Source organism: Ornithinimicrobium cerasi, assembly GCF_003702705.1.
Lineage (GTDB): Bacteria > Actinomycetota > Actinomycetes > Actinomycetales > Dermatophilaceae > Ornithinicoccus > Ornithinicoccus cerasi.
The window spans coordinates 109,804-225,146 of record NZ_QZMN01000007.1 but is presented as its reverse complement, the minus strand read 5'-3'; the positions used below and the strand labels follow the sequence as shown (position 1 = coordinate 225,146).

Sequence of the window (115,343 nt, the reverse complement as noted above, 5' to 3'; positions counted from 1 at the left end):
AGGAGGGGGGCCCGCGGTCGCCGGGCACGACGACATACCTGACCTCCACCCTGCTTCTCCGGGGGCTGCCGGGCCGGAGCGCCGGGCGCACGCTGGAGCGCCTGCGCGGCACGGCGGAGAACGCCGGGTATGCCGTGGAGCTCACCGTCGAGGAGACCGACCTCGCCTTCGAGGAGTGGCTCGGCGACGAGCGCGCCGAGGAGGTCGACCGGGTCTACCAGACCCGTGTCCGCATCGTGCCCACCAGCGCCGCCGCACCGCTCGACGCGTGGGAGCTGCTCGCCGCCGCGCGGGCCGAGGGCCCGGTCGACGCCGACCTGGAGCACCTCATGCTGGCCGCCGGCGGCGGTTACTACTGGGGCGGCCAGGGCGGCGGCTACTACTGGGGAGGTCAGGGCGGCGGCTACTACTGGGGTGGCCAGGGCCAGGACGACGGCGAGGTCGGCGCCCGGACGCCGGTGACGCTGGGCCTCGCGGACCTCGGGGGTGAGACCCGGGCACCCGAACGCTCGCCCGTCGTCGTCGTGCCCGACACCGGGATCGGCGCGCACCCGTGGCTGACCGGGGACCTGACGGCGGTGCTCCGTGACCTGGACGGCATCCCCGTGGGACCGCCCGGAGGGCTCGACCCCGACCCCGAGGACAAGGGCGTCCGCAACGACCTGACCGGGGTGCTGGACCGGCTGTCCGGACACGGCACCTTCATCGCCGGGATCGTGCGCCAGGCCGCCTCGGACGCCCGGCTGGTGGGGCTGCCGGTCCTGGACTCCTCCGGAGCCGTCGCCGAGGGCGACGTGCACCGCACGCTCACCGCTCTGTGGGTGCTGCACGCCCGGGCGCAGGACGCCGGGTTCACCGGGTTCGAGCCGAAGGACCTGTCCCGCGGCTTCGTCCTGGACGTGCTGAACATCTCGATGGGCTACTACCACCAGGACGGGGTCGTCGAGGCGCACCCGTTGCGTGACCTGCTGCGCCTCCTCGGCGAGCGGGGCGTGCTCGTCGTGACCGCGGCCGGCAACGACGCGACACGCGTGCCGCTCTACCCCGCCGGGTGGGCGGCCGGCGCGACGCCTCCCGAGGATCGCTCGGTGGTGCCGCTCGTGGCCGTCGGCGCCACCAACCCCGACGGTGAGACGGTGGCGCTGTTCAGCAACGCCGGTCCCTGGGTGACCACCCACGCTCCGGGTGTCAACGTGGTGAGCACGCTGCCGACGAGCTTCCAGGCCTCGGCCAACCCCTCGCGCTCGACCCCGGGCGACGGCGGTGCGCTGCGGGCCCGCACGGACCGCGACGACATGCGCCGCGGCTTCGCGGTCTGGAGCGGGACCAGCTTCGCCGCGCCGGACGTCGCCGGACGGGTGGCCGACCGGCTCGCGGAGGCGACGGTGGAGGGCGGCGCCTCGGTCGACCCGAAGGTCATGCTCGAGCGCGCGTGGGCGGCCCTGGACCAGGAGGTGTGGCGGTGATGGTGACCGAGCCGCCGAGGGCCGGGGGTGGGTCCGGCACCAGCCCGCCCTCCCTGGCCTCCCAGGCGGGAGAGGTGTTCGCGGCCTACGTCGACGGCCGGCACGAGGCGATCGGCGAGCTCGTCGAGCTGCTCACCCCGCTGCTGTGGCAGGTCGCCCGCGCCCACGGCTGCGCGCAGCACGCCGCGGAGGACGTGGTGCAGGAGACCTGGCTGCGGCTCGTCGACCACCTCGAGGACATCAGGGACCCCCGGGCCGTCCTCGGCTGGCTCGTCGTCGCCGTGAAGCGCGAGTCGTGGCGCAACTGCAAGCTGGCCCGCCGCAACACCTACGACGAGACGGGCACCGTCGACCCGGGCGACGTGGAGGACGGGCCGGAGACCCTGGCCATCCTCACCGAGCGCCAGGGCGCGCTCTGGGCGGCGGTCGGGGAGCTGCCGGAGCGCTGCCGGGCGCTCCTGCGGGTCGTGGCGTTCGTCGACCGGCCGGACTACGACCAGGTGTCCGCCGCGCTGGGCATGCCCCGCGGCAGCATCGGCCCGACCCGCGGGCGCTGTCTTGACAAGCTGCGACGAGCACTCGTCGCCGACCCGAGGTGGGTGGACGCATGACCGGTACCGAGACCTGGCTGGAGCCGTTCGACGGCACGGACGCGACGATCCTGCGCGAGCTGCGCGAGGTCGTCGCCCGGCTCGACCCGTGCCCCGCCGACCTGACCGAGCGCATCTCCTTCGCGCTCACGGTCCAGGCGCTGCAGGCCGAGGTCGCCGAGCTGACCTCGCAGCCCGAGCTGGTGTCGCGGGGCTTCGCCGACGACCCTGCCGAGGCGACCACGGTCACGTTCAGCACCGAGAGCGTGAGCATCATGGTCACGGTGACCCCGGAGGGCCGTGACCGCGCCCGCCTCGACGGTTGGCTGACCTGCGGGGCCGCCAGCGTCGGTCTCGACCTGGACGGCGGGGGGACCCGCACCGTCGAGGCGGACGAGGACGGGCGGTTCGTGCTCAGCGACCTCCCGAGGGGCGGTGCCCGACTCACCGTCCACCCTCCGGGAGGCCGGCCGGTCATCACCCCGCAGTTCACCCTCTGACCGCGACGTGACCTCGGGGACCAGGACGTCGCAGGTCGGGGCGCCCGTGCCCCCGGGTGTCACGGAGCTGTTCGAACGGGGCCGCCAGGCCAACTCTGCGGGACGGCCGGCGCTGGGGGAGCGCTTGCTCCGTCAGGCACTCTCCGAGCTCGACCACGCCGGGGTGAGGGATCGTCCCGAGGTGGTCGGGCTCCGCGTCGACGAGCACTTCCCCTCGGTCGGCGGCGGACCCGCCGACGCCCTCGAGGCCCGGGTCCGGGTGCTCCTGTCCCTGAGCACGGCGGTCGTCGACGGGGGGGGACCGGCCCCGGCGGTCCGGCTGGCGCACCAGGCGCTCGCCCGCGCCGGACGGACGGCCGAGCGGGTCCGTCCGGCGCTCGTCGCCCTGTGCCACGCCCAGCTCGCGACCCTCCACGGCCGGGCCGGGCGGCTCCGCACCGCGCTCGCCGAGCTCGACCTGGCCGCCGCCGGCCGTGACCGGCTGGGGCCCCGGGAGAAGTTCGGGCTCCTCCTCTCCAGCGGCGCGCTGCGGATGGAGGTCCCCGACGCCGGCGGCGCCGCCGCGGAGTTCGCCGCCGCGGCGCAGCTGGCCGCCGAGCACGGACTGCCGGCCCAGGAGTTCATGGCCCTGCACAACCTGGGCAGCGCGGCCGCGCTGGAGGGCGACCTGCCGAAGGCGCTGTCGCTGATGCTCGAGGCGGACCGGCTGCCGACCGACGTCTCGCGCGCCGTCGCCTGGCACGGCCGGGCTCTGGTGCTCCTCGAGGCCGGCCTGGTCACCGAGGCCGTCGAGCTGCTCGAGCGGGCCACGGCGGAGGCGCTCGAGGACGGGCAGCGGCTGGAGGCGGGTCACTGCCTCAACGACCAGGCCCTGGGGGAGCTCGTGCTCGGGGAGCCCGAGGCCGCGGTCGCCACGGCGGGCCGGGCCGCCCAGACCCTGGCCGGCGGAGGTGCCCCCGGCCTGCGCCGCCGGGCCAGCCTCGTCGAGCTGACCGCGCGCCTGCGCACCGGGTCGGCACCGGGCCGGGTCGCCTCCCGGTGCGTCCGGCTGGCCGAGGAGTTCGACCGGGACGGTGACAACGTCGCCGCCGACCTGGCGCGGCTGCTCGCGGCGGAGGCGCTGACGGCGCAGGGACGGCATACCGAGGCGGTCGGCCTGCTCGACGCGTCCGCCGAGCTCACCCGGGTCGGTTCCCTGAGCACGCGGATGCGCACCCGGGCGGTGCTCGCCGCAGCCGACCGGTCCCGGGGGGACGTCGCCGCGGCCCGGAGGCACGTGCGCGCGGCCCTGCGCGACCTCTCCGCCGCGCTGAGCGCCAGCGCGAGCCTCGAGCTGCGCTCGGTCACGCTCACGCACGCGACCGGGCTCTCCAGGCTCGACCTGGAGCTCGCAGGAGAGAACCCGGCCGCCCGCCTGCGGGCCGTCGAGCGCTGGCGGGAGGTGGCGTGGCGGGTGCCCGAGGTCCGTCCGCCGGCCGACCCCGAGCTCGCCCGTCGGGTCACCAACCTCCGGCACCTGCGCCAGCAGGCCCGCGAGGACCCCCAGCAGGCCGGACGGTTGCGGGAGCGGCTCCGCTCGCTCGAGCGGCAGGTCGCGGCCGCCTCGTGGGCGGCGGCTGGGGGGAGCGGGACCGAGCGGGCGCCGGTGCCGCTGGCGCGGGTGCGGGAGGCGCTCGCCGCCAGGGCCGCCACCGGGGTCGGCCTCGTCGAGCACCGGTCCCACCTCGCGGCGGTGGTGGTCCTGCGCCGCCGGACGCGGTGGGTGGACCTCGGCCCGGCCGCGCCCGTCCGCGAGGCGGTCCAGCGGCTGGCGGCCGACCTCGAGGCGCGCGCGAGGGTCGGGACCGGGCCCATGGTGAGCGCTGTCGACGCCGCCCTGCGGGCGTCGGCCCGTGCCGTGGACGACCTCCTCCTGCGGCCGCTCGGCGTTGACGGACGGCTGGTCGTGGCGCCGGTCCCCGCCCTGGCCGGCCTGGCGTGGGGGGTGCTGCCGTCGCGGGCCGGTCTGCCCACCACCGTGGCGCCCAGCCTGGGCACCTGGGTCCGCGGCACCCGGTCCGTCAGCGCGCCGCGGGCCCAGGTCATCGCCGGGCCCGGTCTGCCCGGCGCACGCGAGGAGTGCGCCGCGGTGGGTGCCGTCTGGGGGACACTCCCGCCGACCGCTCTCGCCCGCGCCGAGGACCTCGCCCGCAGCCTGTCCCGGGGGGACCTCACCCACGTGGCGGCCCACGGGAGCCACCGCTCGGACAGCCCTCTCTTCTCCTCGCTGTGGCTCGAGGACGGCCCGGCGTTCCTCGCCGACCTCGAGCGGGTCGAGCGCACCGCCTCGCACGTCGTCGTCTCGGCCTGCGAGGCCGGACGCGCCCACGCGCGTGGCGGCGACGCGAGCCTGGGGCTGGCCAGCGGGCTGCTCGCGCTCGGCGTGCCCAGCGTCGTCGCCTCACCCTGCCGGGTGCCGGACAGCACGGCCGCGGCCCTGATGCCCCGCTACCACCGGCTGCTCGCCGACGGGCACGAGGTCGACGAGGCGCTGGCCCTCGCCGCGTCGTCGTGCGACCTGCCCCTGGCCGGCGCCTTCGTGGCGTGGGGGTCGCCGTGGTCCGTCCGTCCCGACGGGCCTGAGGACGGTCGGCGCCCTCCGGTTGCGCACCCGTGAGCTTGTCGCGAGAGTGTCACGCAGACCGCGCATCCCGGCGGGGTCACGAACGAGGAGGACGTGGATGAGCACGCACGGCGACGACAGCACCGGCGGCGAGAGCACCGGCTACGAGGACTCCTCGCTGGGCAGCGAGAACGTGTCCGAGGCGTTCGACAGCATGAGCACGGCCCCCGAGGGCGGTGCGGCGCTCGACGGCGGCGCCGGCCACGACGGTGGCGCAGACGGTGGGGCCGATGGCGGTGCTGACGGCGGCGCGGACGGTGGGGCCGACGGCGGCGCGGACGGTGGTGCTGACGGCGGCGCGGACGGTGGTGCTGACGGCGGCGCGGACGGTGGCGCGGACGGCTCCGGTGGGCACGGTCCGATGGACGGTGGCGCGGACGGTGGCGCTGACGGTGGCGCGGACGGTGGCGCGGACGGGGCTGCCGACGGTCCGTCCCTGTGACCCAGACGCACCACCTGCCGACGAGGGCCGCGCACGACCGCGCGGCCCTCGCCCGGCTCCTGGGTGACCTCGACCCCCAGACGTTCGCGACGGAGTACTGGGGAAGCCGGCTGCACCTGGCGAGCGCGGGGGCCAGGGGCGGGGACGACTTCTCGGACCTCTTCGGCCTCGACGCGGTCGACGAGCTCGTCGCCGACCGCGGGCTGCGCACCCCGTTCCTGCGGGTCGCGCGGGACGGCTCGACCCTGCCGGACCGGGCCTTCACCAGCGGCGGTGGCATCGGTGCCGCGGTCGCCGACCAGGTCAGCGACGACCGGCTGCTGCAGCTGTTCGCCGACGGGGCCACGATCGTCCTGCAGGGCCTGCACCGCACCTGGGCGCCCGTCCGGGAGCTCAGCGCCGCCCTGGCCGCCGACCTGGGTCACCCGGTCCAGGTCAACGCCTACGTCACGCCGCCGCAGAACCAGGGTTTCGCCGACCACTACGACGTCCACGACGTCTTCGTGCTGCAGGTCCACGGCGAGAAGCGCTGGACGCTGCGGGACCCGGTGCACGTCGACCCCCTGCGGGACGAACCGTGGACGGAGCGCCGGGCAGCCGTCGAGGAGCGTGCCCGGCAGGACCCGGCCCTGGAGACCACGCTGCGCCCCGGGGACTGCCTCTACCTGCCGCGCGGCTGGATCCACGCCGCCCGCGCGCTGGGGGGCGTCAGCGTGCACCTGACGATCGGCGTCCACCAGTGGACCCGCTCGCACCTGGGCGAGGCCCTGCTGGAGCGCGCCAGGGCGGCGCTCGCCGAGGACCCGGAGGTCCGCCGCAGCCTCCCGCTCGGGCTCGACCTCGCCCGCGTCGACGCCCTGGAGGGCGACGTCGAGGTGGCGCGGGAGGCGCTGCTGCGTGCGGTCCGCGACCTGCCGGCCGACCAGGTGGTGCGGGTGATGCGGGGGCGGGCGCGGTCCGCCCAGCGCGCAGCGCCGGTCCGCCCCCTCGCCCAGCTGGCCGCCGCGGACGTCCTCGACCCGGACGACACGTTGCACCTGCGGGCGCACCTGATGCTCGAGGTCCTGCCCGGCACCGGTGAGGACGTGGTCGTCTCCTCCCGCGCGGGCCGGTTCGGTATGCCGTCCGCCTCCCTCCCCGGCCTGCGTCGCCTCCTCGACACCGAGGTGGTGCAGGTGGGGGACCTGGCGGACGACCCCGGTGAGGCCCTCGCGCTGGCCCGCCTCCTGGTGAGGCGCGGGGTCGCGCTCGTGGGCTGGGACGGCTGAGCACCTCCCCGCCTGAGAGACTGGCGGCCATGCCCCTGCCCGCCGACCCGTTGCCCGCCGTGCCCTGCAGCACCGCCGCGCGAGAGCGGCAGGACCCGATGCTCGGGACCGCGCCGCCGCAGCGGCGGTTCCTGCTCGTCGAGGCGGACGGGGGGTGGGGCTTCGGCGGGTTCCCCGAGCTGCCGCTCCCGGAGGACGTCAAGGACGAGGTCGTCGCCCGCGCCGACGCGGTGGGAGCCCGGGTGATGCTCGTCCGCCGGCCGGGCCGGCACTCGTCCACCGTGTGCTCCCTGCGGGCCTGGTGCGTCGTCGACACCACCGCCCCGGCGGGTGGGCGGGTGACGTGGGGCACCTGGGCCTACCCGGCCGAGCTGCTCGGTGCCCTCGACCGGCTGGAGGAGCTCGCCTCCGGCGGTGGCAACGGATCGCCCGCCTCGTCGCAGGCTCGTGACGAGCCGCTGGTGCTCGTCTGCACCCACGGCAAGAAGGACCCGTGCTGCGCCGTCCGGGGCCGGCCCGTCGCCCAGGCGCTCGCACGCCGGTGGCCGGAGGAGACGTGGGAGTGCTCGCACACCGGCGGCGACCGCTTCGCCGCCAACGTGCTGCTGCTGCCCGACGGGGCGACCTACGGCGGCCTGGACGTCGAGACCGCCCTGGCCGCGGTCGAGGCGCACCGGCGGGGAGAGCCCGGGACGGCATACCTGCGTGGTGCCGTGGGCTGGCCGCGCCCGGTCCAGGCCGCGGTCGTGGCCGTGCACGACCAGCTGGGTCCGCTGCCGTGGGGGTCGGTGCGCCCTGCCGGCACGGCCCCTGCCGTCGCCGGGGCCGGGGAGGTCGCCGCGACCACGGTCACCCTCGGGCTCGAGGACGGCCGGCGGGTGGCGGTCGACGTGACCGAGCACCGACGCCCCGAGGCGCGGCTCACCTGCCGCACCGCCGGGGCGAGCAGGTCGCAGGTGCCTGTCCCCGGGCAGGTCCGGGTCCTGGACTGAGCACGGCCCCGGCGCGGTCGTCGCGGGCGGCAGCCGGCGGGTGTCTACGATCGCGGGGTGACGACGGGACCGGGACGGGGCAGGGTGCGGTGGGCCCCGTTGGGGCGCGACCTGGCCATCGACCTCGGGACCGCCACCACCCAGGTGCACGTCCGGGGGCGGGGCGTCGTCGTCGACGAGCCGAGCCTCGTCGCCGTGGACACCACCTCGGGCCGCATGGTCGCGGCCGGCGAGGCAGCCCGCGACATGCTCGGCCGCACCCCCGAGCGGGTGCTCGTCCTGCGGCCGCTCTCGGACGGGGTCATCACCGACTCCGACGTGACCGAGCAGATGCTGCGGCACTTCGTCGAGCGGGCGCGCCCGTCCCGTCTGCTGCGCCCGCGCGCGGTGGTCTGCGTGCCCAGCGCGGTGACCGGCGTCGAGCGCCGGGCGCTGGAGGACGCCGCGATGCGCTGCGGAGCCCGCGGGGTCTACGTCCTCGAGGAGGCGATGGCGGCCGCGATCGGCGCCGACCTGCCGGTGCACTCGGCCACCGGGTCGATGGTGGTCGACATGGGGGGCGGCACCACCGACGTGGCGGTCATCTCCCTCGGCGGCATCGTCAACGCGCGCAGCGTCCGGGTCGGGGGCGACGAGGTGGACGAGGCGATCGTCGCGGGCGTCCGGGCCGAGCACGACCTGCTGCTGGGCGAGCGCTCCGCGGAGGACATCAAGCTGCGCGTCGGGGCGGTGTGGCCGCTCGCCCGGCCGCTGACCACCCGGGTGCGCGGACGTGACTTCTCCACCGGTCTCCCGCGGACGGTGGAGCTGGGCAGCGACGAGGTGCGCCGTCTCGTCGAGCCGGTCACCGCGCAGGTCGTCGAGGCGGTCCGGCTGGTCCTCGACATCTGCCCGCCCGAGCTGGCCGGCGACCTCCTCGACGCCGGGATCGTGCTGACCGGCGGGGCGGCGCAGCTGCGCGGGTGGACGGAGCGGCTGCGGCACGAGCTCGGCATCCCGGTGCGGCTCGCCGACGACCCGCAGCACGCGGTGATCCGCGGGGCGGGCGCGTGCGTGGACGACTTCGGCTCCCTGGAACGGGTCCTCGCGGGCCCGGGACGGCGCTGAGCCGGGTATGCCGCGCCGCCGCCGAGCCCTCCCCGTCACCGCCGCGGTGCTCACCGCACTCACCGCGGCGGCCCTCGTCGTCGACCTGGCCCGGCCGGGGCTGGTCGAGCCCCTGCGGGGGTCGGTGGCCCGGGTCGCCGCACCGGTGCAGTCGGTCCTGGCCGGGTGGGACGACGCCCGTCTCACCGAGCTGACGAGGGAGCGCAACGCCCTCGCCGCGGAGGTCACCCGCCTGGAGGAGCAGCTGCGCAGACAGGGTCAGCTCGCGGCGCTCGACCGGGCGACGACGTGGGGCGACCACCGCCTCCTCCCGGCGCGGGTGGTGGCCGTGGCCCCGGGCACCTCGCCGGTGGGCGGCCGGACGGTGACCCTGGACGTCGGGGCCTCGGAGGGGGTCACGCAGGACCAGACCGTGGTGTCCGTGGACGGGCTCGTGGGGCGGGTCGTGCGGGTGGGCGGCGCGAGCAGCGACGTGCTCCTGCTCGGGGACGCCGAGGCGGTGGTGGGCGTGCGGTTCGGCGCGGAGGGCGGGCTGGGCAGCGTGGCCGCCGTGCCGCCCCCCGGCCTGCCGCCGCGGGGCGCCGGCGACCTGACGCTCACCGCGGTCGGGGACACCACGATCCGGGTCGGTGACGACGTGACCACGCTCGGCAGCCCCGACGACCGTCCCTACGTCGCACGCGTCCCCCTCGGCACGGTGACGTCGGTCGACCCCGACCGCGGCCAGCTCGGGGCGACCGCCGTCGTCCGTCCGCACGTGGACCCGGACACCCTCGACCTGGTGGCCGTGGTGTTCGTGGAGGGGGAGGGAGGGTGAACCGGGTCCCCGGGCTCGCCGCGCGTGCCCTCCTGCTCGTCTCCGCCGTCCTCCTGCCCAGCGCCTGGCCCCCCGGCCTGCCGCCGGCCGACCTCGTCCTCCTCGTCGTGGCCGCCGCCGCGCTCCTGCACGGCCCGTCGACGGGCGTCCTGGTCGGCCTCGCGGCGGGCTGGCTGGTCGACCTCGTCCCGCCGGGGGCGGAGCCGCTCGGGGCCACCGCGCTCAGCTACGCCGCCGCCGGCGCGCTCCTGGGGCTGGCCCGCCGCTGGGCCGCAGCCTCACCCCTGCTGCCGTGGGTGGCGACGGCGGTGGCCTCGGCGGCGGTCCTCGGCGTCCGGGGGGTCGTCGCTGCCGCGGGGGTGGGGCGCGCCGCGCCCGGCGAGCTGCTGCGGACCTGGGTCCTGACCATGCTGGTGGCCGTCGTCGTCCTCCCGGTGCTCATCGAGGTCGAGCGCCGGCTGACGGCGAGGCGGTGGGCGTGAGCCCCCGCCGACGCCCGCCCGCGGGGGTGGTCCGGCCGCGGGTCACCCCGCCGCCGGTGCGCCGACGGCTCGCGACCGGCCCGCTGTGGGGCCTGGTGCTGGCGGTGCTCGTCCTGGGGTCGCTGCTGGTGGGCCGGCTCACCCACCTGCAGGTGGTCCGCCACGACGATCTCGCGGCCGCCGCCGCGGAGGTCAGCACCAGGGAGGTCGTCACGCCGGCGCTGCGGGGCCGGATCCTCGCCGCGGACGGCAGCCCGCTCGCCGCCAACGCACCGTCCACGGTCGTGACGGTGGACCCCGCGGCTCTCCTGGGTGCGCCGGACGAGGGCCGGTCCCTCGTCACCGCCGCGGCGGAGGCGCTGGGGCTTCCCGTCGAGCAGCTGTGGGGACGGACCCGGCTGTGCGGCACGGAGGGCGCCCCTCCCGCCCCCGCCTGCTTCTCCGGCTCCCCCTACCAACCGGTCCCGCTGGCCTTCGACGTCGACCCGGTCGCCGCCCTGGCGCTGCTCGAGCGACCCGAGGACTACCCGGGGGTCGGGGTCACCACGATCCCCGTGCGTGACTACCCCGCCCCGGAGGGCGTGAACGCCGCCCACGTGCTCGGCTTCCTCGGTCGCGCGACTCAGGAGGAGGTCGAGGACCCGGACGGTGCGGTCGACGCCCAGGACCGGCTGGGTCGCGCCGGTCTCGAGCAGGTCTACGACGAGCGGCTGCGGGGCACCCCCGGCGTCACGACGGTGACCGTCGACCCCCGTGGCGTCGTCACCGGGCAGCTCGGGCGGACCGACCCGGTGCCGGGTCCGGACCTGCGCACCCACCTCGACACCGAGGTGCAGCAGGCCGCCGAGGCCGCCCTGCACCGGGCGGTCCTGCAGGCGCGTGCGGACGACGCGCCCGCGGCGTCGGCGGCAGCGGTGGTCCTGCGACCCGACACCGGCGCGGTGGTGGCGGCGGCGAGCTGGCCGACCTACGACCCCGGCGTCTGGACCCGGGGCGTGTCCCAGGGGGAGTACGAACGACTCCTCGACCCCGCCCGCGGCCAGCCGCTGCTCAACCGGGTGGTGGCAGCCACCTACCCGCCCGCCTCGACGTTCAAGGTGGTCTCGCTGCCCGCGGCCCTGCAGACCGGGGTCGACCCGGGCGAGGAGTACCCGTGCCCGGGCGCCGTGACGATCGCCGGGCAGCGCTTCACCAACAACGAGTCGGAGGCGTACGGCGAGCTCGACCTGCCCAGGATCATGGAGGTCTCCTGCGACACGGTGTTCTACCGGTGGGCCTACGACCACTGGCGCGACCTGGGCGGCCTGGACCAGGACTCGGACGCCGGCGACCGCTACGTGGCGGTGGCCCGCGGCTTCGGGCTCGGGCAGGCGACCGGGGTCGACCTGCCGTCCGAGGCTGCCGGGCTGGTGCCCTCGCGCGAGTGGAAGCGGGCCACCTGGGAGGCCACCCGTGAGCAGACGTGCGCCCGGGCCGAGGAAGGCTACCCCGAGGAGAGCGACCCGGAACGCCGCGCGTTCCTCGAGCAGCTCGCCCGGGAGAACTGCACCGACGGCTGGCAGTGGCGGCCCGGCGACGCCGTGAACTTCTCCATCGGCCAGGGTGACGTGCAGGTCACCCCCCTGCAGCTGGCGACGGTGTATGCCGCGGTCGCCGAGGAGGGCCGGGTCTGGCAGCCGCAGGTGGCTGCCGGCCTGCAGGGGCAGGACGGGACCGTGGTCGAGACCTTCGACCCGGTCCGGATCGGGACCGTCTCCCTCGACGCGGAGGCGCTGGCGCAGGTGCGCGACGGCCTCGACGGGGTCAACACCGCGGGGACCGCGGCGGCGGCGTTCGCGGGGTGGCCGCACGCGGCATACCCCCTGGCCGGGAAGACGGGCTCGGCCGAGTCGTTCGGCCGCACGGCGACCTCCTGGTACGCGTCCTACGGGCCCACGACCGACCCGGAGTACGTCGTCGTGGTCGTCGTGGAGCAGGGCGGGCTCGGCGGCGAGGTGGCGGCGCCGGCGGCCCGGGCGATCTGGGAGGTGCTGCGCGCCGACCGCCCCTGACATCGGCGTCGCAGGTTGCGAAGACATACCCCGGGGGGTATGGTGTGAGCAGTCACCCAACCCCTCCCCCCAGGAGTGCCCCATGCTGCTCGCGGTCGGCGCCTTCCCCGCCTCCCCGGAAGCGACGGACCGTGCGCGGCAGGTCCGGCCGTGACCGTCCTGCTCGTCCTGACCCTGCTCCTGTCCGTCCTCGTCGGGCTCTCCCTCGGGCTGCTCGGTGGGGGAGGGTCGATCCTCACCGTGCCGATCCTCACCTACGTCGCCGGGCTGGAGGCCAAGGAGGCCATCGCCGCGTCACTGTTCGTCGTCGGCGTCACCTCCGCGGTCACCGTCCTCTCGCACGCCCGCGCCGGCCGGGTGCGGTGGCGGACAGGGCTGGTCTTCGGCGCGGCCGGCATGGCCGGGGCGTTCGGGGGCGGGGTGCTCGGCGGCTACCTGCCGGGGCGGCTCCTGCTGCTGGCCTTCGCGCTGATGATGCTCGCGACCGCCGGGGCCATGATCCGGGGACGCGGGCAGCCTCCCGAGGCGGTCGGGCCCCGTGAGCTGCGGCTCGGCAAGGTCGTCCTCGAGGGGCTGGTCGTCGGCCTGGTGACCGGGCTGGTGGGCGCGGGCGGGGGTTTCCTCGTCGTGCCGGCGCTCGTCCTCCTCGGTGGTCTGCCCATGTCGGTGGCGGTCGGGACCTCGCTCCTGGTCATCGCGATGAAGTCCTTCGCCGGGCTGGCCGGCTACCTCACGAGCGTGCAGCTCGACTGGCCGCTCGTCCTGGGCGTGACGGCTGCCGCCGTCGTCGGCTCGCTGGTCGGGGCCCGCCTCGTCAGGGTGGTGCCGGAACGGGCGCTGCGCCGGGGCTTCGGCTGGTTCGTGCTGGCGATGGCGGTCCTCATCCTCGTCCAGGAGCTGCCCTCCCCGTTCGGGCTGGTGGTGGGTGGCGCCGCGGCGACGCTCGCGCTCGCCGTGGTCGTGTGCTGGTACGCCGTGCCCGCCTGCCCCCTGCGCCCCCGCGAGGTGGCCGCGGCCCCGTAGACCGCGTCGTCGCCGCGCGGGCCGTCCCCCCTCGGGTCCGCGCGGCGGCGGCGCCCCTGCCGTCGCCTGACGCCGCGTCAGGACTGACGTAGGGTGAGGCGGCGTGAGCGAGACCAGCCAGACCGACGTCCGCGCGGACGACCCGATCAGCCCCGAGCTGCGCGCCGACGTGCGCCGGGTCTCCACCCTCCTGGGCCAGTCCCTCGTGCGCCACCACGGGCAGGAGCTGCTCGACGCCGTCGAGCGCGTCCGCCTCACGACGAAGGCGAGCAAGGCGGGGGACGAGGGGGCGGCCGAGGAGGTGCGCGGCGTGCTGGCCGGGCTGCCGCTGGACCAGGCCACCCACCTCGTGCGGGCGTTCTCCGCCTACTTCCAGCTCGCCAACGCCGCCGAGCAGGTGCACCGGGTCCGCACCATCACCGCCCGGGACGAGGACGAGGGCTGGCTGACCAGTGCGGTCCGGGACATCGTCGAGGCGGGCGGGCCGCAGCTGCTGGCCGACACGGTGGCCGAGCTGGACGTCCGGCCGGTCTTCACCGCCCACCCCACCGAGGCGTCACGCCGCAGCGTCCTCACCAAGATCCGCCACCTCTCCGACGTGCTGGCCGTGACGACCGAGCCGGACACGCAGGCCCGGCGCCGACAGGACCGGGAGCTCGCCGAGCTGGTCGACCTCATCTGGCAGACGGACGAGCTGCGTCGCAACCGGCCCACGCCCATGGACGAGGCGCGCAACGCCATGTACTACCTCGACGAGGTGCTCACCCGCACCGTGCCCGAGCTGCTCGGCGACCTCTCGGACCTGCTCGCCGTGCACGGCCTGGGCGTCGACGTCACGCGGCCGCCGGTCAGGTTCGGCTCCTGGATCGGGGGCGACCGCGACGGCAACCCGTTCGTCACGCCGGAGGTGACCCGCGAGGTCCTGCAGCTGCAGGGCCGGCACGCGATCGGGGTCGCGCTCTCGCTCGTCGACGTGCTCATCTCCCAGGTCTCCTCCTCGACGGTGGTCGTCGGGATCGAGCCCGAGCTGGAGGCCTCGCTGGAGCAGGACCTCGCCCGGCTGCCCCGGCTGGACCGTCGGGTGCTCGAGCTCAACGCCCAGGAGCCCTACCGCCTGAAACTGACCTGCGTGCGCGCCAAGCTGCTCAACACCCGGGCCCGGATCGACGCGGGCACCGCCCACGAGCCCGGCCGGGACTACACCGACGTCCGCGAGATCCTCGAGGACCTGCGGCTCGTCGCCGACTCCCTGCGTCGCCACGGCGGTGCGCTGGTCGCCGACGGGCGCGTCGCCCGCGCCGCGCAGACGATCGCCGGGACCGGCCTGCACCTGGCGACCCTCGACATACGCGAGCACGCGGAGAAGCACCACGAGGCGCTCGCCCCCCTGCTCGACGCGCTCGACGCCGCCGGGGACGCGGGGTATGCCGCGCTCGACCGCCCGGCGCGCGTGCGCCTCCTCGAGAGCGAGCTGGGGTCGAGGCGGCCGCTGCTGACGCGGGCCGCCCGCCGGGGGCGCACGCTGGAGGTCCTCGACGAGATCCGGGGGGCGCTGGACACCTACGGTCCGGACGTCGTCGAGACCTACATCATCTCGATGACCCAGGGCGCCGACGACGTGCTCGCCGCGGCCGTGCTGGCCCGCGAGGCCGGCCTCGTCGACCTGCACGGGACCGACGGGGGAGAGGGAGCCTTCGCCCGTGTCGGCTTCGCCCCGCTGCTGGAGACGATCGACGAGCTGCGTGGCGCGGCCGAGCTCGTCGACACGCTGCTCTCGAGCCCGCCCTACCGCGAGCTCGTGCGGCTGCGGGGGGACGTGCAGGAGGTGATGCTGGGCTACTCCGACTCCAACAAGCAGGCCGGCGTGCTGACCAGCCAGTGGGGGATCCACCAGGCGCAGCGGGCGCTGAGAGACGTGGCCGCCCGGCACGGCGTGCGGCTGCGGCTCTTCCACGGCCGTGGCGGCTCCGTCGGTCGCGGCGGCGGCCCGACGTACGACGCGATCCTCGCGCAGCCGCACGGCGTGCTCGAGGGGGAGATCAAGTTCACCGAGCAGGGGGAGGTGATCTCGGACAAGTACTCCCTCCCGGCCCTGGCGAAGGCGAACCTCGAGCTGGCCGTGGCCGCGGTGATGCGGGCGGCGGCGCTGCACCGCGACCCCCGGACGACGGCCGAGGAGCGCGAGCGCTTCGGCGAGGTGATGGACGTCGTGTCCGAGGCGGCGTTCACGGCATACCGCGGTCTGATCGACGACCCCGACCTGCCCGCGTACTTCGTCGCGGCGACCCCGGTCGACCAGCTCGGTGCCCTCAACATCGGCTCCCGGCCGAGCAAGCGGCCCGACACCGGGCAGGGTCTGGAGGGGCTGCGGGCCATCCCGTGGGTGTTCGGGTGGACGCAGACCCGGCAGATCGTGCCCGGGTGGTTCGGGGTCGGGTCCGGGCTGCGGGCGGCGCGCGAGGCAGGGTGCGGGGAGACGCTGCGCGAGATGCTGGGTCGCTGGCACTTCTTCCAGGCGGTGGTCTCGAACGTCGAGATGACCGTCGCCAAGACCGACCTGGACATCGCCGCCCACTACGTCGAGACGCTCGTGCCGGAGGAGCTGCGGCACGTCTTCGAGATGATCCGGGCGGAGTTCGAGCTGACGGTGAGCGAGCTGAAGTCGCTGACCGGGGAGGACGACCTGCTCGACGACCAGCCGGTGCTCAAGCGCACCCTCGCCGTGCGGGACAACTACCTGGACCCGATCTCCTACCTGCAGGTCGAGCTGCTGCGCCGGCTGCGCGAGGTGCCGACCGAGGAGGCCGGTGCCGACACGGTCGACGAGCTCCAGCGCGCGCTGCTGGTCACGGTCAACGGGGTGGCGGCGGGGTTGCGCAACACCGGCTGAACCGCCGCCCGGTGTGCGCCAGGCCCACCGGCCGGCTCCGGGGACCATTCTGCTCGGCCACCCCTCGAGGCCCCCTCGGGCGGCGCCGCGAGACCCGCTGCTGTTGCGACGAACGGGCACATCGGCGGATCTGCGCGCGTTCGTGCCTGTCCGCCGCCATCGTGCCCGTCCGGCGTAACACGCGGCCGGGGCTGGGAGCGGGTCGTGCGGGGCCGCCGGTGATGAGAGGCCCCTCATGAGACCTGGTCTCATCGTGAGGTGGCACTGTGGAGGGCATGAGGACGACGACCAACCGGACCCTGACCGCCGCGCTCGCGCTGACCCTCTCGCTCTCCCTGGCCGCCTGCGGGTCGGCCGACCAGGAGGGTGCCGGGGTGACGACCGAGCAGACCACCAGCGCGGAGACCACCAGCGCGGAGACCACCAGCGACGACGCGGAGACGTCCAGCGACGACGCGGACGACACCAGCGGCACCACCACCACCGGCGCCGGGGGCGAGGACCTCACGGCCACCGCGCTCGCGGCGATCGCCACGGCGGAGGCCGAGGCGGGCGGCACGGCGTACGAGATCGACGACCAGGACGACGACGGCACCTGGGAGGTCGACGTGGCCGTCGACGACCGCTCCGTGGAGGTCACGGTGTCCGCCGACGGGTCGACCGTGGCGGAGACCGAGGACGACGACCTCGACGAGGACGACCGTGCTGCGCTCGACGCCGCCACCATCACCCTCGTGGACGCGATCACCACCGCGGTCACCGAGGTGGACGGCGTCCTCGACGACGCCGAGCTGGAGGAGGAGGACGGCTCCTTCTTCTGGGAGGTGAGCGTCGACCGGACCAGCAACGGGGCCGGCGACGACGACGTCGAGGTGCGGGTCGACGTCACCACCGGCGACGTCGTCGAGGTCGACTGACGCGACGGCTCCGCGCCCACCGACCCGGCACCCACGGTGCCGGGGCGTCCTCGTGACCTGAGACGATCGTCCGCATGCCCGAGGGACACACGCTGCACCGGCTGGCCGGCGCCATCGACACCGCGTTCGCCGGGACCACCCCAGAGGTGAGCAGCCCCCAGGGACGGTTCGTCGACGGCGCCGCACTGCTCGACGGCACCGGGCTCGAGCGGGCCTGGGCGCACGGCAAGCTGCTCTTCGTCGACTTCGCGCAGGCACGCACCCTCTACGTCCACCTGGGCCTCATCGGCAAGTGGTTCGTGCTCCCCGTCGCACCCGAGCATGCCGAGCTCGGTCCGCCGGTGGTGGGGGAGGTCCGGCTGCGCGTCGTGGACGAGCGGCACGTCGCCGACCTGCGCGGCCCGATGGCCTGCCAGGTCGTCGACCAGGAGGAGGTCGCCCGCCTCGTGGCCCGGCAGGGCCCGGACCCGCTCCAGCCCGACGACGGGACCGCGGCGGACACCGCCTACGCGCGGATCTCCCGGTCGGGCAAGACGCTGGCGGAGCTGCTCATGGACCAGACGGTGGTGGCCGGCGTCGGCAACATCTACCGCTGCGAGGTGCTGTGGCGCCACCGCCTGCATCCGCTCCGGCCCGGGCGCTCGCTGAGGCGGACGTCCTGGCAGCTGGTCTGGGACGACCTCGTCCGGCTGATGCCCTGGGGCGTGCGCACCGGCACGATCATCACCCTCGACGACGTGCTCGAGGACACCGCCAGCGCCTGGGAGCGCGGGGAGCGCCCCGAGGTGCCGCGCGAGTTCGGGGTCTACCGGCGCACGGGTATGCCGTGCCTGCGCTGCGGGTCCACCGTCCGCACCAAGGTCGTGGCCGGCCGCAACCTGTTCTGGTGCGGCGGCTGCCAGCGCCGGACCTGAGCGCCGCTCGTCAGCCGCCGACGACGTCCACGGCCCAGCGGTAGCGCGTGGGACGCCCGTCCTCACCGGCGCTGGCCGGGTCGCCGAGGATCATCGTCAGCAGCTCGCGGGGGGTGGGGAAGGTGTCCGGCAGCGCCGCGTTGTAGGCCTGGTGCGCCTCGAGCGAGCGGACGGCCGCCTCGAAGTGGTCGGTGACCTCCACCTCGTGGGTCGCCTCGGAACCGGCCCAGCAGCGGTAGCGCACGCCCGCCCACGGCTCGAGCCCCTCCTCCACCAGCTCGGGGAAGATCCAGCGGTTGCCGGCGGCCGCCACCGCGTCGAGCACCTCGAGCCCGACGACCCGGTGGTCGGCCTGGTTGAGCATGCCTCGCGAAAAGCGCACGGCGTAGGTCCCGGTGACCACGACGTCGGGTCGCCGCCGGCGGATCTCGGCGGCGAGGGCCCGGCGCAGTGCGAGGCTGTGCTGCAGGACCCCGTCGTGGAACCCGTCGAGAAACTCCACGACCTCGACCCCCACCTCCCGCGCGCCGTCGCGCTCCTCCTGCTCGCGCACCGGTCCCGCCTCGCGGGGGTGCAGGGTGTCGATGCCGGCCTCCCCCCGGGTCACCAGCAGGTAGGTCACGTCCTTGCCGGCCGCCGTCCAGGCCGCGACGGCGGCGGCGGTGCCGTACTCGATGTCGTCGGGGTGGGCCGCGATGCAGAGCGCGGTCTGCCAGTCGTCCGGGAAGGTCTCGAGGGTGGTCATGGGACCATCGTGGCAGGGCGGCGTCCTCCGCGGGGCGGACCAGGGCGCGGTGATTAGGGCGGGCGCGGGAGCGCTGATAACCTGAGAGACGCCGTCTGAACGGCCGCGGACTCGAGAGTGCCCTGGTGGACCTGCCCAGGATGCGCCGCGCAACGAGAGAGAAGGAGTCGCCTATGCCGCTGGAATCCAGTGTGAAGCAGGAGATCGTCAAGGAGTACGGCGCGAGCGAGGGCGACACCGGCTCCCCGGAGGTCCAGGTCGCGATGCTGACGCAGCGCATCAAGGACCTGACCGAGCACGCCCGTGAGCACAAGCACGACCACCACAGCCGTCGTGGCCTGCTGCTGCTCGTCGGCAAGCGCAAGCGCCTGCTCCGCTATCTCGAGCAGACCGACATCGAGCGCTACCGGTCGCTGATCAAGCGACTCGGCCTGCGCCGCTGAGCTTCGCAGGGGAGCGGTTCCCGAACCATCGGGGGCCGCTCCTCTGCGTATGACGTGCGCCGGCTCGACCGGGCACGTCACCGGGGACTGCCGGGACGGCATACCCCGACCACGTAGGACCCAGCCGGGCACAACGACGATGCCCCGCGCTGAACAGAAGAGAAAAGGAGGGCCCATGGAGGGTCCAGAGATCACCTTCGCCGAAGCCACCATCGACAACGGCAGCTTCGGCACCCGCACCGTCCGGTTCGAGACCGGGCGACTGGCCAGGCAGGCCGGCGGCTCCGTCACCGCCTACCTCGACGACGACACCATGCTCCTGTCGACCACGACCGCGAGCAAGCACCCCAAGGACTTCCTCGACTTCTTCCCCCTCACGGTGGACGTCGAGGAGCGCATGTATGCCGCGGGCAAGATCCCCGGCAGCTTCTTCCGTCGCGAGGGTCGCCCCTCGACCGACGCGATCCTCACCTGCCGGCTGATCGACCGCCCGCTGCGCCCGACCTTCGCCAAGGGTCTGCGCAACGAGGTCCAGGTCGTCATCACCGTGCTCTCGCTCAACCCCGACCACCAGTACGACGTGCTGGCGATCAACGCCGCGTCCGCCTCGACCCAGATCTCGGGCCTGCCGTTCAGCGGCCCGATCGGGGCGACCCGCGTCTCCCTCATCGACGGCCAGTGGGTCGCCTTCCCCAACTTCTCCGACGCCGCCCGCTCGACCTTCGACATGGTCGTCGCCGGCCGGGTCGTGGACGGGGACGACGGTCAGTCCGACGTGGCGATCATGATGGTCGAGGCCGAGTCCACCGACGCCACCTGGACCCTCGTCAAGGACGAGGGCAAGCAGGCTCCGACCGAGGACGTCGTGGCCCAGGGTCTGGAGGAGTCGAAGAAGTTCATCAAGGCCCTCTGCGAGGCGCAGGCCCAGCTGGCCTCCGGTGCCGCCAAGGAGGTCCAGGAGTTCCGCCGCTTCCTCGACTACGAGGACGACGCCTACGCCGCCGTCCAGGAGGCGACCTCCGCCGACCTGGAGCAGGCGCTGCAGATCGCCGGCAAGCAGGAGCGCGAGTCCCGCATCGACGAGATCAAGGTCGCGCTCAAGGGCAAGCTCCTCGGCCTGCACTGGGACTCCGCGGGTGACTCCGACGTCACCGAGGACGCGCCGTTCGCCGGTCGTGACAAGGAGATCGACGCGGCCTACCGCGCCGTGCAGAAGAAGCTCATCCGCGAGCGCATCCTGCGCGACCAGGTCCGCATCGACGGCCGTGGGCTGCGCGACATCCGTGCGCTGTCCGCCGAGGTCGAGGTCATCCCGCGGGCGCACGGCTCGGCGATCTTCGAGCGTGGCGAGACCCAGATCATGGGCGTGACCACCCTGAACATGCTCCGCATGGAGCAGCAGGTGGACACCCTCTCGCCGGTGAGCCGCAAGCGCTACATGCACAACTACAACTTCCCGCCCTACAGCACCGGTGAGACCGGCCGCGTCGGCTCCCCGAAGCGCCGCGAGATCGGTCACGGTGCGCTCGCCGAGCGCGCCCTGATGCCGGTGCTGCCCACCCGCGAGGAGTTCCCCTACGCGATCCGGCAGGTGTCGGAGGCCCTGGGCTCCAACGGGTCGACCTCGATGGGCTCCGTCTGCGCGTCCACGATGTCGCTGCTCAACGCCGGGGTGCCGCTGCGCGCCCCGGTCGCGGGCATCGCGATGGGCCTGGTCTCGGCGGAGATCGAGAACGACGCCGGGCAGACCGAGACGAAGTACGCCGCACTGACCGACATCCTCGGCGCCGAGGACGCCTTCGGCGACATGGACTTCAAGGTGGCCGGCACGCGGGAGTTCATCACCGCCATCCAGCTCGACACCAAGCTCGACGGCCTTCCCGCCGACGTGCTGGGCGGTGCGCTGACCCAGGCCCGCGAGGCGCGCATGCACATCCTCGACGTCATGACCGAGGCCATCGACGCCCCGGACGAGATGAGCCCCTTCGCCCCGCGCGTCATCACGGTCAAGGTGCCGATCGACAAGATCGGTGAGGTCATCGGCCCGAAGGGCAAGATGATCAACCAGATCCAGGAGGACACCGGCGCCGACATCTCGATCGAGGACGACGGCACCGTCTACATCGGCGCGACCGACGGCCCCTCGGCCGAGGCCGCCCGGGCCGCGGTCAACGCGATCGCCAACCCGACGATGCCGGAGATCGGCGAGCGCTTCATGGGCACCGTGGTGAAGACGACGACCTTCGGGGCGTTCATCTCGCTGCTGCCGGGCAAGGACGGCCTGCTGCACATCTCCGAGATCCGCAAGCTCGTCGGCGGTCGCCGGATCGACGCGGTCGAGGACGTGCTCTCCGTGGGCCAGAAGGTCCAGGTCGAGCTCAAGGAGATCGACCCCCGCGGCAAGCTGTCGCTCGGTGCGGTGGCCGAGGGTGACGGGGGTGCGCAGGCCGAGGCCGACGTGCCCACGGCTCCGGAGACCGCCGCCCCGGTGACGGAGCCCGTCGCGGCTCCCGAGGTCGCCGACGTCGGGAGCCCGGTGGCCGCTGCGGCCGCCGAGGCCCCGCAGCTGCCGGGGGTCGACACCTCGGCGCCGGTGGCCGACGAGGCGGCTCCGGCCGCCGACGAGCCGGTCGACGGCGAGGAGAACGGTGAGGGCGGCGACCGCCCGCGTCGTCAGCGTCGTCGCCGTGGCGGCCGCGGCCGTGGCGGCAGCACCGGGCAGGGCGCCGAGGGCGACTCCGAGGAGAGCTCGCCCGAGGAGTGAGTCCTCAGGTATGACGAGGGCCCGGACGGTCGTTACCGTCCGGGCCCTCGTGCGTCCGCGTCGCTGTCGCTCAGGCCGCCGAGCCGACGACCGCTGGTCGGTCCTCGAGGTGCCAGCGCATCTCCATGGTGACGTGGCCGGTGCTGTCGGCGACCGGCACCCAGGTCACCTCGACGGCGCGGGTCCTGGTCGTCTGCGTGGGCGACGTGGTTGACGTCCTCACGAGCCACCTCCTTACGTTCGTGTGCTGTTTACCTGCTGTTCACCTATCGTACGCCAGAAGTGGGCCCGAAGGTGAACAACAGATGAACACCGCGCCGGTCGCCGGGCTCGACGGACCCGGGCGGAGGTGGGGTGACCGCGGGCGGTCGGTGTCGGCGGCGGACGACGGTGGGGTCAGCGCCGCAGGGGCACCAGCCGGGTGGCCCCGCCGACCAGCTGCTCCAGGGGGCCGCGGGCGGAGGACAGGGCGAAGGCTGCACCCACGCCGACCGCGACGACGTCGTGGACCACGAGCGCCCCGCCGCCCCGCACGCCGAGCGGGGAGGACAGGACGACGACGTGGGTGGCGTAGAGCGTCAGCGTCATCGCGCCCGCTCCCGCCAGCAGGTGCCACGGCAGGGCCGGGAGCGTGCGCACCAGCCAGATCGCCAGGCCCAGCACCAGCATCGCCGTCCCGGTGGTGTGGGCCAGGTCGACGATGGTGCCGCTGTGCGGCGACCACACCCCCAGCCACCACGGGGTCCCGGTGGGATGGGTCCCGAAGAGGCCGAGACGGAGCTGGTTGTCCAGCTCTGCCCAGTCCGCCGCCGGCCTGCGGGGGTCGGCGACGAGGGCCGCCCGCACCCCCGGGCGTGCGGTGAGGAGGACGGAGACGGCCAGGGCGAGAGCCGCGAGCCCGGTACCGCCGAGCGCCAGCCGGCGCCCCACCTGCGCGCGGTGCAGGTCGAGGCGACCGATCGCCATACCCGCCCAGAGGTAGGTGGTCCAGGTCAGGACTGGGTAGTAGCCGGTGAGGAGCAGCTCCTGCAGCAGCAGGACGGGCTCGGCCAGGTGGACGAAGGTCGGGACGATCTTGGCGACCGGGTCCAGCTCACGACGGACCACCATGCTGAGGACCGGGGAGAGCACCCCCCAGCCGACCGCGAGCAGGGCCAGCGACCGGGCCCGCCACCGCAGGACCGGCAGCGCGCAGCAGAAGAGCAGGCCGTAGAACGTGAGGATCACCGCGATCCCCGACGGGAGGGCCCCGAGCCAGATCCCCAGCGCCGCGACCATGGCGGCGCGCACCAGCAGGCGCCACCGGGTCCCGGCGGGGTCGCTCCCGACCGAACGGGTGGCCAGCGCGATGCCGACACCGGCCAGGACGGCGAAGAGGGCTGAGGAGCGCCCCGCGACGACCTGGAACAGCGGGTCGACCCCGCCGGGGGCCCCCGGCTCCACCGGGCTGACGAGGTGGGCGGCGAACATGCCGAGCAGGGCCACCGTGCGTGCCAGGTCCACCCCCACGACGCGGGCCGTGGTGCGGGTGGTGGGGGTGGTCGTCATGACCACAGCCGGACGAGGGCGGCCGTGGCGGCGGAGAGCGCGACGACGACGAGGAAGGGTGCCCGGAGCAGCAGGAGCAGCACCGCGGCACCGAGGGCGACCGCCCGCGCGTCCAGGGTCGGCAGACCGTCGGTGTCGAGGAAGCCCTGGGTGATGACGAGCGAGGAGAGCAGCGCCACGGTCAGCAGGGGGACCACGCGGGCGACCCAGGGCAGCTCGAGGAACCGCTCGGGCACGAGGTAGCCCGCGAGCTTGGTGAGGAAGGCCAGCACGCAGACGGCGACGACGGCCAGCCAGAGGGTCACCGGGCCCCCTCGCCGGGCGCTCGGCGGACCCGCAGGCCGACGACCAGCGCCGCGGTGGCGCCCACGAGCACCTCGACCCCGGTCGGGGTGAAGGGAGCCGCCACCAGGGTGAGCAGCATCGCGAGCGCCGCCGTCGCGACCGGACCCGTCCTCCCGTCCTCGCCCCGGCCGAACAGCCGGGGCCACACGAGGGCGACGAACGCGGCTGCCGCGGCAGCGTCCAGACCGTAGGCCCGGGGGTCACCCATGGCGGTGCCCGCCAGCGCGCCGAGCAGGGTGGTCGTGTTCCAGACCACGAAGAGCGCCACCCCGGTGACGTAGAAGCCGATCCTGGACCCGCGCCGCGTCTCCTGGGCCAGGGCCACGGCCGTCGACTCGTCGATGGTGAGGTGCGCGGTGACCGGCCGCAGCCGACCGGACGGGGCCAGGACCCGGGAGAGCTGCAGGCCGTAGAAGCCGTTGCGCAGCCCGAGCAGCGAGGCGGTGGCGACCGCCGCGAGCGGGTTGCCGCCGGTGCCGATCACCCCGTAGAACGCGAACTGCGAGCCTCCGCTGAACAGCAGCAGCGAGGTCAGCATGGTCTGCGCGACGGACAGTCCTGCGGCCACGCCGAGCGCTCCGGCGCTCACGCCGTAGAGACCGACCAGCCCGACGGCCAGCCCCTCACGCCCGGCCGGCGTGCGCCACCAGGGGCCCTCGGTCACAGCCCGGCCACCAGCCTGACCTCTCTGGCGGTGCGGCCGTCCTGGTCCACCACCCGGTCCCGCCAGGCGCCGTCCGGCTCGAAGCCCGCGGACTGCAGGAACGCCCGCGTCCCCTCGGCGTCGGCGAGCACCCAGGTCACGACGGAGGCGAGCTCGACGCCACCTCCGGTGCCGGCGCGGAGGGTGTCGATGGCGGCGTTGAGGAGGCGCGAGCCATGACCTCCCCGGCGGCCCTGCGGATGGACACCACCGTCGTAGATCATCCCCGTGACGCCCTCCTCGAGACCCGGTTCCTCCGCGGCCGGCCCGACCGACACGTAGCCGACGACCTGGGGGCCGGCGGTGGCGACGAGCAGCCGGTGCCGGGGCGTGGGTGGCGACTCCAGGCTGCGGCGCCAGGCCCTGCCGAACGCCGGGCCGGTGAGCTGGTCGAGGACCTCGCGGGTGAGCAGGTCCGCGTAGGCGTCCTGCCACACGAACGCCTGCACCAGGCCGACAGCGGGGGCGTCGCTGGGTCGGCCGGTGCGTACGGCTGCGTCCGCGAGCGGCCCCGGCGTCGGGGCGGCGTGGTCGTGCTCGTGCGGGTGGTCGGTGCTCACCGGGCCAGTCTCGCACCCGGGTGGTGTGACACTTTCGACGTCGCCCGACGTTCGGAGTGTCATGTCGGGGCGTTCGTCTGGCAGAATGGGCTCATGTACGGCAACGACTTCGGGCCCCGCGACGACGCGACCACCCCTCTGAACGCGGCCGAGACGGAGGAGTACAGCACGGCTCTGGCCGAGTACTTCGACGGTCTCATCGACGCCGACTCCCGGATCGAGCCGCGGGACGCCATGCCCGACGCCTACCGGCAGACGCTCATCCGGCAGATCGCGCAGCACGCGCACTCCGAGATCATCGGCATGCAGCCGGAGGGCAGCTGGATCGGCCGCGCCCCGAGCCTGCGCCGCAAGGCGATCCTGATGGCCAAGGTGCAGGACGAGGCGGGGCACGGCCTCTACCTCTACTCCGCCGCCGAGACGCTCGGCGTCGACCGGTCCGAGCTGCTCGACAAGCTGCACGCCGGCAAGCAGAAGTACTCCTCGATCTTCAACTACCCGACGCTCACCTGGGCCGACGTCGGGGCGATCGGGTGGCTCGTCGACGGCGCCGCGATCATGAACCAGGTGCCGCTGTGCCGTTGCTCCTACGGCCCGTACGCCAGGGCGATGATCCGCGTGTGCAAGGAGGAGTCCTTCCACCAGCGCCAGGGGTTCGAGATCCTCTGGACGCTGTCGAAGGGGACCGAGGAGCAGCGGGCCATGCTCCAGGACGCTGCCGACCGCTGGTGGTGGCCGGCGCTGATGATGTTCGGCCCGCCCGACACCGGTGAGGCGGCCACGGGGGGCCACACGGCGCAGTCCATGGCGTGGGGCATCAAGCGCTTCTCCAACGACGACCTGCGCCAGAAGTTCGTGGACATGACCGTCCCGCAGGCCATCAAGCTCGGCATCACCCTTCCGGACCCCGACCTCCGCTGGGACGAGGAACGCGGCCACTGGGACTTCGGACCGATCGACTGGGACGAGTTCTGGCGGGTGCTCAAGGGCGACGGGCCGTGCAACGCCCAGCGCATCTCCACCCGCGTGGCCGCCCACGAGGAGGGCGCGTGGGTGCGCGAGGCGGCCGTGGCGTATGCCGGCAAGCTCGCCGCGCGCGGTGAGGGGGCCGTCGCGTGAGCGAGACCAGCTGGCCGCTCTTCGAGGTCTTCGTGCGGCCCAAGCGAGGGCTCAGCCACGTCCACGCGGGATCGCTGCACGCACCCGACGCCCAGATGGCTCTGCGCAACGGTCGCGACCTCTACACCCGTCGCCAGGAGGGCGTCTCGATCTGGGTGGTGGCCTCCGAGGACATCACCGCCTCCAGCCCCGACGAGCGGGACAGCTTCTTCGACCCGGCCGCGGACAAGGTCTACCGGCACCCGACCTTCTACGAGGTCCCCGAGGACGTGGAGTACCTGTGAGCGCCCCCGACGCCGCACCGGCCGCGGTGGCCGGCGCGCGCAAGCCCGGCCTGCCGGACGCGAGGACCCTCCACACCCGCTACCTGCTGTCCTTGGGCGACGACGCCCTGATCTACGCGCAGCGGCTGGGGGAGTGGCTCACCCACGCCCCCCAGATCGAGGAGGACATGGCGCTCGGCAACGTCGGGCTCGACCTGCTGGGGCAGGCACGCTCGCTGCTGACGCGCGCCGGCGAGGTCGAGGACGCGCACCCTCGCCGCGACGAGGACGCCCTGGCGATGCTGCGGGACGAGCGTGAGTTCCGCAACGTGCACCTCGTCGAGCGACCCCGGGGCGACTTCGGCCAGGAGATGGCCCGGATGCTCTGGTTCGCCAGCTACCAGTACGAGCTCTACACGGCGCTCCTCGGCTCGGCCGACGCCACCCTCGCCGGCGTCGCGCAGAAGGCGGTCAAGGAGGTCGCCTACCACCGTGACCACGCGACCCAGTGGGTGCTGCGCCTCGGCGACGGGACGCCGGAGAGCCACGCGCGCGTGCAGGCCGGGCTGGAGGCCGTGCACCCCTACGTCCAGGAGCTGGGCGAGGACTTCGACGCAGCGCGGTGGGCGAGCGAGCAGGGCGTGGGCGTGCTCCCCTCGAGCCTCGCCGCCTCGGTCAACGCCTACGTCGGCGAGGTGCTCGAGGGGGCCACGCTGGTGATGCCGGACGAGCCCCGGTGGCACGCGCGCGGGGGCCGCGAGGGAGTGCACTCCGGGGCGATGGGTCTCCTGCTCGCGGAGCTGCAGCACATCGCGCGCAGCCACCCCGGCGCCACCTGGTGAGGGGGCTCGCCGGTATGCCCTCGCGCACCTCCGACGTCGGGCCGACCGACCTCCTGGGCCGGGTCGCGCAGGCGGTGCGCGCCGTCCCCGACCCGGAGATCCCGGTCATCACGATCGAGGACCTGGGCGTGATCCGCGAGGTCGAGCGCGTGGGCGACGGGCTGCGGGTGACGATCACCCCGACCTACTCCGGCTGCCCGGCCATGCGGGCCATGGAGGAGGCGGTCCTCGACGTCGGGCGTCGCGCGGGGGTGCCGGTCGAGGTGGTGACCCGCCTCTCGCCCGCATGGACGACCGACTGGATGAGCGAGCAGGGGCGGGAGTCGCTGCGGCGCTTCGGCATCGCCCCACCCACCGGCGAGCGGGCGCACGCGGCCGCGGGTGGGCCGGTCGGTCTGACCCTGCAGGCGCGACAGGTCACCTGCCCGCTGTGCGGCTCGCCGGACACGGAGGAGATCGCCCGCTTCGGCTCGACCGCGTGCAAGGCGCTGCGCCGCTGCCTCGCGTGCCGCGAGCCCTTCGACGAGTTCAAGACTCTCTAGGAGACCCGTGAGCCTGATCACCCAGCCGACCCGCCACCGAGCCCGCTTCCACGACCTGACGGTCAGCGCCGTCGACCGGCTGACCGACGACGCGGTCGCCGTGTCCTTCGCGGTCCCGGACGAGCTCCGGGAGCTCTTCGACTTCGAGCCGGGGCAGCACCTGACCCTGCGCGCGACGGTCGACGGGCAGGACGTCCGCCGCTCCTACTCCTGCTGCATCTCGCGCGCGGAGTCGCGCCGTCGCCAGGAGGTGCGGGTGGCCTCCGCCCGGGTGCCGGGAGGGCTGATGTCGACGTGGCTGAACCGGGACGTCCGCCCCGGCGACGTCCTCCAGGTGATGGAGCCCCTCGGCTCGTTCACCTGCCCCACGGACCCGACCGCCCGCAAGCATCACGTCGGGTTCGCGGCCGGGTCGGGGATCACGCCCGTGCTCTCGATCCTCAGCACGGTGCTGGAGGAGGAGCCGGGGTCCCGCGTGACCCTGGTCTACGGCAACCGGCGCACCGACTCCATCATGTTCCTCGAGGAGCTGATGGACCTCAAGAACCGCTACCCGGGCCGTCTCGTCCTGCTCAACGTGCTCTCGCGCGAGGTCCAGGACGTGGAGCTGCTCACCGGGCGGATCGACCGGGACAAGGTCGAGGAGCTGCTGGCGACCTTCGTGCCGGAGGACGAGGTCGACGAGTGGTACCTGTGCGGGCCGTTCGGGATGGTCGAGAGCGTGCAGACGGCGCTGGCCGACCGTGGTGTGGACCCGCACCACGTGCACCACGAGATCTTCCACGTCGACGACGCGGGCGCGCCGGTCACGACCGCGCCCCCGGTGGAGGTCGACCCGAGCCGCCCGCCGGAGGCGGTGGCCACGGTCACCCTCGACGGGCGGACGACGACGGTCCCGATGCCGACGAAGGCCGAGACGATCCTGAACGCGACGCTCCGGGAGCGTCCGGACGCGCCGTTCTCGTGCACCGGCGGCATCTGCGGCACGTGCCGCGCCAAGGTGGTCGGCGGCGAGGTGCGGATGGACCGCAACTACGCCCTCGAGGAGGACGAGGTGGCCCGGGGCTACCGGCTCATGTGCCAGTCGCACCCGGTGAGCGACACGGTCGAGATCGACTACGACGCCTGAGCGGCGCTGACCCGACGCGCCCGGCGGGGTGCCCAGCGGAGCCGGCGCAGCGGGTCGAACGGGGTGAGCGCCGGCGGCGTCCTGCCGGTGAGCACCTGCTCGGCGAGCAGCTGCCCCGTCACCGGTCCCAGCGTGATGCCCCACATGCCGTGGCCCCCCGCCACGAACACCCGCTCCGACTCGGTCCGGCCGACGAGCGGCAGGCCGTCGGCGGTGCAGGGGCGTGAGCCGACCCACTCGTCCTGCCGGTCGTCGAGGTCCACCCCGCGCAGCAGCGGACGCGCCGACTCCACGATGGCGCGGATGCGGCGTGGGTCGAGCGGCGCGTCCGGGCGACGGAACTCCATCATCCCGGCGACCCGCACCCGGTCGCCGAGGGGTGTCAGCGCCACGCGCGCGGCGGGCAGGTAGACCGGGCCGGCGGGCACGTGATCGGCCGCCACGCTGAAGGAGTAGCCGCGGCCGGCCTGCACCACGTGCTGGACCCCGAACGGTGACACGAGGTCGCCCAGCCACGCACCGGTCGCCACCACGACGGCGTCGACGGTGCCCGCCCCGGGGCCGGTCGTCTCCACCCGCACGCCGGCGCCGCCGAGGTCCTCCAGCTCCAGGACCTCGGCGCCCGTGACGATCTGGGCGCCGCGGGCGCGGACCGCGGAGGCGAGGGACGCGACATACTCCACGGGGTTGAGGAAGCGCTGCCCGTGGATGAGGACGGCCGCCTGGACCGCCCCGGAGAGCGAGGGCTCCAGCGCGCGGGCCGCGTCGCCGCCGATGAGCTCGTGCTCGACGTGGCCCCCGGCGTGCTCGATGTGCGCGAACTCGTCGAGCAGCCCCTGCACGTCGCCGGCGCGGGAGTAGGCGGCGATGAACGGCTCCGCGTCCCGGACCCCCGCCTCGACACCGTGCGCGCCGAGGTGCTCGAAGGCGTCCAGCGCGTGCTCGTTGACGGGCAGGAGGGCGTGCATGGCGGTCCGCCACCGGCCGTCGGTGCTGTGCCGCAGGAACCCGGCCACGAAGCGGGCGAGCCGCGGGTCGGCCGTGGGCGGGACGTAGACGGGCGAGCTCGACGACAGGACCGCCCGGGCGCCGTAGCGCAGCACCGCCGGCTCGGGCAGGGGCGTCGCGATCGCCGGGGTCAACCATCCGGCGTTGCCCCACGAGGCACCGGCGCCGACGCCCTCGCGGTCGAGCACGGTGACCTCGGCCCCCCGCTCCTGCAGGAACCAGGCCGTCGCCAGCCCCACCATCCCCGCGCCGACCACCGCGACCCTGCGGGTGCCTCCCACCACGACCTCCTCGTCCGACCGTCCCGCGGCCATCGTCCCACCCGGGATCCCGGCGGGGGAGCCGGGGTGGGGCGGGCTCAGCCGCGCAGCTCGTGCCAGGTCACCCCGACCTCGAGGAGGAGCTCGCGCAGCAGCGGCAGGCTCACCCCGACCACCGCGTGGTAGTCACCCTCGATGGCGCTGACGTAGGCCCCGCCGAGGCTGTCGACGGTGAAGGCGCCCGCGACCTGCAGCGGCTCGCCCGTCGCGACGTAGTCGTCGATCTCCGCGTCGCTGAGACAGGCGAAGTGCACCACGGTCGAGGCCGTCGCCCCGAGCGTCCCCCCGGTGCCGTCCTCGCGGTTGTCCACGAGCCAGTGCCCGGTATGCAGCGTGCCGGACCGGCCCCGCATCCGCCGCCAGCGCTCGGTCGCCACGGCGGCGTCGCCGGGCTTGCCGTGGACCTCGCCGTCCAGCTCGAGCACCGAGTCGCAGCCCAGCACCAGGGCGTCCGGCTCCTCCCCGGCGACGACCGCCTCGCACTTGACCCGTGCCAGGGTGAGCGCGACCTCGGCGGGCGTCAGGTCGCCATACCTGAGGCGCGCCTGCGCCAGCGCCGCGTCCTCGTCCACGCCCGAGACCACGACCTCGGGCTCGACGCCCGCACCGCGCAGCGTGCTCAGCCGTGCGGGGGAGGCGGAGGCGAGGACGAGGGGGAGCGCCTCGGTCACAGCTCGCCGAGGACCGCGGCGCGCAGGGTGTCGAGCCCGACGCCGCCGACGTCGAGGGCGCGCCGGTGGAAGGCCTTGAGGTCGAAGGACTCGCCCTCGCGCCGTCGCAGCTCGTCGCGGAGCTCCAGCCAGAGCCGCTCGCCGACCTTGTACGCGGGCGCCTGGCCGGGCCAGCCGAGGTAGCGGTCCAGCTCGAAGCGCACGAAACCCTCGTCCATGTTGACGTGGTTGTTGAGGAACTCCCAGGCCTTGTCGTAGGTCCAGTCACCCCCGCCGACCTCCGCCGGCGCCTCGAAGCCGCAGTGCACACCGATGTCGAGCACGACCCGGGCGGCGCGCAGCGACTGGGCGTCGAGCAGGCCCATCCGGTTGCCGGGGTCGTCCATGTAGCCGAGGTCGGCCATCAGCCACTCGCTGTACAGCGCCCAGCCCTCGCCGTGGCCGGAGGTCCAGGACGCCAGCCGGCGCCACCGGTTGAGCAGCTCGGAGCGGTAGACGGTCTGACCGATCTGCAGGTGGTGGCCGGGGACGCCCTCGTGGTAGACGGTCGTCAGCTCGCGCCAGGTGGAGAAGCGGGTCACGCCCTTGGGCACCGACCACCACATGCGACCGGGACGGGAGAAGTCCTCGGAGGGGCCGGTGTAGTAGATGCCGCCGGTCTGGCTGGGGGCGATCAGGCACTCGATGCGTCGGATCGGCTCCGGGATGTCGAAGTGGGTGTCGCCGAGGTCGGCGACGGCCTCGTCCGCCCGCACCTGCATCCACTCCTTGAGGGCGGCCGTGCCGTCGAGCTGGTAGGCGGGGTCCTCGTCGAGGATCGCCACCGCCTCCTTGACGGTCGCGCCGGGGCGGACCCGGTCGGCGGTCTCCTCCATCATCGCGGTGATGCGCGCGAGCTCCTCCTGGCCCCAGCGGTAGGTCTCCTCGAGGTCGATGGTCGCGCCGAGGAAGGACCGGGAGCGCAGCTGGTAGAGCTCCCGCCCGCAGGCGTCGGACTCCGGCGCCTGCTCGGCCAGGCCGTCGAGGAAGGTCGCGAGGCTCCCGAAGGCGGCCCTGGCGGACCCGACCGCAGCCGCGAGCAGGCCGCGCACCTCCTGGGGCTGCCCCTCGGCCTCGGTGAGGAGGACGTCGAACGTGCTCGCCTCGTCCCCGGCCTGGTCACGGCACTGCTCGGCGACCCTCTCCACCTGCCGTCGGGGCGCGACCTGGCCTCGCTCGGCGGACCAGGTGAGGGCGGAGGCGTACTGCCTCAGGGCGGTGGGGACGGCGTCGAGGCGGGCGGCGACGGTGCGCCACTGCTCCTCGGTGTCCTTGCCCATGATGTCGAAGATGTCGCGGACCGCCTGGGTCGGCGAGGCGATGACGTTGAGGTCGACGGGCGCGCGCCCCTCGAGGACCAGGTCGGTCGACTCGACCTCCAGCCCGAGCCGCTCCTGCAGCGCGGCCGCGGTGACGCGGTCGACGTCGTCGACGGGCTCGAGGCGGGCGAGCTGCTCGAGGGTGCTCACCGCCTCTGCGCGCAGCGCGCGCAGCCCCTCGATCGACAGGTCGTCCAACCGGTGGTCCTGGCCGGCCACGCCGAGGTAGGTCGCCTCCAGCGGGCTCAGCGCCACCACGGCGTCGAGGTGCGCCTCGGCGAGACGGTCGATGTCGGTCTGCTCACGGGTCTGCTCGGTCACCAGGGCAACCTACCCTCCCTCCACCGGGCCCACGGTGTGCGCGTGTTCCTGCCGACCGGGCCCACGGTGTGCGCGTGTTCGTGCGGACCGGGCCCACGATGTGCCCCCGGCCGGACGGTCCGGGCTGGACGGCGTGCCTGCCTACCGTCTGCGCCAGCGAGCGGCGCCGACGCGGCCGACTGCCCAAGGACCACACTACGGACGTGCCCCCCTCCGATGCCCTCTCCGTCGTGACCCAGTTCCTCGACCGCGTCGAGGCCGGCGACAGGTCGGCGATTGACGACCTCATCTCGGAGGACCTGAACCACGCCTCCCCGTTGCAGGACAGGGATGGGTGGCGAGCCATCCTGACGATGATCGAGAACGACCTGGCCGGCGTCCACGTGGACCGCCACCACCTCCTCGGCGACGGTGGCCTCGTGGCTCACCACATGACGCTGCACGGCACGCACGTGGCGTCGACCATGCCCTGCTGCGAGGGGTCGAGCCGGCGGGCGTGCGCGTGTCCTGGACCTTCATGCACCTGTGGAGGGTGGCGGACGGACTGATCGTCGAGCACTGGGCCACCCGCGACGACCTCGGTGTGCTCCGGCAGCTCGAGGCCGGTGCGGTACGACATACCGTGGGTCCATGAGCGCGCGCGTCCTGTCGGTGAACCTCGCCCGGCCCAAGCCGGAGCCCGGGGGGAAGGGATATCGAACCGGAATCGACAAACGTCCGGTCGAGCGCATCGACGTCGTGCAACCAGGGCCGTCGTACGGCGACGGGTCCGGCGTGGCAGGCGATCACGTCGGTGACGCGCAGCACCACGGTGGTGCGAACAAGGCGGTCTATGCCTTCGCCCGGGAGGAGCTGGACCGGTGGGAGGGAGAGCTGCAGAGGGGGTTGTCCGACGGGACGTTCGGCGAGAACCTCACCACCCAGGACCTCGAGCTCGAGCGGCTGAGGATCAACCAGCGGCTGCGGGTCGGTGACGAGGTGGTCCTCGAGGTGTCGGTCCCGCGGACGCCGTGCGCGACGTTCGCGGGCCACCTGGGCGAGCGGGCGTGGGCGCGCCGGTTCACCGAGCACGGTCGGTGCGGGGTGTACCTGCGGGTGGTCGTGCCCGGCACCGTCGAGGCGGGCGCCGGCATCGAGCTGCTCGACCCACCCGTGCACGACGTCGACATGGTTACCGCCTTCGCGGCCGCGATGGGTGACGACGAGGCGGCTCGTCAGGTGGTGGAGGCACGCTGCCTGCCGGCGACGTACCACGAACGGCTGGTGCGTCGGCTGGGGACCAGGGCGCGCGCCTGACCCGTCTGGGCGGGCGGTGACACAGCGTGAGCCCGGTTGGGCGAAACGGCGACACACGATGGGCTCGGTGGCGGGAGGGGCGAGCACACCGTGGGCCCGGTGGGGGGAGGGGCGAGCACACCGTGGGCCCGGTGGGGGGAGGGGCGAGCACACCGTGGGCCCGGTGAGGGGAGGGGCGAGCACACCGTGGCCCCGGTGGGGGGAATCGGCGACACCCCGTGGGCTCGGTCAGCGGGGGAGGGCGGAGGCGCGCCAGCCGCCGGGGCCGACCGCGGGGCGCGGTCGGGCGAACCGGGACCGCGCGGTCCACAGCGTGCGAGGACGGCCGCTGCCCTGCTCCCCGCCGGACCCCCCGGACGCCGACAGCACCACGACGAGCGCCGCGAGCTGCTCCGGGGTCGGGTTGCCGCGCTCGACCCGGATCACCGGGCGGTCGTCCGCCGCACCGTCGCTCACAGCGGGATGTTCCCGTGCTTGCGCGGGGCCCGGTTGGAGCGCTTGGAGCGCAGGTGCCGCAACGCCCTGCCGACCTCCACCCTTGTCTGCGAGGGCTCGATGACGGCGTCCACGTAGCCGCGCTCGGCGGCGATGTAGGGGTTGGCGAGGGTGTCCTCGTACTCGCGGATCCGTCGCTGCCGCTCCGCCTCGACGTCGCCACCCTCGGCCGCGACCTGCGCCAGCTCGCGCCGGTAGAGGATGTTGGCGGCACCCTGGGCGCCCATGACCGCGATCTGCGCGGTCGGCCAGGCGAGGTTGATGTCGGCGCCGAGGTGCTTGGAACCCATGACGTCGTAGGCGCCGCCGTAGGCCTTGCGGGTGATCACGGTGACGAGCGGCACGGTCGCCTCGGCGTAGGCGTAGAGCAGCTTGGCCCCGCGGCGGATGATCCCGCCGAACTCCTGGTCGGTCCCGGGGAGGAACCCGGGCACGTCGACGAAGGTGAGGATCGGGATGTTGAAGGCGTCGCAGGTGCGCACGAACCGGGCCGCCTTCTCGGAGGCGTCGATGTCGAGGGTGCCGGCGAGCTGCATCGGCTGGTTGGCGACGACCCCGACCGAGCGCCCCTCGACCCGGCCGAAGCCCACGGTGATGTTCGGGGCGAAGAGCGGCTGGACCTCCAGGAACTCCCCGTCGTCCAGCACGGCCTCGACGGCGGTCCGGATGTCGTAGGGGACGTTGGCCGAGTCGGGGATGAGGGTGTTCAGCGCCTCGTCGTCCTCGGTGACCTCCTCGTCGGCCTCGACGTCCAGGGCCGGCGGGTCCTCCAGGTTGTTCTGGGGCAGGAAGCCGAGCAGCTCCCTGACGTAGTCGATCGCGTCCTCCTCGTCGGCACCCATGTAGTGCGCGACGCCCGAGGTCGTGTTGTGCGTCCGCGCCCCTCCCAGCTCCTCGAAGGTCACGTCCTCACCGGTCACCGTCTTGATGACGTCCGGACCGGTGATGAACATGTGCGAGGTCTGGTCGACCATCACCACGAAGTCGGTGATCGCCGGGGAGTAGACAGCCCCCCCGGCGCACGGGCCCAGGACGAGGGAGATCTGCGGGATCACCCCGGACGCGTGGACGTTGCGGCGGAAGATCTCGGCGTAGAGCCCCAGCGCGACGACCCCCTCCTGGATCCGGGCCCCGCCGGAGTCGTTGATGCCGACCACCGGGCACCCGATCTTCATCGCCAGGTCCATCACCTTGACGATCTTCTCGCCGAACACCTCGCCCAGCGAGCCGCCGAAGACGGTGAAGTCCTGCGCGAAGACGGCGATCGGCCGCCCGTCGACGGTCCCGTAGCCGGTGATCACGCCGTCGCCGTAGGGCCGGTTCCGCTCCTGCCCGAACGCCGTCGAGCGGTGCCGCGCCAGCGCGTCCAGCTCGGTGAACGAGCCCTCGTCGAGCAGCTGGTCGATCCGCTCCCGGGCTGTCTTCTTGCCCTTGGCGTGCTGCTTCTCCACGGCCTTCCCGGAGCCGGCGTGCTCCGCCTCCTCGACCCGGGCCCGGTAGTCGGCCAGCCGTCCGGCGGTGGTGCGCAGGTCGTGCCCTCCCGGGGCCGCGGTCACCTCATCGGCGTTGACGGTGTCGGTCATGGGGGACAACTTAGCCTTGCCCGCATGACCGCGCTGCGCTGGGCCGAGCCGGAGCACCACGAGACCATCGGCTCGACCAACACCGAGGCGATGGGCGACCCGCGCCCCGGCAGGGTGGTGGTCGCCGACCACCAGTCCGCGGGTCGGGGACGCCTCGGGCGCTCCTGGCACTCACCCCCCGGATCCGGTATGGCGATCAGCGCGGTGGTCCCCGCCGTCCCGACCGCGGTGCTCGGGTGGGTGCCGCTGGCGACCGGCCTGGCGCTCGCCGAGGCGCTGGCCGGGAGCCGCTGGCCCGTGACCACGGCCCTGAAGTGGCCCAACGACGTCCTCGTCCCCGTGCGGGACGGGACGGGGGAGGCGGCGGTGGTCGACCAGGACGGGCGGCGGTGGGGCAAGGTCGCGGGAGTCCTCTGCCAGGTGGCTGCGTCGGGGGCCGTGGTCGTGGGCACCGGGCTCAACGTGGACCACACCCCCGGTCAGCTGCCCGTCCCGACCGCGACGTCGTGGCGCCTCGCGCGGGCCCCCGGCCTGCCCGCCCCCCTGCCCGAGCAGGCCCGCACGGAGCTGCTGGCCGCCTACCTGGACCACCTGGCCACCTGGCACGAGCACCTGGCGGGCGGCGACGCCGGGGTGGTGCGAGCGGCATACCGGGAGCGGTGCCTGACCCTCGGGCGGCCGGTGCGGCTCCACCTGCCCGACGGCACCACGGTCACCGGCGTCGCCACCGACGTGGACGCGCGGGGAGCGCTGCTCGTCGACGGGCCCCGGGGGCGCGCCGCGTACCCGGCCGGTGACGTCGAGCACGTCCGCCCCCAGTAGCCTGACCGGCTATGGACGCGCCGACGATGCTGCAGCTGGTCCGCCACGGCGAGCAGGGCTCCGTCGTCGAGCTGGCCCTGGACCGGCCGGGCTCGCTGAACGCGATCAGCACCGCGTTCGCCGAGGAGATCACCGCCGCCACCGCGCGGCTCGCAGCCGACCCGACCGTGCGCGCCGTGGTGGTGACGAGCACGGGCGACCGGGCGTTCTGCGTCGGGGCCGACCTCAAGGAGCGCAACGGCTTCACCGACGCGCAGATGATGGACCACCGGCTGACCACCCGGCTGGCCTACCGCGGGGTGCTCGACCTGCCCGTCCCGGCGGTCGCGGCGGTGGAGGGCTTCGCCCTGGGGGGCGGGATGGAGATCGCGCTCAGCTGCGACCTGGTCGTCGCGGGGGAGGGCGCGACCGTCGGTCTGCCGGAGGTCGGGGTCGGTGTCATCCCGGGCGGAGGCGGCACCCAGCTGCTGACCCGTCGGGTGGGCTGGTCCCGGGCGGCGTCGATGATCTTCACCGGAGCCCGCCTCACCGCCGCGGAGGGGGCGGCCCTGGGCGTCCTCGACGAGGTGGTCCCGGCCGGCACCGCGCGGGAGCGCGCGCTCGAGATCGCGGCCCGGATCGCCGCGAACTCACCGGTGGCGGTCCGCAACGCCAAGAAGGCGATGCGGCTCGGGATGGGCACCGACCTGGCCTCGGGGCTGGAGATCGAGGACGCCTGCTGGCGGGCCACCGCGTTCAGCGGTGACCGCAGGGAGGGCGTGGCGGCCTTCGCCGAGAAGCGCACGCCGAACTGGCCGGGACGGTGAGCAGCCCGCATACTGACGGACCAGACGACCGGGACCGACCCATGAGAGGAGTGAGGACGTGACCAGGGTGCTGCTCGCCGAGGACGACCCGACCATCTCCGAGCCGCTGGCCCGGGCGCTGCGTCGCGAGGGCTACGAGGTGCTGATCGCCGCGGACGGCCGCTCGGCGCTGGCGGAGGCCACCCGCGAGCCGCCCTTCGACCTGCTCGTCCTCGACCTGGGGCTGCCCCTGCTGGACGGGCTCGACGTGTGCCGCTCGGTCCGCGAGGCCGGGGTCAGCGTCCCCGTGCTCATGCTCACCGCGCGCACCGACGAGATCGACACCGTGGTGGGTCTGGACGCGGGGGCCGACGACTACGTCGCCAAGCCGTTCCGCCTCGGTGAGCTGCTCGCCCGCGTGCGGGCGCTGCTGCGCCGGGGACCCGAGCCCCCGAGCGGGCGCAGCGCCGGCGGGGCCCTGCAGATGGACGTCCAGGCGCGTCGGGTGTTCCTGCACGACAAGGAGATCCGCCTCACCAGCAAGGAGTTCGAGCTGCTCCGCGTGCTGATGCGGGAGGAGGGCCGGGTGGTGTCCCGGGAGGTCCTCATGCGCGAGGTGTGGGACAGCTGGTTCGGCTCGACCAAGACCCTCGACATGCACGTCTCGGTGCTGCGACGCAAGATCGGTGACGACGCCAACGCCCCCAGCCACATCGTCACCGTCCGCGGGGTGGGCTTCCGCTTCCAGAACGAGCCGCAGGGCTGAGCCCGGTGCGGGCCGTCTTCCGCGAGCTCGCCGTCACCGTCACCGTCGTGGTGCTCGTGCTGGCGCTGGTCGTCGGCGGGGTCATCGCCTGGGTCCTCGTCGAGGCTCACCGGGCCGAGTGGCTGGGCACGGTGGGCACGCTGCCGACGTGGGCCGTCGGGGTCGGGGTCGTGCTCGGCACCTCCGTCGTCGCCCTCTCCGGCCTCGCGGTCGCCCGGTCGCTGGCCGACCGGTCGGCGGAGACCGTCGCCGACCCGCTGCGCCGCCTCGCCCACCGCACCGACGAGATGGCCTCGGGAGGCTTCGCGCTCGACCCGCAGGCGCGACCCGGACGGCTCGTGGAGCTGGAGCCCTGGCGCGGAGGGATCCGCGAGATCGACGCCGTGGCCCGCGAGGTGGACCGCCACCACAGCACCTTCGCGCGGGCGCTGGTGTCCGAGCGCTCCTTCGCCGCCGACGCCTCGCACCAGCTGCGTACCCCTCTGTCGGCCCTGCTGCTGCGGCTGGAGGAGATCGCCCAGGCCGACGACGCGTCGCTCGCGCGGGCCGAGGCGGAGATCGCGATCAGCCAGGTGGAGCGGCTCAGCGGGGTGGTGGACGAGCTGCTGCGTCGCACCCGTCCGGGGCACGCGAGCGGGGGCGCCCTCAGCGCGGTCGACGCCGTGCTCGCCGGGCTCGACGAGGAGTGGGGACCGGCCTTCGCCGAGGCCGGCCGACGGATCCGGCTCACCTGCGAGCGGGGCGTGATCGTCGAGGCCAGCGCCTCGGCCCTGTCCCAGGTCCTCAACACCCTCGTCGAGAACGCCCTCGTCCACGGTGCCGGGGAGGTCTCCCTGCACGTGGCGCGGTCCGGGCCGTCGGCGGTCTTCACCGTCCGCGACGAGGGTCCCGGCATCCCCGCCCAGCTGGCGCGGGTCATCTTCGAGCGGGCCGTCACGACCGGCCGGGGGACCGGGCTGGGCCTCGCCGTCGCGCGCGAGACCGCGGAGTCGGTCGGAGGACGCCTGGAGCTGACCCGCACCAGCCCCCCGGTGTTCGCGGTCTACCTGCCGCTGGCCGACACGCCCTGACGACGGGCCGCGCGGCGGGCCAGGCGGGCAGTGTCGCGCTCCTCCCGGGCGGCGGCGCGCCGCAGCCGCTCCTCGGCGTCCAGCTCCCCGCGGAAGACGAAGGTGCGGTAGGCCCAGAACCGGAAGAGGGTCCCGAGCACGAGGCCGATGCCGTTGCCGGAGATGTTGTCCGCGAGCTGGCTGTCCAGCCCCAGGACGTAGCGGGAGAAGGCGAGGCAGGCCAGCGCGATGGCCAGGCCCACGGCGTTGAAGAGGACGAACAGCCCGAACTCGTGCGCCATCGGCTCGCTGAGGCGGTGCCGGAAGGTCCACAGCCGGTTGCCGAGCCAGGAGACCACGGTGGCGGTGCTGGTCGCGACCACCTTGCCGGTGAGCGGGTGGTCGTGCAGCACACCGTCGCCCAGACCGGGCACCCCGAAGACGAGGACGTTGTAGAGGACCAGGTCGACGACGAAGGCCACCGCCCCGACGGTGCCGAACTTCGCCAGCTCGCGGACCAGCACCTCGTAGGTCGCCCGCAGACGGGCGAGCAGCGAGGGGGTCTGGGCGGTCACCGGGGGAGTGTACGTGCCTGCGCTGGGTAGGGTTCCCCCGTGACCACACCCACCCCCCTGCGCGCGGAGGGCGGCTTCCCGGTCGTCGGCATCGTGGGCGGCGGCCAGCTGGCGCGGATGTGCCAGCCGCCGGCCGTCGCGCTCTCCGTGACCCTGTCGGTCCTCGCCGAGTCCGAGACGGCCAGCGCTGCCCTCGTCGTGCCGCACAGCCCGGTCGGCGAGCACACCGACCTCGAGGCCCTGCGGGAGTGGGCCAGGCACTGCGACGTGGTCACCTTCGACCACGAGCACGTGCCCCAGGAGGTGCTCACCGCGCTGGCCGCCGACGGCGTCAACCTCCATCCCGGCCCCGAGGCGCTCGTCTTCGCCCAGGACAAGCTGGCGATGCGCCGGCGCCTGACCGAGCTGGGCATCCCCTGCCCCCGCTGGGCGCGGGCGCGGGACGCCGGGGACGTCGAGGCCTTCGCCGCCGAGGTCGGCTGGCCGGTGGTGGCCAAGACCCCGCGCGGCGGGTACGACGGCAAGGGGGTGAGGGTATGCCGCTCGGTCGCCGAGCTCGACGACTGGCTCGCCGCCGTCGGGGAGCCCGGCTCGCTCGAGGACGGGGTCCTGCTGGAGGAGGCCGTCGACTTCACCCGCGAGCTCGCGGCCCTCGTCGCGCGCTCCCCGTCGGGCCAGGCCGCCGCCTGGCCGATCGTCCACACGGTGCAGTCCGGCGGGATCAACACCGAGGTGCTCGCGCCCGCGCCCGGGCTCGACGAGCAGGTCGCGGTCGCGGCCGCCGAGGGCGCCCTGCGGATCGCGGGTGCGCTCGGGGTCACCGGCGTCCTGGCGGTGGAGCTGTTCGAGGTGCGCGACGGGGAGACCGGCGCCCCGGCATACCTCGTCAACGAGCTGGCGATGCGCCCCCACAACAGCGGGCACTGGACCATCGAGGGCTCGGTGACCAGCCAGTTCGAGCAGCATCTGCGGGCCGTGCTCGACCTGCCGCTGGGCGACCCCTCGGCGCGGGACCGGTGGACCGTGATGGCCAACGTGCTCGGTGGCGACGACGAGGACCTGTACCCCACCTACCGGCACCTCATGGCCCGCGACCCCGGCCTGAAGATCCACCTCTACGGCAAGGGGGTGCGGCCCGGGCGCAAGCTGGGTCACGTCACCGTGTTCGGTGCCGGGGAGGACGAGGCGTCGTTGGAGGACCTGCGCGAGCGGGCCCGGCACGCGGCCGACTACCTGCAGGGAGTGGTGAGGGAATGAGCACGGGCACCGGCACGGACGGCTACCACGCCACGGACGGCACGGCGCGACCGCTCGTCGGCCTGGTCATGGGCAGCGACAGCGACTGGCCGGTCATGGAGGCGGCGGCGCAGGTGCTGGAGGAGTTCGGCGTGCCCTACGAGGCCGACGTCGTGTCCGCGCACCGGATGCCCGTCGAGATGATCGACTACGGGCGGTCGGCGGCCGACCGCGGGCTGCGGGTGATCGTCGCCGGGGCTGGCGGGGCGGCGCACCTGCCGGGGATGCTGGCCTCGGTCACGGTGCTGCCGGTCATCGGTGTCCCGGTGCCGCTGAAGCACCTCGACGGCATGGACTCGCTGCTGTCGATCGTCCAGATGCCGGCCGGGATCCCGGTCGCGACGGTGTCGGTCGCCGGTGCGCGCAACGCAGGCCTGCTGGCCGTGCGGATCCTCGCCTCCGGCGAGGGGGAGCGGTCGGCGGCGTGGCGCGAGCGGCTGGGCACCTTCGCCGACAACCTGCGCGACCAGGCCCACGCCAAGGGCGCGCGCCTGCGGGAGCGGCGGGACGGCTGAGGCCGGGCCCGCGTGCACGAGCCACTCGGGTGGGTGGCCCCGGCACGCCGGACGCCGGTATGCCGTGCACGAGCCACTCGGGTGGGTGGCCGCGGGACGCCGGAGCGACCGCGCCCCGCGGGGTCGTTCGCACTACGTTGGGGCCATGCGCTTCGGAATGTTCGTGCCCCAGGGCTGGCGGATGGACCTCGTCGGCATCGCCCCCGAGCAGCAGTGGGGGGTGATGCTCGACCTCGCCCAGCGGCTGGACGCCGAGGAGGCGTGGGAGTCGCTGTGGGTCTACGACCACGTCCACACCACCCCCGAACCGACCGGGGAGGCCACCCACGAGGCCTGGACGCTGATGGCCGCCTTCGCCGCCACGACCGGCCGGGTGCGCCTGGGCCAGATGTGCACCTGCATGAGCTACCGCCAGCCGACCTACCTGGCCAAGGTGGCCGCGACCACCGACGTCATCTCCGGCGGCCGGGTCGAGATGGGGATCGGCGCGGGCTGGTACGAGCACGAGTGGCGCGCCTACGGCTACGGCTTCCCGCGCGCGGGTGAGCGGCTGGCGCGGCTGCGGGAGGGCGTCGAGGTCTTCCGGCAGATGTGGACCACCGGTTCGGCCACCCTCGACGGGGAGCACTACCAGGTGGACGGGGCGATGTGCTGGCCCCGGCCCCTGCAGGGGACCGCGTTCGCGGGCAGCGAGCGCAACGGCATACCGATGTGGATCGCCGGGGGTGGTGAGCGGAAGACGCTGCGGATCGCCGCGGAGTACGCCGACTACACCAACTTCGACGGCGCCCCCGAGGGGTTCGAGCACAAGTCGGAGGTCCTGCGCGGCCACTGCGAGGACGTCGGCCGCGACTACGGCTCGATCGTCCGCTCCGCCAACTACAACGTCGTCATCGGCCGGGACGAGTCCGAGGTGGAGGAGCGGCTGGCCGGGATCAAGGACCGGTTCCTCCAGGCGGGTCTGGGCGAGGACCGGGCCGAGGGCCAGGTGCGCAGCCTGCGCACCCAGCCCGCGGTCGGCACCCCCGAGCAGGTCGTGGAGACCCTGCGCCGCCTCGAGGGTCTGGGTATGACGTACGCGATCACCTACTTCGCCGAGGCGGCGTACGACACGTCCGGCATCGAGCTCTTCGAGGACGAGGTCATCCCCGAGCTCGCCGGCTGAGCGGCGCGGTGGGCGGCGATCGCCCAGCCCCACGCGAGGGGGAGCAGCGCGCTGCCGAGCGAGGTGACGGTGGTGATGAGGAAGACCCCGGGAAGGAAGGCCACCAGGAGCACGGCGCTGACCCGGGGGCGGAACCCGCGACGGAGCAGCAGGGATCCTAGGAGAATTCCGCCCAGGCCGATGATGAGCATCGCGCCCACTCCGACGAGGAACATCACGTCCATCCAGCGTGGGGTGAAGTAGTCCCCCACCACGGACACGGTCATCAGCACGTGGCCGGCCAGGACCACGTGCCACAGCCGCCGCTCCAGGCCGGTGGGGCCGCGCCGCTGGTACACCAGGAACGCGGCCAGGGTGAGCGCCACGCAGACGGGCGTCCACAGCTTGCCGTACGTGATGTAGACGGTCCACGGGTCGCTCCAGTCGAACAGCGGGCCGAGGGCCTGGGAGGTGGGCTCGGCCCAGAGCCGGGTCAGTGGCGCCTCCTGCCAGTCCTCGGGATGGGAGAGCCCGCGCGCGACCGCGTGGAGCTGCCCACCGACCGTGCCGACGGCGGCGGTCGTCCAGGCTGCGCGGCTGATCCACCGGGCTGTGCTGGGCGTGGTGACGTTCATCATCGTTCTCCTTCGTCGAACCGCCACCGGTGCGGTGGCGACCCTCTCGACGCTAGGGACAGCGGCCGCACGACGTCGTCCGGCCCGAGCACGAGGACACGGTGGACCAGAGGCGGACGGCCGAGTCCTCCCGACGTAGGACGACCGCGACGGTCGCTGCGGCGTAGCGTCACTTCCGTGAGCCGCCGGAGCTGGGCCCTCGACGTCGCGCTGGCGACGGCCGTCCTGGTGCTCGGGCAGCTCGAGGCGTGGACGGGGCTGGGTGCCTCGCACCGTCAGGGTCCGGAGTGGGCGCAGGCGCTGCTGTATGCCGTGACCGCGCTGCTCCTCCTCGGTCGTCGATGGCGTCCGCTGGGGATGCTGTCGGCCATGGTGGTCGTCAGCGTGGTGGAGTTCGCCCTGGTGGGGGCGCCGGAGGGCAACGCCGTCGTCCTGGCTCCGGCGATCGCCATCTGGACGGCCGCCCGCCTGCTCCCGTGGCGACGGTCCTGGATCGCGCTGGCGCTCGCGACCGTGCTGCACGCGTCATGGGCGTCCCTGGACCCGGTGAACTCCACGCTGGTCGAGTGGGCTGCGTCGTGGGTCTGGTTCTCGCCGGTGCTGGTCGTCTGGCTGGCGGGGGCGCTCGTGCGGACCACCGGCCTCAACCGCGAGCAGCGCCGGGTGAACCTGGTGCAGCGGGAGACCCAGGCGGTGGCCGAGGAACGCAACCGGATCGCCCGGGAGCTCCACGACGTGCTCGGGCACAGCGTCTCGGTGATGACGGTGCAGGCCTCGGCGGTCCGTCGCCGCCTGCTGCCGGGCCAGGACACCGAGCGTGAGGCGCTCGAGAGCGTCGAGTCGACGGGCCGCGAGGCCCTGGCCGAGATGCGCCGCCTGGTCAGCGTCCTGCGCGGGGACGAGGAGGCGGACCTGCGGCCCCAGCCGAGGCTGGCCGAGGCGGACCGGCTGGCCGACCAGTTCCGCGCGGCCGGGCTCCCGGTGTCGCTCGTGGTGACCGGACCCGTGGGCGAGCTGCCCCCCGGCCCCGACCTCACGGCATACCGGGTGGTGCAGGAGGGCCTGACCAACACGCTGCGGCACGCGCGGGAGCCCCGGCGCGCCGAGGTGACGGTCGACGTCCGGCCGGACCGGGTCGACCTCGCCGTCCGCGACGACGGTCGCCCGGGCCAGGTGGACGGCGAGAGGACGCACGGCACCGGGCTGCGGGGGCTCCGCGAGCGACTGACCGCGTACGGCGGGTCGCTGCGAGCCGGTCCCTGCCCAGGCGGTGGGTTCGAGCTCGTCGCGACGCTGCCGCTGGAGCGCTCGTGAGCTCGGTGGTGGGGCGCGAGGAGCCGATCGACGTGCTCATCGTCGACGACCAGGCGCTGGTGCGACGCGGTTTCCGGATGATCCTCGAGATCGAGCCGGACCTGAGGGTCGTGGGGGAGGCCGAGGACGGGGAGCGGGCGGTGCGGCTGGCCGTCGAGCTGCGCCCGGACATCGTCCTCATGGACGTCCGGATGCCCGTCCTGGACGGGATCGAGGCGACCCGCCAGGTGACCGCGAGGTGCGGGACCGGGACGCGGGTCGTCATGCTGACCACCTTCGACCTGGACGACTACGTCTACCGCGCCCTCGAGGCGGGCGCGAGCGGCTTCGTCCTCAAGGACGTCCGGCCCGAGCTCCTGGTCTCCGGCCTGCGTTCCGTCCACCACGGCGAGGCCCTGCTCGGGCCGACCGTGACCAGCCGCCTCATCGAGTCCTACCTCGGGCGCACCCCCGGCGGCGAGGCGCCGGACCCGGAGCGAGTCCGGGCGCTCGCCTCGCTCACCGCACGGGAGCGGGAGGTGCTGGACCTGGTCGCGCGGGGACTGAGCAACGCCGAGATCGCGCGCGAGATCTACGTGTCCGAGACGACCGTCAAGACCCACGTCAGCCGGGTGCTGATGAAGCTCGGGCTGCGCGACCGGGTGCAGGCGGTGATCTTCGTGCACGAGACCGGGGTGCCGCTGCACGACCGGTCGCGGCGCCCGGAGAACCCTGGCTGACGTGCACGTCACCCAGGCCGGGAGGCCCCGCGACCGGCGAGTAGTCTGCGCTCCATGAGCGACTTCGACCTGTTCCGGATCAACGAGGACCACGAGGCCCTGCGCGAGGCCGTGCGCGAGGTGGCGGACGAGCAGATCGCCCCGTGGGCGGCGCAGGTGGACGAGGACAGCCGGTTCCCGCACGAGGCGCTGAAGGCGCTCACCGCCACCGACTTCCACGCCCCGCACATCGCCGAGGAGTACGACGGCGTCGGCGCGGACGCGCTGGCCACCTGCATCGTCATCGAGGAGGTCGCCCGCGTCTGCGCGAGCTCCTCGCTCATCCCGGCGGTGAACAAGCTCGGCACGATGCCGCTCATCCTGGCCGCCAGCGAGGAGGTCAAGCAGAAGTACCTGCCGCCGGTCGCGCGCGGGGAGGCGATGTTCTCCTACGGGCTCTCCGAGGCCGGCGCCGGCTCCGACACCGCGGGGATGACCTGCAGGGCGATCGAGCAGCCCGACGGGTCGTTCCTGCTCAACGGGCAGAAGTCGTGGATCACCAACGCCGGCGAGTCGGAGTACTACACCGTGCTGGCCGTCACCGACCCCGACGGTCAGCGGGGCCGCAACGTCACCGCGTTCGTCGTGGAGAAGTCCGACGAGGGCTTCACCTTCGGGGCGCCGGAGAAGAAGCTCGGCATCAAGGGCAGCCCCACCCGCGAGCTGCACTTCGCCGACTGCCGGATCCCCGGGGACCGGATGGTCGGCGAGCCGGGGGAGGGCCTGAAGATCGCGCTGCGCACGCTGGACCACACCCGCGTCACCATCGGGGCGCAGGCCGTCGGCATCGCCCAGGGAGCCCTGGACGCGGCGCTCGCCTACGTCAAGGAGCGCCAGCAGTTCGGGAAGCGGATCGCCGAGTTCCAGGGGATCCAGTTCATGCTCGCCGACATGGGCATGAAGCTGGAGGCCGCCCGTCAGCTGGTCTACGTCGCGGCCGCCAGGTCCGAGCGCGGTGACGCGGACCTGCCGTTCTTCGGCGCGGCCGCCAAGTGCTTCGCCTCCGACGTGGCCATGGAGGTCACCACCGACGCGGTCCAGCTCTTCGGCGGCTACGGCTACACCAAGGACTTCCCGGTGGAGCGGATGATGCGCGACGCCAAGATCACCCAGATCTACGAGGGCACCAACCAGGTCCAGCGCATCGTCATGGCCCGCCAGCTGCTCAAGGGCTAAACCCCTCGCGCGCCCGCCCGCGCACCGTCATGCTCGTCCCATGGGCGAGGCGAGCTGGCGGACGGTCACGGAGACGGCGGAGCGGCTGGAGGCGGAGGAGGCCTTCTCCGGCATCCTCCGGGTGACGCGCGGGGACGAGGTGCTGCACGAGTCCTGCCACGGGTTCGCCAACCGGGGTGACGGCATACCCGTGCGCCCGACCACCCGGTTCGCCACGGCGTCGCTGAGCAAGATGTTCACCGCCGTCGGCGTCCTCGACGCCGTCGGGCGGGGCGAGGTCGGCCTGCACGACGCCGTCGTCGACGTCCTGCCGCCGGACAGGCGGCCGACGACCCTGCGCGAGGACGTCACCGTGCACCACCTGCTCTCGCACACCTCGGGGATCGCCGACTACTTCGAGGAGGACGAGAACCTCCCGGGCCACCGCGAGGACATGGACGACATCTGGGCGACGCTGCCGAACTACACCGTGCGGGACTACGTCGCCCTGCTGCCGCTCTTCGCCGACCTGCCGCCCGTGTGCCCTCCGGGGAGCGCCTACCACTACAGCAACGCCGGTTTCGTGCTGCTCGGGCTCCTCCTGGCGACGGTGTCGGGTCTGCCGTTCACCGAGGCGGTGGAGACCCGCGTGCTCGCGCCGGCCGGGATGACCGCCAGCGGCTACCCCGCCTTCGACGAGGTCCACGCCGACGTCGCGCAGGGCTACCTGCCGCCGCTGACCGACGGCGGACCCTGGCGCACCAACATCTACTCGGTCCACCCGGTCGGTGGCGGGGACGGCGGCGCCGTCGTCACCGCGCAGGACGTCGAGGTGTTCCTGCGCGCCCTGCACCGCGGCGGGGTATGGCGTGAGGTCACCCCCGAGCTGGTGCTCACCCCGCGGGTGCGGGCCGGGGGCCGGTGGTCCTCGGGCTACGGGGTGGACGTGCGCGACGACGGGGTCCTCGGCAAGGACGGGGGCGATCCGGGGGTGGCCGCGGTCTCCCGCTACCGGCCGGGGACCGATACCACGGCGGTCCTGCTGGCCAACGTCGACTGGGACACCGTGCCGGGCCTGCCGGACCTCGCGAACCTCCTCATCGGCACCGCCCTGGAGGACTGATCAGCCGGAGTCGCCGTCGCTGTCGCTGTCGGGCTCGGTCACGGCCGGCTCGCCGGTGACCCGGCCGACGATGAGCGGGGACCCGCCAGGCTCGGTGCGCGCGACCACGAGGTCCTCGCGCTGCTCCAGGACGGACTCGCCGTAGAAGTAGCGCACCGTGATGCCGACGGCCACGGACCCGTCCTCCGCCGGCTCCGTCGTCACCTGGTCCCACTCCACCCGGGTGAGGCCGTCGGAGATCCCCGGGTCGACGTCGGCGTCCGGCCCGAGGTACTGGCGCGCGGCGTCGAGGCCACCGGGGGGCAGCAGGGTCTGGTAGAAGGTGCGGGCGAGGTCGCCCGCCTCCTCGGGCGTCACGGCCCGCGCGTCGCCGGCCGGGGCGGTGGACGTGGTCCCCGACCCGTCACCCGGCCCGTCACCGGTCGTGGCGATGGTCCACACCAGCCAGCCGAGCAGCGCCGCCAGGGGCAGCGCGAGCAGCCAGACGGCGATGGTGCCCCAGCGCGGCCGCGAGCGGGCGGGCCCCCGGGGTGGGGCGACGGTGGGTCGCGCCCGACCGGGACGGGCCGCGCGGGCGTGGCTCCCCTCGACGACCGGCACCTGCCGGGTGGTGCCGACAGGGTGGTGCTGCTGGGTGTCCGTGCCGGCGTCCGCCCAGCCCGCGGCACCCGCCGCGACCCCGGCGGCGGCTGCCCCGGCCGCCCCCGTCCCGGCGGCGTCCGCCCAGGTGGGCGGGGTGCCGGCCGGACCCGCCCCGCGCCGACCCTCCGCGGTCTCCCCGCCCCCGGCGATCGTCCGGAGGGCGGCGGCGGCACGCTCCGCGCTCCAGCGCTGCTGCGGGTCACCGTGCAGCATGCCCGCCAGGACCGGCGTCAGAGGCCCGGCGAGCCGCGGCTCGGCAGGGGCCTCGCGCACGATCGTGTGCAGCTGGGCCACCGCGTTGGGCGCGTCCGGGAAGGGGCGTCGCCCCTCGACGGCGGCGTAGAGCGTGGCGCCCAGCGCCCAGACGTCCGAGGCCTGGGTGGGGTCCTCGCCCTGAGCCATCTCGGGGGAGAAGTAGGCCGCGGTGCCGCTCACCAGGCCGGTCCGCGTCAGCTGGTGGTCGCCCTCGGCGCGCGCGATGCCGAAGTCGGTGAGCTTGGCGTGGGTGCCGGTCTCGTCGGTGAGGAGCACGTTGCCGGGCTTGACGTCCCGGTGCAGCACCCCCGCCCCGTGGGCCGCCGCGAGGGCGGTGGCCACCTGGGCCCCGATCGTCGCCACGCGCTCCGGCGGGAGCACGGTCCCCCCGTCGATGAGGTCGGCGAGCGAGGGCCCGGGGACGTACTCCATGACGATCCACGGCGACCCCTCGTGCTCGAAGGCGTCGTAGACCCGCACCACGTGGTCGTGGGCGAGGGCCGCGCTGGTCCTGGCCTCGCGCATGCCGCGCGTCAGCAGGATCTCGGTGTCGGTCTCCCCGGACACCTTCTTCAGGGCGACCTCGCGGCCGAGGTTCTCGTCCCGCGCCAGCCACACGATCCCGCCACCCCCGCGGCCGAGCGTGCGCTCGATCCGGTAGCGCCCGGCGACCAGGGTGGGGTCGTCGGCGAGCGGGGCGGTCGTGGTGGTCTCCAGGTCGGGGTCGGGCTCGGTGGCCACGTCCGTTCACCTCCCGTCGGTCTGTGGTGGGTATGTCGACCCTAACCCTCCGCGCGCCGGCGCGGCCGGGCTCGGGCTCAGGGCTGGACGCTCACGGTGCCGCCCGTGCGCAGTGCCTCGAACAGCTCGGCCGCCCGCTGCTCGTTCCACAGGACGGTGCTGCCGACGGCGGTGGGGTGGTCGGGATCGGCGACCGGGACGGTGATCGAGATCCCTGCGCCGTTGGCGATCGAGCGCATGGCCAGGCCCATCCGGGCGGCCTCGACGGGGGACGTGTCCTCGCCGACGGCGAGAGCCCGCCCGGTGGCGGTGCCCACCTGGTGCAGCCGGAACGGGTTGAGGACGGTGGCGGGGCTGGCCATCTCCTGCACCAGGGCCGCCAGGAACTCGCGCTGTCGCTCGACCCGGCCGATGTCACCGCGCATGTCGCTGTAGCGCATCCGCACGTAGCCCAGCGCCTCGGGACCGGCGAGCTCCTGGCACCCGGCCGGCAGGTCGATGTGCGCCTTCTCGTCGACCACCGGGGCGTCGAGGCACATGGTGACGCCGCCCACCTCGTCGACCACGCCGACGAAGCCGCCGAAACCGATCTCGAGGTAGCCGCTGAGCCGCAGCCCGGTGGACTGCTCCACGGTGTCGACGAGCAGCTCCGCACCGCCGATCGAGTACGCCGCGTTGAGCTTGTCGAGGCCGTGGTCCCGGATCTCGACGTAGGAGTCCCTCGGCAGGCTGACCAGGGTCGGCTCGCCGAGGGTGGGCACGTGGAGCAGCATGACGGTGTCCGCGCGGGATCCCTCGGTCGCGCCGGTGCCGAACTCCGAGCGCTCCTCGTCGCTGAGCTGCTCCCGGCTGTCGGTCCCGACGAGGAGGTAGTTCTCACCGGCCCCGCCGCCCGGACGGTCGGCCACGTCGGGGGTCGCGTCGATGGTCGTGACGCTGCCCCAGATGAGGGCGGCCACCACGGCGAGCGAGACGACGTAGCCCACGAGCAGCAGGAGCACCAGCGCCAGGAGGCGGCGGAACCCGTAGCGCCGGCGGCGGGAGGGACGGCGCGGGGGAGCGGTGCGGGGCCGCGGCTCGCGCAGACCCGGCTCACGGTGACCCGGCTCGTCGTAGCCCGGGGCGTCGGGGGTGTCGTACTGCCCGACGTACCGCTCGTCCCGACCGGGGCGCTCCTGCCGGGGGATCGGCCGGGTCTCCTCCAGCTCGTCACGCTCGCGCCAGTCGTCCCGTCGGCGCGCACCCGCGGCGTCCCGTCCGGAGCGCTGCGTGCGCGGCATCGGGCGGGTCCAGTCGTCCTCGGGGTGGTGCGGCACGGTCGACAACCCTAGGGCAGCCACCTGTCCCCGCCCTGAGAGGCACGCCCGACGCGCCGCCCGGCGCCGGTAACCTCACCCGGGTGAGCACCACGCCCAGCCGGCCCACGGCATACCCGCCCGTCTCGGTCGTCATGCCCATCCTCGACGAGGAGCACCACCTGCCCGAGGCGGTCGGGTCCGTCCTGGCCCAGGACTACCCCGGGCCGATGGAGGTCGTCGTCGCGGTGGGCCCCAGCCGCGACCGCACCCGCGAGGTGGCTGACGAGCTGGCGGCGAGGGACCCGCGCGTGCTCGTCGTCGACAACCCCAGCGGGCGCACCCCGGACGGGCTCAACGCCGCGATCGCCGCCGCGCACCACGACGTGCTGGTGCGCATGGACGGCCACGGGGCCCTCTCCGAGGGCTACGTCCGTCGGGCCGTCGAGGTGCTCGCGGAGACCGGTGCGGCCAACGTGGGAGGGGTGATGCTGGCGCAGGGGGTCGGGGACCTGCAGCAGGCCGTGGCCGTGGCCATGCGCTCCCCCCTGGGGATCGGCGGGGCGCGGTTCCACGTGGGGGGCGAGGCCGGTCCGGCGGACACCGTCTACCTGGGCGTCTTCCGGCGCGAGTGGCTGGAGCGCGTCGGTGGCTACGACACGCGGTTCACCCGCGCCCAGGACTGGGAGCTGAACCACCGCATCCGGGAGGCGGGCGGGGTCGTCTGGTTCGACCCCTCGCTCACCGTGACCTACCGGCCGCGCGCCACGTGGGGCGCGCTCGCGCGCCAGTTCTGGACGACCGGGCAGTGGCGTCGGCAGGTCGTGCGGCACCACCCCGGCACCCTGAACCGGCGCTACCTCGCCCCGCCGGTGGCGGCGACCCTCGTCGCCGCGGGCGCGGTGGGCGGGCTCGCCTGGAGGCCGCTGTGGGTGCTCCCGGCGGGGTATGCCGCTGCCGTCACCCTGGGCGGGTGGTTCATCGCCCGGCACGAGCGTCCGGGAGTCGCGGCCCGGATGCCGGGAGTCCTGGCCACGATGCACCTGACGTGGGGCGCCGGGTTCCTCCGCGGGCCCGGCGGCGGCGGGACGCCCGGACCGGTCGGGGAGACGGCCCCAGCCGGCTGAGGCGGGTCAGCCGACGGCGGGCGAGGTGGGCTCGGGGGTCGGCTCGTCGACCGCGACGGTCAGCGGCGCCCCGGTCTTGGCGACGACCTCCTCGACCCCGACGCCCGGGGCGACCTCACGCAGCACGAGCCCGTCCGGGGTGACGTCGATGACGGCCAGGTCGGTGATGATGCGCTGGACGACCTTGAGGCCGGTGATGGGCAGGTCGCAGGTCTCGACGATCTTGAAGCTGCCGTCCTTGGCGACGTGGTCCATGAGCACGACGACCTTCTTGGCCCCCATGACCAGGTCCATCGCCCCGCCCATGCCCTTGACCATCTTGCCGGGGATCATCCAGTTGGCGATGTCGCCCTGGGCGGAGACCTGCATGGCCCCGAGGATGGCGGCGTCGACCTTGCCGCCACGGATCATCCCGAAGCTCAGGGCCGAGTCGAAGAAGCTGGCGCCCGGACGGACCGTGACGGTCTCCTTGCCGGCGTTGATGAGGTCGGCCTCCTCCTCGCCCTCGTAGGGGTAGGGGCCGACGCCCAGGATGCCGTTCTCGCTCTGCAGGACGAGCTCGACGTCGTCGGGCACGTAGTTGGGGACGAGGGTCGGCATGCCGATGCCGAGGTTGACGTAGTCGCCGTCCTTGAGCTCGGCGGCGGCGCGGGCCGCCATCTCCTCACGGGTCAGAGCCATGGCTCAGGCCTCCTCGGTGGTGGTCGGGCGGGGTAGGTCGTCCTGGGCCACGGGGGGCCGGGCCCCCCGGGTGGTCCGCTTCTCGATGTCCTTGGCCCTCGCCTGCTCGGGCGTGAGGGCGAGCACTCGGCGCACGTAGATGCCCGGGAGGTGGACCTCGTCGGGGTCGATCTCGCCGGGCTCGACCAGCTCCTCCACCTCGGCCACCGCGATCTCGGCGGCCATCGCGCACAGCGGGTTGAAGTTGCGGGAGGACTTGTTGAAGACCAGGTTGCCGTGCCGGTCACCCTTGGCGGCCCGGACCAGGCCGAAGTCCGCGAAGATCGAGTCCTCGAGCACGTAGTCCCTTGTCACGCCGCGGACGGTGAACTCGCGCTTCTCCTTGGCCGGCGACTCCTTGACGACGTTCCCCTGCGCGTCGTAGAGCCACGGCATACCCCCCTCGGACACCTGGGACCCGACCCCGGTCGGCGTGAAGAAGGCAGGGATGCCGGCGCCTCCCGCGCGCATCTTCTCCGCCAGCGTGCCCTGCGGCGTGAGCTCGACCTCGAGCTCACCGGAGAGGTACTGCCTCGCGAACTCGCGGTTCTCCCCGACGTAGGAGGCGATGACACGGCGGATGCGGCCCTCCGCGAGCAGCAGCCCCAGGCCGGCACCGTCCACGCCGCAGTTGTTCGACACCACCTGCAGGTCGGTCGTCCCTCGCCGGAGCACCTCCTGGATCAGCACGGTCGGGATGCCGGAGAGGCCGAAGCCCCCGACGGTGAGGGTCATGCCGTCCAGGATGCCGTCGACGGCCTCCGCCGCCGAGGTCACAACTTTGTCCATGCCCGGAGGGTACCGGGGGCTCCTCGCCCGCCGACCTCCGGCTCCGCCAGCCTCCGCGGGCGGTCAGGCGGTGTCGCCCAGGAGCCGGGAGCAGCGGTGGGTGACGCCCTCCGCGGCCATCCGCGAGTCGTCGGCGGGCGGCACGGCCCCCCGGACGAGCACCGCTGAACCGTCGGCCGCGAGCACCTGGAGGACCTGGCGGACGAGCAGGCCGCGGTCGGTGGTGGTCAGCAGCGCGCGGCCTGCGGCCGGCACCGGGGGCAGGCCGTCCAGCAGCTCGCCGTAGCTGAGCCGCTCGCCCCCGTGCACGAGGGCGACGTCGTCCGGGTCGACCTCGTCCCACGGCGTGAAGTCGTCGGCGTAGCTGGACAGCTCGGCCGCCTCGTCCATCACCCCGCTGCGCAGCTCGGTGCCGAAGTCGCGGGACAGGGCGGGCAGCGCGACGGCGACCACCTCGTCGCAGTCCTCGGCCAGCTCGCTGTCCGGCTCGGTGGTCACCAGGACGTCCGCCCCCTCGTGCACGTCGAGGGTGAGGGTGGCGCCGACGGACCACACGGCGAGGGCCCAGTAGGCCAGGCGCCAGTGCGGGCTCGGCAGGTCGACGAGCACCACCGAGCCCGGTTGCACGTCCAGACCCTCCTGCAGGGCGTTCGCGGCCTTGGAGACCCAGGTGCGCAGGACGCGCCGGGAGATCTCGATGCGCTCGCCGCGGGCGTCGGGGGTGTCGTCGTAGAAGGTCAGCGCCGGCCGGGTCGCGTCGGTCGTGACGGCGTCGGCGAGCACCTGGCTGGGGAAGCGCACGGGACCACGCTAACCGGTGCGGGGAGCCGCGTGCGCCGCGCCGGATCGCGTCGGTCGTCCTCGGACGTGCCGGGACGCTCTCCTTGCGCGGGACGCCCTTCCCGGGGCACAGTGTCCGCCGTGACAGCCGAGACCCTCCGGTGCGCGCACGTGCGCCGTGTGTGGCGACCCGAGTTCCCCGTCGACGTGACGGCGACCTGGGGCGTGCTGCGCAGGGGTGCGGGCGACCCCGCGTGGCGGGTGGCGGGGGGAGCGTTGTGGCGGGGGATGGCCACCCCCCTGGGCCCGGTGACGCTGCGCACGATCACCCGGCCGGGGGAGGGCGTCGTGCTGGGGGAGGCCTGGGGGCCCGGTGCCGGGTGGACGCTGGACCGGCTGCCGGAGATGCTCGGGGAGGCGGACGAGGGGGCGGCCACCTTCGAGCCCGGGCACCCGCTCGTCGCCGAGAGCCGTCGCCGCCACCCCGGCTGGCGGGTCCCGCGGACGGGCCTGGTGCTCGAGTCGCTCGTGCCGGCCGTCGTGGAGCAGAAGGTGACGGGGCAGGAGGCCTTCTCGGGGTGGCGTCGCATCGTCAGGCGCTTCGGCGAGCCGGCACCCGGCCCCGGTGGTGCCCTGGGTGTGCGGGTGCCGCCGTCGGCGGAGACGCTGCGGCAGATCCCGTCGTGGGAGTGGCTGCGGGCGGGGGTCAGCCCCCAGCGCTCCGACACCGTCGTGCGCGTCGCCGCGCTGGCCGACCGCCTCGAGGAGCTCCCCGCGCTCGACCACGCGGCCGCCCGGCGACGGCTCGTCAGCATCCCCGGCGTGGGGGTGTGGACGGCGGCGGAGACGGCGCACCGGGCGCTGGGTGATCCTGACGCGGTCAGCTTCGGGGACTACCACGTGGCCGCCAACATCGGCTGGGCCCTGACCGGTCACCCGGTCGGTGACGAGGCCCTGGTCGAGCTCCTCCGCCCCTGGGCGGGGCAGCGCTACCGGGTCCAGCGCTACCTGGAGCTGGCGGGCGCGATGCGTCCGCGCCGTGGGCCGCGGATGGCGCCCCGCGGGCACCTGCCCGTGGGCTGACCGCCCCCAGACACGGGTCTGCTCACCCCCCGGGCGTGGGGATGACCTCCACCGTGGCGCTGACGTCCTCGCCGACCAGCGCGACCTCGAGGCGCGCGGCCACCCGACCGGCCAGGACGGGGTCGTGGGCGTGCACGGCATACCCGGAGGCGGGTGACCCGTGGACCCTCGCCCCCTCGTGGCCCAGCAGCGCGAGGCGGACGGCGCGGTCGCCGCGCTCCGGCTCCCCCTCCGGCCCGGCGGCCGGGACGCCGACCGCGGCCGCGGCCGCCGTGGCGGGGGGAGCACCGAGGGCGGCGCGGACCGCCTCACGGTGGCCGAGCGCGAACCAGTCGCCCGGACCGGTGCGGACGAGCGAGCGCGCCCCGGGTGGCGCGCCGGCGTCGGCGGACGGGACGACGTCGTCCAAGCCCCGGAGCAGGGCGGCCGGCACCTGCGCCACCTTGCCCTTGACGAGGTCGGCCGCGGCGGCGATCTCGTCCGCGACCGCGCGCGCGGTGACGGCCAGGGGTCGACCGTCGGCGTCGACGGCCGAGCGCAGGTCGTCGAGGACGCAGACCCCGGCCGCGCCCAGAGCGAGGTCGGTCTGCCCGGCCCGCCAGGGGCGCCCCGCGGTGTCGCTGAGGACGAGGCCGAGTCGCCGGATTCCGGCGAGGGCGACGACCTCGGCGCGGAGGTCCGCGGCGGCCCGGTCGGGGTCGGCGGGCAGCACGAGCACGCCACCGTCCGGGCCGGTGTTCGAGGCGTCCAGACCGGCGGCGGCCATCACCGGTCCTGCCTCGGCCTCGACGATGCGGGTGGTGCCGGTGGTCGTGCGCCGCTCGGCGACCACCCTGCGGGCGTGCCGCAGGACGAGCGCCTCGCGTCCCTCCCCGGCCGGCTCGCGCAGACCCCACGCCTTGGAGACCACCTTGCTGGAGACCACGAGCACGTCCCCGTCCCGCAACCCGCCGACCTGCCCGGCCGCGTCGACGAGCAGACCGGCGAGGTCCGCGCCCTCGCGCACCTCGGGGAGGCCGTGGAGGGGGAGCACGACGACGGTCCCCGGTGGCGTCGGGCTGGAGCGGCCCCCGGGATGACTCCTGTCCAGGGCCACAACCTCGTCCCGGGCCTGGTCCCGGGCCCCGTCTGTCATCGCAGCCGTCCGGCCAGCGCGAGGAGCTCAGCGGCGATCCGCCGCGCACCCTGCTCGTCGCGCATGAGCAGGTCCGTCGCGCCGACCCGCACCCCCGGCGGGTACGTTGCCGCCGCGTCCGCGTCGTCCACCAGCCACCCGTCCAGGAAGTCGGCGTACAGACCGGCGACCCCGGCGGCGGAGACCTCCACCCCGAGCGGTGCCAGGCAGGCGTCGGCGTGCCCCCGGACCGGTCGGCCGCCGATGAGCGGGCTGACCCCCACGACCGGGGCGCGGGTGCCGCGCAGGGCGTCCCGCACGCCGGGGACCCCCAGGACGATCCCGATCGAGACGACGGGGTTGCTCGGCGGGAGCACGACGACGTCGGCACCCCGGATCGCCTCCAGCACACCGGGTGCCGGCGTGGCACCCGACAGGCCTGCGACGGTGAAGCGGTGGGCCGTCAGCTCCGCGCCGTGCCGCACCCACCACTCCTGGAAGTGGATCGCCCGCTCGCCGCCGCCCCCGTCGTCCACGACCACGTGCGTCTCGATGGGCGCGTCGGTCACGGGCAGCAGCCGCACCCCGCGGTCGGGCAGGCCCCACCTCCGCGCGAGCCGGTCGGTCACCTCGCTGAGGGTCGCCCCCTGGCCCAGCCACAGGCTGCGAGCGACGTGTGTGCCGAGGTCCCGGTCGCCCAGGCCGAACCACTGCGGCTGCACGCCCAGGGCGGCGAGCTCGGTCATCACCTCCCGGGTGTCACCGTGCCGGCCCCAGCCCTGGGCCTCGTCCACCCCGCCGCCCAGGGTGTAGAGCAGGGAGTCGAGGTCGGGGCAGACCCGCAGCCCGAACAGCGTGATGTCGTCGCCCGTGTTCCCGACGACGGTGACCCTCGCGCCCTCCGTGGCGGGCGAGTCGGCCAGGGTCCCGAGGAGCCCTCGGACGAAGCGGGCGCCACCGACGCCGCCGGACAGTGCGGTGATCTGCATGAGGGTCATTGTGGGAGGTCAGGGGCCAATAGCAGACTCGGGGTTGACGTAAGCGGATGACACGCGTGTAATTCAGGTGTGGTCCTCACCCGGTCCGGAGGCAGAACGGACCGACCAAGGGGGCGACGGTGTGGGCGAGGTCGAGGAGAGAGCCATGCACGAGCTGGAGCTGATGTCACTGCTCAACGCGGCGGAGGACGTCGAGGAGGCGTCCTGGCAGGAGCGCGCGTTGTGCGCACAGACGGACCCTGAGGCGTTCTTCCCCGAGAAGGGCGGATCGACGCGCGAGGCGAAGAAGGTCTGCGTCGGGTGCGAGGTCCGGGCCGAGTGCCTCGACTACGCGCTCGGCAACGACGAGCGTTTCGGCATCTGGGGCGGTCTGTCCGAACGCGAGCGCCGCAAGCTGAAGAAGCGCGCCGTGTGAGCCGCGTGGTGGCCGAAGGGGCACCGCCCGGCCCCACGGGCGTCCCCGGCGACCCCCGCGCCGCCGCACCGAGCACCCCCGTGCCGCGGCAGCCCGCGGTCGGGTCGGCACGTCCCGACCGGGCCCGCGTCGAGGACGTCACCGTCGTCCTCCTGACGGGTCCGGGCGGCCTTCCGGTCCAGGACCTGCTCTCCGCCCTGGCCCTCCAGCACCCCCGGCCCGGACGGGTGCTCGTCACCGGTCTCGACCCGCACGGGGACGAGGTCGCGACGGTGCTCAGCCACCCCCTGCGCACCGACGACCGGGTCCCGCTCATCCTGCGACCGCCGCTGGAGCGGCGTGCCGGGGAGGACGACCACGCGGGGCCTGCCACGTGGCGGGTGCTGGAGGACGCCCGCACCGCCCTGCCGGTGCATCCCGGCCACTGGCTGTGGGTCCTGCGCGACGACAGCCTGCCGGAGCCGGGTGCCCTGGCCGCGCTGGCCTCGGCCGTGCGGCGCACCAGCCGGGTGGCGGTCGTCGGACCCAAGCTCGTCCGTCTCGACGACCCCCGCCTGCTCCTCGGGGTGGGCCACCACCTCACGGCGGCCGGCCGGGTCGCGGACCCCCGGCAGGCCGCGCTGGTCGACCAGGGCCAGCTCGACCTGCGCCAGGACGTCCTCGGGGTGCCCCTGGCCGGCTCGCTCGTGCGCAGCGACGTCCTCGACGTTATCGGCGGCCTCGACCCGGCCTTCGGCGCCGACGGCGTGGAGGGGCTCGACCTCGGGTGGCGGACCCACCTCACCGGCCACCGGGTCGTCGTCGCCCCCGACGCGGTCGTGCGTCAGGGGGACGGCGGGCTGGGGGTCGTCCACCCCCGACGCACCCGGGTCCGTCAGCGGCAGGTCGCGCTGGCACGCGGCCCTGCGCTCGCCAGCCTGTGGCGGGCCCTCGGCGTGGCGGTCACCAGCCTGCTGGCCGCCGTGGTGCTGCTGCTCGTCAAGCGCCCCTCGGAGGCCGCCGACGAGCTCGCCGACGTCCGGGGGGCGCTGTCGCCCGGGAGGGGATGGGGGGCACGGTGGCGGTTCCGGCGCCGTCGCACGGTCCGGCCCCGAGACCTGTCCAGCCTGTTCCTGCCGCGCGCGGTCGGGTGGCGCACGACCCTCGACACGCTCGGCGAGGCGCTGGACCCGCGCGCCCGCGGCGCGGTGGACGAGGCTCCCCGACGCGGACGCGTCCGGGAGACCGGACCCGTGCCCGAGGACCTCCTCGACCTGGGGGCGGACGGGGCGGCCCCCTCCCGGTGGAGCTGGCCCCTGGCCACGGCCCTCGTCCTCGCGTCCGCGCTGACCGCCTGGCGGTGGGCCCGGGAAGGCCTTCTCGGGCCCCTCCTCCCGGCGGCCGAGGGGGTCTCCGGGGGTGAGCTCGGCCCGGCCGCGACCGGCTCCGTCGGGCTGTGGCGCTCGGCCCTGGACGGCTGGCGCGGGGGTGGGCTGGGCCACAGCCAGCCGGCCGAGCCCTGGCTGGTCCCCGCCTCGGCGCTGGCCCGGGTCGTCGAGGCCCTGCCCGGAGGTGCCGTCGGCACCTCGACCGCGGGCGTCGCGTTCGGCTGGGTCCTCCTGCTCGCCGTCTCCGCGAGCGTGCTCACCGCCCACCTGGCGCTGCGGCGGGCCACCCACCGACGCTGGGTCCGGGCCGCGCTGGCGCTCGGCTGGGCCGGCCTGGCCCCGCTCGGTGCGGCGACGGCCGAGGGGCGCGTCGGTCCGGTCGTCGTGCACGTGCTCGCCCCGCTCCTCGTCGCCGGGTATGCCGTGGCCGCCACGCCCACGCGCTCGGTGCGGCGCACCGCGGCCACCTTCGCCACCGTGCTGCTGACGGTCCTGCTCGCCCACTGGGTGCCGTTGACGCTCGTGCTCACCACCCTGGCCGGGCTGCTAGTGCTGGTCCTCGGCACTCGGTCCGTCCGGGCACGAGGTGCCGTGCTGGCGCTGCTGCCCTGGGTCCTGCTCCTCCCCTGGCTGCCCGCGTGGTGGTCCGAACCGGTGCGGCTCCTCGGCGGCGCCGGGGCCACGACCTCCTCGGCCACCCACCCCGGGCTGACACCGCCGTGGCAGCTGTTCCTCCTGGGCCCGGGGCAGCCGGTGGACCCGGGCTCCTGGGCCGCGCTGCCGCTGTGGTGCGCCGTGCCCGTGTGGCTCGCGGCCCTGGCGGCGCTCGCACTGCCGGGCCGCGCCGGCCACCGCGCCGGGGTGCTGATGGCCGGCGCAGTCCTTGCGATGGCGCTCGGCCTCCTGGCGCCGCGGCTGGCGCTGGGCGAGCTGGCGGTCGGCTACGCCGACGCGGGGCGCACCGTCACCGCCTGGCCGGGGACGATGCTGTCATTCGCCGGTGCCGCCCTCCTCCTCGCGGCCGCGCTGCTCGTCGACGCCGTCCTCGCCCACCCGGGGGCCTCCCGGTCCTTGCGCGGCACCGTGTCCGCTGCGGTCACCGGTGCCGGGGTGGTCGCGCTGCTGTGGGTCACGCTCGTCGGTGGTCTCGGGAGCCTCGGGCCGGCGCCGGAGGTCCTGCCCCCCGTGGCGGCCGAGCAGGCCCGCGGGCCGTCGGCCCAGCGCACGCTGGTGCTGGCGCCGTCCGGGCCGGACGCCGCAGCGTGGCCCCCGGCCGCTGGTGCGGCATACCGGCTGACCGCCGACCTCGTCGGGGTCGAGCCCGAGCCCGCGCGCATCCTGCGCGACCGGGCCCGGGACCTGGCCGTCGGCGCCCCCGCCGCCGGTGAGGTTCCCGCCGCGGTCACCGCCCTCACCGGACAGGGGACCCCGCAGGGGGCGTCCGAGAGGCTGGGCCGGCTCGGCGTGGGGTACGTGCAGCTGGGCGCGCCCGACGCCGACCCGGTCGCCTCGCTCGTGGACCGGGTCCCGGGTCTGACCCGGGTCAGCAGCCCGGCGGGACAGGTGCTCTGGCGGGTGGCCGAGCCGCCCGTCGCCCGGGTCGCGGTCCGGGCCTCCGACGGGGAGCTGCTCGAGCGGATCCCGGTGACGGGTCCGCACGGCGCGTCCTCGGGGTCGGTCGACCCCGTCCCCGAGGGTGCGCGGCTGGAGGTGGCCGAGGGGGAGGGGTGGTCCCGCCACGCGACGGTCCTGGCGGACGGGGTGCCGACCCGGACCGACGCGAGCGGGACCCTCGTCCTGCCCGCGGGGACGCGCGACGTCGAGGTCGGGCTGCGCACGCCGGGCCTGCCCTTGCACCTCGTCGCGCTCGTGCTCGTCCTGGTCACCGCGTTCCTGGCCCTCCCGTTCGGTCGGACCGAGGCGAGGCGCGAGCAGGACGTCCGGCCCGGGGCCGGGCCCGGTGCCGACCCCGCGCCCGGACGGGAGGAGGCGCCGTGAGCACGGACGGCAGCCCCGCGCCGACGGACGGGAGCGAGGGGCGGACGTCCCCGACGGTCGTCGCGGGTGGGGACGGCGACGACGGGACGGCACCCTCCGCGCGCCGGCTCGGCGAGACGCGGTGGTGGCGGCTCGGGGCGGTCTCCGCCGTGGTGGTCGCCCTGCTCTGGGGCGCGGGGGCCTGGGACGGCGGGCTGCGGCTGGGTGGCGGGGATACCGCCGGCGAGAGCGCGGTGACGTCCGGCGCGCCCACCCTGGTGCCGTCCGGGCTGGTCGAGGCCGCGACGCTGGGGTGTCCCGGTCCGGAGCTGCTCGGCATCGAGGGGGACCGGGGAGCGTCGGCCCAGGTGGTGCGGGTGGCCGCGGCCGCGGCACCGGACGGGTTGGGGGAGCCCGGGGAGCCCGGCACGGGCGACGAAGACGCCGACGGGGCGGGCGGGGCCACAGCCAGGCTGAGCACGACGGCCGGGTCCGGCGAGGAGGCCGACCTCCTGGCCGACGGGCCGGCGGAGATCACCCTCGAGGAGGCCGTGGGCGCGCTGGTGGATGCGACGGCGGGCGCGGCTCCGGCTCTCGTGGGGGGCCAGCTGGGGCTCTCGGTGGATGCCGGAAGCCGCGGCCTCAGCCTGACCGCCTGCACGGCGCCGGCCGAGACCGTGTGGCTGGTGGGAGGCGGAGACACACCGGGACGCACGGAGCAGCTCGTGCTCACCAACCCCGGCGACGACGCCGTCACGGTGGAGCTGGACGTCTGGGGCGCCGACGGACCGGCGGTGACCACGGGGGCCAGCGTCGTGGTCCCCGGCCGCGGCAGGTCGGTGCACCTCCTCGACGCGCTCACCGACCAGGTCGGGTCCCCCGTCGTGCGGGTGAGCTCGTCCGGCGGTCCGGTGGTGGCGCACCTCGGGGAGCACCACCGGGACGGCACCACCGAGCTGGGTGCCGAGGTGGTCGGTCCCTCCGTCGCCCCCGGCACGGACCTCGTCGTGCCCGCGGTCGCCGTCGGCGCGCCGGCGAGCGGCGGGGCCACCACGATGATCCTGCGGATCGCGGCACCGGGGGAGGACGCCGCCGTCGTCGACGTCACCGCGCTCACGCAGGACGGGGAGGCCAGGCTCGCGTCCAGGGTGACCCGGGTGGCCGCCGGGCACAGCATCGACGTCGAGCTGGACGACCTCCCCGAGGGCGTCCTGGCGTTACGGCTGCGCTCCGACACCCCCGTCACGGCGGGGGCCCGCCTCACCGTGGCGCCGAGCGGTGAGGAACCGCTGGCTCCCGACGGGGCCACGGTCACCAGCGGCCCGGACGGGGCCGCGGTGACCACGGGCCCGGACGACACCGCGGCCACCACGGGCCCGGACGACGCCGCGGCCACCACAGGCCCGGACGGCCAGGGAGGGGACGAGCCGCCGCTGACCCGCCCCGCGGGCGAGACCGCCTGGGTCGGAGCGACCGCCCCCAGCCCTGCCCCGGTGGGCATGGCCCTGCCGGCGCGCGACGGCATACCCGGGTCCCGAGCCACGCTCGCGGTCAGCGTCGTGGACGCGACCGCCGCCACCGTGCACCTGCTCGACGAGCGGGGCCGGGTGCAGCGGGAGGAGCTCGGCCGCCTGCCGAACGACACGACGGTCGCGCTCCCGGTCCCGTCGGGGGTCAGGGCGGTGTGGGTCACGTCCGGGGGACCGGCCGGGGTCGTGGCGTCGGTGGTGCTGGAGGGCGAGGACCGCGGCGGTCCCTACGTCGCCGCGGCGACGCTGCCCGCCGTGCCGTGGGGTCGGTCCTCGACCGAGGTCACGGTCCTCGCCCCCTGACTCACGCGAGGTCGTCGGGGTCGCGGCCCAGCATCCGGGCGACCTGCTCGGCCATCACCTCGTAGACGATCCCGGCGAGCTCCGTGTGGTCGGCGGCCCGCTGGGTGATCGGTCGGCGGTAGACGACCAGCCGCGCGGGCAGCGCGCGCTCGGCCGGGAAGAGACGACCCAGCGCCACCCCGTGCTCCCACGGGGCGGGGTCGGAGGGCGGGACCTCCTCCACGGCCAGCTCCAGACCGAGCTCGTGGCCGAGCCTGCGCTCCAGCTCCTCGGCGGCGTCGAGGACCAGCTCGTCGAAGCCGGCGCGGCGGGTGGTCATGACCGGCACGGGGGGCCAGGCCAGCGGCCCCCGCATCCCGTGGCCCCGCCGGTCCCGTCGCCTGCCCATCCCGGCACGATAGACCGCGCCCGACGGGACCGGTGCGCCGCCGGTCCTGGGCCCGGCCGGGGTGGTGCCGCAGGATTGTCGGCCCGGCCACCTACAGTGTGGTCTCGTGACCGTCTCCCGTCAGTGCTCCAAGACAGCGTGCTCGCGCCACGCGACCAACACGCTGACCTACGTGTACGCCGAGCAGACGGCCGTCCTGGGTCCGCTGGCGACCTACGCGGAGCCGCACTCCTACGACCTGTGCGAGGACCACGCCACCAAGCTGACGGCGCCGCGCGGCTGGGACGTCGTGCGGCTGGAGCTGCCGGAGGGCCAGCCCCGCCCGCAGGCCGACGACCTCGCCGCCCTGGCCGACGCGGTGCGCGAGCACCGCGGACGCGGCCGTGTGGTGCACGTCGAGGCCCGGGACGAGGAGCACGCCGGGGCCACGGTCACCGAGATCGCCCGCCGGGGCCACCTGCGCGTGCTGCGGGACCGCTGACCCCCTCCGCGACGACGGCGCCGACCACCTGCCGGCCGCGTCGTTACTCTTGTCTGTCGTGACAGCCGTGAGACTCGCCGACTTCGTCAAGGCCTACGACGTGCGTGGCCTCGTGCCGGAGCAGCTGAGCCCCGAGGTGGCCGCCGCGCTCGGGTCCGCCTTCGCCCAGGTGGTCGTCCTGCCCGAGGGGGAGAGCGGCGTCGTGGTCGGCCACGACATGCGCGCCTCCTCCCCGGGGCTGTCCCAGGCCTTCGCCGCGGGCGTGGCCGCGCACGGGGTGGACGTCACGACGATCGGGCTGTGCTCCACCGACGGCCTCTACTACGCCAGCGGGTCGCTGGGGCTGGCGGGCGCGATGTTCACCGCGAGCCACAACCCGGCCGCCTACAACGGGATCAAGCTGTGCCGCTCGGCCGCCCGGCCGGTGGGGCAGGACTCGGGCCTGGCCGAGGTCCGTGACCTGGCGCAGTGGCTGCTCGACCGGGGCCCGCAGCACGCCGCGCTGCACGCGGGGCGCCCCGGGACCGTCACCGCGAGGGACGTGCTCGCTGACTACGCGGCATACCTGCGCTCGCTCGTGGACCTCCGCGGCGGGCGGCACCTCACGGTCGTCGTCGACGCCGGCAACGGGATGGCCGGGCTCACCGTGCCCGCCGTGCTGCAGGGAGGGGACCTGCCGCTGACCGTGGTGCCCCTCTACTTCGAGCTCGACGGGACGTTCCCGAACCACGAGGCCAACCCCCTGGAGCCGGAGAACCTGCGCGACCTCCAGGCAGCCGTCCTCGCGCAGGGTGCCGACCTGGGGATCGCCTTCGACGGCGACGCGGACCGGTGCTTCGTCGTGGACGAGCGCGGGGAGCCGGTGAGCCCCAGCGCGATCACCGCCCTCGTGGCCGAGCGCGAGGTGGCCAAGGAGGTCGCCGCGGGCCGCCCGGCCGGGGAGGTGTCGGTCGTCCACAACCTCATCACCTCGCGCACCGTGCCGGAGACGATCGCGTCCCTGGGCGCCCGCGCGGTCCGGACCAGGGTGGGCCACAGCTACGTCAAGGCGCAGATGGCCGAGCACGAGGCCGTCTTCGGCGGGGAGCACTCCGCCCACTACTACTTCCGCGACTTCTGGTACGCGGACACCGGGATGCTCGCGGCGCTGCACGTGCTGGCGGCGCTGGGCGAGCAGGCCGGGCCGATGTCGGGCCTGGTCGGACGGTTCGAGCGCTACGTCGCCTCCGGCGAGCTCAACTCCCGGGTGGAGGACGTGCCCGGCGCGGTGGGGCGGGTCCGCGACTGGGCGCTCGCCCGGGGCGCGTCGGCCGACACCCTGGACGGGCTGACGATGACTCGCGAGGATGAGCCGACGTGGTGGTTCTCGCTGCGGTCGAGCAACACCGAGCCCCTGCTCCGACTCAACGTCGAGGCGGAGGACCGGTCCACGATGGAGCAGGTCCGGGACGCCGTCCTGGGCCTCGTACGGCAGGAGGCGCCCGCATGACACGTCCCGAGTTCGAGCCCTGGGTCCGCGAGATCCTGCGCTGCCCGGTCGGGCTGCACGAGCTGGTCGACGTCGTCGACGACGAGGGGCGCCCGGCGCTCCAGTGCGCGTCCGACTGCGGCGCCCCCGGCCGGCGCCTGCGCTACCCGGTGGCCGACGGCATACCGGTGCTCCTCGTCGACGACGCCGTCGCCGTCCAGGTCTGAGACGTCGTGGCCCCCTACATCGACGAGGCGCTCCTGGACGACCCGGAGGAGCTGACCCGCAAGGACTCGCGCGGCACGCTGCGCGCGCTCGCCTCCGCGGGCGCGCAGGTCCGGGAGGGTCTGACCCTCGGGTACGAGGCAGGGATCGACCGGCTGACCGACCAGGAACGACCCCGGTCCGTCCTCGTCGCCGCCACCGGTGGCTCCTCGATCGTCGCCGACGTGCTGGAGCTGCTCGCCGAGCCGGGGTCGCCCGTCCCGGTCCAGGCCCGGCGCAACCTGCCGCTGCCCGGCTGGGTCGGTCCGCTGGACCTCGTGGTCGCGGTCTCGCTGTCCGGCCGGGCGCCGGGGCCCCTCGCCGTCGCCGCCGAGGCCGCCCGTCGCGGCGCCCGGCTGCTCACGGTCGGGGCGGACGACTCCCCGCTGGCCGAGGTATGCCGTCGCGCTCGGGGCATCCACGTCGGCACCGGGCAGACGGCGCGGGCGAGCTCGCGCACCGCGCTGTGGACCCTGCTCACCCCGGTGCTCGTCGGGGCGGACCGGCTGGGTCTGCTCGACGCCCCGCAGTCGGTGCTCGAGCAGGTGGCCGACCGGCTCGACGAGCGGGCCGAGGACCTGCGCCCCTCCTCCGAGGCGTTCGTCAACCCGGCGAAGATCCTGGCCGTGCAGCTCGCCGAGACCGTCCCGGTGGTCCTCGGCGACGGCCCCCTCGGCGGGGTGGCGGCCGCCCGGGCCAGCGCCATGCTGGCGCGGACGGCGCGCATCCCGGCCCCGTTCGGCGAGCTGCCGGACGCCGCCAGCGGCATCGTGGCCTGCTTCGACGGGCCCTACACGACCATCGGCGGCCGGCGGCACGGCACCTACGACGAGTCCCGCATCCGGCTGGGAGACATCGACACCAGCAGCTGGGAGCCGCACCACTTCGACGAGCCCGACGGCGAGCTGATGGAGCGGGCCAACGGGCCGGAGGGCGGCCGCGGCCGGGACGTCTTCGCCGACCCCTACCTCGACGGTCCGGCCCCGCCGGCGCTCGGGCTGCTCATGCTGCGCGACGCCCCGGCGGCGCCGGCCACCCCCGAGTCGGTCCAGGCGGAGTCCCTCACGGAGGCGGTGCTGACGACGGCGCGGGAGGCCGGGGTGCGGGTGATGGAGGTCCGCGCCGGGGAGGGCGACCCCGTGGTCCGGCTGGCCGACCACGTGGCGGTGGTGGACTTCACCGCCACCTACCTCGCGATCGGGCTGGGCCTGGACCCCTCCGTCAGCCCGCACGTCGCCGACCTGCGCGACCGGACCCGGTAGGCACGCCGTGCGCGACGACGTCGACCGCCCCTCCCGTTCGGTGCGCGCGCTGGAGGACGGGATCGAGCGCGACCTCGGCCGCAACCTGTCCTACGGCGACTACCTCGACCTGCACACGGTGCTCGGGGCGCAGCACCCGCAGGCGGTCCCGCCCCGGCACGACGAGCTGCTCTTCATCATCCAGCACCAGACCTCCGAGCTCTGGCTCAAGCTGATGCTCCACGAGCTGACCTCGGCGCGCTCCCTGCTGGCGGGCGACGACGTGCAGCCGGCGCTGAAGCGCCTGGCCAGGGTCAAGCACATCCAGCACACGCTGACGCAGCAGTGGTCGGTGCTGGCGACCCTGACCCCGAGCGAGTACGCGCAGTTCCGCTCCTTCCTGGCCACCGGGTCCGGCTTCCAGTCCTGGCAGTACCGGGCGGTCGAGTTCTCCCTCGGCAACAAGCACGCCGACATGCTCCGACTCTTCGAGCACGACCCGCCGGTCCACGCCCAGCTGGACCGGCTGCTGCACGAGCCGAGCCTCTACGACGAGGTGCTGCGGTTCCTCGCCCGCCGCGGCCACCCGGTCCCGGTGGAGGTGCTGGAGCGCGACGTCACGCAGCCCTACGAGGCCAGCGAGGGTGTCGTCGACGTCCTCGCCGCCGTCTACGCCGACCCGGCCCACCACTGGGTCGAGTACCACGTCGCCGAGGACCTCGTGGACCTCGAGGACAACTTCCAGGTCTGGCGCTTCCGGCACCTGCGGACCGTGGAGCGCATCATCGGGTCCAAGAAGGGCACGGGGGGCAGCTCGGGGGTCCCGTTCCTGCGGCGGGCGCTGGACCTGACCTTCTTCCCCGAGCTCTTCGACGTCCGCTCGCGCATCCAGGACGTCACCCCCGACGGCTACCACGGAGGACACGGCGCATGACTGACGTCCGACCGCTCGACCCGCCCACCCGGGCCGACGCGCTCGCGCTCGACGCGGCCGACCCGCTGGGCCACCTCGCGTCGCGGTTCGAGCCCGCCGAGGGGGTCGTCGCCTACCTGGACGGCAACTCGCTGGGCCGGCCGGTCGCCGGCACGGCGGAGGCGATGGCGCAGTTCGTGCGGGGGCCCTGGGGCACGGGGCTGATCCGCTCGTGGGACGAGTCGTGGATGCGGTGGCCGGAGGAGGTCGGCGACCTGCTCGGGCGGGTCGCCCTCGGCGCCGCCCCCGGGCAGACCGTGATCGCCGACTCCACGACCGTGCTCCTCTACAAGGTGCTGCGCGCGCTGGCGGACCACCAGCTCGCGCTGGACCCCGCCCGCACCGAGATCGTGCTGGACACCGACAACTTCCCGACGGACCGTTACGTCGCCGAGGGTGTCGCCGCCGAGCGGGGTATGACGTTGCGCTGGCTCGACGTCGACCCCGCCGCCGGGGTGACGCCCGAGCTGGTGGCTCCGGCGCTGGGGGAGCGCACGGCGGTCGTGCTCCTCTCGCACGTCGCCTACCGCTCCGGCTGGGTCGCCGACACCGAGGAGATCACCCGCCAGGTCCACGAGGCGGGCGCCCTCGTCCTCTGGGACACCTGCCACTCCGCCGGGTCGGTGCCGGTGCGGGCCGACGACTGGGGCTGGGACGCCGCCGTCGGGTGCGACTACAAGTACCTCAACGGCGGCCCGGGCGCCCCGGCCCACGCCTACCTCACGGCCCGCCTGCACGACCTGCCCACCCTGCGCCAGCCGGTGCAGGGGTGGATGGGACGCCGCGACCCCTTCCTCATGGAGCCGGGGTACGTGCCCGAGGCCGGGGTGCGGTCGCTGGTCAGCGGCACCCCGCCGGTGCTGGGGATGGTCCCGCTGCGGCTGGCGCTGGAGATGCTGGAGGAGGCCGGCATCGAGGCGGTGCGGGCCAAGTCGTTGCGGCTCACCGACTGGGCCTGGCAGGTCGTGGAGTCCTGGCCCGCCGAGCTCGGGGTGAGCGTGGCGAGCCCGCGTGACCACGACCGGCGCGGGGGCCACCTCACCCTGCGGCACGAGCGCTTCGAGCAGGTCAACCCGAGGCTGTGGCAGCGCGGCACGATCCCGGACTTCCGGTCCCCCGACGGGCTCCGCCTCGGGCCCGCCCCGCTCTCGACGACGTTCACCGAGGTGTGGGACGGGCTCGCCGCCGTCCGGGAGGAGCTCGAGCGCGCCGGCTGAGGGCAGGGTCGGCCACACTGTGGAGGTGGCGGAGGTGCGGGCATGGGTGCTCCACGTGGACCTCGACCAGTTCATCGCGGCGGTCGAGGTGCTGCGGCGCCCCGAGCTCGCCGGCCGCCAGGTCGTCGTCGGCGGCCGGGGCGACCCGACAGAGCGGGGCGTGGTGGCCACCGCCTCCTACGAGGCGAGAGCCCTGGGCGTCGGCTCCGGTATGCCGTTGCGCACCGCCTTCCGCAAGGCGCCGGAGGCGGTGTTCCTCCCGCACGACCGCGCCGCCTACGAGGCGGCGTCGGAGGTCGTGATGAACGCGCTGCGCTCGGTCCCCGACGTGACGGTGCAGGAGCTGGGCTGGGACGAGGCCTTCGTCGGGGCCCGGACGGCGGACCCCGAGGCGCTGGCCCGGCACATCCAGGAGACGGTGCTGGCAGCGACCCGGCTGCACTGCACCGTGGGCATCGGCGACACCACGGTCCGCGCCAAGGTGGCGACCGGGTTCGGCAAGCCGCGGGGCGTGTTCCGGCTCACCCGGGACACCTGGCTGGAGGTGATGGGGGAGCGCCCCACCCGCGACCTGTGGGGGGTGGGGCCGCGGGTGTCAGCGCGGCTGGACGGGCACGGCATACGCACGGTCGCCGAGCTGGCCCGGGCCGACCCGGAGGTGCTCGTGGCCGAGTTCGGCCCCCGGATGGGCCCCTGGTACGGCCAGCTCGGGCGCGGCGAGGGCACCGCCGAGGTGACGGACACCCCCTGGGTGGCGCGCGGGCACAGCCGCGAGGAGACCTTCCAGGAGGACCTGACCGACCGGGCGCGGGTCGAGGACGCGGTCCGCAGACTCACGGCGGCGGTGCTCGAGGACGTCACGAGGGAGGGGCGACCGGTCGTGCGGGTCATCCTCAAGGTCCGCTACCGACCCTTCCTGACGAAGACCTACGGCCGGAAGATCCCCGTGACCCACGACCCCGCGACGGTGCACCAGGTCGCCCATGACCTCCTGGACCGGGTGGAGGCCGGCCGGCCGGTGCGGCTCCTGGGCGTGCACCTGGAGATGACCATGCCCGCCGGGGCGCGGGAGCGGACGACACCGACCCGCAGCGCGTGGTGAGGGACGGTGAGGCGGGTCGCGGCCGGGGCGCGGGTTAGCCTCGACGGGTGAGCGACACCACCCACTACGACCTGGTCATCATCGGCAGCGGCTCGGGCAACGCACTCGTGACGCCTGACCTGGAGTCGCGCCGCACCGCCGTGATCGACCGGGGCAGCGGCAGCGAGCACGCCTTCGGCGGCACCTGCCTCAACGTGGGTTGCATCCCGACGAAGATGTTCGTCTACGCCGCCGAGGTCGCCCACACCGTGCGCGACGCCGGGAGGTTCGGGATCGACGCGACCCTGGAGGGGGTGCGCTGGCGCGACATCCGCGACCGCATCTTCGGGCGCATCGACCCCATCAGCGAGGGAGGCCGCGACTACCGCCGCGACGCCGACCACACCGAGGCCTACCTGGGCCACGGCCGTTTCGTCGGCGAGCGCGAGCTGGAGGTGGAGATCACCCTCCCCGGCGGCCGCCACGAGGTCGGCAGCCGGCAGCGTGTCTCCGGGGACCAGGTCGTCATCGCGACCGGCGCCCGGCCGCGCGTCCCGGACGTGGTCGCGCGCTCCGGCGTGCCCTTCCACACGTCCGACACCGTGATGCGCATCGACGAGCTCCCCGCCAGCATCGTCGTCGTCGGCGGCGGGGTCGTCGCTGCGGAGTTCGCCCACGTCTTCTCCGCCCTCGGGGTGCGCGTCACCGTCGTCACCCGCACCGAGCGGCTGCTGCGCGTCCTGGACGCCGAGCTGTCGCAGGCCTTCACCGACCTCGCACGCGAGAAGTGGGACGTCCACACCGACGCCGAGCCGGTGGCGGTGCGCGGTGGCGGGGACGGGGTGCGGCTGGACCTCGCCGACGGCACCTCGGTGACCGGCGAGCTCCTGCTCGTCGCGACGGGCCGCAGGCCCAACAGCGACGACCTGGGCCTGGACGTGGGCGGCGTGCGGGTGCGCGAGGACGGTCGCGTCGAGGTCGACGAGCACGGGCGCACCAGCGCCGCGGGCGTCTGGGCGCTCGGGGACGTCAGCTCCCCCCACCAGCTCAAGCACGTCGCCAACCACGAGGCGCGGGTCGTCGCGCACAACCTCCTCCACCCCGGCTCGCTGATGTCCTTCGACCACCGCCACGTGCCGGCGGCCGTCTTCAGCGACCCGCAGGTCGCCACGGTCGGGCTCACCGAGCAGCAGGCGAGGGACGAGGGGTATGACGTGACCGTCAAGACCCAGCGCTACGGCGACGTGGCCTACGGCTGGGCGATGGAGGACACGACCAGCCTCTTCAAGGTGGTCGGCGACCGGCGCACCGGGCAGGTCCTGGGGGCGCACGCCATCGGTCCCCACTCCTCCAGCCTCATCCAGCCGGTGATCCAGGCCCTCAGCCTGGCTGGTCCTGCCGGCCCACCCACGGCGCACGAGCTGGCGCGGGGCCAGTACTGGATCCACCCGGCGCTCTCCGAGGTGCTCGAGAACGCGTTGCTGGGCCTGGACGTCGCCCCCTACGAGGACGTCACCGCCGGCTACGACCCCTCGGGCGAGGACGAGCAGCAGCCGGAGACTGTCGGGTCGGCGACGTAGCATGACCGGCATGTCCTCCGCGACCACGACCTCCCTCGACCACAAGGTCGCCGACCTCTCGCTCGCCGAGCGTGGCCGTCACCAGATCCGCCTCGCCGAGCACGAGATGCCCGGGCTGATGACGCTCCGCGAGCGCCTGGGGTCCCAGCGTCCCCTCGCCGGCGCCCGGATCGCGGGCTCGCTGCACATGACCGTGCAGACGGCCGTCCTCATCGAGACCCTCGTCGAGCTCGGCGCCGAGGTCCGCTGGGCCTCGTGCAACATCTTCTCCACCCAGGACGAGGCGGCGGCCGCCGTCGTCGTCGGCCCGGACGGGTCGCCGGAGGAGCCCCGGGGGGTGCCGGTCTTCGCCTGGAAGGGCGAGACCCTCGAGGAGTACTGGTGGTGCACGACCCAGATCATGCTGTGGCCCGACGGCGGCCCGAACATGATCCTCGACGACGGCGGTGACGCCACCATGCTCGTCCTCAAGGGTGGGGAGTGGGAGCAGCAGGGCGCGGTGCCCAGCCCGGAGCCGGAGGACCCCGAGGAGTGGAAGGTCATCCTGGAGACGGTCCGTGCCGGCCTGGCCGAGCACCCGACCCGGTGGGGCGACGTCGCCGCGGGCGTGCGCGGGGTGACCGAGGAGACCACGACCGGGGTGCACCGCCTCTACCAGCTCCACGAGGCGGGCCAGCTGCTCTTCCCGGCGATCAACGTCAACGACTCGGTCACCAAGTCCAAGTTCGACAACGTCTACGGCGTCCGGCACAGCCTCGTCGACGGCATCAACCGGGCCACCGACGTGCTCATCGGCGGCAAGGTCGCCGTCGTCTGCGGCTACGGCGACGTCGGCAAGGGCTGCGCCGAGGCGCTGCGCGGCCAGGGCGCCCGCGTCGTGGTCACCGAGATCGACCCCATCTGCGCGCTGCAGGCGGCCATGGACGGCTATCAGGTCGCCCGGCTCGACGACGTGATCGGCCAGGCCGACTTCGTGGTCACCGCCACCGGGTGCAAGGACGTGGTCACCGCCGAGCACATGCGCCACCTCAAGGACAAGGCCGTCCTGGGCAACATCGGCCACTTCGACAACGAGATCGACATGGCCGGGCTGGCCCGGGTGCCCGGGGTGCGCCGGACCGAGATCAAGCCCCAGGTCCACGAGTGGACGCTGCCCGCGGAGACCGTCGACGGGACGGAGCGACCGGAGCGCTCGTTCATCGTGCTCTCGGAGGGCCGCCTCCTCAACCTGGGCAACGCCACCGGGCACCCCAGCTTCGTGATGTCGACGAGCTTCACCAACCAGGTGCTGGCCCAGATCGAGATCTTCACCCGGCCGCAGGACTACCCCGTCGGCGTGCACACCCTGCCCAAGGCCCTCGACGAGGAGGTCGCGCGACTGCACCTCGCCTCGGTCGCGGCCCACCTCACCGAGCTCACCAAGGACCAGGCCTCCTACCTGGGGGTCGACGTCGCCGGCCCCTACAAGCCCGACCACTACCGCTACTGAGCACCAGAAGGGAGCTGTCGCCGTGACCGCCAGCATCTTCGTCGTCGACGACGACCAGGCGCTCGCCGAGATGCTCGGCATCGTGCTGCGCAAGGAGGGCTACTCCGTGGCCACCTGCGCCGACGGTGGCCGGGCCATCCCGCTGTTCCGCGAGCTGCGCCCCGACCTCGTGCTGCTGGACGTCATGCTGCCCACCCTCGACGGCGTCGAGGTGTGCCGCCAGCTGCGCCAGGAGTCGGGGGTGCCGATCGTCATGCTCACGGCCCGCACCGACACCAAGGACGTGGTGGCCGGGCTCGAGGCGGGGGCCGACGACTACGTGGTCAAGCCGTTCAAGCCGCAGGAGCTGCTCGCGCGGGTCCGGGCGCGCCTGCGCCGCGTGGACGCCACCGACGACGGCCGCCTCCAGGTCGGGGACGTGCTCATCGACGTCGCCGGCCACGAGGTGACACGGGGCGGCGAGCCCATCTCGCTCACCCCCCTGGAGTTCGACCTCCTCGTCGCGCTGGCGAGCAAGCCCAGCCAGGTCTTCGACCGCGAGTCGCTGCTCGAGCAGGTCTGGGGCTACCGCCACGCCGGCGACACCCGGCTGGTGAACGTCCACGTGCAGCGGCTGCGGTCCAAGATCGAGAAGGACCCCGAGAATCCCCAGATCGTGGTGACGGTGCGTGGCGTCGGTTACCGGGCCGGTCATCCCTGACGGGAGGCCCGTCGCGCCTCCCCAGGGAACGGCGAGCGTCGGGCCTCCCGACATCGCCAGGGTCCGTCCGGCCGCCACCCGTGCGCACCCGGTCCGGTCGGGCCGCAGCGCCGTCGGACGCTGGTGGCACAGCTCGCTGCGCACCCGGGTGGTGACCACCACCGTGCTCCTCGGGATGGCCATGGGCGCGCTGCTGGGCTCCCTCCTCTACCAGCAGATCGCCAACGGCCTCGTGGCGCAGGCCGTCGACAGCGCCCAGCGCGACGCCGCCCAGCAGGTCGCGCTCGCGCAGGAGGCCATCGACTCCACGGACCGCCGCGACGACTCCGCCCTCAACGCCGCCGCCAACGACCAGGTGCTGTCGATGGCCGGCACCAGCGCCGAGCTGGGGCGTCAGGTGCTGCTCCTGCCCGCCCTCGACAACGAGCGCGGAGCCATCGTCCAGACCATCGCGGTCGGGGTCAGCGCGGACGACCTCCCCGTCGGCCTGCAGGAGGCGATCGAGACCGACCCCGAGAACCAGCAGGTCGTGGTCGTGCCGGTGACCCTCGTCGACCGCGAGGACGCCATCACCTCGGTCGTCGTCGGTTCGCGGATGAGCCTGCTCCGGGCGGGGGCCTACGACCTGGTCCTCGTCTACCCGATGGTCCGGGAGGAGGAGACCCTCGACCTCGTGCGGCAGCTGTTCGTGGCCGCCGGGACCGGCCTCGTCCTGCTGGTCGGCGGGCTCGGCTGGCTCGCGACGCGGATGGTCACCCGGCCGGTGGAGCGCGCCGCGGCCGTGTCCCAGCAGCTGGCCGCCGGCCACCTGGACGAGCGTCTGGCCGTGGAGGGCACCGACGAGCTCGCGCAGCTGGCCACCTCCTTCAACACCATGGCGGACTCCATCCAGCTGCAGATCCGCGAGCTGCGCTCCCTGTCCCAGCTCCAGCAGCGCTTCGTCTCGGACGTGTCCCACGAGCTGCGCACGCCCCTGACCACCATCCGGATGGCCGGTGAGGTCCTGCACGCCTCACGGGAGGACTTCGCGGAGCCCGTGGCCCGCTCGGCGGAGCTGCTGCAGCAGGAGCTGGACCGGTTCGAGGGTCTGCTCACCGAGCTGCTGGAGATCAGCCGCTTCGACTCCGGGGCGGTGACCGTGGAGCGGCACCCCGAGGACCTCGTCACCCTCGTCCAGGACGCGGTGGACGGGGTGCGCACGCTGGCCTCGGAGGCGGGCTCACCGCTCGAGGTGCGGCTCCCCGCGGACGGACGGCCGCTACCCACGCTGGTGGACGGGAGGCGGGTCTCGCGCGTGCTGCGCAACCTGCTGGCCAACGCCGTCGAGCACGGGGAGGGCCGGCCGATCACCGTCACCGTGGCCGCTACCGACCAGGTGGTGGCCGTGTCGGTCCGCGACCGGGGGATGGGGCTGGACGAGGAGCAGCAGGCGCGGGTGTTCGACCGGTTCTGGCGCGCCGACCCCTCGCGCCAGCGCCGCACCGGGGGCACGGGCCTGGGTCTGGCCATCGCCCTCGAGGACGCCCGGGTGCACGGGGGGTGGCTCCAGGTCAGCGGCCGCCCCGGCGAGGGCGCCCGGTTCCGGCTCGTGCTGCCCCGCTCGCTGGCCTACGTCATCGCCGAGGCGCCCCCGCTCGCCGACCCGGTCAGCGGGGAGCCGATCCCCGACGACCAGGTCCCACCGGTGGTCCTGGCCCTCGCCACCCGGGAGGAGCTCCCATGACCACCCACCGCCACCGCACGGGGCGTGGCCTCTGCGCCCTGCTGGCCACCGCCGTCCTGGCGGGCTGCTCGGGCACCCTGCCGACCGACCCGCTGCCGCGGGCAGGGCTGCCCGTCGACGTCCAGCCCCGCCAGGACGTGCAGCGCGTCCTGCCCCGGCCGGAGGCGGACGCCTCGGTCACCGAGATCGTGCGCGGCTTCCTGCGCAGCAACGTCGGGTTCGCCGAGGACGACGACGTGGCGCGTGACTTTCTCACCGCCGCCCTGGCCAGCGAGTGGGTCCCGACGAGCAACGTCCTCGTCCTGGACGGCAACCCCGAGATCACCACGGTCGAGCCGGGCGTGGTCTCCGTGACGGCCCGGGTGAGCGGCAGCATCGACGCGACGGGTCGGCTCACCGAGCTGCCCGCCGGCTCGACGACCACGGAGACGTTCCGGCTCACGCCGATCGACGGACAGTGGCGGATCTCCGCGTTCCCGGAGGCCTTCGGCCTGTGGCTGTCCCGCTCGGACCTCGACCAGGCCTTCCGGTCCAGCACCGTCCTCTACCTCAACCCCACGCTGGGTCTCTTCGTCCCCGACGTGCGGTGGCTGGCCGAGGGCGAGGGTCTGCCGACCTCGCTCGCGCGGGCCCAGCTCGCCCCCGTCCCGACGCACCTCGAGGGTGCGGTGGTGACCGGCGGGGCCGGCGACGGACGCCTCACGGTCGCCGCCGTGCCCGTGGACCCCGAGACGCAGGTGGCCACCGTCAACCTGCAGGGTGCGGGGATCAGCGAGGACGCCGAGCGGGTCGCCGCCCTGCGGGCGCAGCTGGCCCACTCCCTCCTGGCGCTGGGGGGCATCCGCGGGGTCGACCTCCGCCTGGCGGGACGCAGCCTCGACCCCGGCGGGACCGTCACCGCGAGCACCGACCTCGGCTACAGCGACGTCCGCCGCAGCGTCGACCGGGCGCTGCTGCGGGTGCAGGACCGCCTGGTCGTCATCGACCCCACCCTGTACGACCTGCGTAACGCCTCGGCGGACGTGCCCGTCGACCTGCCGACCGTCCCGATCTCCTGGACCGGCCTCGCGGCCTCCCCGTCCCTCGACTCGCTCGCCGCGGTCTCCGTCGACGGGACCGAGCTGTGGCGCTGGCACGACGGTGAGGAGAGCGTCAACCCCGGCGTCGGGGACGACCTCACCCACCCGACCTTCGACCCGCACGGCCTGATCTGGGTCGCCGGGGAGGCGCGCGGGGGTGAGGCCGCACGCCTGTGGTTCGTCGACTCGACGGACGTCGACGCCGTCGCCCGGCCCGTCGACGTCCCCGATCTCGACCCCTCCGAACGGGTCCGCGCGTTCCGGGTCTCGCCGGACGGCACCCGGGCGCTGCTCGTCGTGGGCCCGGACGGGGAGGAGGACCGCGGCCGCCTCCTGGTGGCAGGCATCGTCCGCGACGCCGCCGGACAGCCGACCGCTCTGGCACCACCGGTGCCTGCGGCACCCACGCTGACCTCGGTGACGGCAGCGCACTGGGGCTCGGCCACCGAGCTGGTCGTCACCGGGCGACGAGCCGTCGACGAGTCCCCGCTCGGCTTCCGCGTCCCTCTCGGCGGCTGGCTGCGTCCCCTCGGGGAGCGGCAGGGGCTCGACGAGGTGCTGGCCGTGCCGACCGGCGAGGGGTACTCGCCGGTGGCGCGCACCGAGGACGGCCGCTTCCACACGACCGAGGGGTCGAGCGGCTGGTACGACGCGCGCAACGGTGACGAGCTCGTCATACCCGGGTCCTGACCCCGCGGTGCACCCGCGCCTGCGGGAGCACCCGCCTGTGGACGGGGCCGGCCGTCCCGGCCCGTCGTCCCGCACGCTGGGGGTATGCCGTGGCGCCCGTGGGAGGACGTGCTCGCCCTGGTGGAGCTCGCGGCCCCGACCGCCTGCGCCGGGTGCGGCGCTGCCGGCGTGCGCTGGTGCGTCGGGTGCGACGTGCTGCTGGCAGTGGCGGCCAGCCGGGCAGGACCGTGGTCGCCGACCCCGCGCCCGCCGGGGATGCCGCCCACCTGGTCGGCTGCCGCCTACGCGGACGAGGTCCGGGCCGCGGTCGTCGCCTGGAAGGACGGCGGACGGGCCGACCTCACCCCCGTCCTGGCGCCGGTGCTGCGTGCGGTGCTGGCCGCGGCCCTGGACGGGTCGCCCGCGCACCGCGACGCGCTCCGCACGGGTGGTCGCGTGCTGCTGCTTCCCGCTCCCTCCGCCCGGGCGAGCACCCGGGCCCGGGGCGAGCACCGCGTCCTCACCCTGACGGGTGCCGCCCTCAGGGGGCTGCCGCGGTCCGGTCTCGTCCGGGTGGACGGTCTGCGGCTCGTGCGCCGGGTGGCCGACCAGGCGGGGCTCGGGTCCCGGGCCCGCAGCGCCAATCTCGCCGGAGCCGTGCGGGCGCGACCGGCCCTGGTGCGCGTACTGGAGGGCACGCCCTGTGTGGTCGTCGACGACGTCGTGACCACCGGTGCGACCCTCGTCGAGTGTGCCCGGGCGCTGCGCGAGGCGGGGGCCGGCCCGGTCGTCGCCGCGACCGTGGCGGCGACGCGGCGGCGGGGGCGGGGTGACCTCCCACGACCGGGGGGAGCCGACTAGTGTGGGTGCATGGAGCCCCTTGCCGACGCCGGACGGGGGTGAGGCCGGACGATCTAGGCGCCACGCCAGACGCCGTTACGCATCCTCACCCCATCTAGCTGGAGGACTCAATGGAACTCATCGTGACCGGTCGCAAGAAGGATGTCACCGACCGCTTCCGCCGCCACCTCGAGGAGAAGCTCGACAAGATCCCGCAGCTGGCCCCGCGCGTGCGCCGCACGGAGGTCGTGCTCACCCACGAGGCCAACCCGCGCCAGGTCAAGGAGGCCGAGCGCTGCGAGATCACGTGCTACGTCTCACGCACCGTGGTCCGGGCGGAGGCCGCCACCGACGACGAGTACTCCGCCCTCGACCTGGCCATGAGCAAGCTGACCGAACGGCTGCGCCGGCTGCACGACAAGCGCCGCGTCAGCCACACCGGCAAGAACCGACCCCCCTCCGTCGCCGAGGCCACCTACGGCCTGCCCACGGAGTCCCTGTCGGACGGTGGCGACCAGACCGCCGCACCCACCAGCGAGGAGGCGCTCGACGCCGCGCTGGAGACCCGTGGCAACAGCCCCATCGAGATCCGCGAGAAGCTGCACGCCTCGAGCCCCATGACCGTGGGCCAGGCGCTGTCCCGGATGGAGCTCGTCGGTCACGACTTCTTCCTCTTCCACGACGTCGACACCGACCGCCCGAGCGTCGTCTACCGGCGCCGCGGCTGGTCCTACGGCGTGCTCCGGCTGGACGTCGACGGTGATGCGTCCGGCGACCTCGACGAGGACGCGGAGGCCGTCGCCTCCTGAGTCGTCGTCGCTGCGGGCCCGTCACCTCATCGGGTGGCGGGCCTGCCGCTGTCGGTGGTCTCTGCCACAGTGGGCCGCATGACGACGCGGCCCACGATCAGCCTCGCCCAGGCCCGACGCACGGCGCTCGCGGCCCAGGGCTTCGCGGACCGTCGGCCACCGCCCGGGGCCGCCACGATGAGGCATCTCTCCCGTGTCGTGGACCGGGTCCAGGTCGTCCAGATCGACAGCGTCAACGTCCTCACCCGCAGCCAGTACCTGCCCTTCTTCTCCCGCCTCGGTCCCTATGACCCCGCGCTCCTCGACGGTGCCCGCGACGGCACCTCGTCCAGGGGCCGCACGGCCCGCCGCCTCGTGGAGTACTGGGCGCACGAGGCCTCCCTCGTCCCGCCCGCCACCTGGCCGCTGCTGACCTTCCGGATGGAGGCCGCCCGGGAGCGGGGGTGGAGCGGGTCGGTCAGCACCAGTCATCCCGGGCTGCTGGAGGCGGTCAGCGACGTGATCGTCGAGCACGGACCGCTGACCTCGCGCGAGGTCGAGGCGCACCTGCCGCACGGGGCGGACCGGGGGAGCGCGGACTGGGGGTGGAACTGGTCCGCGGTGAAGAACTGCCTCGAGTACCTCTTCTGGGTGGGGGACATCACCTCGGCCGGGCGGAGCTCCTCCTTCGAGCGCAGGTATGCCGCACCCGCGGCGGTCTTGCCCGCCGAGGTCGTCGCCGCCCGGGATGCGGCACGGGACGCCGACCCGCAGGAGGCGGTGACCGAGCTGATCAGGCTGTCGCTGGTCGCCCACGGGCTGGGCAGCCAGCGGTGCCTGGCCGACTACTTCCGGGTGCGGGGGCCCAGGGTGGAGGTCGGCCTGCAGGAGCTGGAGCGACGGGGGCTGGCCGAGCGCGTCCGGGTCCGGGGCTGGGACCGGCCGCCGCTCTGGCGGGACCCGGCGGCTCGTGCGCCGCGGCGGGTGCCCGGTGCGGCCCTGCTCAGCCCCTTCGACTCGCTGATCTGGCAGCGGGAGCGGACCGAGGCGCTCTGGGGGATGCGCTACCGGCTGGAGATCTACGTCCCCGCCCCGCAGCGGGTGTTCGGCTACTACGTGCTGCCCTTCCTGCTGGACGAGCAGCTGGTGGGTCGCGTGGACCTCAAGGCCGACCGGGCCAGTGGTTCGCTCCTCGTGCGCTCGCTCCACTGGGAGGAGGGCGTCGACCGGGTGGCGGGGCATGCCGCGCTGACCGGGGAGCTGGAGGCGATGGCCTCGTGGCTGGGGCTGGACAGGGTCGACTTTGCCAAACCGTGACCTACCGTTCATGGACCGGTCGGCCGTCCATCTACCCATCCGTCCTCCGGGCGCCTAGTGTCGGATGCGTCCCCCCGTCCCACCCGAAGGACTCATGCTCATGACCCGTTCCCCCCGCCGTCGGGCCGGGGTCGCAGCCGCCGGAGCAGCGTCGCTCCTCGCCGGCCTGCTGGCCCCCGTCGCCCTGGCGTCCGTCGCGACCGCAGCGGCCTCCGACCTCATCATTTCCGAGTACGTCGAGGGCTCCTCATTCAACAAGGCCGTTGAGCTGTATAACGGTACCGGCGCACCTGTCGACCTGTCTGCATACACGTTCAGGGTCTTCTTCAACGGAGCATCGGCCGCCGGCCAGACCGTCCCGCTGAGTGGGACTCTCGCAGCGGGCGATGCCTATGTCATCGTTGACGCTGGTGCGTCGCCGGCGCTCCTTGGTATGGCGGACTTGACGCTACCGACGGGGCTCTGGAATGGCGATGACGCCCTCACCCTGAGCAAGGGCGACCTCGTAGTGGACTCCTTCGGTCAGGTAGGGGTCGACCCCGGCACCCGTTGGGGCGTTCCCCCCACCTCCACGCTGGATTCCACGCTGCGGCGCCAGGCGGACGTCTGCGCCGGCGACACCGTGGCGAACGACGTCTTCGACCCAGCCCTGGAGTGGGACGGCTTCGCCACCGACACGTTCGACGGGCTGGGCGCCCACACCGCGGACTGCGGTGACACCGAGCCCGAGCCGACCGCCGTGGTCATCAACGAGTTCTCCGCCAGCACGACTGGCACCGACGTCGAGTACCTCGAGATCCTCGGCTTCCCGAACACGGACTATTCCGGCCTTTCCGTCCTCTCGATCGAGGGTGACAGCGGATCGCCGTTCGGCGCCGTGGACCGCGTCATTCCGCTGGGCACCACCGACGTCGATGGCCGACTTCTCGTCAACCTCGCAGCCAACGACCTGGAGAACGGCACCATGTCGCTCCTCCTGGTCGAGGGGTACGACGGCAGGGTGGATGTCGACACCGACAACGACGGCGCTATCGACGCCGGGGTCACCGTGCTGGACAGCGTCGCTGTCCACGACGGCGGCGTGGGTGACCTGCCGTACGGCGACACAGTGCTCGGCGTTGCCTATGACGGACTGTCCTTCGCGCCCGGCGGCGCCTCGCGCATCCCCGACGGCACCGACACAAACTCGACGTCCGACTGGGTCCGCAACGACTTCGACCTCGCGGGCATCCCCGGCCAGACCGGAACGCTCGTCGAGGGTGAGGCGGTCAACACCCCGGGCACGGTGAACACCACCGAGCTCGAGGAGCCCCCCGTCGACCCGGGCGTCTGCGGCGAGGATGCCACCGCTATCGGCGTGGTCCAGGGTTCGGGCGCGACAAGCCCCCTGGTCGGCCAGACCGTGACCGTCGAGGGCGTCGTCGTCGGCGCTTTCCAGGGGCTCGGCTCCTATGACGGCTACTACGTCCAGGACGCCGGAGACGGCGACGACGCCACCTCCGACGGCATCTTCGTCTACGCACCCGGCGGTGCGGACGTCGCAGTCGGCGACCGCGTCCGTGTCGCTGGCACGGCCGCTGAGTTCTTCGGGCTCACGCAGATCAGCCTGGTAGCGCTCGTGGACTGCGGAGAGGGCATCGTGCCCGAGCCGCTCCCGGTCACCCTTCCGCTGGATGAGGAGCCCTACGAGGGCATGCTCGTCACCTTCACGCAGGACCTGGCCATCCTGGAGTACTTCGACTACGGCCGCTTCGGCGAGATGGTCCTCGGATTCGGCGACGAGACCTTCCGTCAGCACCAGCCCACCGCGGTCTACGAGCCCGGTTCGGCCGCGGCCGAGGCACTGCTGGAGTTCAACGGCGCGCACCGCATCACCCTGGACGACGGGCTCGGTATTCAGAACCCGGCGGAGCTGCGTCACCCGAACGGTGACCCGTTCGCGCTCGACAACACGTTCCGCGGCGGTGACACCGTCTCTGACGTGACGGGCGTGCTGGACTACCGCTTCGACCTGTGGCGGGTGCAGCCCACCGAGCCGGCGACGTACCAGGCGACCAACGCCCGCCCGGAGGTCCCCGAGGTCGGCGGCACCACGACTGTCGCGTCCTTCAACGTGCTCAACTACTTCACGACGCTCAACAGTCGCGGAGCCAACGACGCTCTGGAGTTCGAGAGGCAGCAGGCCAAGATCGTGGCCGCCATCACCGCCATGGACGCGGACGTGGTCGGTCTCATCGAGATCGAGAACAACGGTGACGTCGCCGTCGGCAACCTCGTCGACGCGCTCAACGACGCTGTCGGCGACGACCGCTGGGCGTTCATCTCCACCGGGCCGATCGGCACCGACGTCATCACCACGGCGCTGATCTACCAACCGGCCGAGGTCACGCCGGTCGGCGAGTACGCCGTGCTCGACGCGAGTGTGGACCCACGGTTCGACGACGACGAGAACCGGCCTGCCCTCGCGCAGACGTTCGAGGACAACCAGGCGGGCGGGCAGGTCACCGTGGTGGTCAACCACCTCAAGTCCAAGGGCTCGGCCTGCGCCGGCGACCCGGACACCGGCCAGGGCAACTGCAACCTGGTCCGCGCCGCCGCTGCCGACGCGCTCGGCGACTGGGCCAACGCCGACCCGACCGGGACGGGCACCGACAACGTGCTGATCATCGGTGACCTGAACTCCTACGACAAGGAGGACCCGATCGACGAGCTCAAGGCGGACGGCTACACCGACCTGCTGCTGCAGTGGCAGGGCGAGTACGCCTATTCGTACGTCTTCGACGGGGCGCTGGGCTACCTGGACTACGCGATGTCGAGCGCCGCCCTCACCCCTCTCGTCACCGGCGCGGAGGCGTGGGCCATCAACGCGGACGAGCCGAGCGTCCTCGACTACGACATGTCGTTCAAGCCGGACGCGGTCGACGCGATCTACGCACCTGACGCGTTCCGCTCCAGCGACCACGACCCGATCCTGGTCGGGCTGAACCTGGACGCGATAGCTCCCGAGCTGACCGTCGTGGCCGAGCCGCCGCACATCTGGCCGGCCAACGGCAAGTGGCGCAACGTCACCACCGTGGTCACGGTGAGCGACGACATCGACGCCGACCCGACCGTCGTCCTGGTCGGTGCCGAGGCCTCGGGAGGCGGGGAGGTCGAGGTCCTCTCGGACACTGAGTTCCGCGTGCTGGCGGTGCTCGGGGTGACCTACACCTTCACCTACGAGGCCACGGACGCGACCGGCAACACCACGACGGAGGTCGTGACGGTCACGGTCGCCAAGCCGGGCAAGGGTCAGCCCGGGGCGGGTCCTCGCTGACCTCTGAGTCCTTGACCTGACGCCGGTGGCCGGGTCCCGCGAGAGCGGGGCCCGGCCAGCGGCGTGCCCGACGGACCCGTCCGAGTCACCCTGCAGACCCGTCGGTCAGGACTGCTCGTCCGCCAGGAGGTCGAACCGGACCATGTCCTCCACCGTGCCGTCACCGAGCGTCTCCGCGAGCCGGTCCCGGCCCACCTCGGTCATCCCCAGGGCGAGGGCCACCCGCTGGCTGGCCACGTTGCTCCCCGCGGTCCGCAGCAGGACGCGGCGCAGACCCAGGCCGCCGTCCGTCGCGGGCGAGAACCCGTGACCGACCGCCGCGCGCACCGCTGCCCTCATGGCGCCCCGACCGCGGGCCTCGGGGTGGAGCCAATACCCCACCTCGCCCTGGCCGCTCGCAGGAGCGAGCCCCATGAGGCTCACCGCACCGAGGCACCGGTCGGTCGAGGGGTCCGCCGCGCACCAGGACACCTCCGTCCCCCGCGCGGCGGCGTCGCGCACGGTGTCGACGAACACCAGCGCCTCACCCATGCCGTAGGGGCTCGGGAGCGCAGGCAGGTAGCGCCGGGTCAGCGGGTCGGTGCACGCCTCGACGACCCGTGGCGCGTCCTCGTGCCGCCAGGGCCGCAGCACCACGTCAGCACCGTGCAGGGTGGGCACCACCAGCCACGGGTATGCCGCCTCCCTCGCCTCGTCGTGGCGCAGGGTGGAGATCCACCCGTCCCGCGGCACCTGCTCGGTGCCGTGGCCAGGCATCAGACCCCGGACCCGCTGGGGCGGGCTGAAGCCGAGCCGCCAGGCGACCCGGCGGGAGGCCCAGTTGCCGACCTCGGCGCGCCAGCGGGCGGTGTGCACCCCGTCGTCGCGGAAGCCGTGGTCGAGGGCCAGCCGGACGGCACGGACCGCCAGACCGCGGCCGCGGGAGGCGGGGTGGACGGCATACCCGACCTCGACCGCCCCGTGCCCGTCGGGGCGGTACTCCACGGTGCCGGCCGCACGCCATACCCCGCCGTCGTGCACCTCGACCACCCACTGGCGCGGTGTCCACGGGCGGGGGTCGGCCCACCGCTCCATCGCCACCGCCACCCAGCTCTCCGCAGCACCAGGGCTGCCGGTGGGGGAGGCGTCTCCCCAGCGCAGGCACTCGGCGTCCTGACCCAGCTCCACGAGCATCGGGACGTGGTCGCGGCGCGGCGGGACCAGCCGGACCTCGGCGTCGAGGAGGGCCGGGGCGCCCTGTGGTACGGCCTGCGGGCCCATGCCGGTTAGCCTAGACGCGTGCCGAACCTCTTCGAGAAGATCCTGCGCGCCGGCGAGAAGACCGCGCTGCGCCGTCTGGAGACCATCGCCAAGCAGGTGAACGCCCTCGAGGAGGACTTCGAGGGGCTCACCGACACCGAGCTGCGGGAGGAGACCGCGAAGTTCCGGGCGAGGCTCGCCGGCGGCGAGACGGTCGACCAGCTGCTTCCGGAGGCCTTCGCCGCGGTCCGCGAGGCGAGCAAGCGGACCATCGGCAAGCGCCACTTCGACGTGCAGCTCATGGGGGGCGCGGCCCTGCACCAGGGCAACGTGGCGGAGATGCGCACGGGCGAGGGCAAGACCCTCGTCGCCACCCTGCCCTCCTACCTCAACGCGCTCGAGGGCAAGGGCGTGCACGTCATCACGACCAACGACTACCTCGCGCAGTACCAGTCCGAGCTCATGGGGCGCGTGCACCGGGCCCTGGGTCTGGAGACGGGGTGCATCCTGTCCTCCATGACGCCGGCGCAGCGGCGCGAGCAGTATGCGCTGGACATCACCTACGGCACGAACAACGAGTTCGGTTTCGACTACCTGCGCGACAACATGGCCTGGTCGATGGCCGACCTCGTGCAGCGCGGTCACAACTTCGCGATCGTCGACGAGGTGGACTCGATCCTCATCGACGAGGCCAGGACGCCGCTGATCATCTCCGGCCCCGCCGACCAGGCCACCAAGTGGTACACCGAGTTCAGCAAGCTGGTGCGCAGGCTCAACCGGGGCGAGGACGGCCAGGGCGACTACGAGGTGGACGAGAAGAAGAAGACGGTGGGGGTCCTGGAGGCCGGCATCGAGAAGGTCGAGGACTACCTCGGCATCGACAACCTGTACGAGTCGGCCAACACCCCGCTCATCGGCTACCTCAACAACGCGATCAAGGCCAAGGAGCTGTTCTCCCGCGACAAGGACTACGTCGTCATGGACGGCCAGGTCATGATCGTCGACGAGCACACCGGTCGCATCCTGCCCGGGCGTCGCTACAACGAGGGCATGCACCAGGCGATCGAGGCCAAGGAGGGGGTGGAGATCAAGAACGAGAACCAGACCCTGGCCACGGTCACGCTGCAGAACTACTTCCGCATGTACGACAAGCTCGCCGGTATGACGGGTACCGCGCAGACCGAGGCCGCCGAGCTGCACCAGATCTACAAGGTGGGCGTGATCTCGATCCCGACCAACCGGCCCATGATCCGCAAGGACCTGGCCGACAAGGTGTACCGCACCGAGGAGTCGAAGTTCGGGGCCGTCGTCGAGGACATCGCCGATCGGTTCCGCGCGGGCCAGCCGGTGCTGGTCGGCACCACCTCGGTCGCCAAGTCCGAGTACCTCTCCGACCAGCTGCGTCGGCGGGGGGTCAAGCACGAGGTGCTCAACGCCAAGCACCACGAGCGGGAGGCCGCGATCGTCGCCGAGGCCGGCCGCAAGGGTGCGGTGACGGTCGCCACCAACATGGCCGGCCGCGGCACCGACATCATGCTCGGCGGCAACCCCGAGTTCCGCGCGGTCAACGCCCTGCGGGCCCAGGGGCTGGACCCGCACGAGACCCCGGAGGAGTACGAGGCTGCCTGGGACGCCACGCTGCGCCAGGCGGAGGAGTCGGTGGCCGCCGAGCACGACGAGGTCACCGAGCTCGGCGGCCTCTACGTGCTGGGCACCGAGCGCCACGAGTCCCGACGGATCGACAACCAGCTGCGCGGCCGGTCCGGGCGTCAGGGCGACCCCGGTGAGTCGCGGTTCTACCTCTCCCTCCAGGACGACCTGATGCGGATGTTCAACGCGGGGATGGTCGACCGCGTGATGTCCATGACCGGCCTGTCGGACGACGTGCCGATCGAGGCCAAGATGGTGACCCGCTCGATCGCCGGCGCCCAGGCCCAGGTCGAGGCCCAGCACTTCGAGACCCGCAAGAACGTCCTGAAGTACGACGACGTGCTCAACCGGCAGCGTGAGGTCATCTATGCCGAGCGTCGGAGGGTGCTGGCGGGGGCCGACCTGCACGAGCAGGTCCGCGACTTCATCAACGACGTGGTGGCGGACTTCGTCACGGTGTCCGCCGGACAGGGCCTCACCGACGGGCTCGACCTGGACCAGCTCTGGGAGGACCTGCGTCAGGTCTACCCGGTCGGCCAGTCGGTCGAGGACGTCGTCGCCGAGGCGGGAGGACGCAGCGGCGTGACGACCCAGCTGCTCGTCGAGGTCCTCACCTCCGACGCCCAGCACGCCTACGACGCCCGGGAGGAGAGCGTGGGCCCGGAGCTGATGCGGGACGTGGAGCGGCGGGTGGTGCTGCAGGTGCTGGACCGCAAGTGGCGCGAGCACCTCTACGAGATGGACTACCTCAAGGAGGGCATCGGGCTGAGGGCGATGGCCCAGCGCGAGCCCCTCGTGGAGTACCAGCGCGAGGGCTACCAGCTGTTCCAGGCGATGATGGAGGCCATCAAGGAGGAGGCGGTGCGCTTCCTCTTCCACGCCGAGGTCAAGGCGGCCGAGCAGCCCGAGCAGCCCGTCGCGCAGGGCCAGCTGACCTTCGTGGCCCCCAGCGAGGACGGTGAGGCCGAGGTCCGGCCGGTGCGTCCGGACGGCAGCCTGCCGGAGGACGACGCGACCGAGGCGACATCCACGTCCTCGGGCAACCGCGCCGAGCGTCGCAAGGCGCGTCGCCGCAGCTGAGGGCTCAGCCGAGCTCCCAGGCGGTGATGAGCCAGCGGCCGTCCACCCCGCACATCCGCACCGCCAGGGCCCGGACCCGCCCGTCCGACCAGACGACGGCCGACACCTCGCACACCCCGTCCGCGGGGAGGCAGGTGAGCAGCGTGCGCACCACCGGCGGGCGGTGTGCCCGACGGCCCCGCCGTCGGGCCAGCTGACCGCGCCGCTGGGCGCGCTCGCGGATCTCGGGCACCACCCAGCGGGACAGCTGGTCCGCGGAGCGGGTGCCGTCGTAGGTCTCGAGCACCGCCTGAATCATCCGCCGTGCCCAGGCGCCAGGTTCGGGCAGCTCGGGGGTGGGTGTCGCCTGCGGGCCGAAGAAGCTGTCGACCGAGCGGTCGCGGAAGTCGACGGCCAGGCTGCCCTGGACGTAGGGGCCGGTCGTCGCCGCGACCGCGTCGTCGCCCCAGTCCGGTCCCGGGCTCCTCGGGTCCGTCCGTGGCGCCGGCACCAGTCGCATCACTGCTGGCCGGCCGGAGCTGGCGGTCGCGTGCGCGGTGCTCACCGCGTCACCCCGGCGGAGGGCACGACCAGGCGCTGTCCGGGACGGATCAGGTCGGGGTCGTCGCCGATGACGACGCGGTTGGCGGCGTACCAGCGGGGCCAGGCCTCGGCGACGTCCTGGTCGGTGGCCTGCTCGCCGAGGTGACGGGCCGCGATGGCCCAGAGCGTGTCGCCCCGGTGGACGACGACGTGGTCGAGCGGCTCGGTGAAGGACGTGCCGAGCAGGCCCACCTCGCCGGAGGTCCGCGGAGCCGGCTCGGCCCGGGTCGGGGTCCACCCGGGCTCCGGGAGGGCGGCGCGGGTGACGGGAGCCCGCTCGCTCCCCTCGGACACGTCGCCAGGGTGCCCGGCGTCCGCGACGGTGGTGGGTCCGCCGGGACCGGCCACTGCTGCGACGGGCAGGACCACGGCGACGGGGTGGGGTGGCGTCGCGCCGGCCACGGCGGGGGTGGCGCCGACCGCGCCGAGGACCAGCAGCCAGGTGGCCACCCGGCGGGTGAGGGGTGCCGGCCCGGCGCAGACCCGTCCCCGTCGCAGGTCCGCGACCTCCGGTGCCCCGCGGAGGAGGGTCACGGTGGCCACCGCCAGCACCAGCGACATCCAGGCGCTCGCCGCCGCCGCGGCCGCGGTGGTCAGCACCCCCAGCCCGCCCGCGACCGGCTGGCTGCCCCACCCCTCCCAGGTCGAGAGCGTGACCTCGACGAGCCCCAGGGCGAGCGCCCCCGCGAGCACAGCACCCCCGCCGCCGAGTGCCGCGCCCCGTCTCACACGCCTGTCCATCGCCCCTCCATGCTTCATCCGCGTACGTTTGCACTCGTTTGCGTCACTCTACGGTCGGATGAACAGCGGCGGCAAGGCCTGTGGACAGTCTCGGCACGCCAGACCGGTGCTGGCACGATGGGCGCATGAGATGGGAGCGGCTCTTCGAGGACCTCGACGCGCAGGTGGAGCTGCTCGCACGTCAGGAGCTGGCCGCCGAGGTCGTCGAGCACACCCGCGCCGAGCGTGGTCAGGTCCAGCTGGGATCACGCCTCGCCGCGGCCGTGGGGGACGGCGTGCGCGTCAAGGTGGTGGGCCTGGGATGGCTGGCGGCGCGGATCCTCGACGTCGGGGCCGGCTGGCTGCTCCTGGAGGGCGAGGCCGCGGTGGCCGGTCGGGGCCGGGAGCTGCTGGTGCCGACCGATGCGCTGCTGGGGGTCGAGGGCCTGGAGCGGGTGGTGGACGCCCGACGCTCCGCCGCCAGCCGACGTTTCGGACTCACCCACGCGCTCCGCGCGGTGAGCCGGGACCGGGCCACGGTCCGGGTGCACGACCGGTCCGGCGACCACGTCACAGGCACCATCGACCGGGTGCTCGCCGACCACCTCGACCTGACCCGGCACGCGGACGACGAGGCGAGGCGCCCAGGCGCGGTCAGGGGGACGCTGAGCCTCCCCTACGCGGCGGTGGCAGCGGTGCGCCGGCTCTGACCCGACGGTGGGTACGGACCCCCTCGATCCTGTCGGGCGGGTGGTCTCAGTCGAGCTGTGTGCCGTGCCGGATGCTCTCGCGGGTCTGGGCGTACATCCGCTGGATGTACGCCTCGAGCTCGGAGGTCTCGACCCGCCAGACCCCGCGTCCGCCGAGCTTGACCCCCTGCAGGTCGCCCGAGCGGACCAGTGCCTTGACCTGGGACAGCGAGACGTTGAGGGTCTCCGCCACGTCGGTCAGGGTGAGGAAGCGGGGGGTCGCCACCGGTCGGGCTCCTTTCGGTCCGTCTCCCGCCGATCTTACGGACCTCGACCCCTGCGGGCGGCCAGCCTGTGGACGGGCTGGGACACACCCGCCCCCACCGGGTAGCGTGACCCGGGCCGAGGGGCCAAGGACGAGAAGCACGGGGAGCACCACATGCCGACGCCGACGTTGACGTCACGGGCCGGGACCGCACGAGGGGCGGGCGCACCGGAGGCCGCGCGACCCGCGCGCCGGCTCGAGCCGCCCAGCTGGAAGGACCTGCGCCTCGTCGTCGGGGTGCTGCTGGTCCTGCTGTCCGTCGCGGGCGGCATCCGACTCGTCGCCTCGCTCGACGACACCACACCGGTGTACGTCGCCGCCCGCGACCTGCTGCCGGGCCAGCCGGTCCGGGAGGGGGACCTCGTGCCGGTCCAGGTGCGGCTCGGGGACGCCGCGGCCCGCTACGTCGACGGCACGGCCCCGATCACGACCGGCACGCACCTCCTCCGGCCCGTGGCGACAGGTGAGCTGGTGCCGTCCGCGGCGCTCGGCACCGCGCGCCAGGCGCTGGACAAGACGGTGAGCGTGCCCGTCGACACGGTCGCCGCCCGGTCCTTGGTGCAGGGGGCGGTGGTCGACGTGTGGGTCAGCCGTCGCGACCCAGACGCGGTGGGCGAGGCCTACGTCGACCCGGAGCTGCTGCTGGGTGGGGCCGTGCTGGACCGGGTGCCCGCCGAGAGCTCCGGGCTGGGAGCCGGGCTGGGGCGGACCGCGGTGCAGGTGGTGGTCCCCGCGGACCGGGTCGGGGACGTCATCGCGGCGGTGGACCAGGGGGCTCGCGTGACCCTGGTGCCGGCACCCCGTGCCGTCCCGCAGGAGGGCGGCCGGTGACCCTGCCCCTGCTGACGGCGGTCGCGCCGCGCTGGGAGGTGGACCTCGCCGCGGCCCTGTCGCGCTCGGAGCACGTGCACGTGGCCCGCCGGTGCGCCGACGTCGCCGAGCTGCTCGGCGTGGCCGCCGCAGGCCTGGGCCGGGTGGCGGTGGTGTCCTGCGACCTGCGTGGCCTCGACCGTCCCGTGCTCGACATGCTCGCCACCCACGGACTGGTCGTGCTGGGGGTCCATCCGCCGGGTGACGAGGCGGGTGCACGGACCCTCCGGCGGTGGGGCTGCCCGGCCGTGCTGCCGGCCGACAGCCCCCCGGCGGACCTCGACGCCGCCCTCGAGGAGCTGCTGCGCGGGCCGGCCGACCGACCCTCGGGTGCCCTGCTCGACGCGGGCCGCCAGGAGGGCGTGGGCCGCGAGACCGGTCAGGGCGACCCTGCGGGACCGGTCACCGAGGGCGTCGCCGACCCCGGCCGGGGAACGGCATACCAAGAGCTGGACGAGGAGATCGAGGACCTCCTCTCGGCGCAGGAGGGCAACGGCCTGCAGGAGCCGGAGGGCGGCGACCGGGCGGGCGGGGTGGTCGTCGTGTGGGGCCCGACCGGCAGCCCCGGCCGGACGACCGTCGCGGTCAACCTGGCGGCCGAGCTGGCGGACCCGCTGCACCCGGTCCTCCTCGTCGACGCGGACACCTACGGTGCCAGCGTGGGGCAGCACCTCGCCGTCCTGGACGAGGTGCCGGGTGTCGCGGCGGCGACACGGGCAGCCGACCAGGGCACGCTCGACCGCGCCGCCCTCGCCCGTATCGCACCGGGTGCGGGGCCGGGGCTGCGCGTCCTCACCGGCCTGCCGCGGTCGGACAGGTGGCCCGAGCTGCGGGACGTCGCGCTCGCCGACGTCCTCCAGCGCGGGCGCGAGATCGCCCGGTGGACGGTCGTGGACGTGGCCCCCTACCTGGAGCAGGACGAGGAGCTCTCCTTCGACACCCTCGCCCCGCGGCGCAACGGCGCCACCCTCACCGCGCTCGAGGCGGCGGACACGGTGGTCGTCGTCGGCGCCGGCGACCCCGTGGGTCTGCAGCGCCTGGTCCGCGGGCTCGACCTGCTCCAAGCGGTGTGCGACGCCCCGCGGGTCGTCGTCGTCAACCGCGTCCGTCCTGGCCCCGTGGGCCCGGACCCCGGCCGACGGATCACCGAGGCGCTGGAGCGCTTCGCCGGGGTGTCACCCGCCGAGCTCGTCCCCGACGACCGGGACGCGGTCGACGCGGCCCTCCTGCAGGGCCGGGTCCTGCGCGAGGTCCGTCCGTCGAGCCCCGCGCGTGCCGCGATGGTGCGCCTGGCCGACCGGGTGGGGGAGCGGGGCGAGGAGGCGGGTTCCGCCGCCACCCGCCGACGCGGGCGACGCCGGCACGGGCGCACCTCGACCGCGTGATCGTGACATGACCCGGTCTGCGACGATGTGGCCGGTGCGAGGGACGCCCCGTCCCTGCCCAGGAGGTGCGGAATGACGACGGTGCGCTGCTACGTGCCCCTGAGCCCCGACCAGCTCGAGACGCTGCGGACCGAGCGGCGGCTCGCGGGACCGCTCGCGGCGACGACCGTCACGGCGGCCGTGCGCGGGGCCCTCCCGACCGGCGACGCCGAGGAGTGGGAGTACGCCGCCCTCCAGGAGGCGGCCGCCGGCCAGGCCGCCGGAGGAGCTCCGGTCATCCTCGCGGCCGTCGACCTCACCGAGGACCGGGTCGACCTCCAGGACGGGGGCGAGGACGCCTCGGTCACGGTCGGGGACATCGACCTGCCCCGGGTCGCAGCCCTCCACGTCGGTGACGACGTCGTCACCGGCGGGGCGGCGGCGCTCCCGTCGGCCCACGAGGAGCTCGAGCTGTCCTGGTACGACACGACCGAGATCGGTCACGTCGTCGAGCTCTCCCGGGCGCTGGGGCCCAGGTCGGACCCCGGCGCCTGATCCGCATACCCTGGGGCAGAGCCAGCCCCCACCCCGGACGGAGATCCATGGACGCCATCGTCGACGTACCTGTCCCGCAGAACGAGCCGGTGCGCACCTATGCGCCCGGGACGTCGGAGCGCGCCGAGCTCGAGGTGGCCCTCGCTCAGCTGTCGGCCACGCCGGTGACCCTGCCGCACGTGATCGGGGGTGAGGAGGTGGTCGGGACCGGCCCCGAGATCGAGGTGCGACAGCCGCACGCCCACGCCGAGGTCCTCGGGACCCTCCGTGACGGCACCGCCCAGGAGGCCGACGCCGCGGCCGCCGCCGCTCTGGAGGCGGGTGGCGCCTGGCGCGGCCTGCCCTTCGAGGAGCGCGCCGCCGTCCTGCTCAAGGCCGCCGACCTGCTCTCCGGCCCCTGGCGGGCGAGGATGAACGCCGCGACCATGCTCGGCCAGAGCAAGACCGTCCACCAGGCCGAGATCGACGCCGCCTGCGAGCTCGCCGACTTCTGGCGGTTCAACGTGCACTACGCCCGGCAGCTGCTGGCCGAGCAGCCGATCCGCAACGCCCCGGGCACGTGGAACCGGATCGACCAGCGGCCCCTGGAGGGTTTCGTCTACGCCGTCACCCCCTTCAACTTCACCGCGATCGGCGGCAACCTGCCCACGGCCCCGGCCCTGATGGGCAACACGGTCGTCTGGAAGCCGGCCACCACCCAGCAGCGCGCCGCGAGCATGACCATGGAGCTGCTGCAGGCCGCCGGTCTGCCCGACGGCGTCGTCAACATGGTGACGGGCACCGGGCCGGCGATCAGCGACGCCCTCCTGCAGCACCACGACCTGGCCGGCATCCACTTCACCGGCTCCACCGCGGTCTTCAACATGTTCTGGCGGGAGATCGGCACCAACCTCGCCCGGTACCGCTCCTACCCCCGGATCGTCGGCGAGACCGGCGGCAAGGACTTCGTCGTGGCCCACCCCAGCGCCGACCTCGACGTGCTCCGGACCGCCCTGGTGCGGGGGGCGTTCGAGTACCAGGGCCAGAAGTGCTCGGCCGCCTCCCGCGCCTACGTGCCCGCCTCGCTCTGGGGGCGGCTGCGCGACGAGCTCGCCGCGATCACGGACGCCCTGCCGGTCGGTGACGTGCGCGACCTGTCCAACTTCATGGGCGCCGTCATCGACGAGAAGGCCTTCAGCAAGCACCGCGCCGTCATCGACGCCGCCCACGCCGACGAGCAGGTCGAGATCGTGGCCGGCGGCACCTACGACGACTCCGTCGGCTGGTTCGTCCGGCCGACCGTCGCGGTCGTGCAGGACCCCGCGCACGAGATGGTCACCACGGAGTACTTCGGGCCGATCCTCACGGTGCACGTCTACCAGGACCGGGACTGGGACACGATGCTCGACCAGATGGAGTCCGTGGCGCCGTACGCGCTGACGGGGGCCATCATCTCCCAGGACCGTGCAGCCGTGGTCGAGGCCACCGCCAGGCTGCGCTTCGCCGCCGGCAACTTCTACGTCAACGACAAGCCCACCGGCGCCGTGGTGGGTCAGCAGCCGTTCGGCGGCGCCCGGTCCTCCGGCACCAACGACAAGGCGGGCTCGGCCGCCAACCTCCAGCGCTGGATCAACACGCGCGTCATCAAGGAGACGTTCGTGCCGGCGACCGACCACCGCTACCCGCACATGGGCTGAGGGACGGCCCGGCGGCCGGGCTGCTCCTCAGTGAGCCGCGAGCCACTCCTGGGCGACCTGCTTCTCGAGCTGGACGACCTCGTGGATCTGCGGGGCCACCGCCGCCTCGATCCGGCGACCCAGGAACGGGACGTTGGCCTCGAGGTCACCGTCGACGACCTGCTCGGTGGTCCCCTCCTGCGGGCCGCGCCGCAGGTGCACGCCCCCGAGAAAACGCACCGGTGTGCCCGGGACGTCCAGGGACATGGCGCCCTCGCGCTCGCCGTCTTCGTCCGCCGGCCCCCAGCGCAGCGTCTCCACGATCAGGAGCTGCGGACCGACGAACGCCCGCGCGAAGTCCGGCACGCCGGTGGTGGGCAGGTGGCGCCGGGTGGTGACCACGGTGGCCCCGTCCTGCTCCTCGACGGTGACGGTCTCGTCGGTCGCGCCCGCCCGCTCGCAGCGCAGCGTCTGGTATGCCGGGTCGACGAGCATGGCATAGGTGCGGTGGACGTCGACAGGGTGCACGACGGTCTCGGTGATCCTCATGGCGCACAACCTACGCCCCGCGCCGGGCGGCGTGCCCCCTCACCCGAGCGCGTGGAGCCGCCGCTGCAGTCCGTGCAGCTCGCGCAGGACGACGCTCTTGTCGCCCGGCCGCAGGCGGCCCGCCCTGTCCCGCTCCGCGCAGCGCGCGAGCAGGTCCGCCAGGTCCAGCGCCACCTCCCCGGCCGCCACCGCCCAGCCCCGGGCGTCCCCGAGCAGCGCCGAGCCGGCGCGGCGCAACGCTGGGGTGGCCGCCCGGCAGGAGGCGTGGTCGAGCCGGCCGACCGTCCCCCCGATCGCCCCGACGACCGCCGGGCGCGGCGTCGGGACCGGCCTCCCCGAGCCGAGGTCGACGAGCAGGTGGCAGATCACGTCCACCAGGGCGTCGACGAGCACCGTCGCCTCCGGCCAGCCCAGGTCCGCCCCGGTCCCCTGCAGGTCCTCGACGAGGGCCAGCGACACGGCGAGACCGACCTGGCGGTCGACCTCCTCCCGCTCCCCGGCACCCCGTCCACCGCTCTCCTGGCGGGCCTCGACGGGACCACGCGGGGCGCGGGACATGGCCCGAGTCTAGGTCGCCCCGGCCCACCGTGGACCGACTTGTCCCCAGGCCCCGACCCCGTCGCTCCGCCGGGTACTGTGGTGGCGGCGCACGACGAGGTGCGCGGCCGGCCATGACCGAGGAGTGCTTGTTCGCAATGGGGTTGCCCGACACGCTGATCGACCGCTTTTTCCATCACGCGACCGACGAGGCCACCCGCCGCGCGCCGGCGCAGCTCGAGGCGATCGCCACGTCGATGGCCGAGCTGGCCGCGGGCCGCGTCCCCGGCCGCGCCGCCGTTCGGGTGATCAACCCCTCGACGGAGGAGCAGGGGTGGTCCAGCCGGCACACCGCCGTCCAGGTGGTCACCGACGACATGCCCTTCCTCGTGGACTCGGTGCTGGGTGAGGTCGCCCGGCACGGTCTGCAGGTCCACCAGCTGCTCCACCCCCAGCTCGTCGTGGACGAGGACGGGGCCGTCCTGCCCGTCGAGCCGCGCGACGCCGGACCCGGCCAGCGGACGGAGTCCTGGATCCTCGTGGAGACCGAGCGGGTGCGTCGGCCGGAGGACCTCGAGGCCCTGGCCCGCGGGGTGGAGAGCGTCCTCGTCGACGTGCGCAGAGCCATCGAGGACTGGCCCTCGATGCGTCAGCAGGCCCGGGGGATCATCGCCGAGCTCGAGCTCGCGCCACCGTCGACGGTCGACCCGACCACGGTGCAGCCGGTGGTCGACTTCATGCGCTGGCTCGACGACCACCACTTCACCTACCTGGGCTACCGCTCCTACGACCTCGTCGAGGAGGAGGACGCGGCATACCTGCGCTCCGTCCCGGGCAGCGGGCTCGGGATCCTGCGCGACGAGCGGGGCGCCCCCGCCACCCTGAGCCAGTTGCGCCCCGAGGCGGCGGCTACCGCGCGGGAGCCGCGCCTGCTCACCGTGACCAAGTCCAACGCCCGCTCGACCGTGCACCGGTCGGTGCCGATGGACTACATCGGCATCCGGCGCTTCGACCAGCAGGGCAGGGTGGTCGGCGAGCGCCGGTTCCTGGGCCTGTTCACCCAGACGGCCTACGCGGAGTCGACCACCCGCCTGCCAGTGGCGGGCGGCAAGGTCAAGCAGATCCTGGCGAACAGCGGGTTCGCGCCCGACAGCCACTCCGGCAAGGACCTGATCAGCGTCCTCGAGGGCTTCCCGCGCGACGAGCTGTTCCAGGCCCCGGTCCAGCAGCTCGAGGCGACCGCTCTGGACGTCCTGCGACTGATGGAGCGTCCGGCGGCCCGCGTCTACGTCCGGCCGGACGAGTTCGGCAGGTTCGTCAGCTGCGTGGTGTTCCTGCCCCGCGACCGCTACAACACCTCCTCCCGGCTGCGCGTCCAGGCGCTGCTCGAGGAGACCTTCGTCGGGGAGCTGTCCGACTACGCCACGCGGGTGGGTGACTCCCCGCTGGCGCAGCTGCACTACGTCATCCGCCTGCCCAAGGACCGCACGGCGCCGCCGGTCGACCTGGACGCGCTCCAGCAGCGGCTGGCCGAGGTCACCACCACCTGGGTGGAGGGCCTGACCGAGGCGCTGGCCACGCACCTCGCCGACGAGACGCAGGTGGGAGACCTCGTCGCCCGCTACGCGACCGCGTTCCCGGAGGCCTACAAGGAGGACTTCGACGAGGAGACGGCCTACTTCGACATCACCCGGCTGGTCGACCTGGAGGCCGACGGCGCCGACGCCCGCCCCCACCTCTACCGCGAGCCGGAGGACGACGAGGCCGAGCGGCGGCTGAAGTTCTACCGCGTCCAGGAGGTCTCGCTCACCGACGTGCTGCCCGTCTTCGCCGACCTCGGCCTGGAGGTGACGGTCCAGCGTCCGTACGAGCTGCGCACGGGCGAGGACACGAGCTACATCTATGACTTCGGGCTGCGTGCCCCGTCCGAGGCGGTGTGGGCCGGTGACGCGCGGCGCACGGAGGAGGAGGTGGCCTCCGCGTTCGAGGACGCCTTCTCCGCGGTATGGAGCGGCGCGGCCGAGTCCGACAAGCTCAACTCCCTGGTCCTCACCGCAGGACTCGACTGGCGCAGCGTGGTCATCCTGCGCACCCTGGTGCGGTACGTGCGGCAGATCGGGACGCACAGCCTGGAGTACATCGAGGAGGCGCTCGTCGCCAACCCCGCGATCGCCCGTCAGCTGGTCGCCCTCTTCGCCGCCCGCTTCGACCCCGACCTCGGTCTGGACGAGGAGGCACGGCGCGCGCGCACGCAGGAGCTCGAGGAGCAGACAGGGACCGCGCTGGACGAGGTGGCCAGCCTCGACCAGGACCGCATCCTGCGCTCCCTCGTCGCCCTGGTCGGGGCCTCGGTACGCACCAACTTCTATCAGCGCGACGCGGAGGGTGCGGCCAAGGCCCACGTGGCGCTGAAGCTCCTCCCGCGCGAGCTCGTGATGCTGCCCGAGCCCCGTCCCGCCTACGAGATCTGGGTCTACGCCCCCCGGGTGGAGGGTGCGCACCTGCGCTTCGGGCCGGTCGCCCGCGGCGGGCTCCGGTGGAGCGACCGCCGGGAGGACTTCCGCACCGAGGTCCTGGGGCTGGTCAAGGCGCAGATGGTCAAGAACGCGGTGATCGTCCCGACCGGGTCGAAGGGGGCCTTCTTCCCCAAGCAGATGCCCCCCGCCTCCGACCGCGAGGCGTGGCTGGCGGAGGGGCGGGCCGCCTACACGACGTTCATCTCCGGGCTGCTCGACATCACCGACAACCGGACCCCCGAGGGCGTGGCGCCCCCGGACCGCGTCGTGCGGCACGACGGGGACGACACCTACCTCGTCGTCGCGGCCGACAAGGGGACGGCCACGTTCTCGGACCTGGCCAACGGCATCGCGCGCAGCTATGGGTTCTGGCTCGACGACGCGTTCGCCTCCGGGGGCTCCGCGGGCTACGACCACAAGGAGATGGGCATCACCGCCCGGGGCGCCTGGGAGTCGGTCAAGCGCCACTTCCGCGAGCTCGGCCTGGACACGCAGACGGAGGACTTCACCGTCGTCGGGGTCGGCGACATGAGCGGCGACGTGTTCGGAAACGGCATGCTCCTCTCGGAGCACATCCGGCTGGTGGCCGCCTTCGACCACCGGCACATCTTCCTCGACCCCGACCCCGACGCCGCGTCCACGTTCCGCGAGCGGCAGCGGATGTTCGAGCTGCCCGGCTCGAGCTGGGAGGACTACGACACGAGCCTGATCAGCGAGGGAGGCGGGGTCTACCCGCGCACCGCGAAGTCGGTCCCCGTCAGCCCCCAGGTCCGCAGCAGCCTGGGCATCGCCGAGGACGTCACGGCCATGCCCCCGGCCGACCTCCTTCGCGCCATCCTGCTGGCCGACGTGGACCTGCTGTGGAACGGCGGCATCGGCACCTACGTCAAGGCGTCCACGCAGTCCCACGCCGAGATCGGGGACCGCGCCAACGACGCCATCCGCGTCGACGGGCAGGACCTGCGCGTGCGGGTCGTCGGCGAGGGGGGCAACCTCGGGCTGAGCCAGCTCGGCCGGGTGGAGGCCGCCCTGCGCGGCGTGCACGTCAACACCGACGCGATCGACAACTCCGCGGGCGTGGACAGCTCCGACCACGAGGTCAACATCAAGATCGCCCTCACCCCCCTGGTCACCGAGGGCCGCATGACGATGGAGGACCGGGACGCGCTGCTGTCCTCGATGACGGAGGAGGTCGCGGCCAAGGTGCTGCGGCACAACTACGACCAGAACGTCCTCATCGGCAACAGCCGCATCCAGCGCGAGGTGATGGCCCCGGTGCACCGGCGCCTCATCCCCTACCTGGCCGAGAGCGCGGGCCTCGACCCGGCCCTGGAGTTCCTGCCGGACCGCAGGGAGTGGGACCGGCGTGCCAAGGAGGGCACCGGTCTGACCAGCCCGGAGTTCTCGGTGCTCGTCGCCTACGCCAAGCTCGGTCTCAAGGAGGCGCTGAACGGCAGCGGGCTGGCCGACGACCCCGCGATGACCGAGACGCTGCTCACCTACTTCCCGGAGCCGCTGCGCGAACGCGCCCACGACCAGATCCTCGGGCACCCCCTCCGGACGCAGATCATCGTCAACGAGATCGCGAACGCGATGGTCAACCGGGGTGGGGTGAGCTTCGCCTACCGGGCGGCGGACGAGACCGGTGCCACCCTGACCCAGATCGCGAGGGCGTTCCACGTCGTGCGCGCCGTCTTCGACCTGCCCGGGTACATGGCCCAGGTCGAGGCGCTGGACAACGTCGTGGACACCGACACCCAGACCGAGCTCTACCTCGAGTTCCGGCGGCTCATCGACCGTGCTGTGCGCTGGTTCCTCAACAACCGCTCGCTCAGCAGCGGGATGGACGAGGAGATCGCGCAGTTCGCGCCCAGCGTGCAGGCTCTCGTGCCGCACTTCGGGGAGATGCTGCAGGGCTCCGAGCGCGAACGGTGGCAGGAACGGGTCGACTGGGCGGAGGAGCAGGGCGTGCCTGCCCCGCTCGCCCGGCGCTACGCCGCGCTGCTGGACAGCTTCTCGCTGCTCGACGTCGTCGAGCTGGCGATGGCGATGGACCGGGACACCGAGGAGATCGCCGAGGTCTACTTCGGGGTGTCCGAGGCATTCCGCCTCGACCAGCTCCTCACCCACGTCTCCGCCCTGCCGCGCACGGACCGGTGGTCCTCGCTCGCCCGCGGCGCGCTCCGTGACGACATCTACGGCGTGATGCGGGGCCTCGCGAGGACGGTGGCCGAACGCACCACCCCCGGCTCGGACTCGGTGGAGCGGGTGCGGGAGTGGATGGTGGAGAACCGGGCCGCCATCAACCGCACCAGCCAGCTGCTGGGGTCGGTGGGTGAGCTCGAGGACCCGGGTCTTGCGCCTATCTCCGTCGCGCTGCGCACGCTGCGCGGCCTGGTGCGCCAGGGGGCCGCCGGCGACTGACGGCGGGGCCCCTCGGCAGGGTTAGAGTGCGCTCGTGCCGACCTTGCGCGAGACCCTGTCGCGGAGCACGTTGTCGCCCGCGGACGTCGACTGGCTGCACCGGCTGGTCGGTGACTGGCAGATGGTCGCCGACCTGTCCTTCGCCGACCTCACCCTGTGGCTGCCCGTGCAGCTGGACGACACCGACGACCCGGACCTCTCGCCGTGGTTCCTCGCCGCCCACGCACGCCCGACGACCGGGCCCAACTTCTACCACGACGACGTCGTCGGGCGCCCGCCGGAACCGGCCCGCCAGGGGTGGCTGACCCAGGTCTTCGAGACGGGTCGCGCCGTGACCCCCGACGGCCTGGGCTACGTGCGGGAGCAGTACGTCCCGGTGGTGCGCAAGGGCCGTGCCATCGCCGTCCTCATCCGGCACACGGACCTGCAGAACATGCGTCAGCAGGGCGGTCTGGAGGTGAACTACCTGCAGATCAGCCAGCAGCTGTTCTCGATGATCGCCGAGGGCGCCTTCCCCGTGGAGGGAGCGGCCGTCGGTGTCGGACGCGGCACCCCGCGGGTGGGTGACGGGGTGATCCGCCTCACCGCCGAGGGCAAGATCGACTACGCCAGCCCCAACGCCGTCTCCGCCCTGCGCCGGCTGGGCCACACGGACCAGGTCAACGGGGCGGACCTGTCGGAGATCGTCACCGGTCGGCTGGTCGAGGGCACGACCCTGGACGAGACCGTCCCCCTCGTGCTCACCGGGAGGGCACCCTGGGGGACCGAGCTGGAGACGGGTGGCATCAACCTCACGCTCCGCTCGGTCCCGCTGGTCCAGGCCGGGGGCCGGGTGGGGGCGCTCCTGCTGCTCCGGGACGTCAGCGAGATCCGGCGTCGCGAACGAGAGCTGCTGAGCAAGGACGCGACGATCCGGGAGATCCACCACCGCGTCAAGAACAACCTGCAGACGGTCGCCGCGCTGCTACGGCTGCAGTCCCGCCGGCTCGACGACCCTGCCGCCCGTGCGGCGCTCGCCGAGGCCGGACGACGGTTGTCCACCGTGGCCCTGGTCCACGACACCCTGAGCCACGGCCTGACCGAGCAGGTGGACTTCGACGAGGTCGCGACCCGCATCCTCCGGGCGACGGTGGAGGTGGCCGCGACCCGCACAGTCGTGGCGACCGAGCTTCGCGGCACCTTCGGCGAGCTCCGCGCGGAGGACGCGACCCACCTCGCGATGATCCTTGCCGAGCTCGTGCACAACGCGGTGGAGCACGGTTTCGAGGAGGGGCCGCCGCTGGAGGTGGCCTCGGTCGATCCCCCTCGGGTCCTCGTCGGGGCCAGGCGGCTGCGGAGCGGGGCCGAGGAGCGGCTCGAGGTGACGGTCGGTGACAACGGTGCCGGGCTGCCGGACCCGGGCGGACCCGACCGCTCGGGGCTGGGTATGCAGATCGTCGAGGCCCTCATCTCAGATCTCCGGGGCCAGATCGGCTGGGAGACACGTGAGCCGCACGGGACCGTCGTGCGGTTCACCGTGCGGCTCCGGTCGTCGAGCTGAGCCCCAGGGGTCGCGCTAGCCGGCGCGCCGGGCCCGTGCCTTGCGGCGCTTGAGGGCACGGCGCTCGTCCTCGGACAGCCCTCCCCAGACCCCGGCGTCCTGGCCGGTCTCCAGCGCCCACTTCAGGCAGGTGTCGATCACCGGGCAGGTGCGGCAGACGGCCTTGGCCTCCTCGATCTGCTGCAGAGCCGGTCCGGTGTTGCCGATGGGGAAGAAGAGCTCCGGGTCCTCGTCCAGGCAGGCTGCGCGGTCGCGCCAGTCCATCAGTCGGTGCTCCTCAGTGTCTCCGCCGGGGCGGTTAGAGTGGTCGTCGTCCCCGGGGGCCAGTCAACCTCCGGTGCGGTGACGACAGGTCGTGTCGCCGAGAATGCCCGAGGTGCGTCGCACAGCCCCGTGACGCGCCACCCGGCTGGGTCCGTCCCAGCGGCGCTGGTCCAGGCGCGTCGCGTCTGCGCGTCACAACTCGTCCCTGTGCCAACGCGAGGGGCTGGCACAGTGTTCCCATGCTCGCAGAGCGAGCCGGGAGGCACAAGGGTCTCCGACGGACCGTCCCAGTCACGGGGTGAGGCGTCAGTCACAGTCGCGCCCCCGCGTAGGCTCGCGGCATGACCCAGGACACTCCTCTTGCCCTCACCGACGCCTACGTCGTGCCCGTCGACGGAGCCCCGCTGGAGCGTGGGACGGTCGTGCTGCGCGACGGACGGATCGAGGCCGTCGGGCCGGCGGACGAGATCACCCTCGGCGACGACGTCGAGCGCGTGGACGCCTCGGGGATGTGGGTGCTCCCCGGGCTCATCGACGCCCACGTCCACCTCGGCGTCTGGGAGGAGGGGGAGGGCTGGGCCGGTCAGGACACCAACGAGATGACCGACCCGGTGATGGCGGCGGCCCGCGCCATCGACGGCATCAACCCGCGGGAGAAGGGCTTCGACGACGCCCTCATGGGCGGCATCACGACGGTGAACGTCAACCCCGGCTCGGGCAACCCGATCGGCGGACAGGCCGTCGCCCTCAAGACCTACGGGCGCTACGTCGACGAGATGGTCCTGCGCAACCCGTCGGGGGTCAAGGCCGCCCTGGGGGAGAACCCCAAGCGTGTCTACGGCGACCAGAAGAAGACGCCGTCCACCCGGCTGGGCGTGGCCCTCGTCCTGCGGCGCGCCTTCGCCGCGGCCCGCTCCTACCAGGCCAAGGTGGCGGCCGCCGACGGTGCGCCCGTGGACAGAGACCTGGTCAGCGAGATCCTCGGCAAGGTGCTGGACCGCGAGATCCCGTGGCGCCAGCACTGCCACCGCGCCGACGACATCGCCACCGCGCTGCGACTGGCCGACGAGTTCGGCTACGAGCTGGTCCTGGACCACGGCACCGAGAGCTACCTGCTGGCCGACGTCCTGGGCGAGCGCGGCGTCCCCGTGCTCTACGGCCCGCTCATCGTCAGCCGATCCAAGGTCGAGGTGCGCGACCGCTCGCTGCGTGCGCCGGGGATCCTCGACCGCGCCGGTGTCCCGGTGTCGATCATCACGGACCACCCGGTGGTGCCGATCGAGTACCTCATCACCCAGGTGGCCCTCGCGGTGCGGGAGGGCATGGACCGCGAGGCCGCCCTGCGGGCGGTGACCCTCAACCCCGCCAGGGTGCTCGGCGTCGACGGGCGCGTGGGGTCCCTGACACCCGGCAAGGACGCCGACGTCGTGCTGTGGTCCGGGGACCCGCTCGACCTGCGGTCCCGCGCGCTCCGCGTCTGGATCAACGGGGTGGAGGTCTACAGCTACGACACCGGCTCCGGCACAGGATCGGTGCGACCGCGGACCTGAGGTCAGGCCGCCGACGTCACGGCCGGTCCGAGGCGGTGACGCTACAGTGTGTCGTCGGCCCGGCGGGCGCCGCTCACCCGGTTCCCGCCGAGAACCGACCTCCGGTCCCGTCCCGACCGGGCACCCCCGACCCCCACCAGGATGCGTTCGAGACCGATGACCTCTTCTCCCGACAGTGACCTGACCACGGCCCCCGGGGTCGTCGTCGGGACGGCCGAGACCGACGGCGCTCCCGCCCCCGGGCGCGACGACATCGTGGTGTGCTCCTTCTACACCGACGACGACTACTACCGTGGGCACGCCGCCACCCTGCGGACGACCCTGGACCGCCTCGGGGTCGCCCACGAGCTCGAGGAGATCCACAAGCCGGAGGGCGCGGACTGGGCCGACATGACGCGCCGCAAGATCGGCATCCTGGCCGAGGCCTGCGACCGGCACCCCGACAAGAAGGTCTTCTGGATCGACGTCGACTGCTCGCTCCTGTCGCTGCCGGCCTCGGTGGCCGACTTCACGGCTGACATCGTGGGCTTCCAGCGGGGCTTCAGCAGCCCGTTGACGATCGGTTACGCCAACCGCACCCGCTTCTGGGAGCCGTGCTTCTTCGGCATCGCCATCACGGCGGCAGCGCGCCGTTTCATCGCCGACGCCCACCGCTTCGAGCAGGACGCGACGATCAAGGCCACCGACGACTACTTCTTCGAGGAGTCCTGGCGGGCCAACGCGGAACGACTCTCCTTCCAGGTGCTCCCCAGCGCCGCTGTGCTGAGCAAGGCCAACGTCGAGTCCGGTGTGGTGCCCTTCTTCTCCTTCGGTTCGAGCGGGAACGTCGAGGAGTTCAAGCACAAGGTCGTGCAGCACAAGAGCATCGACGGTCGCAGCAGCACCACGTCCGTCGCGCCCCGCACGCCGCTGCGGGCGGCCCTGCGCGGGGCCAAGAACGTGGAGCGGGTCCTGCCCCCCACCGTCCGCCGCCCGGCCCGGCGGATCGCCGACCAGCTCGGGCTCACCCACGTGCTGACCCGTGGCGGCGCGGTGGGTCAGGGCGGCAGCCCCACCGCCCAGCGCGCCCGGCTCGTGCGTCACATGATCGGGGCCTCGCAGCGTGGTGACCTCACGGCCGTCTACGCCGCCTACGACCGGCTCCAGTCCAGCGGGGTCCTGACCCCGGGGGAGAACGCGGCCAAGCAGGCCGCCGACGCGTTCGGCCACTACGCGACGCTGGCGCCCGGGACCAGCCACGACCCGGTCCGGCTGACCTGGTGGGCCCGCCCGTTCCCCGGCAACTTCGGCGACTGGCTCAGCCCCCTCGTCGTGAGCCAGGTGTCCGGGCGCTCGGTGACCTACGTGCCGCCGACGGCGCCGACGCAGTCCACCCACCTGGTCTCCGTCGGGTCGATCGGCCGCTTCGTCATGCCCCGCTCCATCGTCGTCGGAACCGGGGTGAGCAGCACCGACATCGAGCTCGACCCCAAGGCCCGCTACATCTCCGTCCGTGGGCCCGTCACCGCCCAGCTTCTCCGCGACAGCGGCGGTCCGGACGTCGAGTCCTTCGGCGACCCGGGCGCCCTCCTGTCGCGGATCCTGCCCGTCGAGCGCGGCGCGACCAACGGCCGCCGTCTGCTGGTGCGTCACTTCAAGCACGCCAACGTCCCGCTGGCCCTGCCCGAGGACATGGACGAGACCGGGGTGCAGATGTCGCACCCCGGTGACATCGAGGACTTCGTGCGCAGGCTCAACCAGTACGACTCGGTCGTGACCAGCGCGATGCACGTGATGATCGCCTGCCACAGCTACGGCATACCGTGCGCGCTCATCGGCTTCGAGGGTCTGGAGGGCGCCGTCCACGGCACCGGCGTGAAGTACGGTGACTACTCCCGCGGCGTGGGGCTGGCCACCGTGCACGAGCCCACGCTCGTCGGGTTCGACCTGCGCCGCGTGGATCTCGACAGCCTGACCGCCACCGAGCAGATCTCCCCGGCGGTCCTCGACGACATCGAGCTGGCCGTGCGCGAGGGCGTCGCGGCCTTCCTCGAGGACGTCTGAGGGACGACGGTGCTGGGTCACCTGGCCCGCGCCCTGCGCCGCCTCTTCCCCTCGCGTGCCGCCCGGGCCGAGGTCGTCGGGCTGGTCCTCGTCATGGCTGCCGTCCCGGTGGTCGAGATGCTCGTCATCCGGATGTTCTCGGACCTCGTCATCGACGGGCCTGACCGGTTCCGCGAGGGGGACGACTCGCTGACCTGGCTGGTCGTGCTGTTCTTCGTGCTGCTCGGGGCCGCCCGGGGCATGCACCACCTGGTGCGGATCGTCCGTGTCGCGGTCTTCCGACGACGCTTCGAGCAGCTGGAGTCCACGCGCAGCCCCAGCCGCCAGAGCTGGGACTGGGCGCTGGCCCTGGAGCTGTCCGGGGTGCTCGTCTCGATCGTGCAGGTGCTGGCCTTCAGCCTGCTCTTCCCCTTCCTGGACCCGTGGGTGGCCGGCGTCAACGCCCTGGTCGTCGTGGTCGTGCTCGCCTGGCAGGGGAGCCTCTACGCCAGGGAGCTGGTGCGCCAGCAGTCCTACGTCGCCATGGGCTCGAAGCCCGGGTCGACGCCGATCAACGACCGGGTCGGGGGTCGGATCCGGGTGGCCGAGCTCGGTGCGCTGCTGGGGAGTGTCGGGATGGCGATCGTGCTCGTCGTGGTCCTGGTCCGGGCCCTCGGCGGACAGGTCGCCAGCACCGACGCCATCGTCTTCTTCCTCGGCCTGCGCCTCCTCTACGGCCAGCTCGGCACCTTCTCCGCGGGCATCATGCGCTTCGCCCGGGCGGCCGCCCGCACCGACCTCGTGGAGGTGAGGTGAGGGCGCTGGCCGCCGAGCTCACCGTCGCCTACTCCAGCCTCGCGGAGCGGGTCGCCGACATCCGCCCGCCCGCGGAGCGGCGGATCGAGGTCCTCGTCTGCGTGCAGGGGCCCACGGCGGGCCTGCAGGTGCCCGAGGGGGTCGACCGGGTGGTCCCGGTCCCCGGGCGGGGGGTCGCCCGCAGCCGCAACGCGGCGATCGAGAACAGCCGTCGTCGCTACCTGCTCTTCTGCGACGACGACGTCGAGATCCGCACCGACGGGGTGCTGGCAGCGGTCGACCACCTCCGCCGGAGCGGTGCCGCCCTCGCGCTGGGCCGGGCCGTCGACCCGGAGGGGCGCCTCCGCAAGCGGTACCGCTCCGACCGGCCCACCCGTCTCACCCGGACCAACTCCGCCAAGGCGGCGACCTACGAGATGCTCGTCGACGTCGCGCAGGTGCGGCAGACGGGGCTGCGCTTCGACGAGCGCTTCGGGGCCGGGGTGGAGACCTACCTCGGTGACGAGTACCTCTTCATCGCCGAGCTGCTCCGCGCGGGACTCCGAGGGTATGCCGTCCCCTACGTCTTCGGGGTGCACCCGCCGACCAGCTCCGGGAGCCGGTGGGGCGGCGCCGACCTGCACGCCCGCGCCGTGGTGCTCAACCACGTCTTCAGTCCCTGGGCCGCCCCGGCCCGGGTCGCGTTCGCGCTGCGCCACCGGCGCAGCATCGGCGGGCGGGAGCAGCTCGTCCGCTTCGCCACCGACCGCACCACCCTCGACGAGGCGCTGCGCCGGCGCGGGCACGCGCGTGCCGTGGACCCGGGTGAGCAGCGGCCCCCGACCCAGCCTCCCGCCTGAGGAGGCTCCGGACCCGGACCGTCGGTCCCGGGGGGAGGCCCAGGTGACCCGAGAGGGTCAGTGGTCGGGGCCGGTGACGTCCTGGGGCCGGTCCGGCGCGAGGACGCAGTCGGGGCACAGGCCGTGCCCCGGGAGCCGGTAGAACACGCAGCACCCGGTGCGCAGGAAGGCCTCGTCGGCGTGCTCCATCGCACCACCCACCCGCTCGTCGAGGTCGGACCTCGGCACCATGCTGCCGCCGGACGCGACGGCAGGGTGGTCGAGCAGGAGCCGCACCAGGGTCCAGGCGTCCGCGGCGGCGTCGGGACGGTGCCCCGACAGCACCCTGGCCGCCCCGACCAGGGCGGATGTGCTGTTGCTCACGAGCACGCGCGTCGGCGTGCGGCCCACGGCGGCGCAGGCCAGGTGCAGCCCGGCCAGCGAGCTGTCCACGACCGTGTGCGCGAGGACGGTGACGGCATGACCGAGGTCGGCGACGGCATACCCCGCCCCGGGACGGGCCAGCCCCAGCGGCACGCCGCCCCGGTGGACCGGGCTGGCGACGACCGAGGAGGCCGACAGGTCGGGGACCCAGCGGTGCAGGACCGCCGCGGCCAGCGCCACCGACCACAGCCGTGAGGCGAGGCCCACCTGGGTCGCCGAGACCGCGACCTTGAGGTCGACGGCATCCTCGGCCAACCCGGTGCTCCCGGCCAGCGCGGTGCGGACGGCGGCGAACCGCGCCGTGAGCGCGGCGGGGGAGAGCACCTCGGCCCAGGGCACCGCGTCCGAGGCCGGCGGCGGCGGTGCTGCGAGCACGAAGAAGCCGCCGAGGGAGGCGAGGTCCGCGTAGAGCGCCTTCGGACCCCCGGCCGGGAGCGCCTGCGTCACGACCCCTGGGCGTCCAGGACGGACCGGGCCGCGGCGAAGCGGGCGATCGGCACCCGGAACGGGGAGCAGGAGACGTAGTCGAGCCCCAGCGCGTCGAACAGCTCGATCGAGGCCGGGTCGCCGCCGTGCTCGCCGCAGACACCCAGCTTCAGACCGGGCTTGGCGGAACGGCCCCGCTCGGCGCCGATCTGCACCAGGCCACCGACCCCGTCCTTGTCGATCGACTCGAACGGGTTGTGGGGGATGACCTCGTCGGAGACGTAGGCGGAGAGGAACCCGCCCTCGGCGTCGTCGCGGCTGATGCCGATCCCGGTCTGCGTCAGGTCGTTGGTGCCGAAGGAGAAGAAGTCGGCGTGCTCGGCGATCTGGTCGGCGACGATGGCCGCGCGCGGCAGCTCGATCATCGTGCCGACGTGGACCTCCATCTGCTCACCCGCGGCCTCGAGCTCGTCCGCGACCGTCTGCTCGACGATCTGCCGCTGCACCTGCAGCTCCCTGGCGTAGGCGACGAGCGGGATCATGATCTCCACGGTCGCGGTCTCGCCCTCGCGCTCCTTGACCGCCAGCGCCGCCCGGACGATGGCTCGCGTCTGCATCTCGGGGATCTCGGGGTAGAGCATGGCCAGCCGGCAGCCGCGCGTGCCCAGCATCGGGTTCTGCTCGTGCAGGCGCTTGACCTGGGACAGCAGGGTGCGGGCCTCGGACAGCTCGTCGGCGTCCCCACCGGTCAGGTCGAGACGCTGGACCAGCAGCGACTGCTCCACGAGGTCCGGGAGAAACTCGTGCAACGGGGGGTCGAGGAGACGCACCGTGACCGGGAGCCCCTTCATCGCCGAGAAGATCCCCTCGAAGTCCTCCTGCTGCATGGGCAGGATCTTCTCCAGGGCCTCCGCGCGCTCCTCGTCGGATCCGGCCAGGATCATCTCCCGGACGGCCGGCAGCCGGTCGGCCGCCATGAACATGTGCTCCGTGCGGCACAGCCCGATGCCCTCGGCGCCGAGCTCACGCGCCTTCGCGGCGTCCTCGCCGGTGTCGGCGTTGGCGCGCACGCCCAGGCGGCGGATCTCGTCCGCCCAGCCCACGATGGCGCCGAAGTCCTCGTTGACCTGCGGCGGCACCAGCTCGAGGGCCTCGCCGTAGACGTCGCCGGTCGTCCCGTCGAGGGTGATGACGTCGCCCTCGCCGAACACCCTGGCGCCGATGGTCAGCGTCTTCTCGGCCGTGTTGATACGGATGCCCTGGGCCCCGGCCACGCACGGGCGGCCCATGCCGCGGGCGACGACGGCCGCGTGGGAGGTCATCCCGCCGTGCGCGGTCAGCACGCCCTTGGCCACGATCACGCCGTGGATGTCGTCGGGCGTCGTCTCGTAGCGGACCAGGACGACCGGCTCGGTCTGTCCGCGCTCGGCGGCGGTGTCCGCGTCGAAGACGACGGCGCCGACCGCAGCCCCGGGGGAGGCGGGCAGGCCCCTGGTCAGCGGGGTCCGGTCGTGGTCGGGGTCGATGGCCGGGTGGAGCAGCTGGTCCAGCTGCGCGGGCTCGACGCGACGCAGGGCCTCCTCCCGCGTGAGCACCCCCTCCTCGACCATGTCGCGGGCGACCTTCAGCGCGGCCGCCGCGGTGCGCTTGCCGCTGCGCGTCTGCAGGAGGTAGAGGGTGCCCTCCTCGACGGTGAACTCGATGTCCTGCATGTCCTTGTAGTGCGCCTCGAGCTCGTGCATCGTGCGGATGAGCTCGCCGTAGGCCTGCGGGAGCACCTCCTCCATCTCCGAGAGCTCCCGCGGCGTGCGGATCCCGGCGACGACGTCCTCGCCCTGGGCGTTGACGAGGAACTCGCCGTAGAGCTCCTTGCCGCCGGTCGAGGGGTTGCGGGTGAAGCACACGCCGGTGGCGGAGGTCTCGCCACGGTTGCCGAACACCATCTGCATGACGTTGACGGCCGTCCCCAGGTCGTCGGGTATGCCGTTGGCCTTGCGGTAGACCCGGGCGCGGGGGGTGTCCCACGACTTGAACACGGCGTCGATCGCCCCGCGCAGCTGCTCGCGGGGATCGCTGGGCAGGTCACGCCCCAGCTCGCGGCGCGAGACCTCCTTGAAGGTCGCCACCAGCTCCTTGAGGTCCTCGGTCGTCAGGTCGGTGTCCTGCTCCACCCCGCGGCGCTTCTTGAGGCTGGTCAGCTCGTCCTCGTAGACGTGCGGCGGCACCCCCTCCACGACGTCGCCGTACATCTGCAGGAAGCGGCGGTAGGAGTCCCAGGCGAAGCGCGGGTTCTCGGACTCGGCCCCGAGCGACTCGACGGTCTCGTCCCCGATACCGAGGTTGAGGATGGTGTCCATCATGCCGGGCATCGAGTGCACGGCGCCGGAGCGCACGGACAGGAGCAGCGGCCTGGTGGCCCCGCCGAGGGTGCGACCGGTGCGCTCCTCCAGGCGGGCCAGGGCCTCGAGCGTGTCGTCCCAGAGCGAGGCGGGCCACTCGCCGTGGTTGCCCATCGTCGCGACGCAGGCCGCGGTGCTCACCGTGAAGCCGTCCGGGACGGGGATGCCGAGGCGCTTCATCTCCGCGAGGTTGGCGCCCTTGCCGCCCAGGACGGTGCGCATGCTGGCGTCACCCTCCGACATGTCGTAGAGGTATCTCACCGTGGTGCTCTCGCTCATGCTGCGCTCCTCAGAGTCTCCTCGCGGCCCCGGCGCCGCGCCATGGTCCTGACCCTAGCGCCTGCCGGTCAGCGCCCCGAGGCCGCCTCCCGGCGCCGTTGGACCACCTCGATGACCCGTCCGGCGGCCTCCTCGAGGGCCAGCTCCGTGGTGTCGATGACGGGGCAGCCGAGGCTGCGCTGGATCCCCGAGACCTGGTCCAGCTCGTCGAAGATCGTGACGATGTCGGTGTAACCGTCGCGCTGGACGGCTCGGGAGCCCATGGCGCGCACGCGGCGGGTGCGGATCTGCACCAGCCGCTCCGGGTCGATCGTCAGCCCCACGATCTTCCACCGCTGCACGTCGCGCAGCTCGGGGGTCACGGGGACGCCCGGGACCAGCGGGATGTTGGCGGTCTTGTACCCCAGGTAGCCGAGGTACATCGCCAGCGGCGTCTTGCCGGACCGGCTCACCCCGATGAGCACGATGTCCGCCTCCCGCAGGTGGTTGGAGAGGTTGCCGTCGTCGTTGGCGATCGAGAACTCCATCGCCTGCACCCGCTTGAAGTAGTCCTCGCTGACGCCGACCGGGGTGACCACGCGGGAGGGGTCCTGCCCGGTCGCCTCGCGCAGCGCGTTGACCGCCGGGTCGAGCAGGTCGGCGTGGGGCAGGCCGCGCTCCAGGCACAGCTGCGCGACGAGGTGTCGCAGGCCCTCGTCGACGACGGTCGAGAAGACCACGGTGCGGGCCCGGTCGGGGTGCATGCGCGCGAACGCGTCGTGCAGCCCGTCCGGGGTGCTCTGCCGGGGGTGACGGATGATCCGGACGTCGTACCCGACGTACTGGGCGGCGGCGGCGCGGGCGACGCGTGCGGCGGTGTCGCCGGTCGAGTCCGCGATGATGTGGACCTCGATGGGGGTGTCCGGCATGCGGTCAGGGTATGCCGTGCCCGGCACCGCGTGCGGGGCTCCGATCAGACGGGCTCGTTGCGCTCCCCGGGCGCGGGCTCGCCGGACGCGTCCTCGACGCCGCCGGCCAGCTCCATCCCGGTCTGCTCCTGGGCCTCGGGGGCTGCGGCGGTGGTGGCCGGGTCCTCGGTGTCGGGCGGCCCGAAGCTCCCGCCCACGAAGGTGCCCTGCTCGTCGTCGGGCTCGGGGGTGTTGGTCGTCTCGCTCATGGCTGCCACACTGCCCGAGTGCGCGCCGACCTGCCAACCGGGGACGGGCTGCCCGCGGTCGTCGCGGTGGTCGGGGCGACGGCCACCGGGAAGTCCGACCTGGGCGTCGCCCTGGCCCTGCGCCTCGGCGGGGAGGTCGTCAACGCCGACGCGTCCCAGCTGTACCGCGGGATGGACGTCGGCACCGCCAAGCTCACCCCCGACGAGCGGCAGGGGGTGCGGCACCACCAGCTGGACGTCCTGACGGTGCGCGAGGAGGCGAGCGTCGCGGCATACCAGGCGTCGGCGCGTGCCGACCTGGCCGCGGTCCGCGCCCGGGGGGCGGTGCCGGTGGTGGTGGGCGGGTCGGGGCTGTACGTCCGGGCGCTGCTGGACCGGCTGGAGATCCCGCCGACCGACCCGGGCGTGCGGGCGGCCTGGGAGGCCGAGCTGGCCCGGGCGGGGGTGGAACGCCTGTATGCCCAGCTGCAGGAGCGCGACCCCGTCGCCGCGGCGGGGATCGAGCCGCGCAACGGACGCCGGGTGGTGCGGGCGCTGGAGGTCATCGAGCTGACCGGGAGACCGTTCAGCGCCACCCTGCCGACCCGCGAGCACGTGGTCCCGACGGTGACGGTGGGGCTGCGCGCCGACCGGACGGTGCTGGACGCCAGGATCGCGGCCCGGACGGAGGGCATGTGGCGCGACGGGTTGCTGGACGAGGTGCGCGGGCTGGAGGCTGAGGGGCTGCGCGAGGGGCGGACGGCCTCGCGCGCGGTGGGCTACGCCCAGGCCCTGCGCCAGCTCGACGGCGGGCTGACCCAGGAAGAAGCGGTGGCCGACACCGTGGTGGCGACGAGGCGCCTCGCCCGGCGGCAGGAGCGGTGGTTCGGCCCCGACCCGCGGGTGGTCTGGCTGGAGCACGACGCCTCCGACCTGGTCGAGCGGGCCCTCGCGGTGGTGGCCGACGCGGCGGGGTGAACGGCAGGCGCCCGGTCAGCCGCGCGTGACACGGAGCACCCGGAAGCCCTTGCTGCTGGCGGCCCGGGTGACCACGACCGGCCCCATGAGGTCGGGCAGGGTGCGGGCGAGCCAGGTCTGGAGGGAGTCGGAGCCGAGGTTCTTCTGCACGACGAGGTGGGCGGCGCTGTCCGGGCCGGGCGCCAGCCGGGGCAGCCAGGTGGTCAGCATCCCGTGGAGGACCGCCTTGCCGACCCGGATCGGCGGGTTCGACCAGATCAGGTCGAACCGGGTGCCGTCCGCCACCTCCTTCGGGACGGACACCCGGACGTTGTCGCAGCCGAGCGACGCGGCGTTGCGGCGGCACAGGTCGAGGGCGCGCTGGTTGACGTCCACCGCGTGCACCGTCGCGGCCGGCGAGCCGAGGGCCAGCGTCAGCGCCAGCGGCCCCCACCCGCAGCCGAGGTCGAGGAAGGTGCCGGCCGGGGGCGGCTGCGGTGCCTCCTCGAGCAGGACTCGCGTGCCCTTGTCGACGCCGTCGGGGGAGAAGATGCCGCCCGCTGTGACGACCTCGACGTCGCGCCCGGCCAGCCGGACGTCGAGGGTGCGCAGCTCGCCGTCCGAGGCGGGCTGCGCGCTGAAGTAGTGGTCCTCCGGGCTCTGTGCCATGGCGCGGCCAGTGTAGGGCGGTGCGCCGTGACTGAGCCAGGCTCGTCCGGCCGTGGCCCGCGCTCCGCGCTGCCACCTCCCACTCCTGTCGTGTTCGCGATGGTCCTGTGCGTCCGCAGCAGGACAGGAGCGGTCGGAGAGCGACAGCGGTGGACGGTCCCCTCCGTCATCCACAGGGGCGAGCCCCGGCGACGGCGCCGACCGGCCGCCGACGGGCACAGTTGGCGACCATGGTGGGGACGTCGCGACGGACGGTGCCGGACGAGCTGCGGGTGCTGGCCGGACGCCAGCCGCACGGGATCATGACTCTGGCGGCCGCGGACGGTGCGGGCATCGCGGCCGAGGAGATGGCGAGGTGGGTGCGGTCAGGGGTGCTGGTCCGCGTGTTCCGGGGCACGTACGTCCTCACCGAGGTCTGGGACGCCGCGTCCTCCGAGGCGAGGCACGTCCTGCGGGGAGCTGCCCACGTGGTCGCCCTGGAGGGTCGGTCGGTGGTCAGTCACACCACCGCGGCGGCCTTCCACGGCCTGCCGCTGCTCGCGCCGCCACCGGAGCGCGTGCACCTGGCACGTCGGCAGGAAGGGCAGGGTCGATCCGGTAGGGGCTTCGTCGTGCACGAGACGTACGGCGAGGGCGCCGAGCACGTCGAACCGCGAGAGGACGGTTCTCGATCTGCCGCTGGCATGGCCTGGGCGGTGCTGCCGGTGCTGGCCGCGCTCGGGGTGGCGGAGCTGCACGGTTGGGTGGCCGGCGTGACGGCGCTGGACGCCGCGCTGCACCGACGCCTCACCACCGTGGACGAGGCGCGCGGATGGCTGGAGCGGCTGCCCCGCCGACCGAGGCTGCGTCTGCTCAGGCGGGTGGTGGACGCGGCGGACCCCTTGTGCGAGTCGCCGCTGGAGTCGCAGGTCAGGCTGCTGCTCCTGGGGCTGGGCTACCGGGTCGTCGCGCAGCACGTCCTGCGCACCAGGGCGGGGGAGTTCGTCGCGCGGGTCGACTTCTGGCTCCCCGACCTCGGCGTCGTGGTCGAGGCCGACGGTGCCGTGAAGTACGTGCGGGTCGACGGTTCTGCGGACCACGCGGCCGTCCGTTCCGAGAGGCGCCGTCACCAGGCGATCGAGGCTCTGGGCCACCCCGTCGTGCGAGTGGAGCAGCACGACCTCAGCAACCCGGAGGCTGTGCGCCAACGGATCCGGTCAGCCGCGACCCGGGCCGCTCGGTGACCACCTGGAGGGGACCCGGGTCCCCTGCGTCTCTGCTGGGCGACTGCTGTCGCCCTCTCGTCACCCCCGTCGTTCTGTAGAGGTCGAGAGGTGGCGCTCACAGGACAGGAGTGCGAGCGGCACGGGGACGGGCGTGGGGCAGAAATCACTCGCCCCGCGCGTTGAAGGGTGAGACCCTGGGGAG

The 115,343-nt window shown here is 74.0% G+C and carries 104 protein-coding genes (1 of these 104 running past the window's edge); 71 read left to right on the top strand and 33 right to left on the bottom strand.

Annotated features, from left to right (window positions below):
- The 15 genes from D4B81_RS10260 to D4B81_RS10190 all read left to right on the top strand — a co-directional run.
- A protein-coding gene (locus D4B81_RS10260) for a S8 family serine peptidase (RefSeq protein WP_122262435.1) crosses the window boundary here: on the top strand, positions 1–1,466 show its 3' portion. 112 nt of this gene lie to the left of the window's left edge; only the last 1,466 of its 1,578 coding nucleotides appear in the window; its start codon lies beyond the left edge, outside the window; the stop codon is at positions 1,464–1,466.
- A complete protein-coding gene (locus D4B81_RS10255) occupies positions 1,466–2,077 on the top strand; it encodes an RNA polymerase sigma factor (protein WP_097187050.1) in 612 nt (203 codons plus the stop codon). The genes D4B81_RS10260 and D4B81_RS10255 overlap by 1 nt, the downstream gene beginning before the upstream one ends.
- On the top strand, positions 2,074–2,556 hold the full coding sequence (locus D4B81_RS10250; protein ID WP_097186807.1) for a carboxypeptidase-like regulatory domain-containing protein: 483 nt from the start codon (positions 2,074–2,076) through the stop codon (positions 2,554–2,556). Before D4B81_RS10255 ends, D4B81_RS10250 begins: the two co-directional genes overlap by 4 nt.
- Positions 2,557–2,563: 7 nt before the next feature.
- Positions 2,564–5,212: a CHAT domain-containing protein gene (locus tag D4B81_RS10245; RefSeq protein ID WP_161965112.1), complete on the top strand. Its 2,649-nt coding sequence runs from the start codon at positions 2,564–2,566 to the stop codon at positions 5,210–5,212.
- Positions 5,213–5,276: 64 nt separating this feature from the next.
- Positions 5,277–5,660 (top strand): hypothetical protein, encoded by a 384-nt coding sequence (locus D4B81_RS10240; protein ID WP_202613648.1) that lies wholly within the window; start codon positions 5,277–5,279, stop codon positions 5,658–5,660.
- Complete coding sequence (locus D4B81_RS10235) at positions 5,657–6,928, top strand: cupin domain-containing protein (RefSeq protein ID WP_202613647.1); 1,272 nt, start codon at positions 5,657–5,659, stop codon at positions 6,926–6,928. Before D4B81_RS10240 ends, D4B81_RS10235 begins: the two co-directional genes overlap by 4 nt.
- Positions 6,929–6,957: 29 nt before the next feature.
- A complete protein-coding gene (locus D4B81_RS10230) occupies positions 6,958–7,920 on the top strand; it encodes a sucrase ferredoxin (RefSeq protein WP_122262432.1) in 963 nt (320 codons plus the stop codon).
- A 57-nt stretch (positions 7,921–7,977) separates the two neighbouring features.
- Positions 7,978–9,027, top strand: a complete 1,050-nt coding sequence (gene mreB / locus D4B81_RS10225) for a rod shape-determining protein (RefSeq protein WP_122262430.1) — start codon at positions 7,978–7,980, stop codon at positions 9,025–9,027.
- A gap of 7 nt (positions 9,028–9,034) precedes the next feature.
- A complete protein-coding gene (gene mreC, locus D4B81_RS10220; RefSeq protein ID WP_122262428.1) occupies positions 9,035–9,844 on the top strand; it encodes a rod shape-determining protein MreC in 810 nt (269 codons plus the stop codon).
- Positions 9,841–10,326 carry a rod shape-determining protein MreD gene (locus tag D4B81_RS10215; RefSeq protein WP_122262426.1) on the top strand — a complete coding sequence of 162 codons (486 nt, stop codon included), beginning with the start codon at positions 9,841–9,843 and terminating at the stop codon, positions 10,324–10,326. Before mreC ends, D4B81_RS10215 begins: the two co-directional genes overlap by 4 nt.
- Positions 10,323–12,377, top strand: a complete 2,055-nt coding sequence (mrdA, locus tag D4B81_RS10210; RefSeq protein ID WP_237565930.1) for a penicillin-binding protein 2 — start codon at positions 10,323–10,325, stop codon at positions 12,375–12,377. Before D4B81_RS10215 ends, mrdA begins: the two co-directional genes overlap by 4 nt.
- A gap of 150 nt (positions 12,378–12,527) precedes the next feature.
- Complete coding sequence (locus tag D4B81_RS10205) at positions 12,528–13,400, top strand: sulfite exporter TauE/SafE family protein (protein WP_122262422.1); 873 nt, start codon at positions 12,528–12,530, stop codon at positions 13,398–13,400.
- A 103-nt stretch (positions 13,401–13,503) separates the two neighbouring features.
- A complete protein-coding gene (gene ppc / locus D4B81_RS10200) occupies positions 13,504–16,290 on the top strand; it encodes a phosphoenolpyruvate carboxylase (protein WP_202613646.1) in 2,787 nt (928 codons plus the stop codon).
- A gap of 275 nt (positions 16,291–16,565) precedes the next feature.
- Complete coding sequence (locus D4B81_RS10195; RefSeq protein ID WP_161965111.1) at positions 16,566–17,207, top strand: PepSY domain-containing protein; 642 nt, start codon at positions 16,566–16,568, stop codon at positions 17,205–17,207.
- Positions 17,208–17,281: 74 nt separating this feature from the next.
- Entirely contained in the window at positions 17,282–18,121 is an 840-nt protein-coding gene (locus tag D4B81_RS10190) for an Fpg/Nei family DNA glycosylase (RefSeq protein WP_122262418.1), read from the top strand.
- Positions 18,122–18,131: 10 nt separating this feature from the next.
- On the opposite strand, the gene D4B81_RS10185 is transcribed toward D4B81_RS10190, so the two are convergent.
- Positions 18,132–18,866: a PIG-L deacetylase family protein gene (locus tag D4B81_RS10185; RefSeq protein ID WP_122262416.1), complete on the bottom strand. Its 735-nt coding sequence runs from the start codon at positions 18,864–18,866 to the stop codon at positions 18,132–18,134.
- 173 nt (positions 18,867–19,039) lie between these two features.
- Between D4B81_RS10185 and rpsO the strand changes: the two genes are divergently transcribed.
- Complete coding sequence (rpsO, locus tag D4B81_RS10180) at positions 19,040–19,309, top strand: 30S ribosomal protein S15 (RefSeq protein WP_097186796.1); 270 nt, start codon at positions 19,040–19,042, stop codon at positions 19,307–19,309.
- Positions 19,310–19,484: 175 nt separating this feature from the next.
- Entirely contained in the window at positions 19,485–22,073 is a 2,589-nt protein-coding gene (locus tag D4B81_RS10175; RefSeq protein WP_122262414.1) for a polyribonucleotide nucleotidyltransferase, read from the top strand.
- Positions 22,074–22,143: 70 nt separating this feature from the next.
- Here D4B81_RS10175 and D4B81_RS18115 read toward each other — a convergent pair whose 3' ends face one another.
- The 5 genes from D4B81_RS18115 to D4B81_RS10155 form a co-directional block, all read right to left on the bottom strand.
- The gene (locus D4B81_RS18115; protein WP_161965110.1) at positions 22,144–22,296 is read right to left on the bottom strand and encodes a hypothetical protein; all 153 of its coding nucleotides are present in this window, start codon (positions 22,294–22,296) and stop codon (positions 22,144–22,146) included.
- A 173-nt stretch (positions 22,297–22,469) separates the two neighbouring features.
- Positions 22,470–23,621, bottom strand: coding sequence for a heparan-alpha-glucosaminide N-acetyltransferase domain-containing protein (locus D4B81_RS10170; protein WP_161965109.1), 1,152 nt, complete (start codon positions 23,619–23,621; stop codon positions 22,470–22,472).
- Positions 23,618–23,926: an AzlD domain-containing protein gene (locus D4B81_RS10165; RefSeq protein WP_122262410.1), complete on the bottom strand. Its 309-nt coding sequence runs from the start codon at positions 23,924–23,926 to the stop codon at positions 23,618–23,620. Before D4B81_RS10165 ends, D4B81_RS10170 begins: the two co-directional genes overlap by 4 nt.
- Positions 23,923–24,630 carry an AzlC family ABC transporter permease gene (locus D4B81_RS10160; RefSeq protein WP_122262408.1) on the bottom strand — a complete coding sequence of 236 codons (708 nt, stop codon included), beginning with the start codon at positions 24,628–24,630 and terminating at the stop codon, positions 23,923–23,925. Before D4B81_RS10160 ends, D4B81_RS10165 begins: the two co-directional genes overlap by 4 nt.
- Positions 24,627–25,229 (bottom strand): GNAT family N-acetyltransferase, encoded by a 603-nt coding sequence (locus tag D4B81_RS10155; RefSeq protein WP_237565929.1) that lies wholly within the window; start codon positions 25,227–25,229, stop codon positions 24,627–24,629. Before D4B81_RS10155 ends, D4B81_RS10160 begins: the two co-directional genes overlap by 4 nt.
- Positions 25,230–25,322: 93 nt before the next feature.
- On the opposite strand from D4B81_RS10155, the gene paaA reads away from it, so the two are divergent.
- From paaA to paaE, 5 genes are read left to right on the top strand one after another with little or no spacing between them, the layout of a single operon-like run.
- Complete coding sequence (gene paaA / locus D4B81_RS10150) at positions 25,323–26,348, top strand: 1,2-phenylacetyl-CoA epoxidase subunit PaaA (RefSeq protein ID WP_122262403.1); 1,026 nt, start codon at positions 25,323–25,325, stop codon at positions 26,346–26,348.
- On the top strand, positions 26,345–26,632 hold the full coding sequence (gene paaB, locus D4B81_RS10145; RefSeq protein WP_097186789.1) for a 1,2-phenylacetyl-CoA epoxidase subunit PaaB: 288 nt from the start codon (positions 26,345–26,347) through the stop codon (positions 26,630–26,632). Before paaA ends, paaB begins: the two co-directional genes overlap by 4 nt.
- Entirely contained in the window at positions 26,629–27,453 is an 825-nt protein-coding gene (gene paaC, locus D4B81_RS10140; protein WP_202613645.1) for a 1,2-phenylacetyl-CoA epoxidase subunit PaaC, read from the top strand. The genes paaB and paaC overlap by 4 nt, the downstream gene beginning before the upstream one ends.
- Positions 27,454–27,467: 14 nt before the next feature.
- Positions 27,468–27,995 (top strand): 1,2-phenylacetyl-CoA epoxidase subunit PaaD, encoded by a 528-nt coding sequence (gene paaD, locus D4B81_RS10135; protein WP_122262401.1) that lies wholly within the window; start codon positions 27,468–27,470, stop codon positions 27,993–27,995.
- Positions 27,996–28,002: 7 nt separating this feature from the next.
- A complete protein-coding gene (gene paaE / locus D4B81_RS10130; RefSeq protein WP_122262399.1) occupies positions 28,003–29,124 on the top strand; it encodes a 1,2-phenylacetyl-CoA epoxidase subunit PaaE in 1,122 nt (373 codons plus the stop codon).
- On the opposite strand, the gene D4B81_RS10125 is transcribed toward paaE, so the two are convergent.
- The 3 genes from D4B81_RS10125 to D4B81_RS10115 form a co-directional block, all read right to left on the bottom strand.
- The gene (locus D4B81_RS10125) at positions 29,112–30,413 is read right to left on the bottom strand and encodes an NAD(P)/FAD-dependent oxidoreductase (protein ID WP_272914065.1); all 1,302 of its coding nucleotides are present in this window, start codon (positions 30,411–30,413) and stop codon (positions 29,112–29,114) included. The two genes, paaE and D4B81_RS10125, sit on opposite strands and share 13 nt — an antisense overlap.
- A gap of 77 nt (positions 30,414–30,490) precedes the next feature.
- A complete protein-coding gene (locus D4B81_RS10120) occupies positions 30,491–31,123 on the bottom strand; it encodes a Maf family protein (RefSeq protein ID WP_122262395.1) in 633 nt (210 codons plus the stop codon).
- Positions 31,120–32,802 (bottom strand): DUF885 domain-containing protein, encoded by a 1,683-nt coding sequence (locus D4B81_RS10115; protein ID WP_122262393.1) that lies wholly within the window; start codon positions 32,800–32,802, stop codon positions 31,120–31,122. Before D4B81_RS10115 ends, D4B81_RS10120 begins: the two co-directional genes overlap by 4 nt.
- Positions 32,803–33,005: 203 nt before the next feature.
- On the opposite strand from D4B81_RS10115, the gene D4B81_RS10110 reads away from it, so the two are divergent.
- Genes D4B81_RS10110 through D4B81_RS10100 form a run of 3 tightly spaced genes read left to right on the top strand, consistent with a single transcriptional unit; the run spans position 33,006 to position 34,098 of the window.
- Entirely contained in the window at positions 33,006–33,350 is a 345-nt protein-coding gene (locus D4B81_RS10110) for a nuclear transport factor 2 family protein (RefSeq protein ID WP_161965108.1), read from the top strand.
- Positions 33,320–33,436: a hypothetical protein gene (locus tag D4B81_RS19310; RefSeq protein WP_419866237.1), complete on the top strand. Its 117-nt coding sequence runs from the start codon at positions 33,320–33,322 to the stop codon at positions 33,434–33,436. The genes D4B81_RS10110 and D4B81_RS19310 overlap by 31 nt, the downstream gene beginning before the upstream one ends.
- Positions 33,433–34,098, top strand: a complete 666-nt coding sequence (locus tag D4B81_RS10100) for an MOSC domain-containing protein (protein ID WP_122262390.1) — start codon at positions 33,433–33,435, stop codon at positions 34,096–34,098. The genes D4B81_RS19310 and D4B81_RS10100 overlap by 4 nt, the downstream gene beginning before the upstream one ends.
- 228 nt (positions 34,099–34,326) lie before the next feature.
- On the opposite strand, the gene D4B81_RS10095 is transcribed toward D4B81_RS10100, so the two are convergent.
- Complete coding sequence (locus D4B81_RS10095; RefSeq protein ID WP_122262388.1) at positions 34,327–34,554, bottom strand: acyl-CoA carboxylase subunit epsilon; 228 nt, start codon at positions 34,552–34,554, stop codon at positions 34,327–34,329.
- Positions 34,551–36,176: an acyl-CoA carboxylase subunit beta gene (locus tag D4B81_RS10090; protein WP_122262386.1), complete on the bottom strand. Its 1,626-nt coding sequence runs from the start codon at positions 36,174–36,176 to the stop codon at positions 34,551–34,553. The genes D4B81_RS10095 and D4B81_RS10090 overlap by 4 nt, the downstream gene beginning before the upstream one ends.
- Positions 36,177–36,200: 24 nt before the next feature.
- On the opposite strand from D4B81_RS10090, the gene D4B81_RS10085 reads away from it, so the two are divergent.
- From D4B81_RS10085 to D4B81_RS10070, 4 genes are read left to right on the top strand one after another with little or no spacing between them, the layout of a single operon-like run.
- Positions 36,201–36,998: a biotin--[acetyl-CoA-carboxylase] ligase gene (locus tag D4B81_RS10085; protein WP_122262384.1), complete on the top strand. Its 798-nt coding sequence runs from the start codon at positions 36,201–36,203 to the stop codon at positions 36,996–36,998.
- 11 nt (positions 36,999–37,009) lie between these two features.
- On the top strand, positions 37,010–37,804 hold the full coding sequence (locus D4B81_RS10080) for an enoyl-CoA hydratase/isomerase family protein (RefSeq protein WP_122262382.1): 795 nt from the start codon (positions 37,010–37,012) through the stop codon (positions 37,802–37,804).
- 58 nt (positions 37,805–37,862) lie between these two features.
- Entirely contained in the window at positions 37,863–38,549 is a 687-nt protein-coding gene (locus tag D4B81_RS10075) for a response regulator transcription factor (protein WP_122262380.1), read from the top strand.
- A gap of 5 nt (positions 38,550–38,554) precedes the next feature.
- Complete coding sequence (locus D4B81_RS10070) at positions 38,555–39,619, top strand: sensor histidine kinase (RefSeq protein ID WP_122262378.1); 1,065 nt, start codon at positions 38,555–38,557, stop codon at positions 39,617–39,619.
- Here D4B81_RS10070 and D4B81_RS10065 read toward each other — a convergent pair.
- Complete coding sequence (locus D4B81_RS10065; protein ID WP_202613644.1) at positions 39,592–40,173, bottom strand: GtrA family protein; 582 nt, start codon at positions 40,171–40,173, stop codon at positions 39,592–39,594. The two genes, D4B81_RS10070 and D4B81_RS10065, sit on opposite strands and share 28 nt — an antisense overlap.
- 39 nt (positions 40,174–40,212) lie before the next feature.
- On the opposite strand from D4B81_RS10065, the gene D4B81_RS10060 reads away from it, so the two are divergent.
- From D4B81_RS10060 to D4B81_RS10050, 3 genes are all read left to right on the top strand, one after another.
- A complete protein-coding gene (locus tag D4B81_RS10060) occupies positions 40,213–41,430 on the top strand; it encodes a 5-(carboxyamino)imidazole ribonucleotide synthase (RefSeq protein WP_122262376.1) in 1,218 nt (405 codons plus the stop codon).
- Positions 41,427–41,984: a 5-(carboxyamino)imidazole ribonucleotide mutase gene (purE, locus tag D4B81_RS10055; protein WP_122262374.1), complete on the top strand. Its 558-nt coding sequence runs from the start codon at positions 41,427–41,429 to the stop codon at positions 41,982–41,984. Before D4B81_RS10060 ends, purE begins: the two co-directional genes overlap by 4 nt.
- A 145-nt stretch (positions 41,985–42,129) precedes the next feature.
- Positions 42,130–43,149, top strand: a complete 1,020-nt coding sequence (locus tag D4B81_RS10050) for an LLM class F420-dependent oxidoreductase (RefSeq protein ID WP_122262372.1) — start codon at positions 42,130–42,132, stop codon at positions 43,147–43,149.
- Here D4B81_RS10050 and D4B81_RS18105 read toward each other — a convergent pair.
- On the bottom strand, positions 43,071–43,763 hold the full coding sequence (locus D4B81_RS18105) for a hypothetical protein (RefSeq protein WP_161965106.1): 693 nt from the start codon (positions 43,761–43,763) through the stop codon (positions 43,071–43,073). The two genes, D4B81_RS10050 and D4B81_RS18105, sit on opposite strands and share 79 nt — an antisense overlap.
- A 177-nt stretch (positions 43,764–43,940) precedes the next feature.
- Here D4B81_RS18105 and D4B81_RS10040 point away from each other — a divergent pair, with 177 nt between their 5' ends.
- From D4B81_RS10040 to D4B81_RS10025, 4 genes are read left to right on the top strand one after another with little or no spacing between them, the layout of a single operon-like run.
- Entirely contained in the window at positions 43,941–45,077 is a 1,137-nt protein-coding gene (locus tag D4B81_RS10040) for a sensor histidine kinase (RefSeq protein ID WP_161965105.1), read from the top strand.
- The gene (locus D4B81_RS10035; protein ID WP_237565928.1) at positions 45,074–45,796 is read left to right on the top strand and encodes a response regulator; all 723 of its coding nucleotides are present in this window, start codon (positions 45,074–45,076) and stop codon (positions 45,794–45,796) included. Before D4B81_RS10040 ends, D4B81_RS10035 begins: the two co-directional genes overlap by 4 nt.
- Before the next feature lie 54 nt (positions 45,797–45,850).
- Entirely contained in the window at positions 45,851–47,011 is a 1,161-nt protein-coding gene (locus D4B81_RS10030; protein WP_122262366.1) for an acyl-CoA dehydrogenase family protein, read from the top strand.
- A gap of 40 nt (positions 47,012–47,051) precedes the next feature.
- Positions 47,052–48,113: a serine hydrolase domain-containing protein gene (locus D4B81_RS10025; RefSeq protein WP_122262365.1), complete on the top strand. Its 1,062-nt coding sequence runs from the start codon at positions 47,052–47,054 to the stop codon at positions 48,111–48,113.
- Here the strand turns inward: D4B81_RS10025 and D4B81_RS10020 are convergent, their stop codons facing one another.
- Positions 48,114–49,751: a serine/threonine-protein kinase gene (locus D4B81_RS10020; RefSeq protein ID WP_122262363.1), complete on the bottom strand. Its 1,638-nt coding sequence runs from the start codon at positions 49,749–49,751 to the stop codon at positions 48,114–48,116.
- A 77-nt stretch (positions 49,752–49,828) separates the two neighbouring features.
- On the bottom strand, positions 49,829–51,067 hold the full coding sequence (locus tag D4B81_RS10015) for an LCP family protein (RefSeq protein WP_122262360.1): 1,239 nt from the start codon (positions 51,065–51,067) through the stop codon (positions 49,829–49,831).
- Between the two features lie 134 nt (positions 51,068–51,201).
- Between D4B81_RS10015 and D4B81_RS10010 the strand changes: the two genes are divergently transcribed.
- Positions 51,202–52,173 (top strand): glycosyltransferase family 2 protein, encoded by a 972-nt coding sequence (locus tag D4B81_RS10010; RefSeq protein ID WP_202613651.1) that lies wholly within the window; start codon positions 51,202–51,204, stop codon positions 52,171–52,173.
- Between the two features lie 6 nt (positions 52,174–52,179).
- Here D4B81_RS10010 and D4B81_RS10005 read toward each other — a convergent pair whose 3' ends face one another.
- The 3 genes from D4B81_RS10005 to D4B81_RS09995 form a co-directional block, all read right to left on the bottom strand.
- A complete protein-coding gene (locus D4B81_RS10005; RefSeq protein ID WP_122262356.1) occupies positions 52,180–52,854 on the bottom strand; it encodes a 3-oxoacid CoA-transferase subunit B in 675 nt (224 codons plus the stop codon).
- Positions 52,855–52,857: 3 nt separating this feature from the next.
- Positions 52,858–53,682 carry a CoA transferase subunit A gene (locus tag D4B81_RS10000; protein ID WP_122262354.1) on the bottom strand — a complete coding sequence of 275 codons (825 nt, stop codon included), beginning with the start codon at positions 53,680–53,682 and terminating at the stop codon, positions 52,858–52,860.
- Positions 53,683–53,745: 63 nt separating this feature from the next.
- Positions 53,746–54,483: a TIGR03089 family protein gene (locus D4B81_RS09995; protein WP_122262352.1), complete on the bottom strand. Its 738-nt coding sequence runs from the start codon at positions 54,481–54,483 to the stop codon at positions 53,746–53,748.
- A 120-nt stretch (positions 54,484–54,603) separates the two neighbouring features.
- On the opposite strand from D4B81_RS09995, the gene D4B81_RS09990 reads away from it, so the two are divergent.
- Entirely contained in the window at positions 54,604–55,545 is a 942-nt protein-coding gene (locus D4B81_RS09990) for a DNA-3-methyladenine glycosylase family protein (RefSeq protein WP_237565927.1), read from the top strand.
- A gap of 22 nt (positions 55,546–55,567) precedes the next feature.
- Here the strand turns inward: D4B81_RS09990 and D4B81_RS09985 are convergent, their stop codons facing one another.
- Positions 55,568–56,578 (bottom strand): coenzyme F420-0:L-glutamate ligase, encoded by a 1,011-nt coding sequence (locus D4B81_RS09985; protein WP_237565926.1) that lies wholly within the window; start codon positions 56,576–56,578, stop codon positions 55,568–55,570.
- 98 nt (positions 56,579–56,676) lie between these two features.
- A complete protein-coding gene (cofD, locus tag D4B81_RS09980; protein WP_122262348.1) occupies positions 56,677–57,648 on the bottom strand; it encodes a 2-phospho-L-lactate transferase in 972 nt (323 codons plus the stop codon).
- 154 nt (positions 57,649–57,802) lie between these two features.
- Here cofD and D4B81_RS09975 point away from each other — a divergent pair, with 154 nt between their 5' ends.
- From D4B81_RS09975 to D4B81_RS09965, 3 genes are read left to right on the top strand one after another with little or no spacing between them, the layout of a single operon-like run.
- Positions 57,803–58,072, top strand: a complete 270-nt coding sequence (locus D4B81_RS09975; RefSeq protein ID WP_170955361.1) for a WhiB family transcriptional regulator — start codon at positions 57,803–57,805, stop codon at positions 58,070–58,072.
- The gene (locus D4B81_RS09970; RefSeq protein WP_161965104.1) at positions 58,069–61,437 is read left to right on the top strand and encodes a glycosyltransferase; all 3,369 of its coding nucleotides are present in this window, start codon (positions 58,069–58,071) and stop codon (positions 61,435–61,437) included. Before D4B81_RS09975 ends, D4B81_RS09970 begins: the two co-directional genes overlap by 4 nt.
- Positions 61,434–63,248: a DUF5719 family protein gene (locus tag D4B81_RS09965; RefSeq protein WP_122262344.1), complete on the top strand. Its 1,815-nt coding sequence runs from the start codon at positions 61,434–61,436 to the stop codon at positions 63,246–63,248. Before D4B81_RS09970 ends, D4B81_RS09965 begins: the two co-directional genes overlap by 4 nt.
- A 1-nt stretch (position 63,249) precedes the next feature.
- Here D4B81_RS09965 and D4B81_RS09960 read toward each other — a convergent pair whose 3' ends face one another.
- Positions 63,250–63,636 carry a metallopeptidase family protein gene (locus tag D4B81_RS09960; RefSeq protein WP_122262342.1) on the bottom strand — a complete coding sequence of 129 codons (387 nt, stop codon included), beginning with the start codon at positions 63,634–63,636 and terminating at the stop codon, positions 63,250–63,252.
- Positions 63,637–63,742: 106 nt separating this feature from the next.
- Between D4B81_RS09960 and D4B81_RS09955 the strand changes: the two genes are divergently transcribed.
- From D4B81_RS09955 to D4B81_RS09880, 16 genes are all read left to right on the top strand, one after another.
- Positions 63,743–64,117: a DUF3499 domain-containing protein gene (locus tag D4B81_RS09955; protein ID WP_122262340.1), complete on the top strand. Its 375-nt coding sequence runs from the start codon at positions 63,743–63,745 to the stop codon at positions 64,115–64,117.
- Positions 64,118–64,175: 58 nt separating this feature from the next.
- Positions 64,176–65,606, top strand: coding sequence for a phosphomannomutase/phosphoglucomutase (locus D4B81_RS09950; RefSeq protein ID WP_122262338.1), 1,431 nt, complete (start codon positions 64,176–64,178; stop codon positions 65,604–65,606).
- Positions 65,603–65,812 (top strand): Trm112 family protein, encoded by a 210-nt coding sequence (locus D4B81_RS09945; RefSeq protein ID WP_097186757.1) that lies wholly within the window; start codon positions 65,603–65,605, stop codon positions 65,810–65,812. Before D4B81_RS09950 ends, D4B81_RS09945 begins: the two co-directional genes overlap by 4 nt.
- Positions 65,813–65,818: 6 nt before the next feature.
- Positions 65,819–67,111, top strand: a complete 1,293-nt coding sequence (locus D4B81_RS09940) for an SIS domain-containing protein (protein WP_122262336.1) — start codon at positions 65,819–65,821, stop codon at positions 67,109–67,111.
- Positions 67,112–67,118: 7 nt separating this feature from the next.
- Entirely contained in the window at positions 67,119–68,024 is a 906-nt protein-coding gene (locus D4B81_RS09935; protein ID WP_122262334.1) for a tryptophan 2,3-dioxygenase, read from the top strand.
- Complete coding sequence (locus D4B81_RS09930) at positions 68,021–69,280, top strand: kynureninase (protein WP_122262332.1); 1,260 nt, start codon at positions 68,021–68,023, stop codon at positions 69,278–69,280. Before D4B81_RS09935 ends, D4B81_RS09930 begins: the two co-directional genes overlap by 4 nt.
- A gap of 25 nt (positions 69,281–69,305) precedes the next feature.
- Positions 69,306–70,382: a DNA polymerase IV gene (locus D4B81_RS09925; protein WP_474100186.1), complete on the top strand. Its 1,077-nt coding sequence runs from the start codon at positions 69,306–69,308 to the stop codon at positions 70,380–70,382.
- Positions 70,383–70,429: 47 nt separating this feature from the next.
- Positions 70,430–71,941 carry a mycothione reductase gene (locus D4B81_RS09920; protein WP_122262330.1) on the top strand — a complete coding sequence of 504 codons (1,512 nt, stop codon included), beginning with the start codon at positions 70,430–70,432 and terminating at the stop codon, positions 71,939–71,941.
- A 10-nt stretch (positions 71,942–71,951) separates the two neighbouring features.
- On the top strand, positions 71,952–73,430 hold the full coding sequence (ahcY, locus tag D4B81_RS09915) for an adenosylhomocysteinase (protein ID WP_122262481.1): 1,479 nt from the start codon (positions 71,952–71,954) through the stop codon (positions 73,428–73,430).
- A gap of 22 nt (positions 73,431–73,452) precedes the next feature.
- Complete coding sequence (gene mtrA, locus D4B81_RS09910; protein ID WP_122262328.1) at positions 73,453–74,130, top strand: MtrAB system response regulator MtrA; 678 nt, start codon at positions 73,453–73,455, stop codon at positions 74,128–74,130.
- A complete protein-coding gene (gene mtrB, locus D4B81_RS09905) occupies positions 74,099–75,853 on the top strand; it encodes an MtrAB system histidine kinase MtrB (RefSeq protein WP_122262326.1) in 1,755 nt (584 codons plus the stop codon). The genes mtrA and mtrB overlap by 32 nt, the downstream gene beginning before the upstream one ends.
- The gene (locus D4B81_RS09900; RefSeq protein WP_122262324.1) at positions 75,850–77,622 is read left to right on the top strand and encodes an LpqB family beta-propeller domain-containing protein; all 1,773 of its coding nucleotides are present in this window, start codon (positions 75,850–75,852) and stop codon (positions 77,620–77,622) included. Before mtrB ends, D4B81_RS09900 begins: the two co-directional genes overlap by 4 nt.
- Positions 77,623–77,706: 84 nt before the next feature.
- Positions 77,707–78,462, top strand: a complete 756-nt coding sequence (locus D4B81_RS09895) for a ComF family protein (protein ID WP_122262322.1) — start codon at positions 77,707–77,709, stop codon at positions 78,460–78,462.
- Positions 78,463–78,572: 110 nt separating this feature from the next.
- Complete coding sequence (hpf, locus tag D4B81_RS09890; protein ID WP_122262320.1) at positions 78,573–79,250, top strand: ribosome hibernation-promoting factor, HPF/YfiA family; 678 nt, start codon at positions 78,573–78,575, stop codon at positions 79,248–79,250.
- Positions 79,251–79,328: 78 nt separating this feature from the next.
- Positions 79,329–80,546: a winged helix-turn-helix domain-containing protein gene (locus tag D4B81_RS09885; RefSeq protein ID WP_122262479.1), complete on the top strand. Its 1,218-nt coding sequence runs from the start codon at positions 79,329–79,331 to the stop codon at positions 80,544–80,546.
- Positions 80,547–80,610: 64 nt separating this feature from the next.
- On the top strand, positions 80,611–83,862 hold the full coding sequence (locus tag D4B81_RS09880) for an ExeM/NucH family extracellular endonuclease (protein WP_337189872.1): 3,252 nt from the start codon (positions 80,611–80,613) through the stop codon (positions 83,860–83,862).
- Between the two features lie 105 nt (positions 83,863–83,967).
- Here D4B81_RS09880 and D4B81_RS09875 read toward each other — a convergent pair whose 3' ends face one another.
- On the bottom strand, positions 83,968–85,122 hold the full coding sequence (locus D4B81_RS09875) for a GNAT family N-acetyltransferase (RefSeq protein ID WP_122262316.1): 1,155 nt from the start codon (positions 85,120–85,122) through the stop codon (positions 83,968–83,970).
- A gap of 18 nt (positions 85,123–85,140) precedes the next feature.
- On the opposite strand from D4B81_RS09875, the gene secA reads away from it, so the two are divergent.
- Positions 85,141–87,831, top strand: a complete 2,691-nt coding sequence (secA, locus tag D4B81_RS09870; RefSeq protein WP_122262314.1) for a preprotein translocase subunit SecA — start codon at positions 85,141–85,143, stop codon at positions 87,829–87,831.
- Between the two features lie 4 nt (positions 87,832–87,835).
- Here the strand turns inward: secA and D4B81_RS09865 are convergent, their stop codons facing one another.
- Both D4B81_RS09865 and D4B81_RS18505 read right to left on the bottom strand, forming a co-directional pair.
- On the bottom strand, positions 87,836–88,375 hold the full coding sequence (locus D4B81_RS09865; protein WP_122262312.1) for an Rv3235 family protein: 540 nt from the start codon (positions 88,373–88,375) through the stop codon (positions 87,836–87,838).
- Positions 88,372–89,154, bottom strand: a complete 783-nt coding sequence (locus tag D4B81_RS18505; RefSeq protein WP_202613643.1) for a LysM peptidoglycan-binding domain-containing protein — start codon at positions 89,152–89,154, stop codon at positions 88,372–88,374. Before D4B81_RS18505 ends, D4B81_RS09865 begins: the two co-directional genes overlap by 4 nt.
- A 125-nt stretch (positions 89,155–89,279) precedes the next feature.
- Here D4B81_RS18505 and D4B81_RS09855 point away from each other — a divergent pair, with 125 nt between their 5' ends.
- Positions 89,280–89,843 carry a hypothetical protein gene (locus tag D4B81_RS09855; protein WP_122262310.1) on the top strand — a complete coding sequence of 188 codons (564 nt, stop codon included), beginning with the start codon at positions 89,280–89,282 and terminating at the stop codon, positions 89,841–89,843.
- Between the two features lie 46 nt (positions 89,844–89,889).
- Here D4B81_RS09855 and D4B81_RS09850 read toward each other — a convergent pair whose 3' ends face one another.
- On the bottom strand, positions 89,890–90,108 hold the full coding sequence (locus tag D4B81_RS09850) for a helix-turn-helix domain-containing protein (protein ID WP_122262308.1): 219 nt from the start codon (positions 90,106–90,108) through the stop codon (positions 89,890–89,892).
- Between the two features lie 153 nt (positions 90,109–90,261).
- On the opposite strand from D4B81_RS09850, the gene D4B81_RS09845 reads away from it, so the two are divergent.
- The 4 genes from D4B81_RS09845 to pruA all read left to right on the top strand — a co-directional run bounded on the left by D4B81_RS09845 (position 90,262) and on the right by pruA (position 94,612).
- Positions 90,262–90,978, top strand: coding sequence for an SAF domain-containing protein (locus tag D4B81_RS09845; RefSeq protein ID WP_097186740.1), 717 nt, complete (start codon positions 90,262–90,264; stop codon positions 90,976–90,978).
- Positions 90,975–92,402 (top strand): CpaE/TadZ family protein, encoded by a 1,428-nt coding sequence (locus D4B81_RS09840; RefSeq protein ID WP_202613642.1) that lies wholly within the window; start codon positions 90,975–90,977, stop codon positions 92,400–92,402. The genes D4B81_RS09845 and D4B81_RS09840 overlap by 4 nt, the downstream gene beginning before the upstream one ends.
- A gap of 72 nt (positions 92,403–92,474) precedes the next feature.
- The gene (locus D4B81_RS18100) at positions 92,475–92,936 is read left to right on the top strand and encodes a DUF6912 family protein (protein ID WP_161965102.1); all 462 of its coding nucleotides are present in this window, start codon (positions 92,475–92,477) and stop codon (positions 92,934–92,936) included.
- Between the two features lie 47 nt (positions 92,937–92,983).
- Complete coding sequence (pruA, locus tag D4B81_RS09830) at positions 92,984–94,612, top strand: L-glutamate gamma-semialdehyde dehydrogenase (protein ID WP_122262306.1); 1,629 nt, start codon at positions 92,984–92,986, stop codon at positions 94,610–94,612.
- A gap of 27 nt (positions 94,613–94,639) precedes the next feature.
- Here pruA and D4B81_RS09825 read toward each other — a convergent pair whose 3' ends face one another.
- Together D4B81_RS09825 and D4B81_RS09820 are read right to left on the bottom strand one after the other, a co-directional pair.
- Positions 94,640–95,140, bottom strand: a complete 501-nt coding sequence (locus D4B81_RS09825) for a DUF2505 domain-containing protein (protein WP_097186736.1) — start codon at positions 95,138–95,140, stop codon at positions 94,640–94,642.
- 39 nt (positions 95,141–95,179) lie between these two features.
- A complete protein-coding gene (locus tag D4B81_RS09820) occupies positions 95,180–95,698 on the bottom strand; it encodes a hypothetical protein (RefSeq protein ID WP_122262304.1) in 519 nt (172 codons plus the stop codon).
- A gap of 137 nt (positions 95,699–95,835) precedes the next feature.
- On the opposite strand from D4B81_RS09820, the gene D4B81_RS09815 reads away from it, so the two are divergent.
- Both D4B81_RS09815 and D4B81_RS09810 read left to right on the top strand, forming a co-directional pair.
- Positions 95,836–100,617, top strand: coding sequence for an NAD-glutamate dehydrogenase (locus D4B81_RS09815; RefSeq protein ID WP_122262302.1), 4,782 nt, complete (start codon positions 95,836–95,838; stop codon positions 100,615–100,617).
- Between the two features lie 34 nt (positions 100,618–100,651).
- Positions 100,652–102,157 carry a sensor histidine kinase gene (locus D4B81_RS09810; RefSeq protein ID WP_122262300.1) on the top strand — a complete coding sequence of 502 codons (1,506 nt, stop codon included), beginning with the start codon at positions 100,652–100,654 and terminating at the stop codon, positions 102,155–102,157.
- Between the two features lie 15 nt (positions 102,158–102,172).
- Here D4B81_RS09810 and D4B81_RS09805 read toward each other — a convergent pair whose 3' ends face one another.
- Positions 102,173–102,421, bottom strand: coding sequence for a WhiB family transcriptional regulator (locus D4B81_RS09805; RefSeq protein WP_075958809.1), 249 nt, complete (start codon positions 102,419–102,421; stop codon positions 102,173–102,175).
- Between the two features lie 341 nt (positions 102,422–102,762).
- On the opposite strand from D4B81_RS09805, the gene D4B81_RS09800 reads away from it, so the two are divergent.
- From D4B81_RS09800 to D4B81_RS09785, 4 genes are all read left to right on the top strand, one after another.
- Positions 102,763–103,971 carry an amidohydrolase gene (locus tag D4B81_RS09800; protein WP_122262298.1) on the top strand — a complete coding sequence of 403 codons (1,209 nt, stop codon included), beginning with the start codon at positions 102,763–102,765 and terminating at the stop codon, positions 103,969–103,971.
- Between the two features lie 156 nt (positions 103,972–104,127).
- On the top strand, positions 104,128–106,014 hold the full coding sequence (locus D4B81_RS09795; RefSeq protein WP_122262296.1) for a polysaccharide pyruvyl transferase family protein: 1,887 nt from the start codon (positions 104,128–104,130) through the stop codon (positions 106,012–106,014).
- Positions 106,015–106,023: 9 nt separating this feature from the next.
- On the top strand, positions 106,024–106,809 hold the full coding sequence (locus D4B81_RS09790) for a hypothetical protein (protein WP_122262294.1): 786 nt from the start codon (positions 106,024–106,026) through the stop codon (positions 106,807–106,809).
- Positions 106,806–107,648, top strand: coding sequence for a glycosyltransferase (locus D4B81_RS09785; protein ID WP_122262292.1), 843 nt, complete (start codon positions 106,806–106,808; stop codon positions 107,646–107,648). Before D4B81_RS09790 ends, D4B81_RS09785 begins: the two co-directional genes overlap by 4 nt.
- A 57-nt stretch (positions 107,649–107,705) precedes the next feature.
- Here the strand turns inward: D4B81_RS09785 and D4B81_RS09780 are convergent, their stop codons facing one another.
- The 4 genes from D4B81_RS09780 to D4B81_RS18825 all read right to left on the bottom strand — a co-directional run bounded on the left by D4B81_RS09780 (position 107,706) and on the right by D4B81_RS18825 (position 112,331).
- The gene (locus D4B81_RS09780) at positions 107,706–108,518 is read right to left on the bottom strand and encodes a (2Fe-2S)-binding protein (protein WP_122262290.1); all 813 of its coding nucleotides are present in this window, start codon (positions 108,516–108,518) and stop codon (positions 107,706–107,708) included.
- Positions 108,515–111,175 carry a pyruvate, phosphate dikinase gene (gene ppdK, locus D4B81_RS09775; protein ID WP_122262288.1) on the bottom strand — a complete coding sequence of 887 codons (2,661 nt, stop codon included), beginning with the start codon at positions 111,173–111,175 and terminating at the stop codon, positions 108,515–108,517. Before ppdK ends, D4B81_RS09780 begins: the two co-directional genes overlap by 4 nt.
- 68 nt (positions 111,176–111,243) lie before the next feature.
- Positions 111,244–112,083: a pyruvate, water dikinase regulatory protein gene (locus D4B81_RS09770; RefSeq protein WP_122262473.1), complete on the bottom strand. Its 840-nt coding sequence runs from the start codon at positions 112,081–112,083 to the stop codon at positions 111,244–111,246.
- A 44-nt stretch (positions 112,084–112,127) separates the two neighbouring features.
- On the bottom strand, positions 112,128–112,331 hold the full coding sequence (locus tag D4B81_RS18825) for a hypothetical protein (protein ID WP_122262286.1): 204 nt from the start codon (positions 112,329–112,331) through the stop codon (positions 112,128–112,130).
- An 18-nt stretch (positions 112,332–112,349) separates the two neighbouring features.
- Here D4B81_RS18825 and miaA point away from each other — a divergent pair, with 18 nt between their 5' ends.
- On the top strand, positions 112,350–113,288 hold the full coding sequence (gene miaA, locus D4B81_RS09760; protein ID WP_237565925.1) for a tRNA (adenosine(37)-N6)-dimethylallyltransferase MiaA: 939 nt from the start codon (positions 112,350–112,352) through the stop codon (positions 113,286–113,288).
- 15 nt (positions 113,289–113,303) lie between these two features.
- On the opposite strand, the gene D4B81_RS09755 is transcribed toward miaA, so the two are convergent.
- Positions 113,304–113,936, bottom strand: a complete 633-nt coding sequence (locus D4B81_RS09755) for a class I SAM-dependent methyltransferase (RefSeq protein ID WP_122262284.1) — start codon at positions 113,934–113,936, stop codon at positions 113,304–113,306.
- 230 nt (positions 113,937–114,166) lie between these two features.
- Between D4B81_RS09755 and D4B81_RS09750 the strand changes: the two genes are divergently transcribed.
- Complete coding sequence (locus D4B81_RS09750) at positions 114,167–115,159, top strand: type IV toxin-antitoxin system AbiEi family antitoxin domain-containing protein (RefSeq protein WP_161965101.1); 993 nt, start codon at positions 114,167–114,169, stop codon at positions 115,157–115,159.
- Positions 115,160–115,343 lie beyond the last annotated feature (184 nt).

Coding starts and splice junctions, on each gene's coding strand:
- D4B81_RS18105 (WP_161965106.1), bottom strand. CDS start 43,763: ATGAACGTCACCACGCCCAGCACAGCCCGGTGGATCAGCCGCGCAGCC.
- D4B81_RS10090 (WP_122262386.1), bottom strand. CDS start 36,176: ATGACCGACACCGTCAACGCCGATGAGGTGACCGCGGCCCCGGGAGGG.
- mreC (WP_122262428.1), top strand. CDS start 9,035: ATGCCGCGCCGCCGCCGAGCCCTCCCCGTCACCGCCGCGGTGCTCACC.
- D4B81_RS09815 (WP_122262302.1), top strand. CDS start 95,836: ATGGGGTTGCCCGACACGCTGATCGACCGCTTTTTCCATCACGCGACC.
- D4B81_RS10080 (WP_122262382.1), top strand. CDS start 37,010: ATGGACGCGCCGACGATGCTGCAGCTGGTCCGCCACGGCGAGCAGGGC.
- pruA (WP_122262306.1), top strand. CDS start 92,984: ATGGACGCCATCGTCGACGTACCTGTCCCGCAGAACGAGCCGGTGCGC.
- paaD (WP_122262401.1), top strand. CDS start 27,468: ATGCCCTCGCGCACCTCCGACGTCGGGCCGACCGACCTCCTGGGCCGG.
- purE (WP_122262374.1), top strand. CDS start 41,427: ATGAGCACGGGCACCGGCACGGACGGCTACCACGCCACGGACGGCACG.
- D4B81_RS10100 (WP_122262390.1), top strand. CDS start 33,433: ATGAGCGCGCGCGTCCTGTCGGTGAACCTCGCCCGGCCCAAGCCGGAG.
- D4B81_RS09895 (WP_122262322.1), top strand. CDS start 77,707: ATGCCGTGGCGCCCGTGGGAGGACGTGCTCGCCCTGGTGGAGCTCGCG.
- D4B81_RS10230 (WP_122262432.1), top strand. CDS start 6,958: ATGCCCCTGCCCGCCGACCCGTTGCCCGCCGTGCCCTGCAGCACCGCC.
- cofD (WP_122262348.1), bottom strand. CDS start 57,648: ATGCAGATCACCGCACTGTCCGGCGGCGTCGGTGGCGCCCGCTTCGTC.
- paaA (WP_122262403.1), top strand. CDS start 25,323: ATGTACGGCAACGACTTCGGGCCCCGCGACGACGCGACCACCCCTCTG.
- D4B81_RS09880 (WP_337189872.1), top strand. CDS start 80,611: ATGCGTCCCCCCGTCCCACCCGAAGGACTCATGCTCATGACCCGTTCC.
- D4B81_RS09875 (WP_122262316.1), bottom strand. CDS start 85,122: ATGGGCCCGCAGGCCGTACCACAGGGCGCCCCGGCCCTCCTCGACGCC.
- D4B81_RS19310 (WP_419866237.1), top strand. CDS start 33,320: ATGCACCTGTGGAGGGTGGCGGACGGACTGATCGTCGAGCACTGGGCC.
- D4B81_RS09805 (WP_075958809.1), bottom strand. CDS start 102,421: ATGGACTGGCGCGACCGCGCAGCCTGCCTGGACGAGGACCCGGAGCTC.
- D4B81_RS09885 (WP_122262479.1), top strand. CDS start 79,329: ATGACGACGCGGCCCACGATCAGCCTCGCCCAGGCCCGACGCACGGCG.
- D4B81_RS09960 (WP_122262342.1), bottom strand. CDS start 63,636: ATGGGCAGGCGACGGGACCGGCGGGGCCACGGGATGCGGGGGCCGCTG.
- D4B81_RS18505 (WP_202613643.1), bottom strand. CDS start 89,154: ATGGACAGGCGTGTGAGACGGGGCGCGGCACTCGGCGGCGGGGGTGCT.
- D4B81_RS09975 (WP_170955361.1), top strand. CDS start 57,803: ATGCACGAGCTGGAGCTGATGTCACTGCTCAACGCGGCGGAGGACGTC.
- D4B81_RS10175 (WP_122262414.1), top strand. CDS start 19,485: ATGGAGGGTCCAGAGATCACCTTCGCCGAAGCCACCATCGACAACGGC.
- hpf (WP_122262320.1), top strand. CDS start 78,573: ATGGAACTCATCGTGACCGGTCGCAAGAAGGATGTCACCGACCGCTTC.
- D4B81_RS10005 (WP_122262356.1), bottom strand. CDS start 52,854: ATGGCTCTGACCCGTGAGGAGATGGCGGCCCGCGCCGCCGCCGAGCTC.
- D4B81_RS10010 (WP_202613651.1), top strand. CDS start 51,202: ATGCCCATCCTCGACGAGGAGCACCACCTGCCCGAGGCGGTCGGGTCC.
- D4B81_RS18825 (WP_122262286.1), bottom strand. CDS start 112,331: ATGAGCGAGACGACCAACACCCCCGAGCCCGACGACGAGCAGGGCACC.
- D4B81_RS10050 (WP_122262372.1), top strand. CDS start 42,130: ATGCGCTTCGGAATGTTCGTGCCCCAGGGCTGGCGGATGGACCTCGTC.
- D4B81_RS10195 (WP_161965111.1), top strand. CDS start 16,566: ATGAGGACGACGACCAACCGGACCCTGACCGCCGCGCTCGCGCTGACC.
- D4B81_RS10030 (WP_122262366.1), top strand. CDS start 45,851: ATGAGCGACTTCGACCTGTTCCGGATCAACGAGGACCACGAGGCCCTG.
- D4B81_RS09855 (WP_122262310.1), top strand. CDS start 89,280: ATGAGATGGGAGCGGCTCTTCGAGGACCTCGACGCGCAGGTGGAGCTG.
- D4B81_RS09795 (WP_122262296.1), top strand. CDS start 104,128: ATGACCTCTTCTCCCGACAGTGACCTGACCACGGCCCCCGGGGTCGTC.
- D4B81_RS09750 (WP_161965101.1), top strand. CDS start 114,167: ATGGTGGGGACGTCGCGACGGACGGTGCCGGACGAGCTGCGGGTGCTG.
- D4B81_RS10240 (WP_202613648.1), top strand. CDS start 5,277: ATGAGCACGCACGGCGACGACAGCACCGGCGGCGAGAGCACCGGCTAC.
- D4B81_RS09845 (WP_097186740.1), top strand. CDS start 90,262: ATGCCGACGCCGACGTTGACGTCACGGGCCGGGACCGCACGAGGGGCG.
- rpsO (WP_097186796.1), top strand. CDS start 19,040: ATGCCGCTGGAATCCAGTGTGAAGCAGGAGATCGTCAAGGAGTACGGC.
- D4B81_RS09900 (WP_122262324.1), top strand. CDS start 75,850: ATGACCACCCACCGCCACCGCACGGGGCGTGGCCTCTGCGCCCTGCTG.
- D4B81_RS09800 (WP_122262298.1), top strand. CDS start 102,763: ATGACCCAGGACACTCCTCTTGCCCTCACCGACGCCTACGTCGTGCCC.
- ahcY (WP_122262481.1), top strand. CDS start 71,952: ATGTCCTCCGCGACCACGACCTCCCTCGACCACAAGGTCGCCGACCTC.
- D4B81_RS10190 (WP_122262418.1), top strand. CDS start 17,282: ATGCCCGAGGGACACACGCTGCACCGGCTGGCCGGCGCCATCGACACC.
- D4B81_RS09930 (WP_122262332.1), top strand. CDS start 68,021: ATGACTGACGTCCGACCGCTCGACCCGCCCACCCGGGCCGACGCGCTC.
- D4B81_RS10255 (WP_097187050.1), top strand. CDS start 1,466: ATGGTGACCGAGCCGCCGAGGGCCGGGGGTGGGTCCGGCACCAGCCCG.
- D4B81_RS09945 (WP_097186757.1), top strand. CDS start 65,603: ATGACACGTCCCGAGTTCGAGCCCTGGGTCCGCGAGATCCTGCGCTGC.
- D4B81_RS09770 (WP_122262473.1), bottom strand. CDS start 112,083: ATGCCGGACACCCCCATCGAGGTCCACATCATCGCGGACTCGACCGGC.
- D4B81_RS18100 (WP_161965102.1), top strand. CDS start 92,475: ATGACGACGGTGCGCTGCTACGTGCCCCTGAGCCCCGACCAGCTCGAG.
- D4B81_RS10085 (WP_122262384.1), top strand. CDS start 36,201: ATGACCGCGCTGCGCTGGGCCGAGCCGGAGCACCACGAGACCATCGGC.
- D4B81_RS10025 (WP_122262365.1), top strand. CDS start 47,052: ATGGGCGAGGCGAGCTGGCGGACGGTCACGGAGACGGCGGAGCGGCTG.
- D4B81_RS09755 (WP_122262284.1), bottom strand. CDS start 113,936: ATGGCACAGAGCCCGGAGGACCACTACTTCAGCGCGCAGCCCGCCTCG.
- D4B81_RS10000 (WP_122262354.1), bottom strand. CDS start 53,682: ATGGACAAAGTTGTGACCTCGGCGGCGGAGGCCGTCGACGGCATCCTG.
- ppdK (WP_122262288.1), bottom strand. CDS start 111,175: ATGAGCGAGAGCACCACGGTGAGATACCTCTACGACATGTCGGAGGGT.
- D4B81_RS10250 (WP_097186807.1), top strand. CDS start 2,074: ATGACCGGTACCGAGACCTGGCTGGAGCCGTTCGACGGCACGGACGCG.
- D4B81_RS09820 (WP_122262304.1), bottom strand. CDS start 95,698: ATGTCCCGCGCCCCGCGTGGTCCCGTCGAGGCCCGCCAGGAGAGCGGT.
- D4B81_RS09825 (WP_097186736.1), bottom strand. CDS start 95,140: ATGAGGATCACCGAGACCGTCGTGCACCCTGTCGACGTCCACCGCACC.
- D4B81_RS10170 (WP_161965109.1), bottom strand. CDS start 23,621: ATGACGACCACCCCCACCACCCGCACCACGGCCCGCGTCGTGGGGGTG.
- D4B81_RS10185 (WP_122262416.1), bottom strand. CDS start 18,866: ATGACCACCCTCGAGACCTTCCCGGACGACTGGCAGACCGCGCTCTGC.